The 112,441-nt window shown below is 68.2% G+C and carries 117 protein-coding genes, 2 tRNA genes and 1 pseudogene (1 of these 120 cut by a window edge); 51 read left to right on the top strand and 69 right to left on the bottom strand.

Features of this window, described 5'->3' with window-relative positions:
* Positions 1-601: part of a serine/threonine-protein kinase coding region (locus J3476_RS07785; RefSeq protein ID WP_207065911.1), annotated on the bottom strand (this coding region is incomplete at its 3' end). 377 nt of the annotated region lie to the left of the window's left edge; the window shows 601 of its 978 annotated nt.
* 135 nt (positions 602-736) lie between these two features.
* On the opposite strand from J3476_RS07785, the gene J3476_RS07780 reads away from it, so the two are divergent.
* Complete coding sequence (locus tag J3476_RS07780; RefSeq protein WP_207065910.1) at positions 737-1,735, top strand: GNAT family N-acetyltransferase; 999 nt, start codon at positions 737-739, stop codon at positions 1,733-1,735.
* Positions 1,732-2,562 carry a shikimate 5-dehydrogenase gene (locus tag J3476_RS07775; RefSeq protein ID WP_207065909.1) on the top strand — a complete coding sequence of 277 codons (831 nt, stop codon included), beginning with the start codon at positions 1,732-1,734 and terminating at the stop codon, positions 2,560-2,562. The genes J3476_RS07780 and J3476_RS07775 overlap by 4 nt, the downstream gene beginning before the upstream one ends.
* A gap of 4 nt (positions 2,563-2,566) precedes the next feature.
* Here the strand turns inward: J3476_RS07775 and J3476_RS07770 are convergent, their stop codons facing one another.
* Positions 2,567-3,268, bottom strand: a complete 702-nt coding sequence (locus tag J3476_RS07770) for an LpqN/LpqT family lipoprotein (protein WP_152518489.1) — start codon at positions 3,266-3,268, stop codon at positions 2,567-2,569.
* A 77-nt stretch (positions 3,269-3,345) separates the two neighbouring features.
* Here J3476_RS07770 and J3476_RS07765 point away from each other — a divergent pair, with 77 nt between their 5' ends.
* Positions 3,346-4,074: a DUF5642 family protein gene (locus tag J3476_RS07765; RefSeq protein ID WP_286182725.1), complete on the top strand. Its 729-nt coding sequence runs from the start codon at positions 3,346-3,348 to the stop codon at positions 4,072-4,074.
* A gap of 29 nt (positions 4,075-4,103) precedes the next feature.
* The gene (locus tag J3476_RS07760; RefSeq protein WP_207065908.1) at positions 4,104-4,769 is read left to right on the top strand and encodes a DUF5642 family protein; all 666 of its coding nucleotides are present in this window, start codon (positions 4,104-4,106) and stop codon (positions 4,767-4,769) included.
* Here J3476_RS07760 and J3476_RS07755 read toward each other — a convergent pair.
* Both J3476_RS07755 and soxR read right to left on the bottom strand, forming a co-directional pair.
* Positions 4,766-5,392, bottom strand: coding sequence for an alpha-ketoglutarate-dependent dioxygenase AlkB (locus tag J3476_RS07755; RefSeq protein WP_207065907.1), 627 nt, complete (start codon positions 5,390-5,392; stop codon positions 4,766-4,768). The genes J3476_RS07760 and J3476_RS07755 overlap by 4 nt on opposite strands.
* A 33-nt stretch (positions 5,393-5,425) precedes the next feature.
* Complete coding sequence (soxR, locus tag J3476_RS07750; protein ID WP_207065906.1) at positions 5,426-5,860, bottom strand: redox-sensitive transcriptional activator SoxR; 435 nt, start codon at positions 5,858-5,860, stop codon at positions 5,426-5,428.
* A 47-nt stretch (positions 5,861-5,907) separates the two neighbouring features.
* On the opposite strand from soxR, the gene arcA reads away from it, so the two are divergent.
* Positions 5,908-7,116 carry an arginine deiminase gene (arcA, locus tag J3476_RS07745; protein ID WP_152518485.1) on the top strand — a complete coding sequence of 403 codons (1,209 nt, stop codon included), beginning with the start codon at positions 5,908-5,910 and terminating at the stop codon, positions 7,114-7,116.
* Positions 7,117-7,205: 89 nt separating this feature from the next.
* Here the strand turns inward: arcA and J3476_RS07740 are convergent, their stop codons facing one another.
* Entirely contained in the window at positions 7,206-8,654 is a 1,449-nt protein-coding gene (locus J3476_RS07740; RefSeq protein ID WP_286182729.1) for a dolichyl-phosphate-mannose--protein mannosyltransferase, read from the bottom strand.
* 129 nt (positions 8,655-8,783) lie between these two features.
* Here J3476_RS07740 and rsmI point away from each other — a divergent pair, with 129 nt between their 5' ends.
* Positions 8,784-9,620: a 16S rRNA (cytidine(1402)-2'-O)-methyltransferase gene (rsmI, locus tag J3476_RS07735; RefSeq protein WP_207065905.1), complete on the top strand. Its 837-nt coding sequence runs from the start codon at positions 8,784-8,786 to the stop codon at positions 9,618-9,620.
* Here rsmI and J3476_RS07730 read toward each other — a convergent pair.
* From J3476_RS07730 to metG, 4 genes are all read right to left on the bottom strand, one after another.
* Positions 9,590-10,834: an aminodeoxychorismate synthase component I gene (locus J3476_RS07730; protein WP_207065904.1), complete on the bottom strand. Its 1,245-nt coding sequence runs from the start codon at positions 10,832-10,834 to the stop codon at positions 9,590-9,592. The genes rsmI and J3476_RS07730 overlap by 31 nt on opposite strands.
* 50 nt (positions 10,835-10,884) lie before the next feature.
* The gene (locus J3476_RS07725; protein WP_207065903.1) at positions 10,885-11,769 is read right to left on the bottom strand and encodes an RNA polymerase sigma-70 factor; all 885 of its coding nucleotides are present in this window, start codon (positions 11,767-11,769) and stop codon (positions 10,885-10,887) included.
* Positions 11,766-12,935 carry an NAD(P)/FAD-dependent oxidoreductase gene (locus tag J3476_RS07720; protein ID WP_207065902.1) on the bottom strand — a complete coding sequence of 390 codons (1,170 nt, stop codon included), beginning with the start codon at positions 12,933-12,935 and terminating at the stop codon, positions 11,766-11,768. Before J3476_RS07720 ends, J3476_RS07725 begins: the two co-directional genes overlap by 4 nt.
* A 139-nt stretch (positions 12,936-13,074) precedes the next feature.
* The gene (metG, locus tag J3476_RS07715) at positions 13,075-14,607 is read right to left on the bottom strand and encodes a methionine--tRNA ligase (protein WP_286182724.1); all 1,533 of its coding nucleotides are present in this window, start codon (positions 14,605-14,607) and stop codon (positions 13,075-13,077) included.
* A gap of 28 nt (positions 14,608-14,635) precedes the next feature.
* Here metG and J3476_RS07710 point away from each other — a divergent pair, with 28 nt between their 5' ends.
* The 7 genes from J3476_RS07710 to J3476_RS07680 all read left to right on the top strand — a co-directional run bounded on the left by J3476_RS07710 (position 14,636) and on the right by J3476_RS07680 (position 23,053).
* Positions 14,636-15,487, top strand: coding sequence for a TatD family hydrolase (locus J3476_RS07710; protein ID WP_207065900.1), 852 nt, complete (start codon positions 14,636-14,638; stop codon positions 15,485-15,487).
* 79 nt (positions 15,488-15,566) lie between these two features.
* Entirely contained in the window at positions 15,567-16,694 is a 1,128-nt protein-coding gene (locus J3476_RS07705; protein ID WP_207065899.1) for a resuscitation-promoting factor, read from the top strand.
* A complete protein-coding gene (gene rsmA, locus J3476_RS07700) occupies positions 16,691-17,617 on the top strand; it encodes a 16S rRNA (adenine(1518)-N(6)/adenine(1519)-N(6))-dimethyltransferase RsmA (RefSeq protein ID WP_207065898.1) in 927 nt (308 codons plus the stop codon). Before J3476_RS07705 ends, rsmA begins: the two co-directional genes overlap by 4 nt.
* 47 nt (positions 17,618-17,664) lie before the next feature.
* Positions 17,665-18,633 carry a 4-(cytidine 5'-diphospho)-2-C-methyl-D-erythritol kinase gene (locus J3476_RS07695; protein WP_207065897.1) on the top strand — a complete coding sequence of 323 codons (969 nt, stop codon included), beginning with the start codon at positions 17,665-17,667 and terminating at the stop codon, positions 18,631-18,633.
* A gap of 297 nt (positions 18,634-18,930) precedes the next feature.
* Positions 18,931-20,565: a fatty acyl-AMP ligase gene (locus J3476_RS07690; RefSeq protein ID WP_207065896.1), complete on the top strand. Its 1,635-nt coding sequence runs from the start codon at positions 18,931-18,933 to the stop codon at positions 20,563-20,565.
* A 123-nt stretch (positions 20,566-20,688) separates the two neighbouring features.
* On the top strand, positions 20,689-21,462 hold the full coding sequence (locus tag J3476_RS07685; protein WP_207065895.1) for a PTS sugar transporter subunit IIA: 774 nt from the start codon (positions 20,689-20,691) through the stop codon (positions 21,460-21,462).
* 19 nt (positions 21,463-21,481) lie between these two features.
* Positions 21,482-23,053, top strand: coding sequence for a PTS ascorbate transporter subunit IIC (locus J3476_RS07680; RefSeq protein WP_207065894.1), 1,572 nt, complete (start codon positions 21,482-21,484; stop codon positions 23,051-23,053).
* A gap of 43 nt (positions 23,054-23,096) precedes the next feature.
* Here the strand turns inward: J3476_RS07680 and J3476_RS07675 are convergent, their stop codons facing one another.
* The gene (locus J3476_RS07675; RefSeq protein WP_286182721.1) at positions 23,097-24,533 is read right to left on the bottom strand and encodes a lipase maturation factor family protein; all 1,437 of its coding nucleotides are present in this window, start codon (positions 24,531-24,533) and stop codon (positions 23,097-23,099) included.
* 61 nt (positions 24,534-24,594) lie between these two features.
* On the opposite strand from J3476_RS07675, the gene J3476_RS07670 reads away from it, so the two are divergent.
* Together J3476_RS07670 and J3476_RS07665 are read left to right on the top strand one after the other, a co-directional pair.
* A complete protein-coding gene (locus J3476_RS07670; protein WP_286182728.1) occupies positions 24,595-25,581 on the top strand; it encodes an ATP-binding cassette domain-containing protein in 987 nt (328 codons plus the stop codon).
* The gene (locus J3476_RS07665; protein ID WP_207065891.1) at positions 25,578-26,432 is read left to right on the top strand and encodes an ABC transporter permease; all 855 of its coding nucleotides are present in this window, start codon (positions 25,578-25,580) and stop codon (positions 26,430-26,432) included. The genes J3476_RS07670 and J3476_RS07665 overlap by 4 nt, the downstream gene beginning before the upstream one ends.
* Before the next feature lie 68 nt (positions 26,433-26,500).
* On the opposite strand, the gene J3476_RS07660 is transcribed toward J3476_RS07665, so the two are convergent.
* Positions 26,501-26,995 (bottom strand): SRPBCC domain-containing protein, encoded by a 495-nt coding sequence (locus tag J3476_RS07660; RefSeq protein ID WP_207065890.1) that lies wholly within the window; start codon positions 26,993-26,995, stop codon positions 26,501-26,503.
* Positions 26,996-27,026: 31 nt separating this feature from the next.
* Entirely contained in the window at positions 27,027-27,356 is a 330-nt protein-coding gene (locus J3476_RS07655; RefSeq protein ID WP_207065889.1) for a helix-turn-helix transcriptional regulator, read from the bottom strand.
* Between the two features lie 90 nt (positions 27,357-27,446).
* Here J3476_RS07655 and J3476_RS07650 point away from each other — a divergent pair, with 90 nt between their 5' ends.
* Complete coding sequence (locus tag J3476_RS07650) at positions 27,447-28,478, top strand: epoxyqueuosine reductase (protein WP_207065888.1); 1,032 nt, start codon at positions 27,447-27,449, stop codon at positions 28,476-28,478.
* Here the strand turns inward: J3476_RS07650 and pth are convergent.
* The 6 genes from pth to J3476_RS07620 all read right to left on the bottom strand — a co-directional run bounded on the left by pth (position 28,475) and on the right by J3476_RS07620 (position 32,936).
* Positions 28,475-29,053, bottom strand: a complete 579-nt coding sequence (pth, locus tag J3476_RS07645) for an aminoacyl-tRNA hydrolase (RefSeq protein ID WP_207065887.1) — start codon at positions 29,051-29,053, stop codon at positions 28,475-28,477. The genes J3476_RS07650 and pth overlap by 4 nt on opposite strands.
* A 23-nt stretch (positions 29,054-29,076) precedes the next feature.
* Positions 29,077-29,733 carry a 50S ribosomal protein L25/general stress protein Ctc gene (locus tag J3476_RS07640; RefSeq protein WP_152518465.1) on the bottom strand — a complete coding sequence of 219 codons (657 nt, stop codon included), beginning with the start codon at positions 29,731-29,733 and terminating at the stop codon, positions 29,077-29,079.
* 142 nt (positions 29,734-29,875) lie between these two features.
* Positions 29,876-30,757, bottom strand: coding sequence for an oxidoreductase (locus tag J3476_RS07635; protein ID WP_207065886.1), 882 nt, complete (start codon positions 30,755-30,757; stop codon positions 29,876-29,878).
* 164 nt (positions 30,758-30,921) lie between these two features.
* Positions 30,922-31,584, bottom strand: coding sequence for an LpqN/LpqT family lipoprotein (locus J3476_RS07630; protein ID WP_207065885.1), 663 nt, complete (start codon positions 31,582-31,584; stop codon positions 30,922-30,924).
* Positions 31,581-31,922: an arsenate reductase (glutaredoxin) gene (gene arsC, locus J3476_RS07625; RefSeq protein ID WP_207065884.1), complete on the bottom strand. Its 342-nt coding sequence runs from the start codon at positions 31,920-31,922 to the stop codon at positions 31,581-31,583. Before arsC ends, J3476_RS07630 begins: the two co-directional genes overlap by 4 nt.
* A gap of 33 nt (positions 31,923-31,955) precedes the next feature.
* Positions 31,956-32,936 (bottom strand): ribose-phosphate diphosphokinase, encoded by a 981-nt coding sequence (locus J3476_RS07620; protein WP_152518461.1) that lies wholly within the window; start codon positions 32,934-32,936, stop codon positions 31,956-31,958.
* 158 nt (positions 32,937-33,094) lie between these two features.
* Here J3476_RS07620 and J3476_RS07615 point away from each other — a divergent pair, with 158 nt between their 5' ends.
* A complete protein-coding gene (locus J3476_RS07615; protein WP_373889039.1) occupies positions 33,095-34,468 on the top strand; it encodes a DUF2254 domain-containing protein in 1,374 nt (457 codons plus the stop codon).
* 77 nt (positions 34,469-34,545) lie between these two features.
* Here J3476_RS07615 and glmU read toward each other — a convergent pair whose 3' ends face one another.
* Positions 34,546-36,030 (bottom strand): bifunctional UDP-N-acetylglucosamine diphosphorylase/glucosamine-1-phosphate N-acetyltransferase GlmU, encoded by a 1,485-nt coding sequence (glmU, locus tag J3476_RS07610; protein WP_207065883.1) that lies wholly within the window; start codon positions 36,028-36,030, stop codon positions 34,546-34,548.
* A gap of 99 nt (positions 36,031-36,129) precedes the next feature.
* Positions 36,130-36,201, bottom strand: a tRNA-Gln gene (locus J3476_RS07605).
* 86 nt (positions 36,202-36,287) lie between these two features.
* Between J3476_RS07605 and J3476_RS07600 the strand changes: the two genes are divergently transcribed.
* The 8 genes from J3476_RS07600 (at position 36,288) to J3476_RS07565 (ending at position 46,109) form a co-directional block, all read left to right on the top strand.
* Complete coding sequence (locus tag J3476_RS07600) at positions 36,288-36,881, top strand: TetR/AcrR family transcriptional regulator (RefSeq protein ID WP_152519859.1); 594 nt, start codon at positions 36,288-36,290, stop codon at positions 36,879-36,881.
* Positions 36,882-36,978: 97 nt separating this feature from the next.
* The gene (gene mfd, locus J3476_RS07595; RefSeq protein ID WP_207065882.1) at positions 36,979-40,653 is read left to right on the top strand and encodes a transcription-repair coupling factor; all 3,675 of its coding nucleotides are present in this window, start codon (positions 36,979-36,981) and stop codon (positions 40,651-40,653) included.
* Positions 40,654-40,672: 19 nt separating this feature from the next.
* Positions 40,673-41,632 carry a nucleoside triphosphate pyrophosphohydrolase gene (locus J3476_RS07590; RefSeq protein ID WP_207065881.1) on the top strand — a complete coding sequence of 320 codons (960 nt, stop codon included), beginning with the start codon at positions 40,673-40,675 and terminating at the stop codon, positions 41,630-41,632.
* 149 nt (positions 41,633-41,781) lie between these two features.
* Positions 41,782-42,531 carry a lytic transglycosylase domain-containing protein gene (locus tag J3476_RS07585; RefSeq protein WP_152518456.1) on the top strand — a complete coding sequence of 250 codons (750 nt, stop codon included), beginning with the start codon at positions 41,782-41,784 and terminating at the stop codon, positions 42,529-42,531.
* Between the two features lie 98 nt (positions 42,532-42,629).
* On the top strand, positions 42,630-43,919 hold the full coding sequence (gene eno, locus J3476_RS07580) for a phosphopyruvate hydratase (RefSeq protein ID WP_207065880.1): 1,290 nt from the start codon (positions 42,630-42,632) through the stop codon (positions 43,917-43,919).
* Positions 43,920-43,922: 3 nt separating this feature from the next.
* Positions 43,923-44,681 (top strand): septum formation initiator family protein, encoded by a 759-nt coding sequence (locus J3476_RS07575; RefSeq protein WP_207065879.1) that lies wholly within the window; start codon positions 43,923-43,925, stop codon positions 44,679-44,681.
* Positions 44,674-45,165 (top strand): DUF501 domain-containing protein, encoded by a 492-nt coding sequence (locus tag J3476_RS07570; RefSeq protein WP_207065878.1) that lies wholly within the window; start codon positions 44,674-44,676, stop codon positions 45,163-45,165. Before J3476_RS07575 ends, J3476_RS07570 begins: the two co-directional genes overlap by 8 nt.
* Complete coding sequence (locus J3476_RS07565; protein WP_207065877.1) at positions 45,156-46,109, top strand: Ppx/GppA phosphatase family protein; 954 nt, start codon at positions 45,156-45,158, stop codon at positions 46,107-46,109. Before J3476_RS07570 ends, J3476_RS07565 begins: the two co-directional genes overlap by 10 nt.
* 470 nt (positions 46,110-46,579) lie before the next feature.
* Here J3476_RS07565 and J3476_RS07560 read toward each other — a convergent pair whose 3' ends face one another.
* Both J3476_RS07560 and J3476_RS07555 read right to left on the bottom strand, forming a co-directional pair.
* A complete protein-coding gene (locus J3476_RS07560) occupies positions 46,580-47,053 on the bottom strand; it encodes a DUF4383 domain-containing protein (protein WP_207065876.1) in 474 nt (157 codons plus the stop codon).
* Between the two features lie 92 nt (positions 47,054-47,145).
* Complete coding sequence (locus tag J3476_RS07555; protein ID WP_207065875.1) at positions 47,146-49,017, bottom strand: propionyl-CoA synthetase; 1,872 nt, start codon at positions 49,015-49,017, stop codon at positions 47,146-47,148.
* Positions 49,018-49,054: 37 nt separating this feature from the next.
* Here J3476_RS07555 and J3476_RS07550 point away from each other — a divergent pair, with 37 nt between their 5' ends.
* From J3476_RS07550 to J3476_RS07540, 3 genes are read left to right on the top strand one after another with little or no spacing between them, the layout of a single operon-like run.
* Entirely contained in the window at positions 49,055-49,921 is an 867-nt protein-coding gene (locus J3476_RS07550; protein WP_207065874.1) for an alpha/beta fold hydrolase, read from the top strand.
* A gap of 24 nt (positions 49,922-49,945) precedes the next feature.
* On the top strand, positions 49,946-51,283 hold the full coding sequence (locus J3476_RS07545; RefSeq protein ID WP_207065873.1) for a TrkH family potassium uptake protein: 1,338 nt from the start codon (positions 49,946-49,948) through the stop codon (positions 51,281-51,283).
* Positions 51,276-51,938 (top strand): TrkA family potassium uptake protein, encoded by a 663-nt coding sequence (locus tag J3476_RS07540; RefSeq protein WP_286182713.1) that lies wholly within the window; start codon positions 51,276-51,278, stop codon positions 51,936-51,938. Before J3476_RS07545 ends, J3476_RS07540 begins: the two co-directional genes overlap by 8 nt.
* A 30-nt stretch (positions 51,939-51,968) precedes the next feature.
* Here J3476_RS07540 and J3476_RS07535 read toward each other — a convergent pair whose 3' ends face one another.
* The 9 genes from J3476_RS07535 to J3476_RS07500 form a co-directional block, all read right to left on the bottom strand.
* Positions 51,969-52,661, bottom strand: coding sequence for a response regulator (locus J3476_RS07535; RefSeq protein ID WP_207065871.1), 693 nt, complete (start codon positions 52,659-52,661; stop codon positions 51,969-51,971).
* A complete protein-coding gene (locus J3476_RS07530; protein ID WP_373889038.1) occupies positions 52,658-55,192 on the bottom strand; it encodes a DUF4118 domain-containing protein in 2,535 nt (844 codons plus the stop codon). Before J3476_RS07530 ends, J3476_RS07535 begins: the two co-directional genes overlap by 4 nt.
* A 33-nt stretch (positions 55,193-55,225) precedes the next feature.
* On the bottom strand, positions 55,226-56,086 hold the full coding sequence (locus tag J3476_RS07525; protein ID WP_207065870.1) for a potassium-transporting ATPase subunit C: 861 nt from the start codon (positions 56,084-56,086) through the stop codon (positions 55,226-55,228).
* Between the two features lie 2 nt (positions 56,087-56,088).
* Complete coding sequence (gene kdpB / locus J3476_RS07520; RefSeq protein ID WP_207065869.1) at positions 56,089-58,233, bottom strand: potassium-transporting ATPase subunit KdpB; 2,145 nt, start codon at positions 58,231-58,233, stop codon at positions 56,089-56,091.
* Positions 58,233-59,888, bottom strand: coding sequence for a potassium-transporting ATPase subunit KdpA (gene kdpA, locus J3476_RS07515; RefSeq protein WP_207065868.1), 1,656 nt, complete (start codon positions 59,886-59,888; stop codon positions 58,233-58,235). Before kdpA ends, kdpB begins: the two co-directional genes overlap by 1 nt.
* Positions 59,888-59,974 carry a potassium-transporting ATPase subunit F gene (locus J3476_RS28175; RefSeq protein ID WP_373889040.1) on the bottom strand — a complete coding sequence of 29 codons (87 nt, stop codon included), beginning with the start codon at positions 59,972-59,974 and terminating at the stop codon, positions 59,888-59,890. Before J3476_RS28175 ends, kdpA begins: the two co-directional genes overlap by 1 nt.
* Entirely contained in the window at positions 59,971-60,072 is a 102-nt protein-coding gene (locus J3476_RS07510; RefSeq protein WP_207065867.1) for a potassium-transporting ATPase, read from the bottom strand. Before J3476_RS07510 ends, J3476_RS28175 begins: the two co-directional genes overlap by 4 nt.
* A gap of 372 nt (positions 60,073-60,444) precedes the next feature.
* Entirely contained in the window at positions 60,445-60,687 is a 243-nt protein-coding gene (locus J3476_RS07505) for a hypothetical protein (RefSeq protein ID WP_207065866.1), read from the bottom strand.
* Between the two features lie 75 nt (positions 60,688-60,762).
* The gene (locus tag J3476_RS07500) at positions 60,763-61,032 is read right to left on the bottom strand and encodes a DUF4235 domain-containing protein (RefSeq protein WP_207065865.1); all 270 of its coding nucleotides are present in this window, start codon (positions 61,030-61,032) and stop codon (positions 60,763-60,765) included.
* Positions 61,033-61,139: 107 nt separating this feature from the next.
* Between J3476_RS07500 and J3476_RS07495 the strand changes: the two genes are divergently transcribed.
* Together J3476_RS07495 and J3476_RS07490 are read left to right on the top strand one after the other, a co-directional pair.
* Positions 61,140-61,670, top strand: a complete 531-nt coding sequence (locus J3476_RS07495; protein WP_207065864.1) for a DUF6328 family protein — start codon at positions 61,140-61,142, stop codon at positions 61,668-61,670.
* A 54-nt stretch (positions 61,671-61,724) separates the two neighbouring features.
* Complete coding sequence (locus J3476_RS07490; protein WP_207065863.1) at positions 61,725-62,582, top strand: SDR family oxidoreductase; 858 nt, start codon at positions 61,725-61,727, stop codon at positions 62,580-62,582.
* A gap of 5 nt (positions 62,583-62,587) precedes the next feature.
* On the opposite strand, the gene J3476_RS07485 is transcribed toward J3476_RS07490, so the two are convergent.
* Both J3476_RS07485 and J3476_RS07480 read right to left on the bottom strand, forming a co-directional pair.
* Positions 62,588-63,298: a pyrimidine reductase family protein gene (locus J3476_RS07485; protein ID WP_207065862.1), complete on the bottom strand. Its 711-nt coding sequence runs from the start codon at positions 63,296-63,298 to the stop codon at positions 62,588-62,590.
* Positions 63,295-63,795: a flavin reductase family protein gene (locus tag J3476_RS07480; RefSeq protein ID WP_207065861.1), complete on the bottom strand. Its 501-nt coding sequence runs from the start codon at positions 63,793-63,795 to the stop codon at positions 63,295-63,297. Before J3476_RS07480 ends, J3476_RS07485 begins: the two co-directional genes overlap by 4 nt.
* 97 nt (positions 63,796-63,892) lie before the next feature.
* Here J3476_RS07480 and J3476_RS07475 point away from each other — a divergent pair, with 97 nt between their 5' ends.
* The 6 genes from J3476_RS07475 to J3476_RS07450 all read left to right on the top strand — a co-directional run bounded on the left by J3476_RS07475 (position 63,893) and on the right by J3476_RS07450 (position 67,330).
* Positions 63,893-65,074, top strand: coding sequence for a zinc-dependent alcohol dehydrogenase (locus J3476_RS07475; protein WP_207065860.1), 1,182 nt, complete (start codon positions 63,893-63,895; stop codon positions 65,072-65,074).
* A 70-nt stretch (positions 65,075-65,144) separates the two neighbouring features.
* Entirely contained in the window at positions 65,145-65,402 is a 258-nt protein-coding gene (locus tag J3476_RS07470; RefSeq protein ID WP_207065859.1) for a Rho termination factor, read from the top strand.
* An 11-nt stretch (positions 65,403-65,413) separates the two neighbouring features.
* Positions 65,414-65,623, top strand: a complete 210-nt coding sequence (locus J3476_RS07465) for a hypothetical protein (protein WP_207065858.1) — start codon at positions 65,414-65,416, stop codon at positions 65,621-65,623.
* A 219-nt stretch (positions 65,624-65,842) separates the two neighbouring features.
* Positions 65,843-66,379 carry a hypothetical protein gene (locus tag J3476_RS27860; RefSeq protein ID WP_286182712.1) on the top strand — a complete coding sequence of 179 codons (537 nt, stop codon included), beginning with the start codon at positions 65,843-65,845 and terminating at the stop codon, positions 66,377-66,379.
* Between the two features lie 360 nt (positions 66,380-66,739).
* Positions 66,740-66,813 (top strand) — tRNA-Leu (locus J3476_RS07455).
* Positions 66,814-66,934: 121 nt separating this feature from the next.
* Positions 66,935-67,330, top strand: a complete 396-nt coding sequence (locus J3476_RS07450) for a nitroreductase family deazaflavin-dependent oxidoreductase (RefSeq protein ID WP_207065857.1) — start codon at positions 66,935-66,937, stop codon at positions 67,328-67,330.
* 136 nt (positions 67,331-67,466) lie between these two features.
* On the opposite strand, the gene J3476_RS07445 is transcribed toward J3476_RS07450, so the two are convergent.
* The 10 genes from J3476_RS07445 to J3476_RS07400 form a co-directional block, all read right to left on the bottom strand.
* Complete coding sequence (locus J3476_RS07445; RefSeq protein WP_207065856.1) at positions 67,467-68,627, bottom strand: S9 family peptidase; 1,161 nt, start codon at positions 68,625-68,627, stop codon at positions 67,467-67,469.
* Complete coding sequence (locus J3476_RS07440) at positions 68,620-69,417, bottom strand: SDR family NAD(P)-dependent oxidoreductase (protein ID WP_207065855.1); 798 nt, start codon at positions 69,415-69,417, stop codon at positions 68,620-68,622. The genes J3476_RS07445 and J3476_RS07440 overlap by 8 nt, the downstream gene beginning before the upstream one ends.
* Positions 69,418-69,552: 135 nt before the next feature.
* Positions 69,553-70,578: an NADPH:quinone reductase gene (locus J3476_RS07435; RefSeq protein WP_207065854.1), complete on the bottom strand. Its 1,026-nt coding sequence runs from the start codon at positions 70,576-70,578 to the stop codon at positions 69,553-69,555.
* An 81-nt stretch (positions 70,579-70,659) separates the two neighbouring features.
* On the bottom strand, positions 70,660-71,559 hold the full coding sequence (locus J3476_RS07430) for an oxygenase MpaB family protein (RefSeq protein ID WP_207065853.1): 900 nt from the start codon (positions 71,557-71,559) through the stop codon (positions 70,660-70,662).
* Positions 71,560-71,680: 121 nt separating this feature from the next.
* Positions 71,681-72,037: a hypothetical protein gene (locus J3476_RS07425; RefSeq protein ID WP_207065852.1), complete on the bottom strand. Its 357-nt coding sequence runs from the start codon at positions 72,035-72,037 to the stop codon at positions 71,681-71,683.
* Positions 72,038-72,176: 139 nt separating this feature from the next.
* A complete protein-coding gene (locus tag J3476_RS07420) occupies positions 72,177-73,238 on the bottom strand; it encodes a ketopantoate reductase family protein (RefSeq protein WP_286182711.1) in 1,062 nt (353 codons plus the stop codon).
* 105 nt (positions 73,239-73,343) lie between these two features.
* Positions 73,344-74,108 carry a malonate transporter subunit MadM gene (madM, locus tag J3476_RS07415; protein ID WP_207065851.1) on the bottom strand — a complete coding sequence of 255 codons (765 nt, stop codon included), beginning with the start codon at positions 74,106-74,108 and terminating at the stop codon, positions 73,344-73,346.
* Position 74,109: 1 nt separating this feature from the next.
* Positions 74,110-74,511, bottom strand: coding sequence for a malonate transporter subunit MadL (gene madL, locus J3476_RS07410; RefSeq protein WP_207065850.1), 402 nt, complete (start codon positions 74,509-74,511; stop codon positions 74,110-74,112).
* Between the two features lie 24 nt (positions 74,512-74,535).
* Entirely contained in the window at positions 74,536-76,056 is a 1,521-nt protein-coding gene (locus J3476_RS07405) for an AMP-binding protein (protein WP_207065849.1), read from the bottom strand.
* A gap of 26 nt (positions 76,057-76,082) precedes the next feature.
* Entirely contained in the window at positions 76,083-77,345 is a 1,263-nt protein-coding gene (locus J3476_RS07400) for a malonyl-CoA decarboxylase domain-containing protein (RefSeq protein ID WP_207065848.1), read from the bottom strand.
* A gap of 154 nt (positions 77,346-77,499) precedes the next feature.
* Between J3476_RS07400 and J3476_RS07395 the strand changes: the two genes are divergently transcribed.
* A complete protein-coding gene (locus tag J3476_RS07395; RefSeq protein WP_286182710.1) occupies positions 77,500-78,162 on the top strand; it encodes a GntR family transcriptional regulator in 663 nt (220 codons plus the stop codon).
* Between the two features lie 299 nt (positions 78,163-78,461).
* Here J3476_RS07395 and J3476_RS07390 read toward each other — a convergent pair whose 3' ends face one another.
* The 4 genes from J3476_RS07390 to J3476_RS07375 form a co-directional block, all read right to left on the bottom strand.
* Complete coding sequence (locus J3476_RS07390; RefSeq protein WP_207065846.1) at positions 78,462-78,692, bottom strand: hypothetical protein; 231 nt, start codon at positions 78,690-78,692, stop codon at positions 78,462-78,464.
* Between the two features lie 169 nt (positions 78,693-78,861).
* Entirely contained in the window at positions 78,862-80,112 is a 1,251-nt protein-coding gene (locus J3476_RS07385; RefSeq protein ID WP_286182709.1) for a PE-PPE domain-containing protein, read from the bottom strand.
* 466 nt (positions 80,113-80,578) lie between these two features.
* Entirely contained in the window at positions 80,579-81,508 is a 930-nt protein-coding gene (locus J3476_RS07380) for an NAD(P)-binding protein (RefSeq protein ID WP_207065845.1), read from the bottom strand.
* Positions 81,509-81,618: 110 nt separating this feature from the next.
* Complete coding sequence (locus tag J3476_RS07375) at positions 81,619-82,467, bottom strand: lysophospholipid acyltransferase family protein (RefSeq protein WP_207065844.1); 849 nt, start codon at positions 82,465-82,467, stop codon at positions 81,619-81,621.
* A 111-nt stretch (positions 82,468-82,578) separates the two neighbouring features.
* On the opposite strand from J3476_RS07375, the gene J3476_RS07370 reads away from it, so the two are divergent.
* The gene (locus tag J3476_RS07370; protein ID WP_286182708.1) at positions 82,579-83,286 is read left to right on the top strand and encodes a TetR/AcrR family transcriptional regulator; all 708 of its coding nucleotides are present in this window, start codon (positions 82,579-82,581) and stop codon (positions 83,284-83,286) included.
* A 199-nt stretch (positions 83,287-83,485) separates the two neighbouring features.
* On the top strand, positions 83,486-85,273 hold the full coding sequence (locus J3476_RS07365) for a hypothetical protein (RefSeq protein ID WP_207065842.1): 1,788 nt from the start codon (positions 83,486-83,488) through the stop codon (positions 85,271-85,273).
* Between the two features lie 13 nt (positions 85,274-85,286).
* Here J3476_RS07365 and J3476_RS07360 read toward each other — a convergent pair whose 3' ends face one another.
* On the bottom strand, positions 85,287-85,754 hold the full coding sequence (locus tag J3476_RS07360; protein ID WP_207065841.1) for a hypothetical protein: 468 nt from the start codon (positions 85,752-85,754) through the stop codon (positions 85,287-85,289).
* 81 nt (positions 85,755-85,835) lie between these two features.
* A complete protein-coding gene (locus tag J3476_RS07355; RefSeq protein WP_207065840.1) occupies positions 85,836-86,417 on the bottom strand; it encodes a TetR family transcriptional regulator in 582 nt (193 codons plus the stop codon).
* Between the two features lie 97 nt (positions 86,418-86,514).
* Between J3476_RS07355 and J3476_RS07350 the strand changes: the two genes are divergently transcribed.
* Entirely contained in the window at positions 86,515-87,306 is a 792-nt protein-coding gene (locus tag J3476_RS07350; RefSeq protein WP_286182707.1) for an SDR family oxidoreductase, read from the top strand.
* Here the strand turns inward: J3476_RS07350 and J3476_RS07345 are convergent.
* Positions 87,303-88,025 (bottom strand): IclR family transcriptional regulator, encoded by a 723-nt coding sequence (locus J3476_RS07345; RefSeq protein WP_207065839.1) that lies wholly within the window; start codon positions 88,023-88,025, stop codon positions 87,303-87,305. The genes J3476_RS07350 and J3476_RS07345 overlap by 4 nt on opposite strands.
* 109 nt (positions 88,026-88,134) lie before the next feature.
* Between J3476_RS07345 and J3476_RS07340 the strand changes: the two genes are divergently transcribed.
* Genes J3476_RS07340 through J3476_RS07330 form a run of 3 tightly spaced genes read left to right on the top strand, consistent with a single transcriptional unit; the run spans position 88,135 to position 90,259 of the window.
* Positions 88,135-89,004 carry an LLM class F420-dependent oxidoreductase gene (locus tag J3476_RS07340; protein ID WP_207065838.1) on the top strand — a complete coding sequence of 290 codons (870 nt, stop codon included), beginning with the start codon at positions 88,135-88,137 and terminating at the stop codon, positions 89,002-89,004.
* Positions 89,001-89,489: a nuclear transport factor 2 family protein gene (locus tag J3476_RS07335; protein WP_207065837.1), complete on the top strand. Its 489-nt coding sequence runs from the start codon at positions 89,001-89,003 to the stop codon at positions 89,487-89,489. The genes J3476_RS07340 and J3476_RS07335 overlap by 4 nt, the downstream gene beginning before the upstream one ends.
* Positions 89,486-90,259 (top strand): SDR family NAD(P)-dependent oxidoreductase, encoded by a 774-nt coding sequence (locus J3476_RS07330; protein ID WP_207065836.1) that lies wholly within the window; start codon positions 89,486-89,488, stop codon positions 90,257-90,259. The genes J3476_RS07335 and J3476_RS07330 overlap by 4 nt, the downstream gene beginning before the upstream one ends.
* Before the next feature lie 13 nt (positions 90,260-90,272).
* On the opposite strand, the gene J3476_RS07325 is transcribed toward J3476_RS07330, so the two are convergent.
* The 6 genes from J3476_RS07325 to J3476_RS07300 form a co-directional block, all read right to left on the bottom strand.
* The gene (locus J3476_RS07325; protein WP_207065835.1) at positions 90,273-91,088 is read right to left on the bottom strand and encodes an alpha/beta fold hydrolase; all 816 of its coding nucleotides are present in this window, start codon (positions 91,086-91,088) and stop codon (positions 90,273-90,275) included.
* Positions 91,089-91,141: 53 nt separating this feature from the next.
* Entirely contained in the window at positions 91,142-91,840 is a 699-nt protein-coding gene (locus J3476_RS07320) for a hypothetical protein (protein WP_207065834.1), read from the bottom strand.
* 132 nt (positions 91,841-91,972) lie between these two features.
* Positions 91,973-92,389: a DUF5313 domain-containing protein gene (locus J3476_RS07315; RefSeq protein ID WP_207065833.1), complete on the bottom strand. Its 417-nt coding sequence runs from the start codon at positions 92,387-92,389 to the stop codon at positions 91,973-91,975.
* A 22-nt stretch (positions 92,390-92,411) separates the two neighbouring features.
* The gene (locus tag J3476_RS07310) at positions 92,412-92,894 is read right to left on the bottom strand and encodes a MarR family transcriptional regulator (protein WP_207065832.1); all 483 of its coding nucleotides are present in this window, start codon (positions 92,892-92,894) and stop codon (positions 92,412-92,414) included.
* Positions 92,895-92,960: 66 nt separating this feature from the next.
* Positions 92,961-93,383: a thioredoxin gene (gene trxA / locus J3476_RS07305; protein WP_207065831.1), complete on the bottom strand. Its 423-nt coding sequence runs from the start codon at positions 93,381-93,383 to the stop codon at positions 92,961-92,963.
* On the bottom strand, positions 93,380-94,015 hold the full coding sequence (locus tag J3476_RS07300) for a hypothetical protein (RefSeq protein WP_207065830.1): 636 nt from the start codon (positions 94,013-94,015) through the stop codon (positions 93,380-93,382). The genes trxA and J3476_RS07300 overlap by 4 nt, the downstream gene beginning before the upstream one ends.
* A 132-nt stretch (positions 94,016-94,147) precedes the next feature.
* Between J3476_RS07300 and J3476_RS07295 the strand changes: the two genes are divergently transcribed.
* A complete protein-coding gene (locus J3476_RS07295; RefSeq protein ID WP_207065829.1) occupies positions 94,148-95,794 on the top strand; it encodes an alkaline phosphatase D family protein in 1,647 nt (548 codons plus the stop codon).
* Positions 95,795-95,892: 98 nt separating this feature from the next.
* Here J3476_RS07295 and J3476_RS07290 read toward each other — a convergent pair whose 3' ends face one another.
* Both J3476_RS07290 and J3476_RS07285 read right to left on the bottom strand, forming a co-directional pair.
* Positions 95,893-96,312, bottom strand: a complete 420-nt coding sequence (locus tag J3476_RS07290; RefSeq protein ID WP_207065828.1) for a ChaB family protein — start codon at positions 96,310-96,312, stop codon at positions 95,893-95,895.
* A gap of 148 nt (positions 96,313-96,460) precedes the next feature.
* Positions 96,461-97,252: a M15 family metallopeptidase gene (locus J3476_RS07285; RefSeq protein WP_207065827.1), complete on the bottom strand. Its 792-nt coding sequence runs from the start codon at positions 97,250-97,252 to the stop codon at positions 96,461-96,463.
* A 104-nt stretch (positions 97,253-97,356) separates the two neighbouring features.
* Here J3476_RS07285 and J3476_RS07280 point away from each other — a divergent pair, with 104 nt between their 5' ends.
* Positions 97,357-97,779, top strand: coding sequence for a nitroreductase family deazaflavin-dependent oxidoreductase (locus tag J3476_RS07280; protein ID WP_207065826.1), 423 nt, complete (start codon positions 97,357-97,359; stop codon positions 97,777-97,779).
* A gap of 39 nt (positions 97,780-97,818) precedes the next feature.
* Here the strand turns inward: J3476_RS07280 and J3476_RS07275 are convergent, their stop codons facing one another.
* The 3 genes from J3476_RS07275 to J3476_RS07265 form a co-directional block, all read right to left on the bottom strand.
* Positions 97,819-98,709: an alpha/beta hydrolase gene (locus tag J3476_RS07275; RefSeq protein ID WP_207065915.1), complete on the bottom strand. Its 891-nt coding sequence runs from the start codon at positions 98,707-98,709 to the stop codon at positions 97,819-97,821.
* Positions 98,699-99,622 (bottom strand): SDR family NAD(P)-dependent oxidoreductase, encoded by a 924-nt coding sequence (locus J3476_RS07270; protein ID WP_207065825.1) that lies wholly within the window; start codon positions 99,620-99,622, stop codon positions 98,699-98,701. Before J3476_RS07270 ends, J3476_RS07275 begins: the two co-directional genes overlap by 11 nt.
* Positions 99,623-99,702: 80 nt before the next feature.
* Positions 99,703-101,001, bottom strand: a complete 1,299-nt coding sequence (locus J3476_RS07265) for a cytochrome P450 (protein WP_207065824.1) — start codon at positions 100,999-101,001, stop codon at positions 99,703-99,705.
* A 527-nt stretch (positions 101,002-101,528) separates the two neighbouring features.
* On the opposite strand from J3476_RS07265, the gene J3476_RS07260 reads away from it, so the two are divergent.
* The 3 genes from J3476_RS07260 to fmdA all read left to right on the top strand — a co-directional run bounded on the left by J3476_RS07260 (position 101,529) and on the right by fmdA (position 103,745).
* Positions 101,529-102,077 carry a TetR/AcrR family transcriptional regulator gene (locus J3476_RS07260; protein ID WP_207065823.1) on the top strand — a complete coding sequence of 183 codons (549 nt, stop codon included), beginning with the start codon at positions 101,529-101,531 and terminating at the stop codon, positions 102,075-102,077.
* Between the two features lie 64 nt (positions 102,078-102,141).
* Complete coding sequence (locus J3476_RS07255; protein ID WP_207065822.1) at positions 102,142-102,339, top strand: hypothetical protein; 198 nt, start codon at positions 102,142-102,144, stop codon at positions 102,337-102,339.
* 152 nt (positions 102,340-102,491) lie between these two features.
* Complete coding sequence (gene fmdA, locus J3476_RS07250) at positions 102,492-103,745, top strand: formamidase (protein WP_207065914.1); 1,254 nt, start codon at positions 102,492-102,494, stop codon at positions 103,743-103,745.
* An 8-nt stretch (positions 103,746-103,753) separates the two neighbouring features.
* Here fmdA and J3476_RS07245 read toward each other — a convergent pair whose 3' ends face one another.
* The 3 genes from J3476_RS07245 to J3476_RS07235 form a co-directional block, all read right to left on the bottom strand.
* Positions 103,754-104,206 carry an META domain-containing protein gene (locus J3476_RS07245; RefSeq protein ID WP_207065821.1) on the bottom strand — a complete coding sequence of 151 codons (453 nt, stop codon included), beginning with the start codon at positions 104,204-104,206 and terminating at the stop codon, positions 103,754-103,756.
* Positions 104,203-104,628, bottom strand: a complete 426-nt coding sequence (locus J3476_RS07240) for a DUF6632 domain-containing protein (RefSeq protein ID WP_207065820.1) — start codon at positions 104,626-104,628, stop codon at positions 104,203-104,205. Before J3476_RS07240 ends, J3476_RS07245 begins: the two co-directional genes overlap by 4 nt.
* A gap of 76 nt (positions 104,629-104,704) precedes the next feature.
* Entirely contained in the window at positions 104,705-105,283 is a 579-nt protein-coding gene (locus J3476_RS07235) for a TetR/AcrR family transcriptional regulator (protein ID WP_207065819.1), read from the bottom strand.
* 87 nt (positions 105,284-105,370) lie between these two features.
* On the opposite strand from J3476_RS07235, the gene J3476_RS07230 reads away from it, so the two are divergent.
* The gene (locus J3476_RS07230) at positions 105,371-105,550 is read left to right on the top strand and encodes a hypothetical protein (RefSeq protein ID WP_207065818.1); all 180 of its coding nucleotides are present in this window, start codon (positions 105,371-105,373) and stop codon (positions 105,548-105,550) included.
* Positions 105,551-105,698: 148 nt separating this feature from the next.
* Here the strand turns inward: J3476_RS07230 and J3476_RS07225 are convergent, their stop codons facing one another.
* Complete coding sequence (locus J3476_RS07225) at positions 105,699-107,306, bottom strand: PE-PPE domain-containing protein (protein WP_207065817.1); 1,608 nt, start codon at positions 107,304-107,306, stop codon at positions 105,699-105,701.
* A 230-nt stretch (positions 107,307-107,536) separates the two neighbouring features.
* On the opposite strand from J3476_RS07225, the gene J3476_RS07220 reads away from it, so the two are divergent.
* On the top strand, positions 107,537-108,892 hold the full coding sequence (locus tag J3476_RS07220; protein WP_207065816.1) for a wax ester/triacylglycerol synthase domain-containing protein: 1,356 nt from the start codon (positions 107,537-107,539) through the stop codon (positions 108,890-108,892).
* An 8-nt stretch (positions 108,893-108,900) separates the two neighbouring features.
* Here J3476_RS07220 and J3476_RS07215 read toward each other — a convergent pair whose 3' ends face one another.
* The 4 genes from J3476_RS07215 to J3476_RS07200 form a co-directional block, all read right to left on the bottom strand.
* Positions 108,901-109,284, bottom strand: coding sequence for a lipoprotein LpqH (locus J3476_RS07215; protein WP_207065815.1), 384 nt, complete (start codon positions 109,282-109,284; stop codon positions 108,901-108,903).
* 75 nt (positions 109,285-109,359) lie between these two features.
* Positions 109,360-110,100 carry a DUF427 domain-containing protein gene (locus J3476_RS07210; protein WP_207065913.1) on the bottom strand — a complete coding sequence of 247 codons (741 nt, stop codon included), beginning with the start codon at positions 110,098-110,100 and terminating at the stop codon, positions 109,360-109,362.
* Positions 110,101-110,126: 26 nt separating this feature from the next.
* Positions 110,127-111,197 (bottom strand): YihY/virulence factor BrkB family protein, encoded by a 1,071-nt coding sequence (locus tag J3476_RS07205; protein ID WP_286182704.1) that lies wholly within the window; start codon positions 111,195-111,197, stop codon positions 110,127-110,129.
* Between the two features lie 6 nt (positions 111,198-111,203).
* Positions 111,204-111,461: a hypothetical protein gene (locus J3476_RS07200; RefSeq protein WP_207065814.1), complete on the bottom strand. Its 258-nt coding sequence runs from the start codon at positions 111,459-111,461 to the stop codon at positions 111,204-111,206.
* A 250-nt stretch (positions 111,462-111,711) separates the two neighbouring features.
* On the opposite strand from J3476_RS07200, the pseudogene J3476_RS07195 reads away from it, so the two are divergent.
* A pseudogene (locus J3476_RS07195) lies at positions 111,712-112,441 on the top strand (IS3 family transposase); the annotation flags it as partial.

The raw sequence follows: 112,441 nt of genomic DNA, 5'->3' as shown, positions 1-112,441 counted from the left end.
CGTAGGCCAGCACCGCCACGGCGTACAGGTCGTCGGCAACCGAAGCCGGGGCGCCCGCCACCCGCTCCGGGCTCATGTAGGCCATCGTCCCGATGATCTGGCCATTCATGGTCTGCGCGGAGCCCGGCGTCTTGGCGATGCCGAAGTCGGCCACCTTGACCGTCTGGCCGTCGGGGGACAGCAGGATGTTGCCGGGCTTGATGTCACGGTGCAACACGCCGGCACGGTGAGCCACCGTCAGCGCCCCGAGCACCTCGTCGAGCAGCGCATGGACCCGCGCCGGCGGCATCGGTCCGCGGGCGATGACGTCGGCCAAGGTCGTGCCGGGCAGCCGCTCCATCACGATGAACGGCATCCCGTCGTGCTCGCCGCGGTCGTGCACCGCCACGATGTTCGGGTGGGTGAGCCCGGCGGCTGCGCGGGCCTCGTCGTCGAAGCGGCGCCGCAGATCGGGCTGCTCGGTGAGCGTGGGGTGCAGCAGCTTGATGGCGACCGCCCGGTCGAGTCGGGTGTCCCAACCGTCGCGGACCTCAGCCATCCCGCCGCGGCCGAGAACTCCTCGTAGCTCGTAGCGGTCGGCGAGCAACTCGCGACCGTCCATACCGGAAAAAGTAGCCGATCGCCTGGGCGGGCAAACGCACCGCACACCACCGATCCGCGACGCAGGTCACGTTCGCTCGCCGGCGACCTGCGGATTACCTTGCCGGACGAAGTGATCCCGCCGTAGCCTCGGATCGTGTCCGGCCTGACCGTTGTCCGAGCGGAGGACCTGGCCGGCCTGGGCGTTTTCGCCGGCGTGCCAGTCGAGGCGCTCATACCGCTCGCCGCCGAGCTGCGCCCGCTGTCCGCCTCGGCAGGACAGGTGCTGATGCAGCAGGGTGAGCTGGCGGTGTCCTTCCTGTTGATCGGATCGGGCCGGGCCGAGGTGAGCCACACCGGCGCCGACGGGCACGACACCGTCGTCGAGGTCGCTCCCGGCCTGATCGTCGGCGAGATCGCCCTGCTCCGGGACGCGCCCCGGACCGCCACCGTCATCGCGACCGAACCGCTGCACGGGTGGGTCGGCGGTCGCGAGGCATTCGCGACGATGCTCGGAATCCCGGGTCTGATGGACCGGCTGGTGCGCACGGCCCGCCAGCGCCTCGCGGCGTTCGTCACTCCCATCCCCGTGCAGGTCGGCGACGGCACCGAGCTGTATTTGCGCCCCGTCCTGCCCGGCGACAACGAGCGCACCATCAACGGACCGATCGAATTCTCCGGAGAGACGCTCTACCGGCGCTTCCAGTCGGTGCGCACGCCGTCGAAGCGGCTGATGGCTTATCTGTTCGAGGTCGACTACCTCGAACACTTCGTGTTCGTGTTGACCGACGGCCCCGACGGTCCGGTGGTGGCCGACGCCCGGTTCGTCCGTAGCGGTGACGACCCGACCGAGGCGGAGATCGCGTTCATCGTCGGTGACGACTACCAGGGCCGCGGGATCGGCACGTTCCTGATGGGCGCGATCTCGGTGGCCGCGGAATACGACGGCGTGCAACGGTTCACCGCGCGAGTGCTCGCCGACAACCAGCCGATGCGCGCCATCCTCGACAAGTTCGGCGCCCGATGGCACCGCGATGACCTCGGCGTGGTGACCACCGTCATCGACGTACCGCGGACTGCCGATCTGGACTTCAGCCCCGAGCTGGTCAGCCAGCTGAGGGGCGTGGCCCGCCAGGTGATCCGGGCGGTCGGATGAGCCGCCCGCCGCTGAGCAAGGACACCCGGTTGTGCATTTCGCTGGCCCGGCGGCCGAGCAACATCGGTACCCGTTTCCACAACCATCTCTACGAGGTGCTCGGGCTGGACTTCCTCTACAAGGCGTTCACCACAACCGACATCGCCGCCGCGATCGGCGGGGTGCGCGCCCTGGGCATTCGCGGATGCTCGGTGTCGATGCCGTTCAAGGAAGACGTTCTCGGTCTCGTCGACACCGTGGAGCCGTCTGCTGCCAGGTTGCGGTCGGTCAACACCATCGTCAACGACGACGGCAGGCTCACTGCGTCGAACACCGATTACCTTGCGGTGCAACAAGTCATCGATGACCGTCGACTCGATCCCGGACAGACGGTGGTGATCCGCGGTAGCGGCGGGATGGCCAGCGCGGTCGGAGCGGCGTTCGCCGACAGGGGTTTCGGTTCCGGCACCGTCGTCGCCCGCAACAGACATGCCGGTCCGGCGCTGGCCGACCGGCTCGGCTACGAGTTCGCCGCCGACAGTTCCGGGCCCTGTCGACGCGGCGCCGAGATCCTGATCAACGTCACGCCGATCGGCATGTCCGGGGGCAGTGAAGAACACGACACGGCGTTCGCCGACGACGTCATCGCCGGCGCGCACACGGTGTTCGACGTCGTCGCGCTGCCCTCGGAGACGCCGCTGATCGCGGCCGGGCGCGCCGCCGGTGTCCCGGTGATCACCGGCGCCGAGGTCATCGCCCTGCAGGCGGCCGAACAGTTCGAGCGCTACACCGGCGTCCGGCCGACGGCCGAGCAGATCGCCGAGGCGTCACGCATCTCGCGCGCCTGAGGGATCAGGGAACGATGGTGGCCTGTTCGTCGATCAGCGACGTCGCCTCGATCAGCGCTCCCTGCTGCGCCTCCGGGCCGTCCGCCTTGACGTTGAGCACGTAGACGCCGTCCTCGGCCGGGATCACCACCGTCTTCTGCGCGATCATCCGGGTGGTGCCGTCCTTGGTGTAGAACCCGCCGATCAACGTCGCGTCGAAGCCGGCCAGGTCGCTCGGCTGCCCGGTGTTCATCCCCTGGAACTCCGGCATGTTCTGGACGTCGGCGGGGGCGTATTCCATGATCTTGGCCTGGTCGACCTCGCCGGTCAGCTTCGACATCGTCGCGATCAGGGTCGGCGGGTCGGCGGCAGCCGCCGGGTCTGCGGTGAACACCATGGCGCGGTAGGCCCCGGGTGGGCTCTGGTCGCCCATGTCCTCCCAGCCCTGCGCGATGGGCAGAGTCACCGCCGGTGCGTCCGGGTCGTCGGGCAGGACGGGAGTCTGCACGATGTCGTTCTGGGCGACGTACTCGTCGATCGTCATCGTCGGGCCGGATTCGGGGCCCGCGGCCTGGGCCGACGTGGTCGGCGCTGCGCTGGTGGTTTCGGTGCTCGGCTCGGTGGTGGCCGAGCCTTCGGTCGCGGTGTCCGACGCGCAGGCGGACAACCCGACTGCGAGGGCGACGGCAGCGGCGGCGACGACGCCGGCGCGCATGGAGGTGCTCATGTCAGCGCAGCATAGCCGCAGCACCGACGCCGGTGTTGCAGCCAGCCACACAGAGTTCGCCGTGATATCAACGGCCTGTGAGGCTGCCCCCGCCGGCTGCGCTGGTTGCACTCGGGATGGTGTGCGCCGGGTGTGCCGGAACGCCGGAGCCCACGCCCTCGGCGGACACGACGGCGCGGGACCTCACCGTCGAACCTGCCCGGATCGACCGCGCCCGCCACGCGCTCCCGCCGGGCTACGAGGTCGCCTCCTACACCGGCGCGCCGACACCGCTGGCGGTGTGGGGGTTGGCCGGCCCGGTCGAGGCGCAACCCGCGCAGTGCGTCGAGCTGGCTGCCCCGCCCGTGCGTCCCGACTCGGCGCAGGGCTGGTCGGCTTCGGGGCCCGGCGGCATCATCTACGCGGTCGTCGCCGCTGCCGCGCCCGGTCCGCTCGCCGCTGCCGCGCCCGGTCCGCTCGTCACCGATGCGCCCGGCCCGCCCGTGACCGACGCGCCCGGCCCGCCCGTCGAGGCGGCGGCCTGCCGGTCCTGGACGGCGACGGCCGGACACACCAGCGCAACGGTGCGCGAGCTGCCGGCCCCGGCCCTGGAGGCGGCCCACACCGTCGGGATGGCCACCGCGGCGACCACCGTCGTCGAAGGCGGAACCGAGACCCGCGCCGAGGCCGACACCTTCGTCGCCCACCTCGGACAGTTCGTCTGCTTCGTCGCGCTGGTCACCGATCCCGGCTCGGCGTACCCGCGCCTGGATGCGGCGTTCGCGGCCGACCTGCTGGTGGAAACCGTGTCGGCGCTGCGCAGTTGAGCAGCTCCGCGCGGGTACATTTGGCGGCGATGTCGAACCCGAAGCTGACCGTGCCGGCCCTGAGCGCGTGCGCGGTGCTGCTGGCCTCGTGCGCGGCAAGCCAACCCGATCTGGCTGACGCCGACATCGCCAACATCGCGGGCATCGAGAACTCGTTCGGTCCGCCGTTCACGGCCAGCACCGTCGGCCCGGCGGCCATCGACCCGCGGCTGCTGGGCCCGCAGACGCTGCCCGAGGGGCTGACGTTCGACCCGGCCGACTGCGGCAAGCTCGCCAACGAGCGGACCCTGCCGCCCGACGTCCAGGGCAACATGGCCGCGACCACCGCCGAAGGGGACGGAGTCCGCTACATCGTGATGGCCGTGGAGACCTCGGAGCCGGTGCCGGTCAACCGCCCGAGCGACCAGTGCCAGAAGGTCACCTTCACCGGACCGGGCATCCGCGGACTGGTCGAGGTCATCGAGGCCCCGCAGATCGAGGACACCGAAACGGTCGGAACCCACCGCGTGCTGCAGACCACCACCCAAGCCGGACCGCGCACCGGTGAGCTGTACAACTACGTGGCGAACTTCGGGCCCTTCATCGTCATCGTCACCGCCAATCCGCTGGTCGTGCCGGACCAGCCGGTCGCCAGGGTCGACACCGGGCGGGCCCGCGACCTGGTCACGCGCGCGGTGGAGCTGGTCAAGGGCTAACGCACGTTGTGCGGCCGGAACTGGATGCTGATGCGGGGTCCGGTGGGCCGGGCCGTCTTGGGAATGCAGTGCTCCCAGGTGCGTTGACAGGATCCACCCATCACCAGCAGGTCGCCGTGGCCGTGCCGCAACCGCAGCGCCGGCCCGCCGCCGCGCGGACGCAACGCGAAAACCCGTGTCGCGCCGAGGCCGACGATGGCCACCATGGTGTCCTCGGTACTGCTGCGTCCGATCGTGTCGCCGTGCCAGGCCACGCTGTCCTCACCGTCGCGGTACAGGCACAGCCCCGCAGTGACGAACGGCTCGCCGAGCTCACCGGCGTAGGCGTCGTTGAGGCGGCGCCGCAGCTGCTTGAGCCGAGGATGCGGGGGCGGATCCGCCGCATCATTGCGAAAATCCACGAAGCTGACCAGCCGCGGCACATCGAGCACCCGGTCGTACATCTGCCGGCGCTCGGCGCGCCAGGGCACGGTGTCGCGCAGCTCGTCGAACAGGGCTCCATCGACAGCGTCGCTCGCGCCGTCCTGGGCGAGCCAACCCGACCGGACCTCCAACCAGGCGCCGTGGCCGAGCTCGCGACGCTCGGAGTGGTCGAACAGTGAGCTTTGCAGGGCCTGCTGCATGCCCGGCAGTCTATCGCACAGGCGTTCGATATCTCAGAGGCGGACGGCGCCTGGGCCCTCCTCGGCGAGTGCGTCGCCCGGGTTGGCCAGCGCGCAGACCTTCAGGCTCAGGCAACCACATCCGATGCATCCAGCCAGGTTGTCGCGCAACCGCTGGAGATGGACGATGCGCTCGTCGAGGTCGGCCCGCCACGCCGCCGACAACCGCGCCCAATCCTTGCTGGTGGGGGTCCGGTCTGCGGGCAGCGCGGCCATCGCTTCCCGGATGCGGGCCAGCGGGATGCCCAAGCGCTGCGACATCCGGATGAACGCCACCCGGCGCAGCATGTCGCGGCTGTAGCGGCGTTGGTTGCCGCTGGTGCGCCTGCTGGTGATCAGGCCCTCCCGCTCGTAGAAGTGCAGCGCCGACACCGCGACCCCGCTGCGCAGCGCCATCTCGCCCGGTGTGAGTTCCTGGGCCCGGTCCATGACCTAAACCATAGTTGAGGTGGGGGTTTGGGGTTACTGTGCTAGCTGTGACAGGCGCTGCGCTGGGGTGTGATTCGGAGGTCGGCACGCTGCGGGTGGTGATCCTGCACCGGCCGGGTCCGGAGTTGCAGCGGCTGACCCCCCGCAACAACGACACACTGTTGTTCGACGGTCTGCCGTGGGTGGCCAAGGCGCAGGAGGAACACGACGCGTTCGCCGGGCTGCTGCGTTCCCGCGGGGTCGAGGTGCTGCTGCTCGGTGAGCTGCTGACCGAGGCGCTGGCCCACAGCGGTGCGGCCCGTATGCACGGCATCTCCGCGGCGGTGAATTCGCGGCGTCTCGGTGTGCCGCTGGCCCAGGAACTGTCGGCGTATCTGCGGACCCTCGACGCTCCGTCGCTGGCCCACGTGCTGACGGGCGGGATGACGTTCGACGAGTTGCCCTTCGGGGAGGGGGAGCTGTCTCTGGTGCGCCGGATGCACCACGGCGGCGACTTCGTCGTCGACCCGTTGCCGAACCTGTTGTTCGCCAGGGACTCGTCGGTCTGGATCGGGCCGCGGGTGGCGATCACGTCGCTCGCGCTGCCCGCCCGGGCCCGGGAGACGTCGCTGACGGACCTGATCTACGCCCACCATCCGCGTTTCCTGGGCACCAGGCGGGCCTACGAATCGCGCTCGGCCCCGGTGGAGGGCGGCGACGTACTGCTGCTCGGGCCCGGCGTCCTCGCGGTCGGGGTGGGGGAGCGCACGACACCGGCGGGGGCAGAAGCGCTGGCCCGCAGCCTGTTCGACGACGGCCTCGCCCACACCGTGTTGGCGGTGCCGATTGCGCAGGAACGCGCGCAGATGCATCTGGACACGGTGTGCACCATGGTCGACACCGACGCGGTGGTGATGTACCCGAACATCGTGGACACGTTGACCGCGTTCACCATCCGGCGCACCGGCTCGGGGGTGAAGATCGACAACGCGGCGCCGTTCGTCGACGCCGCGGCCGACGCGATGGGCATCGGCAAGCTGCGCGTCATCGACACCGGCCTGGACCCGGTGACCGCCGAGCGCGAGCAGTGGGACGACGGCAACAACACGCTGGCGCTCGCGCCCGGGGTGGTGGTGGCCTACGAGCGCAACACCGAAACCAATGCCCGGCTGGCCGATTCGGGCATCGAGGTCCTGCCGATCGCCGCCTCCGAGCTCGGCACCGGCCGCGGTGGGCCACGCTGCATGTCGTGCCCGGCCGCCCGCGACCCGCTCTAGACATGGGGGAGTGCGCGAACGTGCATTCCCGGTAGCGTCGGCGCCTCCGCGGCTACCGTGAGAGCACTGTGGTGACGTCCGGCGGAAACCTATCGCCAGGATGGCAGCCAGATCTGCATGTTCCACGTGTGCTGCGAGATCGGCAGCCCCGTCAGGATCGGATACAGCCACGCGAAGTTCGTGATCACCAGCGCCACATAGCAACACGCCACCAGCAGGCCCAGCGTTCGTCGCTCGGCGTTCTGGCCCGGCTTGTAGAGGATGTCGCCGAGGATCAGCGCGATGATCATCACCAGGAACGGCGCCATCGTCGCGGCGTAGAAGAAGTACATCTGCCGGTCGATGTCGGCGAACCAGGGCAGGAAGCCGGCGCTGTAGCCCACCAGCAGCACGGCATAGCGCCAGTCCCGTTTCACGAACGCCCGCCACAGCGCCCACCCCAGCACCGGCACCGCCAGGAACCACATTGCCGGGGTGCCGACCAGCATGACGGCCTTCACGCAGGACTGCGCCCCACAGCCGGACACGTTCTCGGAGTCGATCGCATACAGCACCGGCCGCAGCGACATCGGCCACGTCCACGGCTTGGACTCCCAGGGGTGGTGATTGCCGTCGGCGTTGGTCAGACCGGAATGGAACCGGTACGCGCCGTAGGTGTAGTGCCACAGCGAGCGCAGCGCGTCGGGGATCGGCAGCACGCTGTCCGGCCCGATCGAGCGGCCCACCTCGTAGCGGTCGATCGCGGTCTCGGAGGCGAACCACGGCGCGTAGGAGGCCAGGTACACCCCGAACGGGATCAGCACCAGGGCGTAGAGCGCCGGTCCGACATCGCGGCGGAACGTCCCCAGCCACGGCCGCGGCACCCGGTACTGCTTGCGCGCGGCGACGTCGAAGGCCACCGTCATCAGGCCGAAGAACATCACGAAATACAGGCCGGACCACTTGGTGGCGCACGCCAGACCCAGCAGCACGCCCGCGCCGAAACGCCACCACCGCACGCCCAGCCGTGGCCCCCACACGGTTTCGTCGATCCGCCCGTCGAGCAGCGCCTTGTGCATGCGGTCGCGGATCTGGTCGCGGTCGACGATCAGGCAGCCGAACGCCGCGACCACGAACACCGTCAGGAAACCGTCCAGCAGCGCGGTGCGGGCGGTGACGAAGCTGACGCCGTCGGCGATCAGAAGCAGCCCCGCCACGCCCCCGATGAGCGTGGACCGGCTGATGCGCCGCGCGATGCGCACGACCAGCAACACCAGCACGACACCACACACCGCGCCGGAGAACCGCCACCCCAGCCCGTTGTAGCCGAAGATGGCCTCCCCGATCGCGATGAGCTGCTTGCCGACCGGCGGGTGCACCACCAGGCCGTAGCCGGGGTTGTCCTCGACGCCGTGGTTACCCAGCATCTGCCAGGCCTGCGGGGCGTAGTGCTTCTCGTCGAAGATCGGGGTGCCCGCATCCGTGGGCGAGCCGAGGTTGAGGAATCGGGTGATCGCGGCCAGCGCGGTGATCACCGCGGTCATGGCCCAGCCCTGCATCCGGTCCAGCGGTCCGAAGTCGGCCACCGGAGTCACCGGCCCCGGGCTGATCACCGGAGCCGCGGGCGGGCTGGCCACGCGTTCTGCGGCCGGGGCGGCGGTCACGACAGCGATCGTAGGCTGTCGGACATGACTGCCGGTCGACTGCTCATCGGCGCCACGCCGCTCGGACAGCCGTCGGACGCCTCGACGCGGCTGGTCCGCGCGTTGGGCAGCGCCGACGTGATCGCCGCCGAGGACACCCGCCGTGTGCGGGTGCTGGCCCAGGCGCTGGAGGTCCGGCTCGCCGGCCGGGTGGTCAGCGTCTTCGATCAGAACGAGGCGTCGCGGGTGCCCGCGCTGCTCGACGACATCCGCGCCGGGTCGACGGTGCTGCTGGTCAGCGACGCCGGCATGCCGATGATCAGCGACCCGGGATACCGGCTGGTGACGGCCTGTGTCGAGGCGCAGCTGCCGGTGCAGTGCCTGCCGGGACCGTCGGCGGTGACGACGGCGCTGGCGGTCGCCGGACTGCCGGCCGACCGGTTCTGTTTCGAGGGGTTCGCCCCGCGCAAGCGGTCCGCCCGCAAGACCTGGCTGGCCGGGTTGGCCGCCGAGCAGCGCACCTGCGTGTTCTTCGAGTCACCCCGGCGGCTGGGCGACTGCCTGCGCGACGCCGTGGACGTTCTCGGGCCGGACCGCCGCGCCGCGGTGTGCCGCGAGCTGACCAAGACGCACGAGGAGGTGGTCCGCGGCACGCTCGCCGAACTCGCCGACTGGGCGGCCGACGGGGTGCTGGGGGAGATCAGCGTGGTGCTGGCCGGAGTGGTCCCGTCAGCGGACCCCGAGTCGTTGGTCGAGGAGGTCAACCGGCTCGTCGGTGCCGGCATGCGCGTCAAGGACGCCTGCGCGCAGGTCGTCGAGGCCACCGCGGGTGCCCCGTCCAAGCGTGAGCTCTACGACGCCGTCCTGCGCTCGCGCGGCTGACCCTCGCCGAGGATCGGGGCCGCCTTGTGCAGGCACTCCTCCCACTCCCGACCGGGGTCCGAGTCGGCGGTGATCCCGCCCCCGACGCCCAGCACCGCGGCGCCGTCGGCGGTGATCTCGACGGTGCGGATGGCGACGTTGAGTTCACAGCCGGCCACCGGTGAGGCCAGGCCGACCGTGCCGCAGTACACGCCACGGCGGCCGGGCTCCCAGGCGCGCAGCAGCTCGCGGGCCCGGTCTTTCGGCGTGCCGGTGACCGACGCCGGCGGGAACGTCGCCGCCAGCACATCGGACATCGACACGTCGACGGGCACCTGCGCGGCGACGGTCGACACCAGGTGCCACACCCCCGGCGCCGGGCGTACGGCGAGCAGTTCGGGCACGGTCACCGAGCCGGTCCGCGCGACGCGGCCCAGATCGTTGCGCACCAGGTCGACGATCATGATGTTCTCGGCGACGTCCTTGACCGAGGCCCGCAGCTGGGCCGGGTCGGCGTCGGCGGGCAGGGTGCCCTTGATCGGACTCGACCGCGTGGTTTCGCCACAGCGGCTGAGGAACAGCTCCGGGGACAACGACGCCACCGCACCCCAGTCACCGGCCAGGTAGGCGGCGCGGGCGGGCGAGGTGCGTGTCACCGCGTCGACGAAGAAATCAGCGGCGTCGCCGTGCAGCGTGCCGGTGAACTGGGTGCACACGCACGCCTGATAGACCTCGCCGGCCGCGATGGCCTCCAGGCACTCCCGTACCCCGTGCTGGTGCGCGGCGCGGTCGGCGCCGGCCCAGGTGATGGAGGCGTCGCGGCGCGCGGCCGGCGCATGCAACGCGTCGCGCACCCATCCCGGACACCCTGTCCCGGTGAGGCTTTCGTGCCACCACACGCCGTCGGCGTCGCAGCGCAGCACCGTGTCCGACCAACCGCCGGCGGCCTCCGGGATGCGCGGGCCGCGGCCGTCGGCGCCGCCGTCGGGGTAGGACAGGTAGCCGAACCAGCCGCCGCCGACCGGTCCGTCACCGCGACCGCCCGGCGGTGCGGCGAAGACGTCGCCCGGTGTCACCGCCGACGCGCTCAGGCTCGGCGCGATCACCGCCCGGGAGCCGAACCACTCGCCGATCAGCGCGGCCGGTGGCGGCAGGCCGAGCCGGCCGGTCGCGGTGGCCAGCGCACGCAGCACCGACGGGCCGTCGCCCGGGTTGCCGAGCCGCTCGATACGCACCGGTCAAGCCTGACAGACGTCAAGCGCGACAGACACCGCCGGCGTCGGGGTCATCGGCCGATCTGACGGGGCACCATCACCGAGGCAAGCTTCTCCGGGTTGCGCATCGCGTAGAAGTTCGTGATCCGGCCGTCCTCGACGTCGAACGTCACCACCCCTTCGAGGTGCTCGCCGAGGTACAGCACCATCGCCGGGGCGCTGTTGTAGACCGCCGGCTCGACGCGTCCATCCGTGCCGGCCATCCGGGCGAAGCCCATCACCAGCCGCGCCACCCGGTCGGCGCCCAGCACCGGCCTGCGGGCCGCGCTGACCTTGCCGTCGCTGTCGGCAGTCCACGCCACGTCGGGGGCCAGCATGGCCATCAGCCCGTCCAGGTCGCCGGTGGCCGCCGCGGTGAAGAACCGCGCCGTGATCTCGGCGGAGACCTGCGGGTCGACGGGCTCGAACCGCTTGCGCCGGGACTGGACGTGCTCGCGGGCGCGGTGGGCCATCTGCCGCACCGCGGCCACCGACCGCCCCACGGCAGTGGCGATCTCGTCATGGCCGAAGCCGAACACCTCGCGCAGCACGAACACCGCGCGTTCGTCCGGGCTGAGCGTCTCGAGCACCACCAGCATCGCCATCGACACCGACTCGGCCAGCACCACGTCCGCCGACGGGTCCGGCTCGGTCAGCAGCGGCTCGGGCAGCCACGGGCCGATGTACTGCTCGCGGCGCCGGGACTGGGCGCGCAGCGCATTGAGGGCCTGTCGGGTGACCAGCTGAGCCAGGTAGGCCCTGCTGTCGCGCACCGTGGTCAGGTCGACCTCGGCCCAGCGCAGGTAGCTCTCCTGCAGCACGTCGTCGGATTCGGTGGCGCTGCCGAGGATCTCGTAGGCGATCGTGAACAGCAGAGGCCGCAGAGGGGTGAACCGCTCGGCGTGCTCGTCGGTCACGGTGCCGCCGCGACGTCAGCGGGTTCGGTGGTGCGTGCGGGCCCTTTGAGCGTCTTGTACGACCCCGGTTTCGCGGCTTCGCCGGCCAGCCACTTCACCGTGTAGCGGCACACCTGCTCCTTGACGAACGCGCCGGTGCGTCCGCCGAGGTAGACATTGACGGGGGTGTCGTCGGGGCGTTGCAGCTGCACGGTGCCGGCCCGCCGGCCCAAGCTGATGCACTGTCCGGTCATCGGCACGGTGGCGTCGGCGGGCACGTCGCCGGCGATGCGGGCCAGCACCGTCGCGGCCGCCTGCGCTCCCAGCGGCAGGCCGGCCTGGCAGCTCATCCGGTAGGGCTGTCCCGACGGCGCCGACGCGTCGCCGGCGGCGACGATGCGCTCGTCGTCGACGCTGGTCAGCGTTTCGTCGGTGACGAGACGGCCGATGCCGTCGGTGGTCAGTCCGCTGGCGGCGGCCAGGGCCGGAACTGCGAACCCGGCGGTCCACACCGTCGCCTCGCTGGCCAGGGTGCGGCCGTCGTCGAGCACGACGTGGCCGGGACCGACCGCGGCGACGGAGCTCTGCTCGATCAGCGTGACACCGAGCTTGCGCAGCCGCTTGGTCACCGAGCGGCGGGCGGGCTTGCTCAGCGACGGACCGATGATCCTGCTGACCAGCGTCACGGCACGGCCCGCCTCGGCGAACTCGGCGGCGGCCTCGATACCGGTCAGACCGGCCCCGACGACGACGACCGACGCCTGCAGGGGGAGGTCGGCCAGCCGGGTGCGTAGCCGCCGGGCCTGCTCCCACTCGCTGATCGGGTAGGCGAACTCGGCGGCGCCCGGCACCCCGGCTGGAGTCGCGGAGGTGCTGCCGACGGCGTAGACCAGGTAGTCGTAGTCCAGCGCTGATCCGGAGGCCAGCCGCACCCGCCGGGCCGCCGCGTCGATGTGCTCGGCGCTGTCGACGACGACGTGCACGCCCGGGTTGAGCACGGTCGTGAAGGTCTGGGTCGCCGGGTCGCCGTCGACGACCATCTGGTGCAGGCGGATGCGTTCGACGAAGTGTGGTCGCGGGTTGACCAGCGTGACGGCCACGTCGTCGCGGGTTTCGAGTCGGTTGGCGGCCATCACTCCGGCGTATCCGCCGCCGAGCACGACGACGTGGATCTGGTTTGTGGGCATGCCTACTCCTCGGGTCGGCCGGCTCCCTGTCGAGCCGGGCTGACCTTGAGACACCGGTGACGACCGAAGTGTGACATGGTGTGACCCAGCACACACAGGTAGCGGGTGTGACCCAGCGCACATATATAGAGGAAAGAACTCAGTCCGCCTGGTAGCGGGGAAACACCCCCGTGGGCGCGGGCAGCGCGGTGCCCGGCGCCAACCGCGTCGCGATCGCGGAGAACATCCGTTGGTCCTCGGGTTGCCCCAACAGGCTCAGCAGCGTGGCCATCGAGGCCGGCATGACCGGCTGACTGAGCAGCGCGGCGATGCGCACCACCTCCAGCGTCGTGTAGAGCACGGTGGCGAACCGGCCGGGGTCGGTCTTGCGCAGCACCCAGGGTTCCTGCGCGGAGAAGTACCGGTTGGCGGCGCCCAGCACCGACCAGATGGCCTCGAGCGCCAGGTGCATCGCGGTCGCGTCGTAGTGGCCGCGCACCTTGTCCAGCAGCTCATCCGCGAGGGCCAGCAGCTCGCGGTCGGCGGCGCTGAAGTCCCCGGGTTGCGGGACGGTCGCATCGAGGTTCTTGGCGACCATCGACAACGAGCGCTGCGCGAGGTTGCCGAACTCGTTGGCCAGATCGGCGTTGATGCGGGCGACGATTCCTTCCGCGCTGTAGCTGCCGTCCTGGCCGAACGGGATCTCACGCAGCAGGAAGAAACGCACCGGGTCGACGCCGAACTCGTCGACGAGGGCCAGCGGATCGATCACGTTGCCCACCGACTTGCTCATCTTCTCGCCCTTGACGTTGATGAACCCGTGGGCGAAGACCCGCTTGGGCAGCTCGATGCCGGCCGACATCAGGAACGCCGGCCAGTACACCGTGTGGAACCGGATGATGTCCTTGCCGATCATGTGCAGGTCAGCCGGCCAGTAGCGGGTGAACATCTCCGATTCGGTGTCAGGAAAACCCACCCCGGTCAGGTAGTTCGTCAACGCGTCGACCCACACGTACATGACGTGGTCGGGGTGATCGGGGACGGGCACTCCCCAGTCGAAGGTCGTCCGCGAGATCGACAGATCGCGCAGGCCACCCGAGACGAAGCTGACGACCTCGTTGCGCCGCACGTCGGGTGCGATGAAGTCCGGGTGGGTGCGGTAGTGCTCGAGCAGCTTGTCGCCGTAGGCCGACAGCCGGAAGAAGTAGGTCTGCTCCTCGGTCCACGTCACCGGCGTGCCGGTCTCGATCGCGACGCGCACGCCGTCGCGTTCCTCGATCTCGTCCTCGGCGAAGAACCGCTCGTCGCGCACCGAGTACCAGCCCGCGTAGGTGCCCAGGTAGATGTCGCCGGCGTCGTTCATCCGCCGCCAGATCTCTTCGGAGGCGCGGAAATGGTCGTCGTCGCTGGTGCGGATGAACCGGTCGAAGGAGACGTCGAGGCGCTCCTGCATGCGCTGGAACATCTCGGAGTTGGTGCGGGCCAGCTCGGCGGTCGGCACCCCGAGCTTGGCGGCGGTCTCGGACATCTTCTGGCCGTGGACGTCGGTGCCGGTCAGGAACCGCACGTCGAAGCCGTCGAGTCGCTTGAACCGGGCGATGGCGTCGGTGGCGACCTTCTCGTAGGCGTGGCCGATGTGCGGCGCACCGTTGGGGTAGTCGATCGCCGTGGTGACGTAGTAGGGCTGGCTCATGTCAGGGTCAACCCTAAAGTAGGCGGATGTGAGCTCCCAGAAAGAGCGGCGTGAGCCGCCTCCCATCCCGGAGCCCGTCGGTCGGCTGATCGACGCGCACACCCACCTCGACGCGTGCGGCGCCGTCGACGCCGCCGACGTGCGGGTGATCCTCGACCGGGCCGGTCAGGCCGGGGTGGCGGCCGTCGTGACGATCGCCGACGACCTGGACGCCGCCCGGTGGGCCGCGCAGGCGGCCGACTGGGATCCCCGGGTCTACGCCGCGGTGGCGCTGCACCCGACCCGCGCGGACGCGCTGACCGACGCCGCGAAGGCCGAGCTCGAGCAGCTGGCGGGCCGGGAAAGGGTGGTCGCGGTCGGCGAGACGGGACTGGACCTGTACTGGCCGGGCCGGCTGCAGGGGTGCGCCGAACCGGCGCAGCAGCGCGAGGCGTTCGCCTGGCACATCGACCTGGCCAAGCGGACGGGCAAGCCGCTGATGATCCACAACCGCGACGCCGACGCCGAGGTGCTCGACGTGCTGCGCGCCGAGGGCGCTCCCGAGACCGTGATCTTCCACTGTTTTTCGTCGGGTCCCGAGATGGCGCGCACCTGCGTCGACGCCGGCTGGATCCTCAGCCTGTCGGGCACCGTGAGCTTCCGAAATGCCCGTGAGCTGCGCGAAGCCGCCCCGCTGATCCCGGCCGGGCAGATGCTCGTGGAGACCGATGCGCCGTTTCTGACCCCGCACCCGTATCGAGGCGCGCCGAACGAGTCCTACTGTCTGCCCTACACTGTGCGAGCGTTGGCCGAACTCGTCGGCCGGCCTGCGGAGGAACTCGCCGAGGAGAGCTCCGCGACGGCGAATCGGGTGTACGGCTGGGAAAGTTGCCGCTCGTAGGCCTTTTCGTTACCGTTCTGTGATCGAACATGAGTCGGATTACCGACGGCTCATGGTGCTTAAGTCGGGGTCTTACGACGTGAATGCAGTGAACAAACTCCATCAATCGCGCTCGCCCATGCTGCGGGTGCTGGTCGCCGCGACGCTGTTGGCGCTGGTCTTTGCCGGTGGCACCGCCGTCGCCGCGCACAAGACCGTGACCCTGAGCGTCGACGGCGCCTCGATGACGGTGCCGACGATGAAGTCCCGGGTGATCGACGTCGTCAAGGAGAACGGGTTCGACGTCGGCGAGCGCGACGACCTCTACCCGGCAGCGGACAGCCCCGTGCATCAGTCCGACACCATCGTCCTGCGCCGCAGCCGGCCGTTGGAGATCTCCACCGACGGCGGCGGCACCGAGCAGGTGTGGACCACCGCCGCCACCGTCGACGAGGCGCTGGCGCAGCTGCGGATGACCGACAAGGCGCCGCTGGCCGCCTCGCGCGGCTCCCGCGTCCCGCTGGGTGGGATGGCGTTGCCCGTGGTCAGCCCCAAAACGGTGCGGCTCGACGACGGCGGCGCGGTGCGCACCGTGCATCTGGCCGCCCCCAACGTCGCGGCTCTGCTCGAGGCGGCGGGTGCCCCGCTGCAGCAAAGCGACATCGTCGTCCCTGCACCGTCGGCGCGCGTCGTCGACGGTATGGAGATCACCGTCACCCGGATGCGCATCGAGAAGGTCACCGAGCGTCTGCCGCTCACGCCGAACAACCAGCGCATCGAGGACGTGACGCTGAACATGAGCCGTCAGATCGTCGAAGACCCCGGGATGCCGGGCGTCCAGGACGTCACCTTCGCGGTCTCCACGGTCAACGGCGTCGAGACCGGCAGGTTGCCAGTAGCCAATGTCGTCGTGAATCCTGCGCGCGACGGTGTGCTCCGCGTCGGCGCGAAACCGGGCACCGAAGTGCCGGCGGTGTCCAATGGAGCGACGTGGGATGCCCTTGCTCGTTGCGAAGCCGGAGGTAATTGGGCGATCAACACGGGCAACGGATATTTCGGTGGCGTTCAATTTGATCAAAACACCTGGGAGCGCAACGGTGGTCTGAGGTATGCTCAGCGAGCGGATCTGGCAACGAGAGAAGAGCAGATCGCGATAGCTGAAGTAACTCGGGCGCGCCAAGGTTGGGGAGCGTGGCCGACCTGTAGCGGGAGGATCGGTGCGCGATGACAATTCGGCTCCTCGGGCGAACCGAGATTCGACACCTGGCTAAGTCGATTGACTTCCGGCCACGCAAGTCGTTCGGTCAGAACTTCGTCCACGACGCCAACACGGTGCGGCGCATCGTGTCCGCGTCCGGCGTCAACAGGTCTGATCATGTGCTCGAGGTGGGTCCCGGCCTGGGATCGCTGACCCTGGCGCTGCTGGACCGCGGAGCACGGGTGACCGCAGTCGAGATCGACCCGGTGCTGGCACGTCAGCTGCCCACCACGATCGCCGACCACTCGCACAGCGAGGCGAACCGCTTCAAGGTCATCAACCAGGACATCTTGACCTTTGAGCAATCCGAGATGCCAGACCCGCCGACTGCAGTTGTGGCAAATTTGCCCTACAACGTCGCCGTCCCCGCGCTGCTGCATCTGCTCGCCGAGTTCCCCAGCATCCGCACCGTCATGGTCATGGTGCAGGCCGAGGTCGCCGAGCGGCTTGCTGCCGAGCCGGGCGGCAAAGACTACGGCGTGCCGAGCGCCAAGATGCGGTTCTTCGGGAACGTGCGACGCTACGGCAGCGTCTCACCGACCGTCTTCTGGCCGATCCCGCGGGTGTACTCCGGCCTGGTGCGCATCGACCGCTACGAGACGTCCAAGTGGCCGACCGATCCCGAGTTCCGGCAGCAGGTCTTCGACCTCATCGACATCGCGTTCGCGCAGCGGCGCAAGACGTCGCGCAACGCGTTCGCCGAGTGGGCGGGCTCCGGCAACGAGTCGGCCAGCCGGCTGCTCGCCGCCAGCATCGACCCGTCGCGCCGTGGGGAGACGCTCGCCATCGACGACTTCGTGCGGCTGCTGCAGCGCTCCTCGGACTGGCACGTCGTGCCCAAGCCCGAGCCCGTCCGGGAACTCGTCGAGGACGAAGAGACCCAAGTCCACTGAACCGGACCGGAGTTCACGCGTAGCAGTGCGCGCGTTACTGTCGATCGGTGTCCGCGCATGACGGCAATACGGCACCGGAGTGGGTTCCCACCGGTTCGGTGACCGTCCGGGTCCCCGGCAAGGTCAACCTCTATCTCGATGTGGGTGATTGCCGCCCGGACGGCTATCACGAACTCACGACGGTCTTCCACGCGGTGTCGTTGCTCGACGAGGTCACGGTGACCACCGCCGACCTGTTGTCGCTGGAGCTGACCGGCGAGGGCGCCGACTCGCTGCCCACCGACGAGCGCAACCTGGCGTGGCGGGCGGCGGAGTTGATGGCCGAGCACGTCGGCCGCGCACCGGACGTGTCGATCTCGATCGAGAAGACCATTCCCGTCGCCGGCGGGATGGCGGGCGGCAGTGCCGACGCGGCGGCCGTGCTGGTCGCGATGAACGAGCTGTGGGAGCTCGGCGTGCCCCGCCGGGACCTGCACGCCCTGGCCGCCCAGCTGGGCAGTGACGTCCCGTTCGCGCTGCACGGCGGAACCGCGCTGGGCACCGGCCGCGGTGAGGAACTCGCCACCGTGCTGACCCGCCACACGTTCCACTGGGTGCTCGCGTTCTCGCCGGGAGGCCTGTCGACACCGGCCGTTTTCGCCGAGATCGACCGGCTGCGCGCCGAGGGTGGCCGCACGCTGCCGCCCCGGTTGGAGAGCCCGGAGCCGCTGCTGGCCGCGCTGTCCTCGGGTGACCCCGCCGAGCTCGCGCCGCTGCTGGGCAACGACCTGCAGCCGGCCGCGCTGAGCCTCGATGCCTCGCTGCGCCGCACACTGCGCGCCGGGCTCGAGGCGGGCGCGCTGGCCGGCGTGGTGTCCGGATCGGGCCCCACGTGTGCGTTCCTGTGCGCGTCGGCCGGAGCGGCGCTCGACGTCGGCACCGAGCTCGCCGGCGCCGGGGTGTGCCGCACGGTCCGGGTGGCCAGCGGGCCGGTGCACGGTGCCCGCGTCGTGCCGACGCCGTCGCCGGCGAGCTGAGGCGCAGCCGGGTGTGACTCATGCCTCAAAAGCCGCGATCGTTTGGCAGTTACTTAAGAGTTGCTTAAGATGATCGGCGGTGAGAGCTAGCGGTCGAGAAGTGGACGCAACGAGCTTGCCCACCGGGAGAACTCTCGGTGGGTGCTTGGGTGAATCTGATCGCGGCTTCGGGACATCACCGATTCGAGACACAACCGCTCCCCAAATGTGTGCGCGCCTCCGTGAAAACGCCTCCCAACAGGCGGAACATGGACAAAGCGCGTTTTCGACGGGGCAGATGTCGGCGAGGAGGTCGTCGTGAGCAGATTCACCGAGAAGATGTACCGCAATGCCCGCACCAGCAACCGCGGAATGGTGACCGGCGAGCCGTACGAACCGGTTCGGCACACCTGGGGTGAGGTGCACGAGCGAGCGCGGCGCATCGCCGGCGGTCTCGCCGCGGCCGGCGTCGGACTCGGCGACGCGGTCGGCGTGCTCGCGGGTTTCCCGGTCGAGATCGCCCCGACCGCGCAGGGGCTGTGGATGCGTGGCGCCAGCCTGACCATGCTGCACCAGCCGACCCCCCGCACCGACCTGGCGGTGTGGGCCGAGGACACGATGACCGTCATCGGGATGATCGAGGCCAAGGCCGTCATCGTCTCCGAACCGTTCCTGGTGGCGGTGCCGGTGCTCGAGGAGAAGGGCATCACCGTCCTCAAGGTGGACGACCTGCTGGCGGCCGATCCGGTCGACCCCCTCGAGGTGGGCGAGGACGAGCTGGCGCTGATGCAGCTGACGTCGGGCTCCACCGGGTCTCCGAAGGCCGTCCAGATCACCCACCGCAACATCTACTCCAACGCCGAGGCCATGTTCATCGGCGCGCAGTACGACGTCGAGACCGACGTCATGGTCAGCTGGCTGCCCTGTTTCCACGACATGGGCATGGTCGGCTTCCTGACCATCCCGATGTACTTCGGCGCCGAGTTGGTCAAGGTCACGCCGATGGACTTCATGCGGGACACCCTGCTGTGGGCCAAGCTGATCGACAAGTACAAGGGCACGATGACCGCGGCGCCGAACTTCGCCTACGCGCTGTTCGCCAAGCGGTTGCGCCGCCAGGCCAAGCCCGGCGAGTTCGACCTGTCGACGCTGCGCTTCGCACTGTCGGGCGCCGAGCCGGTCGAGCCCGCCGACGTCGAGGATCTGCTGGACGCCGGTAAGCCGTTCGGGCTGGACCCGGGTGCGATCCTGCCCGCCTACGGCATGGCCGAGACCACGCTGGCGGTGTCGTTCTCGCCGTGCGGCCGGGGTCTGACCGTGGACGAGGTCGATGCCGACCTGCTGGCCGCGCTGCGCCGCGCGGTCCCGGCGACCAAGGGGCACACCAAGCGCCTTGCCGAACTCGGTCCGCTGTTGACCGACCTCGAAGCCCGCGTCATCGACGACCACGGTGAGGTCATGCCGGCCCGCGGGGTCGGGGTGATCGAGCTGCGCGGCGAGTGCGTGACGCCCGGCTACATGACCATGGGCGGGTTCATCCCCGCGCAGGACGAGCACGGCTGGTACGACACCGGCGACCTCGGTTACATGACCGAAGAGGGCAACGTGGTGGTCTGCGGTCGCGTCAAGGACGTCATCATCATGGCCGGCCGCAACATCTATCCGACCGACATCGAGCGCGCCGCCGGCCGGGTGGACGGGGTGCGTCCGGGGTGTGCGGTGGCGGTGCGTCTGGACGCCGGCCATTCCCGCGAGACCTTCGCCGTCGCGGTCGAGTCCAATGCCTGGCAGGACCCGGTCGAGGTCCGCCGGATCGAGCATCAGGTGGCCCACGAGGTCGTCGCCGAGGTGGACGTGCGCCCCCGCAACGTCGTGGTGCTCGGGCCGGGCAGCATCCCCAAGACGTCGTCGGGCAAGCTGCGCCGCTCCACCTCGGTCTCCCTGGTCACCTAGGCTTTGCGAACGCGCGAGTCTGTGCAGCCGCGCGCCGCTGTTCCCGGCAGGTCGTGCGCGCTCGTCGCCGGGTGAGCGCGCAAACCGGGTAACCGCGCCGACGGGTTTGGGTAGGGTTCGGCCATGGCCGACCTGCTCGAGCTACTGTCTGCGAACTGCATCGCGCTGGACGTGGCCGCGGAAACCTGGCAGGAATCGATCGTCGCGGCCGGTGAACTACTGGAACACGCCGGCATCGCCGACGCCCCTTACACGCAGTCGATGATCGACAACGTCGAAACCAACGGCCCCTACATCGTGGTGGCCCCGGGCTTTGCCTTTGCACACGCCCGACCGTCTCCGGCCGTCCACCACACCGGTATGTCCTGGGTGCGACTGGCCCAGCCAGTTTCCTTCGGCCACAAGACCAACGACCCGGTGTCCCTGGTCGTCGCGCTGGCCGCCACCGACTCCGGAGCCCACAACACCGCGATGGCCGAGTTGGCCAAGCTGCTCGGTGACACCGACCGGCGTGCTGCACTGGAGTCCGCGGCGACCCCCGACGAGTTGCTCGCGGCGCTGGGATCCACGGCGCCGGCGTCGGCACCCGCATCCAGCGGTGCGTCGCAGCCCAAGAACCTGATCCTGACAGTCTGCGGAAACGGCTTGGGCACCAGCCTTTTCCTGAAGAACACACTCGAGCAGGTGCTGTCCACCTGGGGGTGGGCGCCGTTCATCAAAGTCGAGGCCACCGACACCATCTCGGCCAAGGGTAGAGCCAAAGAAGCCGACCTGATCCTGACGTCCGGCGAGATCGCCCGAACCCTCGGCGATGTGGGAGTGCCCGTCAAGGTGATCGAGAACTTCACCTCCACGCGCGAGATCGATTCCACGCTGCGCGACTCCTACGACGTCTGACCTCACCAAGGAGTTCATCGTGAATTGGCTGGTAAGCATCGCCGAGTTCGTCGTCAACGAAATCCTTTCTGTACCAGCCTATCTCATCGGCATCATCACAGCTGTCGGGTTGATCGCGCTGCGTAAGTCCACCGGCCAGGTGATCGGCGGAGCGCTGAAGGCCACGTTGGGCTTTCTGCTCATCAGCGCGGGTGCCACCCTGGTCGTGTCGTCGCTGCAACCCCTGGGCGTGATGATCCAGGGGGCCGCAGGAACCAAGGGGGTCGTGCCCACCAACGAGGCCATCGTCGGGATCGCCCAGGACCAGTTCGGCGGCCAGGTCGCCTGGTTGATGATCCTCGGCTTCGCCATCAGCCTGTTGCTGGCGCGGTTCACCCCGCTGCACTACGTGTTCCTGACCGGACACCACACGTTGTTCATGGCCACGCTGCTGACCATCGTGCTCGCGACCTCGGGACTGCCCGCGGTCACCGTCGTCGTGGTCGGTGGTGTGCTGCTGGGCGTCGTCATGGTGGCCCTGCCGGCCATCTCACAGCCGTGGACGAAACGCATCACCGGCGACGACAGCATCGCCATCGGGCACTTCGGCACGCTCGGCTACATCGCGTCGGGTATCACCGGTCGGTTCGTCGGCGGTGCGAAGAGCCGGTCCACCGAAGACCTCAAACTGCCGGAATCCCTGCGCTTTCTGCGGGACTCCATGGTGGCGACGGCGTTGTCGATGGTGCTGATGTATGTGATCGTCTCGCTGGTCTATCTGGCCCGGGCCGGGCAGGACACGGCGTTCCAGGCGTTCGCCGACGACACCGGTGCCGGCGCGGCCAGCGGCGTCGGCAACTACCTGATGATGGGTGTGACGCAAGGGCTGAGCTTCGGTGTCGCGGTCGCGGTGATCCTGTTCGGCGTCCGGACCATCCTCGGTGAACTGGTCCCGGCGTTCCAGGGCATCGCCGAGCGGATGGTGCCGGGCGCGGTACCCGCCCTCGACGCCCCGATCGTCTTTCCTTTCGCCCAGAACGCCGTCCTGATCGGCTTCATCTCCAGCTTCGTGGCCGGGTTGGCCGGGTTGGCCGTGCTGTCGTTGTGGCTCGGCCCGGCGTTCGGTTGGGTGCTGGTGCTGCCCGGGTTGGTTCCCCACTTCTTCACCGGTGGCGCAGCGGGCGTCTACGGCAACGCCACTGGAGGGCGACGGGGCGCGATCGCCGGCGGGTTCGTCAACGGACTGCTGATCACCTTCCTGCCGGCGCTGCTGGTGCGGGTGCTCGGGTCGTTCGGTGAAGAGAACACCACCTTCGGCGACGCCGACTTCGGCTGGTACGGGATCCTGCTGGGCAACGCCGCCAAACTGGGGACGGTCTGGGGCGTGGTGGTGATGCTGTTGATCGGCGCGACCCTGCTGGGGCTGGCCATCGCCGTGCAACGCAAACTCGTCGACACCGGCTGGGATCCGTCGCCGGGGCGCCCCGCGCCCGGCGGCTCCGGCTCCGCCGAGTCGGCCTCGGCCGGCGACACCGCGGTGAGTGGTGCGCGCAGTTACCCGAAGATCCCGGCTCCGCACGGCGCGCCCGCGCCGCCGCCACCGCCGAAGTGACGGAAGCCTCGAACGGCAGGTAGCGCTCGCGCGCGGGTGACGCTCACCGCTGCCGGTCCAGGGATACCGGCGGGAGGTATTCACCGACCAGCTCGCGGTGCCACCACGCCCCGTCGCGGCGCAGTTCCTGCCAGGTGGTGAAGCGGTACTCGTACAGGCGCGCCCGCACGTAGCGCGGCGGCGCGGCGGGAAACGGGTTGTGCCGCAGCAACCGCAGCGTCGCCGCGTCGTTGCGCAGCAACCGGGTGACCAGCGGGCGGAACCAGTCCGCCGCGAAGCTCGGCGACAGTGCGGCGAACCACATCATCCAGTCCAGGCGCAGGTGGTACGGCGCCCATTGGCGGGGCATCCGGCGCGGGTCGCCGGGCTTGCCCTTGAAGCCGTACTCGCGCCAGTGTGGCTCCTCGCCGAGCGCGTCGGAGGTGCCTTCCAGGACGACCTCGTAGCGGACCCGGCCGATGCTGCCGAACGCACCGTAGGTGTTGACCAGGTGCAGTGAGTTGAACGACGCGTTCATCCGTTGGCCGCGTCCGATCATGTTGCGCACCGGCCAGTAGCTCAGCACCAGTGTCAGCGCAGCAGCGGCGACGACGAGCGCCGCGAACCACAGTGGCGATCCGGCCTGCGGCGGCGGGTCGCCCAGCGGCAGCACCGACGCGAAGGCCGTGTGGTCGAGCGCGGCGAAGGCCAGGATGATCGTCAGCCAGTTCAGCCAGGCGAAGTTCCCCGACGCCACCAGCCACAACTGGGTGACGATGACGACGACGCCGGCGACGGAACCGGCCGGCTGCGGCGCGAACAACGCGAACGGCACCACCAGCTGGGAGAAGTGGTTGCCGGCGACCTCCACCCGGTGCAGCGGTCTGGGCAGGTGGTGGAAGAACCAGCTCAGCGGGCCGGGCATGGGCTGAGTCTCGTGGTGGTAGTCCAGGCAGGACAGGTCGCGCCAGCATTCGTCGCCGCGCAGTTTGATCAGCCCGGCCCCGAACTCGACGCGGAACACCAGCCACAGCACCAGCCACAACGCGGGAAGCGGCGGTGCGATGTCGTCATTGCCGAGGAACGCCGCCACGAATCCGGCTTCCAGCAGCAGCGATTCCCAGCCGAAGCCGTACCAGCGCTGCCCTACGTTGACGATCGACTGGTAGAGCACCCACAGCACCAGCCAGGTCACCAGCGCGGCCCACAGCGGCACGACGTTGATCAGTCCTGCGACGACGCCCGCCGAGACTGCGGCGCCGAACCAGCACACCGCGGCGAAGAACCGGTCGGAGTAGTGCAGCTGGAACACGCTCGGCGCCGCGCGGAACGGGACGCGCTCCACGAACCGGGGGACCGGGAGCATGCCCTGTTCTCCGGTGAGCGCGCGGAACTGCCGGCCCGCCGCGACGAACGCGATCAGATAGATCGCGGCCACGCCGCGTTGCACGAGCTCGCGGGCCAGCCAGTAGTCCGGCGCGCTGAACCACTGCGCGTCCACGCTGGGCGGGTACCCGGGCGACGAGGGTTCGAACGGGATGGAGAAGAAAACGGTTGGGCAGATGTCGGTCGGCGCGGATACCGTCGACGCCATGCAGTGGGCCATCGAAGCCATCGATCTGGTGAAGCGGTTCGGGGACCACACCGCCGTCGACGGCGTCAGCTTCGCCGTGCCGGCCGGCACGGTATTGGGCTTGCTGGGCCCCAACGGCGCCGGCAAGACCACCACCGTGCGGATGATGACGACGCTGACCGAGCCGACCGCCGGCACCGCCCGCGTCGCGGGCCACGACGTGCGTACCGACCCTGACGCGGTGCGCCGCAACATGGGGCTGACCGGTCAGGTCGCCACCGTCGACGAGTTGCTGACCGGCCGGGAGAACATCCGCATGATCGGCGGTCTCTACGGCATCCGCCGCCGTGATCTGGCCCTCCTCGGTGAGCAGTTGCTGGAGCAGTTCTCGCTGACCGACGCCGGTGACCGGGTGGTCAGGTCCTACTCCGGCGGGATGCGCCGCCGCCTGGATCTCGCAGTCAGCCTGCTGGCATCGCCGCCGGTGTTGTTCCTCGACGAGCCGACCACGGGGCTGGACCCGCGCAGCCGCAGCGAGTTGTGGGACGTACTGCGCGGATTGGTCGCCCAGGGCACAACCTTGCTGCTGACCACGCAGTATCTGGAAGAGGCCGATCAGCTGGCCGACAACATCGTTGTCATCGACCGCGGCCGGATCATCGCCGAGGGTTCACCGAGAGAACTCAAGCAGCAGGCCGGCCGGGCCAGCCTGGTCGTGACGGTCACCGCCGGCGCGGACGTGGCGGCCGCCGAGACGCTGCTGCGCCGAACCGGGGCCGAGGTGTTCGTCGATCACGCCGCCCGCCAGTTGACCGCGGCCGCCGACGGTATCGACGACATGATCCAGGTGGCGGGCCGGCTGCGCGACAGCGGCATCGGCGTCGACGACATCGGGTTGTCTCGGCCCAGCCTCGACGATGTGTTCCTGACCCTGACCGGGCATCGCACCGAAGACTCCGAGGAGGTCGGCGCATGACCGCGCTGCAGACCACGCCGCAGACGCCGATGACGCCGCGTCCGGTACCGACGCACCGAACAAACCTGGCACAGCAGTCGTGGATCATGGTCAAGCGCAACATGATCCACACCAAGCGGATGCCGGAGATGCTCAGCGACGTCACCGCGCAGCCGATCATGTTCGTGTTGCTGTTCGCCTTCGTCTTCGGGGCCTCGATCACCAACACCGGTGGGGCCTCCTACCGGGAGTTCCTGCTGCCCGGCATCCAGGCGCAGACCATCGTGTTCTCCGCATTCGTGGTGGCGGCCGGTATCACCGCCGATGTCGAGAAGGGCATCATCGACCGGTTCCGCGCATTGCCCATCTCGCGGTCCTCGGTGCTGATCGGGCGCAGCATCGCCAGCGTGATCCATTCCTCGTTGGGGGTGGTGGTGATGGCGGTGACCGGGCTGGCGATCGGGTGGCGTATCCGCAACAGCGTCGGTGAAGCGGTGCTGGCCTTCGCGCTGCTGTTGCTGTTCGGCTTCGCGATCATCTGGTTCGGCATCCTGATCGGCTCGTTGATGCGGACCGTCGAGGCGGTCAACGGGGTGATGTTCACCGCGCTGTTCCCGATGACGTTCCTGGCCAACACGTTCGTGCCGACCGAGCCGATGCCGCACTGGCTGCGGGTGATCGCCGAATGGAACCCGGTGTCCTCGCTGGCGCAGGCCATGCGTGAACTCTGGGGCAACGGCGGCCCAGCGCCGGCGAGCGCACAGCTGCCGCTGCACCATCCGGTGCTCTCGACGGTGCTGTGGTCATTGGCGCTGACGGCCGTGTTCGCGCCGTTCGCGCTGTATGCCTACCGCCGCCGCACCTCCGACTGAGCCCGATCTCACGTTGGGACTGCAGCCAGCGCGGTACGCACTCGCATTTCGTCGCGGCCAGCGCAGTCTCAACGTGAGGTGAGCAGCTTGTCCAGCTTGTCGAGTTGCGCCTTGTAGCCGAATTTCATGCCGAAGGCCGCCATCTTGGCCTTGGCACCGATGTGGGTGATCGCGATGTGCAGCCTGACGGTCGTGGTGCCGTCGGATTCGGTGAAGGTCACGTCGTTGGTGTGATGGATTGTCGAGCCTTCCTCGTCCCCCTCGGTCCACGACCTGGCGTCGTAGGTCAGCCGGTCGGTGGGTTCGATCCGGGTGAAGGTGGCGGACATCGGCCAGCGCGTGCCGGCGTACTTGCCCATCGCCTCGCCGGCTTCCATGACGAGATACAGCTCACCGCCGACGCGCAGGTCGACCCGGCATTCGGGGATGAACGTCTTCTCCGGTCCCCACCATTGGCGCAGCATGTCGGGATCGGTCCAGGCCTGCCACACCGTCGCCCGCGGGGCGCGGTACGTGCGCTCGAAGTCGAGCTGCTTGGTCTTCTTGAACAGCTGCAAGATCATGCGGTGTCTCCAGATTCGCGGGTGTGATTTGTCAATCCTGTTGGTGCTCAGCATTATCGAGGGTCTCGAGGAATGCGCCGAGGGAGTCGAGGCGCGCGTGCCACAGCTGCTCGAAGGAGCCGGCCCACCGCTCGATCTCCTCGAACGGTGCGCGCTCGAGGTGGTAGATGCGGTGCCGAGCGATGGCCTCGACCGCGACGATCCCCGAATCGCCAAGCACCCGAAGGTGCTTGCTCACCTGCGGCTGCCGGATCTCGAGCGACTCGGCGATCTCGCCGACCGATCGTGGCCCGGTGCGCAGCAATTCGACGATCCGCAGCCGACTCGGCTCGGCGAGTGCTCCGAACACCGTCGCGTGCATGGGCCCACGCTAAGACCGTGACGTATTCCTGTCAAGGAATACGTCGCGAGCAGTTGCCCGCCTCTGGGTATAGCTATATATACTCAGCTGATGACCGCCAAGCTGCCGCCCCGACTGGCCGAACACCCCACGGTGCGCGCTGTGCGCGCCCGTCCGACGACCCGTCCGGGTCCCCTGGACGCCGCGTGGCTGCGGCAGGTGTGCCTGGACGCCGGCGTCGACGACGTCGGTTTCGCCGCGGTCGACGACCCCGCGCTCGGCGACGAACGGGCCCACGCCGACGCGGCATTACCGGGCGCGGTCAGCTACCTGTCGCTGGTGGTCAAGATGAATCGCGACAACGTGCGCTCGACCGCGCGCAGCGTCGCCAACCAGGAGTTCCATCGCAGCGGCGAGATCATGAACGAGGCGGCGCACCGCATCACCCGGCTGTTGCAGGATGCCGGGCACCGCGTGGTCAATCCCTCGGCGACGTTCCCGATGGAGATGGACCGCTTCCCGGGCCGGATCTGGGTGATCGCGCACAAGCCCGTCGCCGTGGCCGCCGGCATGGGCGTGATGGGCATCCACCGCAACGTCATCCACCCGCGGTTCGGCAACTTCGTGCTGCTCGGCACCATCCTGGTCGCCGCCCCGATCACCGAATACAGCCGGCCACTGGACTATTCGCCGTGCCTGGAGTGCAAGCTGTGTGTGGCGGCCTGCCCGGTCGGGGCGATCAAGAAGGACGGCGACTTCGACTTCATGGCCTGCTCGGTGCACAACTATCGCGAGTTCATGGGCGGCTTCACCGACTGGGCCCAGACGGTCGCCGACAGTGCCGACGCCGCGGACTTCCGCTCCCGGGTGACGGATTCGGAAAACGCCTCGATGTGGCAGAGTCTGTCGTTCAAGGCCAACTACAAGGCCGCGTACTGCCTGGCGGTGTGCCCGGCCGGCGAGGACGTCATCGAACCGTATCTCGATGACCGCAAGGGATTCATGGACCTGGTTCTCAAACCCTTGCAGGACAAGGTCGAAACGCTGTACGTCCTGCCGAATTCCGACGCCGAGCGGCATGCGCGCAGACGCTATCCCCACAAGCCGGTCAAGACCGTGGACAGCGGCCTGAACCTGCGTTAACCCCAGGCGTGCACGGTGTTCTGGGCCGGTTCCAGTCCTTCGGCGATCAGCAGCTCGGTCGCGTCGGCGGCCTGCTCGCAGATCGTGGGTACCTCGTCGCGTTCCCCGGTGCTGAACGGCTGCAGAACATAGGCGGCCGGCTCCTGACGTCCCGGGGGCCTGCCGATGCCGATGCGTACCCGCTGAAAGTCCTTGGTGCCCAACGCTGACGCCACCGAACGCAGACCGTTGTGGCCGCCTTCGCCGCCTCCGCGCTTGAGCCGGATCCGGCCGAAGTCGATGTCGAGTTCGTCGTGGATGACGACGATGTCGGCGGGGGACACCGAATAGAACTTGGCCAGCGGGCCGACCTGTCGGCCTGATTCGTTCATGTACACCCGCGGTTTGGCGAGCACCACCGAGCGGCCGGCGAGCCGCCCGGTGGCCACCTCGGCGCCCGACTTCTTGTGCACCTTGAAGCCGTCGCCGAGGCGGCCCGCCAGGATGTCGGCCACCATGAACCCCACGTTGTGCCGGGTCTTGGCGTAGTTCGGCCCGGGGTTGCCCAGGCCGACCACCAGAAGCGGATCGGCCATCTCAGGCGTTTGTCGTCGCCGGACTATTCGGAGTCGGATGCCGATTCCTCGGCTGCCTCGTCACCCTCGGTCTCGGTGTCGGCCTCGGCCGCAGCCTCGCCTTCCTCACCGGCGCCCTCGGCCTCGAGCTCTTCTTCGCTCGGCGCCTCGACGACGTTGACGACCAGCATCTCCGCGTCGGAGACCAGCGACACACCCGCGGGCAGGGCGATGTCACCGGCGGTGATCTGCGTGCCCTCTTCGGCGCCTTCCACCGACACGGTGAACTGCTGGGGAATCGAGGTCGGGTCGGCCTCGATCTCGATGGTGTTGGCGTCCTGGGTGACCAGCGTGCCGGGTGCGGCTTCGCCCTCGACGACGACGTTGACCTCGACGGTCACCTTCTCGCCGCGGCGGACCACGATCAGGTCGGCGTGGGTGATGGTGCGGCGGATCGGGTGGATGTCGAGCGCCTTGGGCAGCGCGAGCTGCTCTTCGCCGTCGATGTCGAGGGTGAGCAGGGCGTTGGTGCCGGCGTTGCGCAGCACGGCGGCGAAGTCGTGGCCGTCCAACTCGAGGTGGCGGGGGTCGGTGCCGTGGCCGTACAGCACGGCGGGGACGCGACCTTCGCGGCGGGCGCGGCGTGAGGCGCCCTTGCCGGTCTCGGTGCGGACCGATGCGGTCAGATTGTTGGTGGCCATGGTTCTCCTAGCGTGCCGTTGCTCGATTGGTCAGGCACGGCCAGGGTGCGCACCGAAGATGCGGTATCCCGTCGATAACGGCGGCCCTGCTGAGCAGGCCACCCTCGCCGTGACGCGCCAGCCAGGGTAGCGCACGGCGAGCTCAGAGTGGAAATTCGGTGGCGGTGAGCTGCTCGGACAGCGTCCACAGTGCCCGCGCCGTGGACTGCTTGCGGGCCAGCGGGCTGCGTGGGGACGGGCCGGTCGGTCCCCGCATCGCGAACCTCGGGCCGATGAAGCTGTCGCCCGGCAGCGCGGCGGACACCGCGTACAGCGTCTGGCGGGCGCCGAAGTCGGCGTCGGTGGCCATCAGCTTGTTGCCGATGCCGGCGACCCGGGAGCCCCACCGGCTGCCGGTGTGTCCCTGCAGATTCGTCGCCGAATAGCCGGGATGGGCGGCATGCGCCTGCAGCGGTGACCCCGCCGCGGAGAGTCGGCGCTGCAGTTCGCTGGTGAACAGCAGGTTCGCCAATTTGGACTGACCGTAGGCGGGCCAGGCGAGGTAAGGCCGCGACTTCCAGTTCAGGTCGGTCAGGCTGATGTAGCCGAACAGATGCATCATCGACGACACAGTGACCACGCGGTCGGTGATGACGGGCAACAGCATGTTGGTCAGCGCGAAGTGACCGAGGTGGTTGGTGCCGATCTGGCTCTCGAAACCGTCGGCGGTCAGGGCGTAGGGCACCGCCATGATGCCGGCATTGTTGACCAGCACGTCGACCCGGTCGCCGGAGAGCGTGAAGCCTTCCGCGAAATCCCGGATCGACGACAGGTCCTGCAGGTCCAGCCGGCGGACCTCGACGTCACCGGACATGTCCGCGGCAGCCACGGTGCCCTTGTCGACGTTGCGCACCGCGAGAATGGTCCGGGCGCCGACGCGGGCGAGTTCGCGGGCGGTGATCAGCCCGAGGCCGCTGTTCGCGCCGGTGACGATGACGGTGCGGCCGGCGAAAGAGGGCAGATCGGCGGCGGTCCACTCGGTCATGGGCATCACCCTAACGCCGGTCGGTGAAGTCGGCCGTCGTGCGTCCGGCCGGGCAGCCGACGGGGCGGCGTGTCGGATGGTTGAACCGTCCCGCTCGACGGTGACGACGTCCACCCCCGTCATCCCCGGTCGGCCCAGCGGACGCTACTGCCGGGATGCGCGGCTCACCGGGTTGCGGGTGCGGCGCCGGGCACCGAGACCGTGAAGCCCTCGATGATCTTCTCCATGTCGGGGGCGTCCGCGACGGCCTGTTCGGCGTAGCCGGTGACGGTGAACTGGACCAGGTAGCGCTTGCGCGCCGGCGGTGCTCCGGTGGCGATGACGACCCGGTTGTAGGTGTGCATCCGGTTGTTGGCCAGGTCGTAGCTGCCCTCGATCATCGTCGACGGGAAGCCCTCGAAGTCCTTGGTGGAGGAATTGAGCATCCGGAAGTTCTGCGACATCTGGGCGTCGTCGTCGGCATGGGTCAGCGCCTCGGCGACGTCGAACTCCCCGTCGAGTTCGAACACCATCAGCATCGCCGTCGGGTAGGTGTTGCCCTTGGCGATCATCCGGGTGCCCGGCGAAAGGCTGCTGTCCTGGTAGGGCTGCCAGCCTGCGGGGGTCGGCATCGACACCGTCAGGTCCTCGAGCATCTCCGGGGACACCGGCTGCCCGACGACACCGGAGTCTTCGAGGAACTTCGACAGCGGAACGAGATCGGGCGCCGGGGTCGCCGGTGTGGCGCTGGGTGACGACCACACCGACTGGTAGTCGGGTGCTTCGGTGGCGCATCCGGAGACCACCAGCGCCCCCAGCGCGGCCACCAATGCCCAGCGCAGCGTCACAGGATCTCGCGGACGTTGTCGAGGGGGCGCGCGAGCCGGGTGCCGTTGTCGGTCACCACGAAAGGGCGCTCGATGAGAATCGGGTGTTCGGTCATCGCGTCGAGCAGCTGGTCGTCGGATGCGTCGGCCAGACCGAGCTCGCTGTAGAGCGATTCGCGTTTACGCACCGCGGTGCGCACTTCGATGCCGGCGTCGGCGATCAGTGTCTCGAGCTCGGCCCGCGACGGCGGGTTCTTCAGATACAGCACGACCTCGGGCTCGACACCGTTGTCGCGCAACAACTCCAGGGTCTTGCGCGACGTCGAGCACTTCGGGTTGTGGTAGATCCGCGCCGTCATCATGTCTCCTCGCGCGAGCGCTCGTCGGGTTCGTCAGGCCGATCCGTCGAAAAGCCCTGTCACCGAACCGTTCTCGAACACCGCGCGAATCGTGTTGGCCAGCAGTGGTGCGATCGACAGGACCGTGAGCTGCGGAAACATCTTATCTTCGCTGATCGGCAGCGTGTTGGTGACGATGACCTCGCGGGCGCCGCTGTCGGCGAGGCGCTGCGGGGCCGGGTCGGACAGCACCCCGTGGGTGGCGGCGATGACCACATCGGCCGCACCGTCGGCCTTGAGCAGTCGCACCGCCCCGGCGATCGTGCCGCCGGTGTCGATCATGTCGTCGGTCAGGATGCACGTCTTACCCGCCACGTCGCCGACGACGCGGTTGGACTTGACCTGGTTGGGCACCAGCGGGTCGCGGGTCTTGTGGATGAACGCCAGCGGCACACCGCCCAGCGAGTCGGCCCACTTCTCGGCCACCCGCACCCGGCCGGAGTCGGGGGAGACGACGACCATGTCGTGGTCGGCGTAGTTCTCGGCGATGTAGCCCGTCAGCAGTTTCTGGGCGCGCATGTGGTCGACCGGGCCGTCGAAGAAACCCTGGATCTGGTCGGTGTGCAGGTCCACGGTCACGATGCGGTCGGCGCCGGCCGTCTTGAGCAGGTCGGCGACCAGCCGCGCCGAGATCGGTTCGCGGCCGCGGTGCTTCTTGTCCTGGCGGGCGTAGGGGTAGAACGGCAGGATCGCGGTGATGCGTTTGGCGCTGCCGCGTTTGAGTGCGTCGATCATCAGCAGCTGTTCCATCAGCCACTGGTTCAGCGGCCAGGGATGGCTCTGCAGCACGAACGCGTCACAGCCGCGCACGGACTCGTCGAAGCGGACGAAGATCTCGCCGTTGGCGAAATCCCGGGCCGTTTGCGCGGTCACCGGAACGTCGAGTTCCTTTGCGACCTGCTCGGCCAGTTCGGGATGCGCGCGACCCGAGAACAGCATCAGGTTCTTGCGGTTGTCAGTCCAGTCGTGGCTCACGGGCTGCCCTCGGCTCGGTGATTTGTACGGGGCCATCGTACGTAGCGCGTACACCCATACGCTGGCGGGTTACCGGAATGCCAACATCCGGCGACCGCACGCTACCAGTCGGTAGCCTCACTACGGGAACGACGACGTCCGACGGTCCCGCGGAGGTGATGCAGGTGCGCGTCTGGTCGGCGGTCAACCGCCGCAGAACGTGGATGCTCGACGCGATCCGGACCCGGCTGTGGCCGGTGCCGACGATGGCCATCGCGGTGGCCATCGTGGCCGGTCTGCTGCTGCCCGAGCTCGATCAGATGCTCGACGGTGCGATGCCCGCGGAGGTCTCGAGGTGGATCTTCGGCGGGGGCCCCGCGGCGGCGCGCGACCTGCTCGCCGCCATCGCCGGCTCGGTGATGACGGTGACGTCGCTGACGTTCTCGCTGACTCTGGTGACGTTGCAGCTGGCCAGCAGCCAATTCTCGCCGCGGCTGTTGCGCACCTTCGCCCGGGACAGGTTCGTGCAGCGCACGCTCGGGCTGTTCGTGGCGACGTTCGCCTACGCGTTGACGGTGCTGCGGACCGTGCGCGACAGCGACAACGGCGGCACGGTGTTCGTGCCGCAGATCTCGGTGACGGTCGGCTTTCTGCTCGCCGTGATCAGCGTGATCACGTTGGTGCTGTTCCTCGGGCATCTGGTGCGGCTCATCCGGGTGGAGACGCTGCTCGGCTCGGTGCTCAACGAAGCCTTGCGCAACGCCGAGGCCAGCCTCGAGCAGATGGACGAATCGTCTGACGGGCACTCGGTGCCTGCCCCGCCGCGGGATGCGGTGCCGGTCGCCGGCAGCGGGACAGGGTTCCTCACCGGGGTTGACGCCCAGCCCGTGGTCGGTGCCGCGGCCGACGCCGGGGCGGTCGTCGCGCTGCAACGCAAGCCCGGGGACTGGGTGGTCCAGGGCACGCCGGTGGCGCTGGTGTGGGCGGCCGGCGGTGGACGCCTCGAGGACGACGACTTCTCGGCGGTGCGCGACTGCGTGACCGAGGCGGTGCGGGTCGGCGACGAGCGCACGCCGGTGCAGGACATCGGCTACGCGGTGCGGCAGCTGACCGACGTGGTGGTCAAGGCGCTCTCGCCCGGTATCAACGATCCGACGACGGCGGTGCACGGCATCGGGCACCTGTCGGCGCTGCTGTGCCGGCTGGCGGATCGTCGGCTCGGCCCCTCGGTGTATTGCGACGACGACGACGTGGTGCGGGTGGTGCTCGAGGGTCCGCGGCTGGCCGACCTGCTCGACGAGGCAGTCACCCAGCCGCGCCATTACGGTGCCGAGGACGCGGCGGTGCTCGCGGCGATCACCCGGCTGCTGCGTGATCTGGCCTGGTGTGCGGGCTCGCGGCACCGCTCGGCCATCGACAACCAGCTGACCCGGATGCGGCGCACTGTGGCCAGCCAGGACTTCGACCCTGCCGAGCGGGAGATGCTCGAGGGGTTGGCGCTGGCCACCGAGGAGGCGCTGGCCGGCCGCTGGCGCCGTCCCGAGGTCGTCTAGCTCGCGCCGTCGGACGGGTTCGTCCAGTCCTCGCCGCCGGACGGGTTCGTCCAGTTCTCGCCGCCGGAGGAGGTCGGCTAGCTCCCGCCGTCAGACGAGGCGGTGTCATCGGACGAGGCGGTGTCCGCGGGCCGTTCGGCGGCCAGTCGAGCGGCTTCGGCCGCGGCGCTGCCCGGGCGTTTGCGCTGTACCCAGCCTTCGATGTTGCGTTGCGGGCCGGCCGACACGGCCAGCGCCCCGGGCGGCACGTCGTCGCGGATCACGGTGCCCGCACCGGTGTAGGCGCCGTCGCCGACCGTGACCGGGGCGACGAACATGGTGTCCGAGCCGGTCCGCACGTGCGAGCCGATCGTGGTGCGCGACTTCGTCTCCCCGTCGTAGTTGACGAAGACACTGGAGGCGCCGATGTTGCTGTGCTCGCCGATGTCGGCGTCGCCGACGTAGGTCAGGTGCGGAACCTTGCTGCCGGCGCCGATCGCGGCGTTCTTGGTCTCGACGAACGCGCCGAGCTTGCCGGCGCTGCCCAGCTTGCTGCCGGGGCGCAGGTAGGTGAACGGGCCGACGGTGGCCTCGTCACCGATCTGAGCTGACGTGGCGTGGGTGCGCACGACCTCGGCGGCGTCGCCGACCGTCACGTCCGTCAGCGTCGTGTCCGGGCCGATCTCGCATCGCGACCCGATGCGGGTGCCGCCGAGCAGCTGGGTGCCGGGCCGTATGACGGTGTCGCGGCCGATCGTGACGTCGACGTCGATCCACGTCGAGGCCGGGTCGATGACCGTCACCCCGTTGCGCTGATGGGCCGCCACCAGGCGCCGGTTCAACTCGGCGCCCAACTCGGACAGCTGCACGCGGTCGTTGACGCCGGCGACCAGCGAGGCGTCGTCGACGTGATGGGCGCGCACCACGTGACCGTCGGCGCGCACGATCGCGATGACGTCGGTCAGGTACAGCTCGTGCTGGGCGTTGTCGGAGCTCAGCCGGCTCAGCGCCGAGCGCAGCGCGGCGATGTCGAAGGCGTACACCCCGGCGTTGACCTCGGTGATCGCCTGCTGCGATGGGGTGGCGTCGGCCTGTTCGACGATGCCGATGACGTCGCCGTCCTGGGTGCGCAGCACCCTGCCGTAGCCGGTCGGGTCGGGCAGGGTGGTGGTCAGGACGGTGACCACCGCCGCTTCGGCGCTGTGGGTGGAGACCAGCTCGGCCAGGGTCGCGGCGTCGAGCAGCGGTACGTCCCCCGCGGTCACCACGACGACCCCGGTGAACTCCTCGGGCAGCGCGCTGAGCCCGCAGACCACGGCGTGACCTGTGCCCAGCTGCTCTTCCTGCACGGCGATCTGCACGTCGCGGCCCACGTCCCTGCCGATGTCGAGGGCAGCGGGCGCCACGCGTTCCCGGTCGCGTCCCACGACGACCACCAGATGGCGCGGCGCCACCTTCGTCACCGCGTGCAGCGAGTGGGCCAGCATGCTGCGCCCGGCCAGGGTGTGCAGCACCTTGGGGGTGTCGGACTTCATCCGGGTGCCCGCTCCTGCAGCGAGGATCAGGACGGCGGCCTCACTCATCACAGTCCTTCCCGCGGTCCACGCCCGGCGAGCGTGCGTGTTTGCCCCTCGACGCGCCGGTCAGCGCCGGCATTCCGCGCACGGTCGCCGCGGTCACTGCTCCGTCGCCAGGACTCGAACCTGAACTATCTGAACCAAAATCAGAGGTGCTGCCGATTACACCACGACGGACCGATCACCCAGAGACTCTAGTCGAAGCAACTAACCTGGAGCCCGTGGCTGGGTCCGAGAAAGAGGTGCGCGCTCCACGTGCCCGGATGACCGGTAGTGAACGTCGCCAGCAGCTCATCGAGATCGCCAAGTCGCTGTTCGCCGAGCGGGGCTACGACGGCACCTCGATCGAGGAGATCGCGCTGCGGGCCAACGTTTCCAAGCCGGTCGTCTACGAGCACTTCGGCGGCAAAGAGGGCCTCTACGCCGTGGTCGTGGACCGGGAGATGTCCGCGCTGCTCGACGGCATCACGTCCTCGCTGACCAACAACCGGTCGCGGGTGCGCGTCGAACGGGTCGCGCTGGCCTTGCTGACCTACGTCGAACAGCACACCGACGGTTTCCGCATCCTGATCCGTGATTCCCCGGCCAGCATCACCTCGGGCACCTATTCGACCCTGCTCAACGACGCCGTCAGCCAGGTGGCCTCGATCCTGGCCGGTGACTTCTCCCGGCGCGGCCTGGACCCTGACCTCGCGCCGCTGTACGCGCAGGCGCTGGTCGGGTCGGTGTCGATGACCGCGCAGTGGTGGCTCGACGTGCGGGAGCCGAAGAAGGAAGTGGTGGCCGCCCATCTGGTGAACCTGTGCTGGAACGGGCTGACGCATCTGGAGTCCGACCCGGTCCTGCACCAGGAGTAGCGGTCAAACAAGCGGGCCGCGTCCTCCTTTCGTGACCCGCACCACGTGGGATGCCGGAGGAACGGCTGTCGTCGCAGACGCTTACAGTGGAGTCATCATGACCGCATCGGGGACCATCGATGTCCACACCCCGATCGCGGGCCTCATCGAGCTGGCACTACGGGATCCCTCTCTGCACGAGGTGACCCGCCGTGCCGCCGAGCGGCCCGCCGATCTCGATCTCATCGGCCCGGCCAGTGCCCGGGTCTACGCGGCTGCCGCGATCGCCCAGACGGGCCCGCTGCTGGTCGTTACCGCGACAGGCCGGGAAGCCGACGACCTCACCGCCGAGCTGCGCGGCGTGTTCGGCGACGCCGTCGCGCTGTTCCCGTCGTGGGAGACGTTGCCGCACGAGCGGCTCTCGCCGGGCACCGACACGGTCGGCGCGCGGATGCTGCTGCTGCGCCGCCTCGCCTACCCCGACGATGCGCGGCTGGGCCCACCGGTGCGCATCGTCGTCACCACCGCGCGCTCGCTGCTGCAGCCGATGGCCCCCGACCTGGCCCGGACCGAGCCGGTGACGCTGACCGTGGGTGAGGAACCCGACACCGCGGCCGGAGCCGCGGGGGCCGACGCGTTCGACGCGACCGTGCATCGGCTGGTCGAGCTGGCCTACACCCGCGTCGACATGGTCGGCAAGCGCGGCGAGTTCGCCGTACGCGGCGGCATTCTCGACCTGTTCCCCCCGACCCTCGAGCATCCGGTGCGCGTCGAGTTCTGGGGTGACGAGGTGTCGGAGATGCGGATGTTCTCGGTCGCCGACCAGCGCTCCATCCCCGAGATCGACATCGACGTCGTCATCGCGGTGCCCTGCCGCGAGCTGCTGCTCACCGACGACGTCCGCGACCGCGCCGCCGCTCTGGCCGCCGAGCACCCGGTCGTCGAGAACAGCGTGCCGGGGTCGGTGCCCGACATGCTGGCCAAGCTCGCCGAGGGCATCCCGGTCGACGGCATGGAGGCGCTGCTGCCGCTGCTCAAGCCGACCGAGCTGGCGACTCTGCCCGACCACCTTCCGGCCGGCGCCCCGCTGCTGATCTGCGATCCGGAGAAGGTGCGCACCCGCGCCGCTGATCTGATCAAGACCGGCCGCGAGTTCCTGGAGGCGTCCTGGTCGACCGCCGCCGTCGGCGGCGACGTGCCCATCGACATCGAGGCCCTCGGCGCGTCCGGGTTCCTCGGCTTCGACGACGCACGCGACAACGCCCGCACCGGCGGGCATCCCTGGTGGACGCTCAGCCAGCTCGACAGCGGCTCCGGGGAAGCGCTGCAGCTCGACATCCGTCCCGCCCCGTCGGCACGCGGTCAGCAGCACAACCTGGCCGAGATCTTCGCGATGCTGCGCGCTCACGTCATGACCGGCGGTCACGCCGCCGTCGTCACCCCCGGGGCGGGCACGTGCATGCGTGTCGTCGAGCAACTCGGCGAATCCGATACGCCGGCAACGCTGTTGGATCCAGGGGCGCCGCTGAAGGAAGGCGTCGTCGGGGTTCTCAAGGGCCCGCTGCACGACGGCGTCGTCCTGCCCGGCGCCAACCTGGTCGTGATCACCGAGACCGACCTGACCGGCAACCGCGCCGGTGCCACCGAGGGCAAGAAGCTGGCGGCCAAGCGGCGCAACGTCGTTGACCCGCTCGCGCTGACGGCGGGCGATCTCGTCGTGCACGATCAGCACGGCATCGGTCGCTTCGTCGAGATGACCGAGCGGGTGGTCGGCGGGGCACGCCGCGAATATCTGGTGCTGGAGTACGCCTCCACCAAGCGAGGCCAGACCGCCGACCGGCTGTATGTGCCGATGGATTCGCTGGATCAGCTGTCGCGCTACGTGGGCGGCGAGGCGCCCACGTTGAGCAAGCTCGGCGGCAGCGACTGGGCCAACACCAAGACCAAGGCCCGCCGCGCGGTGCGCGAGATCGCCGCCGAGCTGGTCGCGCTGTACGCCAAACGGCAGGCCTCGCCGGGGCACGCGTTCGCCCCGGACACCCCGTGGCAGGTCGAGATGGAGGACGCGTTCGGCTTCACCGAGACCGTCGACCAGCTCACCGCGATCACCGAGGTGAAGTCCGACATGGAAAAGCCGGTTCCGATGGACCGGGTGATCTGCGGTGACGTCGGCTACGGCAAGACCGAGATCGCGGTGCGCGCGGCGTTCAAGGCGGTGCAGGACGGTAAGCAGGTCGCGGTGCTGGTGCCGACGACACTGCTGGCCGATCAGCACCTGCAGACGTTCACCGCGCGGACCGCCGGCTTCCCGGTGACGGTCAAGGGCCTGTCGCGGTTCACCGACCCCGCCGAGTCCCGCGCCACGCTGGAGGGGATGAAGGACGGCAGCGTCGACATCGTCATCGGCACCCACCGGCTGCTGCAGACCGGGGTGACGTGGAAAGACCTGGGGCTCATCGTCGTCGACGAGGAACAGCGCTTCGGTGTGGAGCACAAGGAGCACATCAAATCGATGCGCACCCACGTCGACGTGCTGACGATGAGCGCCACCCCGATCCCGCGGACGTTGGAGATGAGCTTGGCCGGCATCCGGGAGATGTCGACGATCCTCACCCCGCCCGAGGAGCGCTACCCGGTGCTGACGTATGTGGGGCCGCACGACGACAAGCAGGTCGCCGCCGCGCTGCGCCGCGAGATGCTGCGTGACGGGCAGGCGTTCTACATCCACAACCGGGTCCGCTCCATCGACCAGGCGGCCGCGCGGGTGCGGCAGATGGTGCCCGAGGCGCGGGTGGTGGTAGCGCACGGGCAGATGCCCGAGGAACAGCTGGAGAAGACCGTCGAGGGCTTCTGGAACCGCGAGTACGACATCCTGGTCTGCACCACCATCGTCGAGACCGGCCTGGACATCTCCAACGCCAACACGCTGATCGTGGAGCGCGCGGACACCTTCGGGCTCTCGCAGCTGCACCAGCTGCGCGGGCGGGTGGGCCGCTCGCGTGAGCGGGGTTACGCCTACTTCCTGTATCCGCCCGAGGTGCCGCTGACCGAGACGGCCTACGACCGGCTGGCCACCATCGCCCAGAACAACGAACTCGGCGCCGGTATGGCGGTGGCGATGAAGGATCTCGAGATCCGCGGCGCCGGAAACGTGCTGGGCGCCGAGCAATCCGGGCACGTCGCCGGTGTCGGCTTCGACCTGTACGTGCGGCTGGTCGGTGAGGCCGTCGAGGCGTACCGGGCCGCCGCGGACGGGAAAACCGTTGCCACACCGGAGGAGTCGAAGGACGTGCGGGTCGACCTACCCGTCGACGCGCATCTGCCGCCGGACTACATCAACAGCGACCGGCTGCGGCTGGAGGCCTACCGCCGGCTGGCGGCGGCCACCGACGACCGGACCATCGACTCCGTGGTCGATGAGCTCGTCGACCGCTACGGTCCGCTGCCCGAGCCGGCCGAGCGCCTGGTGGCCGTGGCTCGGCTGCGACTGTTGGCCCGCGCGCACGGTGTCACCGAGATCGGGGCGGCGTCGGCGACCACGGTACGCATCTCGCCGATGACCCTGGCCGATTCGGCGCAGCTGCGGCTCAAGCGGCTCTACTCGGGCGCCAGCTACCGGGCCACCACCTCGGTGGTGCAGGTGCCGATTCCGCGGGCGGGCAGCGGGGTGGGCTCGCCCCGGATCCGGGACCTGGACCTGGTGGCGTTCGTGGCCGGGTTTTTGCTGGCCATCGACGGGAAACCGGACGAGGAAGTTGATATAACCAAGTTCGGAGGTGCCTCGGGCGGATGAACCACGTGAGTGAGCGGCGGTGACGGTCGTCCTGGTGGATCCACGCCGGCCCTCCCTGGTCCCTGTCGAGGCGATCGAGCTGCTGTCCGGGGACGTGCAATACACCGAGGAGATGCCGATCAAGGTGCCGTGGTCGCTGCCGTCGGCGCGTCCGGCCTACGACGGTGAGCCCGCCGAGGTGCTGTTGTCCAGCGACGCCGAGCACCCCTCGGTGCTGTCGCGAATCTCGGCCGGGGAGCGGGTGATCGCGGCGCCGGCCGCGGCCTCCGGGGAGCGATTGGTCGACGCGGTGGCTCTGATGGACCGGTTGCGCACCGCCGGCCCGTGGGAAAGCCAGCAGACCCACGATTCGTTGCGGCGTTACCTGCTCGAGGAGACCTACGAGCTGTTCGACGCGGTGCACGGCGGCGATCTCGGCGAACTGCGCGACGAGCTCGGTGATGTGCTGCTGCAGGTGCTGTTCCATGCCCGCATCGCCGAAGAGGCCCCCGAGCATGCGTTCACCATCGACGACGTCGCCGACGCGCTGGTCCGCAAGCTGGGCAACCGGGTGCCCGCGGTGCTGGCGGGGGAGTCGATCTCGCTGGAGGACCAGCTGGCGCAGTGGGAGCAGCGCAAAGCGCTGGAGACCTCCAAGCGCGAATCCTGCATGGACGACATCCCCACCGCCCAGCCGGCGTTGGCGCTGGCCCAGAAGGTGCTTGCCCGCGCCGAGGGGGCCGGGGTGCCCGCCGATGTGGTTCCCGAGGAGCTGACCTCGGTGACGGTGTCGGCGGAGGTGGACGCCGAGAACGCGCTGCGCACCGCGGTGCTGGAGTTCATGGACGACGTACGCAGCGCCGAACGCGCCGCAGCCGCCGCCCGCCGCGGCGACGACGTCGCCGAGGAACTCGACGGCGCCCCGCTGACCGGGATCGGCGCCGACGAGTGGCGCGCCCACTGGCCGGGGACAGAAGAGGCGGATCCGCCCAGCGTGTGACCCCGCGTAAAGGTGCCTGACCTGACGCGGCCGCCGAGGCGTCAGCGATCGTGATTTTTCTCGTCCCACGCCTGCATGCGCAGGTCAGCCGCAATTCCTTGACTGCATGGGAACATGGATGACAACCAGAGTGGGTTGTGAGGAGACCGGTGACGCGGGTGCGGTGGCTGCAGGCGGTGGCCGTGATCGGCGCGACAGCGCTGCTCATGGCTGCCAGCTGTTCGTGGCAGATGGGCAGCCGCATTCCTGAGGGGGTGCCGCCGCCGGCGGGTGATCCGGTTCCGCAGATCGACACCTACGCCTCGGGCAGGCCCGCCGACCAGCTGCATCAGTGGGCCGCCGAGCGCGCCCCGGCGCTGGGCATCCCGGTCACGGCGCTGGAGGCGTACGCCTACGCCGCCCGCGTCGCTCAGGTGGAGAATCCGGACTGCAACCTGGCGTGGACGACGCTGGCGGGTATCGGCCAGGTGGAGAGCCATCACGGCACCTACCGGGGGGCCGACATCGCCGCCAACGGTGACGTCTCGCCCCCCATCCGAGGCGTGCTGCTCGACGGCACCGGCGGCAACCTGGAGATTCTCGACCACGACTCCGTCAGCCACGACCCGGCCGTCGAGGACAAAGGCGACGAGCCCTACGCCCGCGCGATGGGGCCGATGCAGTTCATCCCCGAGACGTGGCGGCTCTACGGGGTGGACGCCAACAACGACGGCGACATCAGCGCCGACAACATCGACGACGCCGCGCTGTCGGCGGCGGGCTATCTGTGCTGGCGCGGCAAGGATCTGTCCACCCCGCGGGGCTGGATGGATGCGCTGCGCGCCTACAACCTGTCCGACCAGTACGCGCGCAACGTCCGTGACTGGGCCACGGCCTATGCGAACGGACATGCCCTCTGAGCACGCCGGCGCAGCGGCCACGCTCTAGGCTCATGGCCGAGGCCGTTCCCGATCCGAGATCGTCAACCCGTCACGTCCCCGAGAGCTAGGAGGCACCAGTGCCCATCATCGAGCAGGTCGGAGCCCGCGAAATCCTCGATTCCCGGGGGAACCCGACCGTCGAGGTCGAGGTCGGCCTGCTGGACGGCACGGTCGCCCGCGCCGCGGTGCCCTCGGGTGCCTCCACCGGTGAGCACGAGGCCGTCGAGCTGCGCGACGGCGGACCGCGCTACCTGGGCAAGGGTGTGCAGAAGGCCGTGGAGGCGGTGCTCGACGAGATCGCCCCGGCGGTGATCGGTCTCGGCGCCGACGAGCAGCGCCTGGTCGACCAGGCCCTGGTCGACCTCGACGGCACCCCGGACAAGTCCCGGCTGGGCGCCAACGCGATCCTCGGGGTGTCGCTGGCGGTGTCCAAGGCGGCCGCGCAGGCCGCGGAGCTGCCCCTGTTCCGCTACATCGGCGGACCCAACGCGCACATCCTGCCGGTGCCGATGATGAACATCATCAACGGCGGCGCCCACGCCGACACCGGCGTCGACGTCCAGGAGTTCATGATCGCCCCGATCGGCGCGCCCAGCTTCAAGGAGGCGCTGCGGTGGGGCGCCGAGGTGTACCACGCGCTGAAGTCGGTGCTCAAGAAGCAGGGTCTGGCGACCGGGCTGGGCGACGAGGGCGGTTTCGCCCCCGATCTGCCCGGCACCAAGGCTGCGCTGGATCTGATCGGCTCGGCGATCGAGGCCGCCGGGTTGAAGGTCGGCGCCGACGTCGCGCTCGCGCTCGATGTCGCGGCCACCGAGTTCTACACCGACGGAACCGGCTACGCGTTCGAGCGGGAGACCCGCAACGCTGAGCAGATGGCGGCGTTCTACGAGGATCTGCTGGGCGGCTACCCGCTGGTGTCGATCGAGGATCCGCTGTCCGAGGACGACTGGGACGGTTGGGTGACGCTGACCACCGCGATCGGCGACAAGGTGCAGTTGGTCGGCGACGACCTGTTCGTCACCAACCCCGAGCGGCTCGAGGACGGCATCGAGAAGGGCGCGGCCAACGCGCTGCTGGTGAAGGTCAACCAGATCGGCACGCTGACCGAGACGCTCGATGCGGTCGCTCTGGCGCACAACGCCGGGTACAAGACCATGATGAGCCATCGCAGCGGCGAGACCGAGGACACCACCATCGCCGATCTGGCGGTGGCGGTCGGCAGCGGCCAGATCAAGACCGGTGCGCCGGCGCGCAGCGAGCGCGTCGCCAAGTACAACCAGCTGCTGCGCATCGAGGAGGAACTCGGCGACGCCGCGCGCTACGCCGGGGACCTGGCCTTCCCGCGCTACACGCCGGAGACCACATAGCCCGTGCCCGACGCGAAACGGCCCGACCCGAGGCGCCGGGGTGCGGCGTCCCGGCCGGGTAAACCGCGGGGGACGTCACGCCGTACCGCGCCGCGCGCGCCGAAAGATGCCGCGCCAGGCGTCCCGAAAGAGGCTGCACCGGGCGTTTCGAAGGACGCCGCGCCACGCACGGGCAAGGAGGTCGTGCCCGTCGAACCCCACGGCGGGGACGACGTCCAGGCGCCGGCGACCGGTTCGGTGCGCGAGGTCATCGCCACATCGGCAGAGCAGGCCGCCGAGCAGCGCTTCGGGTCGGCGGCGCGGCGGGCGGCGATCCTCGCCGCGGTGGTGTGCGTGCTGACGTTGACGATCGCCGGCCCGGTGCGCACGTATTTCGGTCAGCGCACGGAGATGAAGCAGCTGCAGGCCACTGAAGCTCAGTTGCGCGCCCAGATCGCCGAACTCGAGCAGCAGAAGGACAAGCTCGCCGACCCGGTGTTCATCGCTGCGCAGGCCCGTGAGCGGCTGGGGTTCGTGATGCCCGGCGAGATTCCCTACCAGGTGCAGCTGCCGCCGCAGGCGGAGCTGCCCGGGTCGCCGGCCGAGCAGGCACAGCAGGCCGCGAGCGGGGCCCCGTGGTACACCGCGCTTTGGCACACCATCGCCGACGAGCCTCACGGCGCGCCTCCGACGGTGCCGCCCACTCCGCCGGGTGCGCCCGGTGCGCCGCCGCCCGTCGCCCCCGAACCACCCGCGTCCGGCGCGCCGCTTCCCGGTGGTTGAGCAAGCCGATCTCGACGCCGTCGCCGGGCAGCTGGGTCGAGAGCCCCGCGGTGTCCTCGAGATCGCCTATCGATGCCCCAACGGCGAACCAGCCGTCGTGAAGACCGCGCCGAGACTGCCTGACGGAACACCGTTTCCGACGCTGTACTACTTGACCCACCCGGCGCTGACAGCCGCGGCGAGCCGGCTGGAGTCGGCGGGTCTGATGCGGGAGATGACGGAGCGCCTCGAGGAGGATGCGGAGTTGGCCGCCGCCTATCGACGCGCGCACGAGTCGTATCTGGCCGAGCGGGACGCGATCGAGTCCCTGGGGACGACGTTCTCCGGCGGCGGCATGCCGGATCGCGTCAAGTGCCTGCATGTCGTGATTGCCCACTCATTGGCGAAAGGACCGGGAGTGAACCCATTTGGAGACGAGGCGCTGGCGGTGTTGGCCGCCGAACCGGGGATGGCCGGGATCCTGGATCCAGCGGTGTGGACGTGACGCGGGTGGCGGCCGTGGACTGCGGCACCAACTCGATCAGGCTGTTGATCGCCGACGTGTCCGGCGGCGGGCTGGCGGACCTGCACCGCGAGATGCGCATCGTCCGGCTCGGCCAGGGCGTGGACGCGACCGGCGAATTCGCGCCCGACGCGCTGCTACGCACGCAGCTCGCTCTGGTCGACTACGCCGAGATGATGCGCGAGCACGGAGTCGAAGCGGTCCGGATGGTGGCGACCTCAGCGGCCCGCGATGTCGCCAACCGGGATGCGTTCTTCGCGATGACCGCCGAGGTGCTGGGTACGGTGGTGCCCGGCGCGGTGGCCGAGGTGATCACCGGTACCGAGGAGGCCGAGCTGTCCTTCCGCGGGGCGGTCGGTGAACTCGACAGTGCTGCCGGGCCTTTCGTGGTGGTCGATCTCGGCGGTGGCTCCACCGAAGTCGTGCTGGGCTCCGGGGATTCGGCTGAGGTTGCTGCCGGCTATTCGGCCGACATCGGATGCGTGCGGCTGACCGAGCGCTGTCTGCATTCCGATCCGCCCACCGCCGACGAGGTCGAGTCGGCGCGGGTCGTGGTGCGCGAGGCGCTCGAGGAGGCGCTGCGGGTGGTGCCGGTGCAGCAGGCCCACACCTGGGTGGGGGTGGCAGGCACGATGACGACGCTGGCCGCGTTGGCGCTGAAGATGACCACCTATGACTCCGACGCCATTCACCTGTCGCGGGTGGGGTTCGACGAGCTGCTGCCGGTGTGCGCGGAACTGCTGGTGATGACCCGTCAGCAGCGCGCCGCCCTGGGGCCGATGCACGAGGGCCGCGTCGACGTCATCGGCGGCGGGGCGATCGTGGTGCAGGAGCTGGCTGCGGCGCTGCAGAAGCGGGCCGGTGTCGACGAGTTGGTCGTCAGCGAGCACGACATCCTCGACGGCATCGCCCTGTCGATAGGTTGAGCTCTCTCTTGGGTGAGCGCCTTGAGAGGCTGAGCTGTCTCGCGCACCCGGGCTTTTATCGCGATGGCACCTCAGCGCGCCCGGGCTTGCCTCGCGAAAGTACGCATTGTGATGGAAATAGCCCGATTTCCGTCAGAAACCGTACTCCCGCTGCAGAGGTCTGACCGAGATGGGCTCTTGCGGCTCGTGCCGCTCTCGCCGCCCTTACCGACTTCCTGTCCGTGGGGCAGCGCGCCCGGGCGCCCGAGCGCCGCGAAGCGCGCGATCGCCCGCGAGAGCCTCGCGAAAGTACGCATTGTGATGGAAATAGCCCGAATTGCATCAGAAACCGTACTCCCGCTGCGAGGGCTGACCGGCGAGTCCCTAGGTGGGCCGACGGCCCAGTGCCCCGGCGAGTCCCGAGGTGGGCCGACGGCCCAGTGCCCCGGCGAGTCCCCAGGTGGGCCGACGGCCCAGTGCCCCGGCGCGGGTCAGGCGGCCGCGCCGAGGTGCGGACGGCGCCGGATCCGCCGCTTCGTCGGGTCCCGCTGCCCGCCGAGGGTGACGGCCAGCAACAGCATCATCGCGCCGATGCCGAGGTGCAGCCAGTTGTCGGCGTTGTTCAGGGGGACGACGTGGGCGTCGCTGCCCCGCTCGACCAGCAGCCCGTAGAGCCACAGGCCCAGGTAGAGCACCCCGCCGAGGAGCAGATACGCGCGAGCACCGGAATACGTCCGGGCCATCGCGAACCCGAGACCGCCGAGCACCAGGTGAAACGCGTTCACCAGCACCGACACCACGAACACGCCGAACAGCGTTGCCCCCGAATGCTGCCCGGCCCATGCGAGCTCGCCGACATTCGCGGTGGCGCCCGGGATGAAGCCGAGCAGCCCGATCAACGTCAACGCCGCCGCGACGATCAGGGCCGCGCCCTGCACCGCCATGTACTTGGGTTGTGACGCCACGAGCCACCCTCCCTCCCACGTCGACGAAATTGACGATCGTGTGGAAGAGGTACCCACCCTCGCGCCGCGGATAACACCTGCGGCGCAACCGGTCAGGAGCGCAGGATGGGGGCGAGGGTGTCCAGGACGCCGGGGTCCTCGATGGTCGACGGCACCGGTTCGTCCCGGCCGGCGGCGATCCCGCGCAGTGTCTTGCGCAGGATCTTGCCCGAGCGGGTCTTCGGCAGCGCCGGGACGACATCGACCAACCGGAACGCCGCGACGGCACCGATCTCGTCACGCACCAGCCGCACCAGCTCCTCAGCCAGCCCGTCGGTGGAGGCGCCGGACTTGACGACGACCAACCCGCGGGGCGCCTGCCCCTTGATCTCGTCGGGTACGCCGATCACCGCGCACTCGGCCACCGCCGGGTGGGTGGCGAGTACCTCCTCGATCGCGCCGGTGGACATCCGGTGTCCGGCGACGTTGATGACGTCGTCGATGCGCCCCATGACGAACAGGTAGCCGTCTTCGTCATAGCGGCCGCCGTCGCCGGTCAGGTAGTAGCCGGGGTGTTCGGACAGATACGACGCCTCGTAGCGCGCCTCGGCGTTCCACAGCGTGGGCAGGGTGCCCGGCGGCAGCGGCAGCCGGATACAGATCGCGCCTTCCTCACCCGCCTCGCAGCGGTTGCCGTCGTCGTGCAGCACATGGATGTCGTAGCCGGGCATGGGTACGGTCGGCGAGCCGGCTTTGATCGGAAGTGCTTCGGCGCCCATCGGATTGGCGGCGATGGCCCATCCTGTCTCGGTCTGCCACCAGTGGTCGATCACCGGGACGCCGAGGTTGTCGGTGGCCCAGTGGTAGGTGTCGGGGTCCAGGCGCTCGCCGGCCAGGAACAGATATTTCATTCCCGACAGGTCGTAGTCGGCCAGGTACTTGGCTTCGGGGTCTTCCTTGCGGATCGCGCGGATCGCGGTCGGGGCGGTGAACAACGCCTTCACCCCGTGCTCGGAGGCGACCCGCCAGAACGCGCCCGGGTCGGGGGTTCCGACCGGTTTGCCCTCGTAGAGCACGGTGGTGGCGCCCAGGAGCAGCGGTGCGTAGACGATGTAGGAGTGGCCGACGACCCAGCCCACGTCGGACGCGGCCCAGAACACCTCGCCGGGGGCGATGTCGTAGATGTGGCGCATGCTCCACAGCAGCGCTACTGCGTGGCCGCCGTTGTCGCGGACGATGCCCTTGGGCTTGCCGGTGGTGCCCGAGGTGTAGAGCACATACAGCGGGTCGGTCGCGGCGACGGGCACCGGGTCCACCGGCTGAGCCGAAGCCATCACGTCGGCCCATTCCACGTCGCGGCCCTCGATGAGGTCGCAGCGGTGCCGGTCACGTTGCACCACAACGCAATGCGTGGGCGGGTGCTCAACCGCGGCGATCGCGGCGTCGAGCATCGGCTTGTACTCGACCACGCGGGTGGGTTCGATGCCACACGAGGCGGACACGATCACCGTCGGGCGCACGTCGTCGATGCGCACCGCCAGTTCGTGTGGGGCGAAGCCGCCGAACACCACGGAGTGCACCGCGCCCAGCCGCGCGCACGCGAGCATCGCGATGACGGCCTCGGGGATCATCGGCATGTAGATGACGACCCGGTCGCCCTTGCCGACGCCCAGGCCGCGCAGGGCACCGGCGAAGCGGGCGGTCTCGTCGAGCAGCTCGGCGTAGGTGTAGACGCGCTTGGTGTCGGTGACGGCGGAGTCGTAGATGAGCGCCGGCTGTTCGGCGCGGCCCGATTCGACGTGGCGGTCCAGGGCGTTGGCGCAGGTGTTCAGCTCGGCGTCGGGGAACCAGCGGTAGAACGGAGGGTTGCTGTCGTCGAGGATGCGCTGCGGTTCGCGGGTCCAGGTGACGGCCGTGGCGGCGTCGGCCCAGAAGCCGGCGGGGTCGGTGATGCTGGCGTCGAACAGGTCGCGGTACCCGGGCATATCGGCACCGTAGCGCGTTGCCGATAGTCTTCGGGTCATGACGAGCCAACCCCCATCCATTCGGGCAGTACGCCGGCGCTTCGTGGAGGCGCGTGGGGTGCGATTCCACGTGTCGGAGGCCGGTCCGGAAGACGGTCGTCCGGTGCTGGCGCTGCACGGTTGGCCGCAGCACCACTGGGTGTACCGGGATTTGCTGGCCGACCCGCCCCCCGGGTTGCGGATCATCGCCCCCGACCTGCCCGGATACGGCTGGTCGGGCCCGGCGCCGCACAAGTGGGCCAAGGAGGACGTGGTCAGTGACCTGGTGGCGTTGATGGATGCCCTCGGTCTGGAGCATGTGTTGCTGGTCGGGCACGACTGGGGTGGCTTCCTTGGGCACCTGCTCACGCTGCGGGTGCCCGAGCGCATCGACGGCTACCTGGCGCTCAATATCGCTCATCCGTGGGTGCCGCCGAAAGTGATGGCGCGCCACGCCTGGCGGTTCCTGATGTATCAGCCGCTCATCGCGATCGCCGGGGTGCCGGTGCAGCGCCACACCGCATTCCTGGACCGCGTCTACCGGCAGGTGTCCGAGGTCGACGCGGAGACCGCGCGGGTGTATTCCGAGCGGTTCCGCGACCCGGTGGTGGCGCGCACCGCCCGCGACACGTACCGCACGTTCCTGGTCCGGGAGATTCCGCGGATGACCCGATCCGGTGAACGGCGACGCTCGACGGTCCCGACCCGGGTGCTGTTCGGCAAGAATGATGCCGCGATCGCGCCCGAACTGGCCGCGGCCGAGACGGCCCGCGCCGACGACTACACGCTGGAGTTGATCGACGGCGGGCACTTCATCGTCGACGAGCGCCCGGATCTGGTGCGCGACCGGCTGATCAAGCTGGCCGCGGAGGTGCCGGCGAGCTAGGGGCGCGGCGACCGGCAGCGCCTGATGGCCACCAACGATCGATTCCGCCATCCCGGGCTGGTGATCGCGGGCTCGTTCCTCGCCGCCATCGCGCTGGGCGCCGTGCTGTTGTCGCTGCCGATCGCCACAGAAGCCGGTGAGCGGGCCAGCGTGATGGAGGCGCTGTTCACCTCCACATCGGCGGTGTGTGTCACCGGGCTCGTCGTCGTCGACACCGCCACGTACTGGTCGGGGTTCGGCGAGGTCGTCATCCTGGTACTGATCCAGATCGGCGGGCTGGGCATAATGACCGTCGCCTCGCTGACCCTGGTCCTGCTGTCGCGTCGGCTCGGTCTGCGTGCACGGCTGATCGCCGCCGCGCAGACTCACGCGTTGACGGTGCGCGACATCGGCCGGGTGGTCCGCAACGTCACCCTGTTCGCCGTCGCGAGTGAGCTCGTGGTGGCGGCGGTCCTCACGGTCCGGTTCATGCGCACCACCGACATGGCCGCCGGCGAGGCGCTCTATTACGGTGTCTTCCATGCTATTTCGGCGTTCAACAACGCCGGTTTCGGGCTGTATTCAGACAGTTTGACCGGCTTCGTCGGGGACGCGTGGATCATGCTCACTGTCGCAGGTGCGGTGATCGTCGGCGGTCTGGGGTTTCCGGTGATCTTCGAGCTGGCCAGGGCATGGCGCAAGCCGAAGTCGTGGTCGGTGACCACGCGGGTCACCGTGTGGGTGACGGTGGCACTGCTCGTGGCCGGCACGGTCGCGCTTGCCTACGTCGAGCACGACAACCCGGATACGTTGGGTGCGCTGCCGCCGAACACCCGGCTGCTGGCCGCCTTCTTCTCCGCGGTGATGCCGCGCACGGCCGGATTCAACGCGATCGACATCGGTGCGATGACACCCGAGGGCCTGTTCTTCACCGACTTCCTGATGTTCATCGGCGGCGGCACCGCGGGGACCGCCGGGGGGATCAAGGTGACGACATTCGGCCTGCTGGCCGTGGTGGTCTGGGCGGAACTACGCGGCGAGGATCGGGTGAATGTCGGTCCACGGCAGATCCCGCCGGACAACCAGCGTCAGGCGCTGGCGGTGGTGCTGGTGTCGGTGTTGTTGGTCGGGGTGTCGACCTTCGTGCTGTTGGCCGAGACGTCGCTGGCGTTCGAAGAAGTGCTGTTCGAGGTGGTCTCGGCGTTCGGCACGGTCGGCTTGTCGACGGGGATCACCGCGGACCTGCCCCAACCCGGCCAACTGCTGCTGATCGTTCTGATGTTCGTCGGCCGCATCGGCCCGATCACATTGGCCTCGGCCTTGGCGCTGCGACAGCGCGGCCGTCGCTACGAGCTCCCGATGGAAAGGATCAATGTTGGCTGACGTCGACAAGGAACCGGTTGTGGTGATCGGGTTGGGGCGCTTCGGAAGTGCGATAGCGCTCGAGTTGACCCGTCGCGGTATCGAGGTGCTGGCCATCGATCAGTCGACCAAGCTGGTGCAGAGCCTGGCCGGGCATCTCACGAGGGTGGTCGCCGCGGACTGCACCGATCTGGACACATTGCGCGAATTGGGCGTCGACGAGTTCTATCGCGCCGTGGTCGCCGTCGGCACCGATATCGAGGCCAGCATCCTGATCACCTCGATGCTGGTGGAGATGGAGGTCGAGGACATCTGGGCAAAGGCGGTCAGCGACCATCACGGCAGAATCCTCGAGCGCATCGGTGCCGGGCACGTCGTCTACCCGGAGCGCGAGGCCGGCCAGCGGGTCGCTCATCTGGTGTCGGGGCAGCTGCTGGACTACATGCAGGTCGATGACGATTTCGCGATCGCCAAGGTGCGTCCGCCGCATCCCTTTGTCGGTACCCCGCTGAGTGAGACACGGCTGCGGTCGAAGTATCACGTCACCGTCGTGGCGGTGAAGGCCAAGGGTGGTGAATTCACCTACGCAACAGCCGAAACCGAGCTGGCGTACGACGACCTCATCCTGATCAGCGGCCGTGTCGAAGACATCGACCGAGTCGTCGCACTCAGTTGAGCGCAGCCGCGGCCGTATGCGCCGCGGGTGTCACGGCTGGAAGCGGTAGCCCATGCCGGCCTCGGTGAGCAGATGCACCGGGTGTGACGGGTCGTCTTCGAGCTTGCGGCGCAGCTGCGCCAGATAGACGCGTAGGTAATGCGTTTCCTTGGCATAGGCCGGGCCCCACACCTCTTTCAGCAATTCCTCGCGGCCGACGAGCTTGCCGCGGTTGCGCACCAGCATCTCGAGCATGCCCCACTCGGTCGGGGTGAGGTGCACCTCGGCGCCGTTCTTGACGACCTTCTTCGCCGCCAGGTCGACGGTGAACGACGCGGTTTCCACGACGGGCTGCTCGGTGTCGGTGCCGCTGGCGCCACGGCGCACGGCGGCCCGCAGCCGGGCCAGGAACTCGTCCATGCCGAAGGGTTTCGTGACGTAGTCGTCGGCGCCGGCGTCGAGGGCCTCGACCTTGTCGGAGGAGTCGCTGCGCGCCGACAGCACGATCACCGGGACGGAGAGCCAGCCGCGCAGCCCGGCGAGCACCTCGATGCCCGACATGTCGGGCAGGCCGAGATCGAGGATCACCACGTCGGGTTTGTGTTCGGCGGCGATGTGCAGTGCCGCGGTTCCGGTGGCGGCGACGTCGACGGTGTAACCCCGCACCGACAGGTTGATCCGCAATGCACGCAGGATCTGCGGCTCGTCGTCGACGACCAGTACCCGGGTCTTGGGGGGCGTCACGGCTGCGCCCCGGGGGTGGGAGCGGGCAGGTCGATCTCGATGGTCAACCCGCCGCCGGGGGTGTCGGTGGAGGTGATGGTGCCGCCCATCGCCTCGACGAAACCGCGGGCCACCGACAATCCGAGGCCGACGCCGGTGCGGGTGTCGTGGTCGCCGAGGCGCTGGAACGGGGCGAACAGGTCGGCGCCGCCGGGCACGCCGGGGCCTTCGTCGGCGACGGCGATCAGCACCCGGTCGCCGAGCCGGCCCGCGGTGACCCGCACCGGCGCATCCGGGGCGTAGCGCAGCGCGTTGTCCAGCACGTTGGCCAGGACCCGCTCCAGCAGCCCGCTGTCGGCGTAGACGACGGTGTCGCCGACGTCCACCTTCACCCGGTCCGGGGTGTCCCTGCCGATGCCCAGCAACGCTCGGGGGACCGCTTCTTCGAGATAGACGCGGCGAAGTTGCGGGCTCACCACGCCTGCGGCCAGCCGTGACGAGTCCAGTAGGTTGCCCACCAGCGCGGTCAGCTGGTCGGTGGATTCTTCGACGGTGGCCAGCAGTTCGGCGGTGTCTTCGGGAGAGAAGCCGACGTCGTCGCTGCGCAGGCTGGACACCGCGGCCTTGACCGCGGCCAGCGGGGTGCGCAGGTCGTGGCTGACGGCCGACAGCAGCGAGCGGCGCAGTTCGTCGGCCTGGGCGATCGCCACGGCCCTGCCGGCTTCTTCGCCCAGCTCCTTCTGCCTGACCAGCCCGGCCGCCTGATTCGCCACCGCCAGAAGCACCCTGCGGTCGCGGGCGGCGAGTTTGCGGCCGGCCATGAGCATGCGGAACTCCACCGGTTCGTGCTCGGCGCCGACGTCGATCACCGTGTCGGCGTCGTCGACCGTGACGCACGGGTCGCTGCCCGCGCAGCCGACGACGGTCGTGTCGCGCACCAGGCTCACCGAACGCTGGGAGTACGCCTCCCGCACCCGCTCCAGCAGCGTGTCCAGGTCGGCGCCCCGCAGCACCGACCCGGCGAACAGTGCCAGCAGCTCGGCTTCCTGGGCGGCGCGGGACGCCTCCCGGGCCCGGTTGGCCGCGCCGTCGACCAGCGCGGCCACCGCCACCGCGACCACCAGCAGCACCACGATCGTGATGGCGCTGTCCGGGTCGGCGATCGTGAACGTGTGCCGCGGCTCGGTGAGCAGGAAGTTCAGCAGCATGCCCGACAGCACCGCCGAAAGCGCCGCAGGGGCAACGCCTCCCAGCAGCGCCACCACGAGCACGCCGATGAAGAACAATGCGCTCTCTCCGCCGATGCCCAGGAAGCGGTCCAGCAGCAGCACCGTGATCGCGCTGATCACGGCGGGCACCGCCAGCGCGGCGAGCCACGACGTGACGTGCCGGTCGCGCGGGGTGAGCCGGGCCCACACCGACTGCCCGCCGGCCTGCTCGTGCGTCACCATGTGCACGTCGATGGTGCCGGAGCGCTGCACGACGGTGGTGCCGATACCCGGGTCGAAGATCCGTGCCCACCGGGACCGTCGGGAGGTGCCCAGCACCAGCTGGGTGGCGTTGATCTCGCGGGCGAAGTCCAGCAGGGCGGCGGGCACGTCGTCTCCGACCACGGTGTGCACCGACGCGCTGAGCGAGGTCGCCAGCTCCCGCACCCGGCCCATCTGCGGGGCGGAGACTCCGGAGAGCCCGTCACCGCGCGCCACGTGCACGACCATCAGCTCGGCCGACGACTTGGAGGCGATCCGAGACGCTCTGCGCACCAGCGTCTCGGATTCGGGCCCGCCGGTGACGGCGACGACGACGCGTTCGCGGGTCTCCCAGGTTTCGGTGATCTTGTTGTCGGCCCGGTACTTCTCCAGGGCGGCGTCGACCTGGTCGGCCAGCCACAGCAGCGCCAGCTCGCGCAGCGCGGTCAGGTTGCCGCGCCGGAAGTAGTTCGACAGCGCGGCATCGATGCGGTCGGGGGAGTAGACGTTGCCGTGGGCCAGTCTGCGCCGCAACGCTTCCGGGGTGATGTCGACCAACTCCACCTGGTCGGCGGCGCGCACGATGTCGTCGGGCACCTTTTCCTGTTGCTCGATACCGGTGATCTGGGTGACCACGTCGTTGAGGCTTTCCAGGTGCTGGACGTTGACGGTGGTGATGACGGTGATGCCGGCGTCGAGTAGCTCGCGGATGTCCTGCCATCGCTTCGGGTTCCGGCTGCCCGGGGTGTTGGTGTGGGCGAGCTCGTCGACCAGGACCACCTGCGGTCGGCGCGCCAGCACGGCCTCGACGTCGAGTTCGGCGAATTCGCGCCCGCGGTAGGTGATCAGCTTCGGGGCGACGGTCTCGATGCCGTCGAACAGTTCGGCGGTCTTCTTGCGGCCGTGTGTCTCGACCACCGCGGCGACGACATCGGTGCCGCGCTCGAGCCGGCGGTGTGCCTCGCCGAGCATCGCGTAGGTCTTGCCGACGCCGGGTGCCGCACCCAGGTAGATGCGCAGCTCCCCGCGTTTGTCGCGGCGCTCGGACGAGGTCACATGCTCATCATCCACGCCGGGCCCCACCGCGACCGCGAAGCGGCGCCGCAGGCACCGCGCTCATCGGCCCAACCGGTCCAGCGCCAGGTTGAGCTCCAGCACGTTCACCCGGGGCTCACCCAGGAAGCCCAGGGTGCGGCCCTCGGTGTGCTCGGTGACCAACCTGCGGACGTCGTCGACGTCCAGCCCGCGCGCCGCGGCGACTCTGCCGGCCTGCAGTTCGGCGTACTCCGGCGAGATGTGCGGGTCCAGGCCGCTACCGCTGGCGGTGACGGCGTCGGCGGGCACCGCGGGGTCGGCGGGCGCGGTCCCGCGGATCGGCACGATCTGACCTGCGCTGTAGTCCTCACCGTCGCGGGCGCATTCGACGCGCACGCCCTCGTAGGTGGCGACGAACGGCGCCGGGGTCGTCGTGCAGGGTTCGTTGACGCTGACGACCCGGGTCGGTTCGGTGACGGTGCCGTCGGCGGCGCGGGGACCGAGCACCGACAGCACAGCCCCGACACCGCCGCCGGTGCAGAACGGTCGCGAGCCGTCGACACCGTTGAGCTCGCCGATCTCGGCGCTGCGTGTGCACACCGTGCTCAGCAGGCTGGCCGCCTCGGGGGTGTCGACGACGCTTTCCGGGCCGAGGTTGCTTGCCCCGCTCGACAGCCCGTCGTAGTCCGCGGCCGACGGTCGGCTCTGGAAGTACTGCGGCAGCGGGTTGCCGTCGGCGTCGGTGAACGACTGCCCGATCAGGCTGCTGCCGACGACGCGCCCGCCGGCCTCGATCAGGGAGCCGCCGGCGCGGTCGGACAGCCCCGGGAGTTGGGCGACGAGCCACACCAGGGCGGGGTAGGCGAGGCCGAGGACGACGGTGAGCACCAGCAGCGCGCGCAGGGCGGCCCAGTGCTGGCGGACGATGCTGGACGGCTTCATGGTCACATTCCCGGGATGAGTTGGATGACGAGGTCGATCGCCTTGATGCCGATGAACGGCGCGATGATGCCGCCTAGTCCGAACAGAGACAGGTTGCGGCTCAGCAACTTCGAGGCGCTGCTGGGGGTGTAGCGAACTCCGCGCAGCGCCAGTGGGATCAGGGCGACGATGACGAGCGCGTTGAAGATGACCGCGGACAGGATCGCCGACTGCGGGCTGTGCAGCCGCATGATGTTGAGCAGGTCGAGCCCGGGGAACAACCCGACGAACAGCGCCGGGATGATCGCGAAGTATTTCGCGATGTCGTTGGCCATCGAGAATGTCGTCAGCGCACCGCGCGTGATCAGCAACTGCTTGCCGATCTCGACGATCTCGATGAGTTTGGTCGGGTCCGAGTCGAGGTCGACCATGTTGCCGGCCTCTTTGGCCGCCGAGGTGCCGGAGTTCATCGCCACGCCGACGTCGGCCTGCGCCAGGGCTGGCGCGTCGTTGGTGCCGTCGCCGGTCATGGCGACGAGCCGGCCACCGGCCTGCTCCTTCTTGATCAGCGCCATCTTGTCTTCCGGTGTCGCCTCGGCCAGGAAGTCGTCCACCCCGGCCTCGTCGGCGATCGCCTTGGCGGTCAACGGGTTGTCGCCGGTGATCATCACGGTGCGGATGCCCATCCGGCGCATCTCGTCGAACCGTTCCCGCATGCCGTGCTTGACGACGTCCTTGAGCGCGATGACACCGAGGACCCGAGCCGCACCGTCTCTGATCTCGCCGACTGCCAGGGGCGTGCCGCCGGTGGCGGCGACCTCGTCGGCCACCGCGGACACTTCCGCGTCGACGTCACCGCCGTGGGTCGTCACCCATTGCGCGACAGCGGCTACTGCACCCTTGCGCAGCGAGTGGCCGTCGACATCCACGCCTGACATGCGGGTGGTCGCCGAGAACTCGACCCAGGACGCGCCGGTCAGCTCTCCGGGCGTGCGTGCCCGCAGCCCGTAGCGCTGTTTGGCGAACACGACGACCGAGCGGCCCTCCGGCGTCTCGTCGGCCAGGCTGGACAGCTGCGCGGCGTCGGCCAGTTCGTCCGGTGAAACCCCATGCAGTGCAATGAACTCGGCGGCCTGACGGTTGCCCAGCGTGATGGTTCCGGTCTTGTCGAGCAGCAGCGTGTTCACGTCACCGGCGGCTTCGACCGCGCGCCCGGACACGGCGAGCACGTTGCGCTGCACCAACCGGTCCATTCCGGCGATGCCGATGGCGCTGAGCAGCGCCCCGATCGTGGTGGGGATCAGGCACACCAGCAGTGCGACCATGACGATGCCGGTGACGCCGTCGGCGTTGAGCGCCAGGCTGTCCGGGACGCCCGGGTTGTTCGCTTTGGAGTAGATCGCCAGCGGCTGCAGCGTGACGACGGCGAACACGAAGATGATGGTCAGCGAGGACAGCAGGATGTTCAGGGCGATCTCGTTCGGGGTCTTCTGCCGGTTGGCGCCCTCGACGAGTCCGATCATCCGGTCGATGAAGCTCTCGCCGGGTTTCTGGGTGATCGTGACGACGATGCGGTCGGACAGCACGGTGGTGCCTCCGGTGACCGCCGATCGGTCTCCGCCGGATTCGCGGATGACGGGTGCGGACTCGCCGGTGATGGCCGACTCGTCCACCGAGGCGATGCCTTCGACGACGTCGCCGTCGCCGGGGATGGTCTGACCGGCCTCGACGACGACCACGTCGCCCTGGCGCAACAGGGGTGCGGCGACCTCTTCTTCGTCTCCGGCGATCCCGGGCGCCCAGCCGGTGAGGCGGCGGGCGGTGGTGGCGGTCTTGGTTTTCCGCAAGCTCTCGGCCTGGGCCTTGCCTCGGCCTTCGGCGACGGCTTCGGCGAGGTTGGCGAACACCACGGTGGCCCAGAGCCATCCGACGATCAGCCACGCGAACCACGACGGGTCGATGACGGCCAGCACGGTGCTCCAGAGCGCGCCGATCTCGACGATGAACATCACCGGGTTGCGCCACAGCGTGCGGGGGTCCAGCTTACGTACCGCATCCGGGAGCGATCCCCACAGCAGACGGGGGTCGAGCACGGCGCTGCGGTGCGCGCCGCGCGACTGCGGTTCGGTGCGGGAGTGGGTCGGGGATTGATCTGTGGCCAGTGTCATCAGTGCAGTCCTTCGGCGAGGGGGCCCAGCGCGAGCATGGGCAGGAAGGTCAGGCCGACCAGGATCACCGTCAGGCCGGTGACCATGCCGACGAACTGAGGTCGGTGGGTGGGCAGTGTGCCGACCGAGTCCGGGGCCCTGCCCTGTCGTGCGAGTGCACCGGCGAGGGCCAGCGCGACGATGATCGGCAGGAAGCGCCCGCACAGCATCGCGATTCCGAGGGCGGTGTTGTACCAGGTGGTGTTGACGCCGAGGCCGGCGAACGCCGACCCGTTGTTGTTGGCGGCGGAGGTGAACGCGTAGAGCACCTCAGACAGGCCGTGCGGGCCGGTGTTGAGCATGCCGGCGCGCGCGGTGGGCGACGCCATGGCGACCGCGGTGCCGGTGAGCACGATCAGCGGGGTGAGGAGGAAATACGTTGCTGCCAGCTTGATCTCGCGCGGGCTGATCTTCTTTCCGAGATACTCGGGGGTGCGGCCCACCATCAGGCCGGCGACGAAGACGGTGATGATCGCCAGGATCAGCATCCCGTACAGGCCCGAACCGACTCCGCCGGGGGCGATTTCGCCGAGCTGCATGTTGAACAGCGTCATCAGGCCGCCGAGGCTGGTGTAGGAGTCGTGGAACGAGTTCACCGCACCGGTCGAGGTCAGCGTCGTGCTGGCCGCCCACACCGCCGACGTCGCCACGCCGAAGCGTTGTTCGACACCCTCGGTGGCGGCGCCGACCGCGGTGGGGACGGTGCCGTGGTGCTGCAGCTGCACCAGCATGGTCAGGCTGACACTCGCGGCGGCGATCAGGCCCATCACCGCGACGATGGCGTAGCCCTGCTTGGGGCTGCCGACCATCCGGCCGAACACCCGCGGCATCGAGAACGCGATCACCAGAAGCAGGAAGTTCTCCACCCAGTTGGTCCAGGCGGTCGGGTTCTCGAACGGGTGTGCCGAGTTCGCGTTGAAGAAGCCGCCGCCGTTGGTGCCGAGCTCCTTGATGACCTCCTGGCTGGCGACGGGCCCGCCGGGAATGGTCTGTTGGCTGCCCGCGAGGGTGTTCACCACCTGCTCGTGCACGGAGAAGTTCTGGATGACGCCACCGGCTAGCAGGACGACGGCTCCGATCACCGAGAGGGGCAGCAGGACGCGGAAGGCGCCGCGCACCAGGTCGACCCAGAAGTTGCCGAGTTCGCTGGTGCCGCGGCGGGCCAGACCCCGGATGAACGCGACCGCGACCGCCATGCCGACGGCGGCCGAGACGAAGTTCTGTACGGTGAGCCCGGCCATCTGGACCAGGTGGCTCTGTGTGGACTCGCCGGAGTAGGCCTGCCAGTTGGTGTTGGTGACGAAGCTGACCGCGGTGTTCCAGGCCAGCGCGGGGGTCATCTCGGTGGCCGGGTCGGTCAACGCCCAGGGCAGCCGGTGCTGGACGAGTTGCAGTGTGAACAGGAACAGCACGCCCACCGCGGAGAAGGCGAGCACGCTGCGCGCGTAGGACCCCCAGTTCTGTTCGGCCTTCGGGTCGGCACCGATCAACCGATAGACGGTTGTCTCGATGCGCCAGTCGCTGCTGGTGGTGTACACGCGGTGTAGATAGTCGCCGAGCGGGACGTGGACTGCGGCCAGCGCGACGACCAGCGACAGTACGAACATCGCGCTCATCAGAAGCGCTCGGGGAACAGCAGCGTCGCGAACAGGAACACCGTCGCCAGCGCGGCCAGTGCCAGGCCGATGATGTTCTGGCTCACGGCTTTTCCAACTTTTCCAGCGCCTTCTGGACCAGGGCGAACAGGGCGAAGATCGCCACTGTCAGCGCGAGGTAGCCGGCGGCCGACATCAGGGTCATCACGGGGTATCAGCACTCCTGCTTTCGTTGTCGCGCCCCGTGCGGGGGCAGCGGCCAACGTATGCCCGGTTGCGGCAGGTAGAGCTGGACCTTGACGGATTCTTGACGGCCCCGGTGGGGGTTTTGACGGTCTGTTTGCGCGCCGTCAAGGAGCCGTCAGGACGGGCGGGTGCTGCGTCAAGAATCCGCAGAGATGACTATTGGTCGGTTCGCGGGGCCCGTACAGATGGGCATGTTGTTCGTGACGGACGATCGCGATGAGAGAAGAGGTACGTGATGGCCGACCTGCTGGCAGTGCTGGTGCTCCTGGCGATTCCAGGCAGCATCCTGCTCACCGTTCGGTTCCTGAACCGACGCGGTGAGCGCCGCGAGTCAGCGCGCTACCACGCCGGCGGCGCGGGCGTTGGCCACCATGCGCTCCCAGGCGCATTCGCCGGCGGCCACTACCGCCAGGGCGGTGAGTAGCGCGATCGATGACACCGCCCAGTACAGCGCCGGAGCCACGGCTCCTGGCGTGGCCAGCAGCAGGATCGCGAGGCTGCCGGTGAGTGCGAGAAGAGCGCCACACCAGATCCGCTGGGTGGCGGCGTTCCGATCGTGCGATGTGTGAGCCATGGTCCCACGGTGCGACACGCGGCTTAGAGACTGCTCACCGGAACCTGTGGATCGGCTATGAGATGGGTGACGATGCTATGTCGGCGGCCGTTCCGCGGTGATGGCCTGGTAGCTGTGCGCACCGGCGCGTTGCACGACGGCGCGCACCACACCCCACACCACACCTTGCAGCGCTGCGGCCACCAGAGCCGAGGTCATGGGTTGCTCGAGGTCCTGCGGATCGGGTGGGTCGTTGTCGTCGATCTGCTGCCAGACGGTGCTGAAGATCTTGCCGGCCAACAAGCCACCACCGATGCTCGCGGCGGTGGACAACGGGATGTAGAGGTTTCTGGAAAGTTTGCTCATTGCCGGCTCCCACAGAGGTGTGATTTCGTCGGGCGACTCGGCGCATACCCGAGCCCACAGCGGGTCAAACCTGGCTGCCACGGCCGTTGACGTGCCATGATCGGACCATGGCTGGCGATCCCCGCACCGAGGACGAACAGCTCTACCGCGGTCGCCGGGAAACCGAGATGGAGCGCTTGGACCGCAATTGGAACAGCCTTCTGCAGGAGCTGCGCGTGGTGCAGACCGGGGTGCAGGTGCTCACCGGCTTTCTGCTGACGCTGCCGTTCCAGGGCCGGTTCGACATCCTCAGCGGACCCATGCGGGTGGTCTATCTGGTGACCGTCTGCACCGCGGTGCTGTCCACCGCGCTGCTCGTCGCGCCGGTGGCGATGCACCGTTTGCTGTTCCGCCAGCACCGGCTGCGCAGCCTGGTGTCGGCGTCGCACAAGAGCGCCTACGCCGGTGTGCTGCTGCTCGGCCTGGCGGTCTCGGGGATGACGATGATCATCTTCTACACCGTGGTGGGCACGCTGCCCGCGATGGTCGCCGGTGCCAGTGCGCTGGTGGTGTTCGCCGGGTTCTGGTTGGTGCTGCCGTTGGCGATGCGGCGCACGGAGCCGAGCACACCGCAGGAGTCGGAGCCCCGCACCCCGTAGTTTCGCCGACGCCGACAGGGGTATGCGGCGTCGACCGCAGACGAGGGAGGCGCAATGGCGAACGACAACGTGACCCCGGACGGGGTGATTCCCTACCCAGGGCACACCGCCGACATGGCCGAACCCCCGTTGGACGAGATGCACGGCTACGTCGGGACCGGTCTGCTGGCGGGAAAGCGCGCACTGATCACCGGCGGTGATTCCGGGATCGGACGCGCGGTGGCCGTCGCGTTCGCCAAGGAGGGCGCCGACGTCGCGATCGCGTACCTGTCCGAGGCCGCCGACGCGGCGCACACCGTGTCGTTGATCGAGGCCGCCGGACAGAAGGGGATACCACTGGAGGGCGACCTCGCCGACGCCGCGCACTGCCGCGACGTGGTCGAGCAGACCGTCGAACAGCTCGGCGGTCTGGACATCGTCGTCAACAACGCCGCTTTCCAGGCCCCGGTCGACGACTTCACCGAGATCAGCGACGAGCAGTGGCGACACACCTTCGCGGTGAACATCGACAGCTTCTTTCACGTCACCAAGGCCGCGCTCAAGCATCTGCCCGACGGGTCAGCCATCATCAACACCGGCTCGATCAACGGGTTGCGCGGCAACAAGACGCTGATGGACTACTCGGCGACCAAAGGCGCGGTGACGGCGTTGACGTACTCGCTGGCGCAGTCCCTGGCGCCACGCAACATTCGCGTGAACTGCGTTGCGCCGGGCCCGGTCTGGACGCCGCTGATCCCGGCCACCATGGACGCCGAGCGCACCTCGTCGTTCGGTGAGCATGTCCCGATGGGCCGTCCGGCCCAACCCGACGAGATCGCACCGTCTTATGTGTTCTTCGCCGCCGGGCGGCTGTCGTCGTACTACAGCGGTGAGGTCCTCGCTCCGATCGGCGGTGAAACCCTGCCCGGCTGAACGGGTTACGGGCGGCCGTACCGCAGGAAGACGTATCCCGCGTCGTCGACCAAGGTTTGCTCCAGCTGCAGCCGGGTGGGTGAGGCCATCGGGGCGGCGGCCTGGCCCAGGGGCTGGCAGCCTGCCAGGACGGGCGCCATCGTCACGCACAGTTGGTCCACCAGATCGGCGGCGACCAGCTCGTCCAGCAGCGTCGGACCGCCCTCGCACAGCACGCGGCCGTCGCCGCGGCTACGCAGCTGGGCCACCGCGTCGGTGATGTTGACACTGTCCTCACCGCACACCATGACCTCGCAGGGCAGTTCGGCCACGCGTTCGGCGTGCGCGGCGCGGGCGCTGGTGAGCAGGATCGGCGGCGGTGAGGAGCCCAGCATCGTCGCCGGCAGCCGCCCGCTCTGTGACACCACCGCCAGGGGAGGCGGCTCGGACCCCAAGCCGAGTTCCACGCGCTGACGGCGATGGTCGTCGCTGAGTTTCACCGGGCCGTACGTCTCGGCGCGCGCCGTGCCCGCGCCGACGAGGACGACGTCGGCGTAGGCCCGCAGCGCCAGCAGCAGTTGCTGGTCGGCCGCGCAGGACAGCGGACCGGCGTGCCCGGCGAACCCGGCGGCCCCGTCGGCGCTGAAGATCATGTTCGCCCGTACGCCCACCGGCGCGGGACGGTAGCCGTAGTCCTCGACAGCCGTGCCGGGGGCCACGGTCGCCAGGTTGGTCATGCGTTGTGTCCCGGGCTGACATCGCGCACGTCGGAGAACGAGATCAGCTCGCCGAGGGTGTCAGGCGCCGTGCCCGCGACGGGTTCGACGAGGTGGCCGACATGGTCGCCGACGTCGAATCGGCGCAGCACGCGCCCGACGAACCAGGCCGGTGCGGCGTCGAGAATCGGCATGCCCTGTGGACCGGTGTGCCATTCACACTGGGCGAACTTGTCGGAGGTGTCGCCCGTGGTGCCACCGAACAGGCGGGCCAGCGGCAGTTCCTCGCGGGGCAGGACGTGGACGGCCAGATGGTCGGCGCTCTGCGCGACGCCGAATGTGTGGTTCTTGCGCGACAAGCCAACCAGGAAGCGCGGCGGGTTGATGCTGGTCTGGGACGTGAAGCCAACCAGGCAGCCGGCGGGGTGCCCGTCGGAGGCCGTGGTCACGATGAACATCGGGTAGTCCAGCAGCGAGACCAGATCGTCGAAGGCGGCGCTGCCGTCTGCTTCAACCATGGCAGTGTGCGTTGCCGTTCCGGCTGTGTTCGAAACGTGCCGTTGACCGTGTCGGGCTGGGGTTTCACGGCCCGAGGGACGGGTACCGCTGCAGGTCATGAAGGCAGTCACCTGGCATGGTCGCCGCGACGTCCGCGTCGACACCGTCAAAGATCCCACGATCGAGCAGCCGACCGATGCGATCATCGAGATCACCTCCACCAACATCTGCGGGTCCGACCTGCATCTGTACGAGGTGCTCGGCGCGTTCATGAACGAAGGCGACATCCTCGGCCACGAACCGATGGGTGTGGTGACCGAGGTGGGCTCCGAGGTGTCGGAGTTGTCGGTGGGTGACCGGGTGGTCATCCCGTTCCAGATCTCGTGCGGCCACTGCTACATGTGCGACCAGAAGCTCTATACCCAGTGCGAGACCACCCAGGTGCGTGAGCAGGGCACCGGAGCCGCGCTGTTCGGATATTCCGAGCTCTACGGTTCGGTTCCCGGCGGGCAGGCCGAGTATCTGCGGGTGCCGCAAGCCCAGTTCACCCACATCAAAGTTCCTGATGGACCGCCCGATTCGCGGTTCGTCTACCTGTCGGACGTGCTGCCCACCGCCTGGCAGGCCGTGGAGTACGCCGACGTGCCGAAGGGCGGATCGGTGACCGTGCTCGGGCTCGGACCGATCGGCGACATGGCGGCGCGCATCGCCCAGCATCACGGTTTCCGGGTGATCGCGGTCGACCGCGTACCCGAGCGGCTGCAGCGGGCCGCGACCCGCGGCATCGAGACCATCGACCTCAAACAGGTCAACGGGACGGTCGGGGATGCGGTGCGCTCGATGACTGACGGGCGTGGCACCGACTCGGTGATCGACGCCGTCGGCATGGAGGCCCACGGCTCACGGGTCGCGCAGGCCGCGCAGACGCTGACCGCGTTCATGCCGGACATGATCGCCAAGCCGATGATGAAGACGGCGGGAATCGACCGGCTCGACGCCGTGTACACCGCCATCGACACCGTCCGCCGGGGCGGCACCGTGTCGCTGATCGGCGTGTACGGCGGCATGGCCGACCCGCTTCCGCTGATGACGATGTTCGACAAGCAGATCCAGGTCAGGATGGGGCAGGCGAACGTCAAGCGGTGGGTGGACGACATCATGCCGCTGCTCACCGACGAGGACCCGCTGGGTGTGGACACCTTCGCCACGCACACGGTGCCCCTCGAGCAGGCACCACACGCCTACGACATCTTCCAGAAGAAACAGGACGGAGCCGTCAAGGTCATCCTGCAGCCCTGAGGCGCCGTGTTTGGTCGCTGCTGGCGAGGGAAAACCTACAGCTCAGTGACAGCGAGAGGAGGGCGAGCCGATGCCGAACTCATCGATCAAGAACGAGAAGCTCTACCAGGATCTTCGGCGCGAAGGAAACTCCAAACAGAAAGCGGCACGTGTCGCGAACGCCACGGCCCGCACGAGTGCGACCACGGTCGGACGGCGCGGCGGCAGGTCACAGTCCTACGACTACTGGACCGTGGGTGATCTCAAGCAGCGGGCCAAAGAGTTGGGTCTCCATGGCTATTCGCGGCTGACCAAGGACAAGCTGATCTCCAAGCTGCGCGACCACTGAGGCAGGTCGGCGTGGACAACGACGACGTCGAGACGGTGGCGCCCAGTGAAATCCGCAAGGGTGACGTCATCGCCGATCCGGCGGCCAACCGGTGGTTGACCGTCAGCGAAATTCAGTTGATGGAGGACACTCACGCGGGCACCTACCGGTTTTTCGGTGACGGACCCGAAGACCGGGTCGCGTTCGAGGAAGACGAGCAGGTGACCCGCCGCGCGAGGTGAATTATTGCGTCCCTGTGACCCCGCGTCTCGGATCGTTTCGCGAGGCATCGCTCGGGTATTTGTCTGAGCGTGACTGCCGCGACGACACCGATACGCTCCCGGGGCTGGTATGCAGCCTGAAGAAGAGCCGGGCACCGTCGAGTAGCCAACTCATTGCCGAGCACCTGTTCGAGACGGCGCGCGGCCATGCCGCGGACTGCGCGCAAGACCACCGCCGAGGTGTTCCAGGCGGTCAATGACATCGGTTCCACCGTCCCCGCTCGAGGCGGCACCTATTGGAGCGGTGAGCCCATGCACTCCAAGGGCGATGACGACCTCGACGAGGTGCCCGAGGCCTTGGCCGTTGCCACCGCTGCGGTGGCGCGCAACGCGGTGCATCGGGCCCGCACGCTGAAGAACACGGAATATCCGCCCTGCACTAGCTTGGCCGCGAAAGGAGCTCTCATGCCTGACAATTCGTTAGATCCGGTCGATCATTCCCGCACCGCCCGCCAACACGCGGGTGAAACCATGAAAGCCGGCGTCAACGCGCCGGGTCTGATCGCAACCGGCGTCGGCGTCGTGGCGTTCTTCTTCGGTCTCGCCGCGTTCGCCACCGGGGAGCCGATGTTCGGCACCATCGGTGTAGTGCTGGCAGTGCTGCTGATCGGCGGCGGTATGACCTGGGTCGTGATGAATCACCGCAAGGCCCACGACCGCCAAAAGGATTGGCACCGAGACCATCCCGAAGTCCCCTACGAGCCGCCGACGAGTTGAGGCCATGACACCGTCGGACCGGGGCTGAGCAACCTGTTCTGGGGTCGCGAGACGTTCCGGGCGCAGGTGCCCAGGTCGGTATGACGACCGGGTGGTGATGGGCTTGCGGCTGGGGTGCAGACCCTGCTCGCGGCCAGGGTTAGCGCTGCGCCGCGACAGGGTCCTGGCGGACCGGTTGATCGCCGCGTCCTTTGCGCCGTGTTCCCCGGCAACCTCGCCCGATACGTCAACAAGGGTGATGGATTCGGAGGGGACACCGGCCGGTGCTGGTCGGCTGCGCGCTGTCGTAGACGGGAGTCCCGAAGCGCTGACTCGGGCTCCGGGGCCGGCTGACGTTGCCGATAGGATCAGCGTCGGTCAGCCCCCATAGCCCAATTGGCAGAGGCAGCGGACTTAAAATCCGTCAAGTGTCGGTTCGAGTCCGACTGGGGGCACCGTAAAATCCCAGCTAGGGCGCGATTGCGGCTTGAACATGTGAGCAATTGCTGTCGTTGGCCCCTCGCTGCGTCGGCACTGCGTAAGCGAGGAACCACAACAAATACCTAGACTCCGAGAATGCGCGTGCCCCGTCAAATCGCAGAGTTCAACAAGCGAGTCACCAATCCGGCGGCTCGCACGATCACACCCTGGCTTCCCAACCTCGGGACTCTCGAGCACGTCGGGCGGAAGTCGGGTAAGCGATATCGGACGCCCCTTCTGGTATTCAAGACCGAGGATGGTTACGCCGTCCTCGTCGGCTACGGCCCGCAGACGGACTGGTTGAAGAATGTGCTGGCCGGCGGACCGACGGTGCTGCGCAAGCGTGGACGGGCTGTCGAGCTCGGTAACCCTCAGGTCGTGAGCAAGGCCGAGGCCGCGCCCCTCGTCATACCGCGTTCTCGCCTACTCTTCCGGGCGTTTCCCTACAACGAGGCAGCCGTGCTGATGACGAATGCGGGCTCGGTGAATTGACCTCCGTACCGCGTCGGACTCAACAGCCGAGGATGCGGCTCGAGGCCGCCATTGTCGGTTCGAATCTGACTGGGGCACCGGGTCGTGCGAGCCGCATCGGCGGAATCGCGGAACGGCGGAGGACGGGTAGATCGGCTCACCGCCGGCAGGTGTCGACCGGGTCGCCGCTGGTGACGGCGTCCACGAACCCCTGCATGTCGGGCACCGCTGGGTCGATGACGCCGCGGTGGTCGAGGCCGTTGTACACCCGGTAGTCGACGGCGACGTCTCTGCTGCAGAGGGTCTTCACCAGCTGGTCGACGCCGGCCGGGTCGACTTCTGCGTCCTCGGTGCCCTGCACCATCATCACCGGGACGCGGGGGGTGAGGCGCATCGGATCCTGCTGGTCGAGATAGGCCCGCAACGCAGTCAGGTCAGCGCTGGGGGCGAACACCTGGCCCGGCGGTACGGGCGGCAGGGCGCGAACCTGCGCGACGCACTCGGTCCGCGCCGTCGACAGGAGGGGGCGAGCCTGATCGGAGAACACCTCGTCGGGGTCGATGGACGGGTCGATGACCGCGCCTCCCAGCACGAGCAGCGGAAGAAACCTCTGTGCTGACTGCACTTCCGGCCTTCCGTCGCGGATCAGGTCGACAGCCTGATTCAGCCCGACGCCCCCCGGCGCAATGGACACCACGCCCTTGAGGGTGAGATCCCCGTCGCGCTGCTCGGCTTGTTGTGCGGTGAACAGCACCGCCTGCCCTCCCTGGCTGTGACCGACGGCCACCCAATCTGTGCCGACATCGGAATCGAGCTCTCGCGCCGCTGTGACGATGTCGATCACGGTGTGAGCCTCGCTCAGGCCGTCCACGTAGGGATGTCCGCCGGGTGTGCCCAGCCCCTGGTAGTCCGTCTGCACGACGGCGTAACCCCGGCTCACCCAGCTGTCCAGCATGGGCTGGACGACGCGGACGTAATCGTGAACCAGGCCATCAGCGGTGTCGGCCGAAGGGGCGCAGGTGTCGGCGTATCCCGTGGTGCCGTGCGCCCAGCTGATCACCGGCCAGCCGCCATCGGGTGGCGGCGCCGAGGGCAGGGTGACGGTGCCCGACACCACGATCGGCTCACCGTCTGCGTCCTCGGAGACGTAGGTGATCAGTTGGGTTTCACCGCTGGGCAGCGCTGCCGTGGTGAGCAGCGAACGCGCGGTGAGGAGTTGCCCCGGACGTAATTCAGGTGCCGTGCTCTGCGCGGCGCATCCGGTCAGAAGTGTCAGCGCGACGAGACCGGCGAGGAGGCGCCGACCGTGGTCAGTCATCGAGGAGTTTCCGGCGACTGGACGCGATCGGACTCTGAGCGGTCAGACCGCCGTCGAGCACCAGGGTCTGCCCGGTCATGTAGCGCGACTCGTCCGAGGCCAGGTAGACCATGGCCCAGCCGATGTCTTCGGGCGTGCCGATCATGTCGAGTGCGTTGTGGCTGCGGATCTCGTCGATCACGTCTGCGGAGACGTTGCCGCTCAGCGACGGTGTCATGACGGCGCCCGGTGCGACCGCGTTGCAGCGCACGCCTTTCGGCCCGTACTGCGTCGCGATGTACTGGGTGAGCCTGATGACCGCGGCCTTGGCCGCACCGTAAGCGCACTGCAGGGTGTCCCCGGTCAGACCGGCGACGGAGACCGTGTTGACGATGGAGCCGCCCCCTTCGTCGATCATCACCGGGATCGCCAACCGGCAGGCGATGACGGTGCTGCGCGCGTTGAGTGCCATGGCGCGATCCCATTCGGCCAGATCGAGGCGCAACAGGTCGAGGTCCTTGCGCGGGTCGCTCCCGCCGACGTGGTTGCACAGCACGTCGATACCGCCGAATGCGGCAACGGCGCGGTCGATCATGGCCTTGATGGAGGTCTCGTCGAGGACGTCGACCGCCACTCCGACGGCACCGTTGCCGATGTCGGCAGCCGCCGCCGTGGCCGCGTCTTCGTTCAGATCGGCGATCAGCACCCTGGCGCCTTCGGCGGCCATCAGGCCGGCTGCCGCGTACCCGATGCCGGAGGCCGCACCGGTGATGACGATTCTCTTGTCCTGCAGACGGAGGTTCTTCGTCATCGAGTTCCACTCCCCACCGCGGCCGGCCACTGACGCCGACGTTAGACCACGGGCTGCGGCCTGACAGCCGGGATGGATTATCGGCGCGGAACGCTCGAGTGCGGATACGCAGCCGTGCCGACACGGCCCGACCGGTTACTCACTCACCCGAATGAGGACCTTGCCGGTTACTCCGCTCTCGACCGCGTCGTGGGCAGCGGCAGTGTCCTCGAGCGGAAAGTAATGCACCGGTAGCCCGTTGGCCTCGCCGACACCCATGGCGCCGTCGCGGACCGCGGCGGCCACGTCCTCGCGCGCATTCGCCAGCGCGTCGTCACCGACGGTGTAGAGGACCAGGAACTGGTAGCGAGCGTTGACCCACATGTTCGACAGGATGTCGAGTTCCACGCTGCCGCCGCCGTCGTTGGCGTAGATCGAGATCGTCGCCCGGTTCGACACCACGGCCGCGTCGAGCGCCGCGTTCGTCCCGGGGGCGACCTCGACGACGATGTCGACCCCCTCGGGCGCGATCTCGCGGATCGCCGCGGCGGTGTCCCCGGCTTTGTAGTTCACGACGTGATGGGCCCCCGCCGAGGCTGCCAGCGCCTCCTTGTCGGCAGTGCTGACGGTGGTGATGACGCGGGCGCCCGCCCAGCGGGCCAGCTGGATGGCGGCGTGGCCGACCGCCCCGGCACCGCCCGCGACGAGCACCGTCGCGCCGTCGAGGGCGCCGGGCGCCAGCCGCGACGGCCAGTTCTCCGCCACCGTGAGCGCCCGGTGCGCGGTGATCGCCGGCACCCCGAGGCTCGCTCCCACGTCGAATCCGACGGAATCGGGCAGCGGAACCACCGACGCGACGGGCAGCACGACGTATTCCTGGGCTGTACCGTCCGGGCGCTGATGCTGGGCCATGAAGACCCAGACCCGGTCACCTACCGCGAGGTCGGTGACGTCGGCACCCAGTGCGTCGACGACTCCGGCGCCGTCGTGGTGGGGGACCACCTCGGGGAACTCGAGCTGCTGGCCCGGGCTCGTGCCCATCCTGTGCTTCCAGTCGGTCGGGTTGACACCGGACAGCACGATGCGTACCCGCACCTGCCCCGCGTCCGGCTCGGGGACCTCGCGGTCCTGTAGGTGAAGAACCGAGGAGTCGCCTGTTCGGGAGTAGGTGATCGCCTTCATGAGACGGACAACGCGATGCGCGGCCGAGGATGTTCCGAGCGGTGCCGATCTCGTGGTCAACAGCGGGGCGCCGGGGTCACCTCACCGCGCCGCCGAAGCTGGACTTCCCGCTGAGTTCTCGTCCTGACCGGCTGTCATCACCCAGCGGATGCCGCCGACGAGCACCCGCCCCGCCGCCCGCACCGCCGTTGCTTCCAGAGGCGGGAAGTACGGCAGCCACAGCGGCTTTCTCGCCCAGGCAGGCAACATCGCCACCGCGGTGGCGGCCAGCACCCCGTACGGTGCGCGCGCCGGCAACGGCAACGGCGGCGTCAGCAGCAAGAAGCGCGCGGCGTCGCGGGCGGCAGGCGTGCCGCGCAGCTCCGGCCGGTACCCGGTGATCCGTTCGCGCAACTCGCCCTCGGTCCGGGGCGGGTCGAGCACCCCCAAAGCGGTTGCGACGCGGGCGGTGTCGGCGACGTAGGCGTCGCGGCCGGCCTGGTCCAGCGGCCTGGCCCCGTAGAGCTGGTGGGCCAGCAGGAAACTGTCGATCTCGGCGATGTGCACCCATTCGAGAAGGTGGGGATCGCCGGCTTCGTACGCAGTGCCGTCCGGTGCCACCCCGCGGACGCGGCGATGGATGCCGCGGACCTTGTCGACGGCCCGTTGCGCATCGGCGTCCGGTCCGAAGGTCGTAACCGCGAGGAACGTGCTGGTGCGTTGCAGCCGTCCCCACGGATCGGCGCGGTAGTCGGAGTGGTCGGCGACGCCGGCCATCGCCAAGGGGTGCAGGGACTGCAGCAGTAACGCCCGCAACCCTCCGACGAACATCGACGCGTCGGCGTGCACGCGCCGGATCGGGCGGTCCTCGGCGAACCACCGCGGACCCGGCGTGCCGTGGATTCGTGCCCGGTTGTCCGGCCCGTCCGGGCCCGCGACCATCCCGAACACCGCGCGGCCCAAGCCGCTCCTGATCGCCGTCACTTCCCGCGCCAGCACCATGTCCTCGACGGTACGTGGCCTGTCAGGGGAGTGGGGTGGTGTGGTGCACGGGCTGGCGGTCGGCCGCGTCGCTCGAGGAGAGCAAGTGGTCAGAAAGACTGCTTCAGAGGGTCGGCCCGGACTACAACAAACCGCGCGGGATCGGTGCCGGAAGCTGGATCGGGGGAATGTCGGCCGGAAGGACGACCTCGGGGATGGGGGCGGGCAGCGGCACCGGCGGCACCGAGGACGGGAACTCGACTGTGGGGATCTCCGCGGGCAGCTCGACGACCGGGACGTCCGCGGGGTACGGAAACGGCGGCAACCCGGCCGGGATGGGCAGCACCGGCAGCGGTAGCGCCGGAATGGCCGGCGGCGGAATCACCGGAGGACCAGGATCGTTCTGCGCGGGCGCAGCCCCAGCGGACCCGACACCCACGGCGGTGAAGGTCAGTCCGAGTGCCGCGGCGGTGATCACCGCCCGGCGGGTGCGCGCCATGTGATCACGATAGCTCTGCGGTGATGCTCGTCGATGGGATTGCACGGCAACAGAGTTGACGTGCAATGCGGGCGACGACCTGCCACCGCCGCCGCGGGCCGGGTCGACAACATACGGCCCGTGCTGCGACGCGCGGTGCCTAACCCCTCTGCGCCGAGAGGGAATCGAGGCCCACCAGGCCCGCGAGTTGCTCGCTCGAATACTGCCCCGGACCGTGCCCGTCGCGCGAGGCTGCGCGCGCTGCGCGGGTCAACGCGGAGTTGATCGGCGCCGCGCTGCCGTACCGGTGCGCAAGGCGCACGATCTCGCCGTTGAGGTAGTCGGTTTCGATGTTGCCGGTGTGGCGGCTCAACGACTGGGAGGTGGAGTTGTTCGGCGCGTCCTCGAACCCCGGTACCGGCCGGGGGGTGGGCCCCTCGGAACGGACCAGTGTCGACGTCTCGAAGGGCACAAAGTCGATCTCGGCGCGACCCAGCACGTCCACACCTTCGGCAACCGCTGCGCCGACAACCGCACCCACGTCGGCGCCGTGGCGCGCGAGAGCCCCCACGGCATTGCCGAGATTCATCAGCAGCTTGTTGTACTTCCACGGCGCAACATCGTCGGGCGTGCGCACACCGATCCCCGCAGTGCTCCACGTTGCCGCCAGGTCGGCCAGAAACTCCTCGTCGGCCGAGGTCCGGATCGAGGCCGGCCAGCGGGCGATGTGAAACTGGCCCACCACCGGCCAGGACCGCGCGACCACCTCGCCGGGCTCCAGATGCACCGCGGGGCACCAGACACAGACACCGAACACCCGGGCGAAGTACCGCAGCGCCTTCTCTTCGGCGACGACTCCGTTCAGTGCGGTCAACACGGGCAGCCGTTCTCCCGCGGTGCTCACGGTGCCATCGGAGGCGTGCACCGGACGGTCGACCCACTGCTCGAGTGCGGCGTCGAGCTGTTGGGTCTTGGTGGCGAACACCAATACGTCGCGCTCGGTCAGGTGCAGGTCATCTGGGCTGGACGCCGTCTCGATCGGCGTGCGGACGACGCCGTCGGGGGTGCGCAGGGTCAGCCCGTCGGTGGCCAGGACCTCGGCGTTTCGGCCCCGCGCCACCATTACCACGGGTACGCCGGCACGTGCCAGCACCCCGCCCACACAGCCGCCGATCGCGCCGGCGCCGATTACCACGTATCGGTAGTCGTTTCGGGCAGACACCCGCCGCTCCTTCCGCTTGGTTCACCACGTCCCCCTGCGCGACACTACGACGCGTTCCTGGGTGCGGGTGGCTGTCGGTGACGACGACGCCGCGAACTGGATGTCTCAACCGCCGACGATGGTCCTCAGCACCACGTAGAACACCGACGGACCCAGCAGGCAGCCGATCCCGGTGTAGAACGTTGCGGTCATCGCTCCGTAGGGCACCAGGCGTTTGTCGGTGGCCGCGAGGCCGCCGGCCACCCCGGAGGTGGTGCCCATCAAGCCGCCGTACGCCATGGCGGACTTCGGGTTGTTCAGACCGATCAGCCGGGCGATCATCGGGGTGCCGACCATCACGACGACGGACTTCACCAGCCCGGCAGCCACCGACAGCGCGATCACCTCCGAGCTGGCGCCCACCGCGGTTCCGGTCACCGGTCCCACGATGTAGGTGGCGGCGCCGGCGCCGATGGTCGCCAACGATTCGGCGTCGCGGTAGCCGAACGCCGCAGCGACGCAAGCGCCGACGATGAACGACACCACCACGCCCAGCACGATCGACAGAGCGCCGGCTGCCCCGGAGCGCCTGATCTCTTTCAGATCGACGCCGTAGGCGGTCGACACGATGGCGAGGTCACGCAGCATCGCTCCGCCCATGAGCCCGAGCCCGGAGAATATGGCGATGTCGGCCAGCCCGTCTTCACCGCCGGTCACCACGCCGCCCCAGTAGGCCAGCGCCAGTCCGAGGATGATCGCAACGGCCGATCCGTGCAGCCTGCCGCGGGTCAGAGTTCGCGACAGCCAGCCCGACAGCAGCATCAGGGCACCGACGACCACGAAGGCCACCAGCAGGTTGTTTTTCTCGAATACCGAACTGAGAAGTTCCATCTCAGGCCTCCTGCTTTTCTTCTTCGGTCAGTGGCGGCAGCGGTTCGGCGGGTTCGCCGATCCGGGCCAGCACCGGAACCAGCGCAGCACCGGCGGCCAGCGCCGCGAGCCCTGCGAGGATCGCCATCGGACCGCCGGTGATTGCCTGTGCGACGTTCTGCGTGGAGGCCATCGCGATCACGATCGGGATGTACATCGCGCTCCAGAACAGCACGCCCTGTTCGCTTGCCTTGGGGAACTTGTCTTTTCGACGCAACCAGTCGGTGGCGAGGATCAGCATGATCATCGCGAACCCGACCCCGCCGACATTGGCGTCCACACCCAGCGCGACGCCGAGCAGTTCACCGATCGCTGCGCCGGCGAGCATGCAGAGCGCCAACGCTGCCACTCCGTAGAGAACCATCTTGTACTCCTGTGTTGAAGGGTTTCAGGCGTCTACGCCGTCGAACAGATTGGCGTAACGCTTGCGAAGTTCGGCTTTTTGCACCTTCCCCATGACGTTTCGGGGTAGGGCATCCACCACGCGCACCGCGCGGGGTTGTTTGAACCGCGCGAGGTCGCCGGCGACGTAGTCCAGCAACTCGCGGTCCTGGGGCTGCTCGCCCGGTGTCGGGACAACAACGGCCACCACGGTCTCGCCGAACTCCGGGTGGGGCACGCCGATCACGGCGGACTCCAGCACCTTGGGGTGGCTGTCGAGCAGTTCCTCGATCTCCTTGGGATAGATGTTGTATCCCCCCGAGATCACCAGGTCTTTGTCTCTTCCGACGATGCAGAGGTAGCCGTCATCGTCGATGCGGCCCATGTCGCCGGTGATGAAGAAGCCGTCCGGGCGGAACTCGGCGGCCGTCTTCTCCGGCATCTGCCAGTACCCGGAGAACACGTTGGGTCCACGGACCTCGACGATGCCGACCTCGCCGTCGGGTAGTGACTGTCCGGTCTCGCGGTCGACAACTCGGATCTCGGTGCCCGGTAGGGACTTGCCGACGGTTCCGGGTTTGCGCGGACCGCCCTCGTACGGGTTGGTCGTGTTCATCCCGGTCTCGGTCATTCCGTAGCGTTCCAGGATCGCGTGGCCGGTGCGGGCGGCGAACGCCTCGTGGTCGCTGGCCAGCAGCGGCGCGGATCCCGAGACGAACAGCCGCATCGCCGCACAGTGTTCGGCGGTGAGCCGCGGGCTCTTCAGCAGGCGGGTGTAGAAGGTGGGCACGCCCATCAGCACGGTGGCGTGCGGCATTAGCTCGACGATGGCCTCGGTGTCGAACTTGGGCAGGTAGTGCATCGAAGCGCCGGCCGCCAGTGTCATGTTGGCCGCGACGAACAGGCCGTGGATGTGAAAGATCGGCAGGGCGTGGATGAGTCGGTCGTCGCCGGTGTACTGCCAGGCCTCCAGGAGGGCTTCGCAGTTGGCGGCCAGGTTGCCGTGAGTGAGCACCGCGCCCTTGGACCGTCCCGTGGTGCCGGAGGTGTAGAGGATGGCGGCCGGGTCGGCCGCGTCGGCGGCGAAGATCTCCTCGTGGCGGTCCTCGTCGCGCAGCAGCGTGCCGTCGCCGGACTCGCCGAGGGTCTCGACGACGAGGTCCTCCTGAACATCGGCGTAGTCGCCATGACGGTCGGGCGCGCAGACGAGGACCCGGGGCTGCGCGTCACCGAGGAAATACCGCATCTCGGCGCCGGTGTAGGCGGTGTTGAGCGGCAGGAAAACCCCACCGATCTGCAGGGTGGCCAGATACAGCGCGATGGCTTCGGGTGATTTCGGCACCTGCATCGCGACGCGGTCGCCCGGCGCGACACCGTCGGCGAGTAGTCGGGCGGCGATGCGATGCGCGATCTCGGCGGTCTCGCGGTAGCTGACGGTTCGCCCGTCGGGTAGTTCGAAGAGCGCTTTGTTCGGTTGGCGCGCAACGTGGTCGGCGAACGCTCGATAGATGGTGGGGTAGGGCGCCATCGGCGGTGTTCCTCTCTGGTGGTGGTTCAGCGGTGTGCGTCGGCGAGGCTCTGGAGAGGCCCCGTGACGGCGACGCTGCGCCGACGCACGAATTCCTCGTGGCGGCGTTCGAGATGGTCGGGTTCGTAGAGGTAGTTGACCATCGCCCCGTAGGACTGCTGCCAAGCTCGTGGACTGGGATTTGCCGGCCAGTTCAGCCGCCACGCCGCGGCCCCGTTGCCCAGGTGGAAACGTGCGACCGCGTCGACGGGGCGTCCGTCCTCGCGCCGCTCGACGGCCAGGTAGGTGTACAGGGCGGACAGCAGACGGTCGTGGATCTTCGCGACGCGGGCGGCGCTGAGGTCGGCCGGCTGGAGCTCGTCCAATTCGTCGGACAGTGACCGGAGTTCGGGGTTGGTTTCGGTCTTGGCGCTGAGCCAGGTCCGGAAGCCGGGGATCGGTGACAGGGTGGCGAACTGCCGAAGGTGAGGTAGCTCTGCGCTGACCTGCTCGATCACCTGCTTGATCAGGAAGCTGCCGAAGGACACGCCCGCCAGCCCGTCGAGCGCGTTGTTGATCGAGTACAGCGCTGCGGTGTCCGCGTTCGACGGGTCGAGCGGTGAATTCGGTTCCAGCAGCGGAGTGATTCGGTCCGGTATGCCGCACACGAGAGCGACTTCGACGAAGATCAGTGGCACGTCTGTGGTCGCGGGGTGAAAGAACGCGTAGACGCGGCGATCATCGGGTTGCAGGCGTCGACGAAGTTCGGCGTCGGTGGCCATCGGGTGGACGCTTTCGTAGCGCAGCAGGTGTTGGCGCAGCTGTGGCGGCGAGTTCCAGGTCACCTCGGCCATCTGCAGGAATCCGCGGTTGAACCAGGATGTGAGGAGATGGTGGAAATCGTGGTCGAGGGGCCGCAGACCGGGGTGCCGGTGCATCAGGCGACGCAGGTCCGAGCGCATCTCGACCAACGCCAGTGTCGCGCCCGGGGCGTGGTTCATCCGGCGGAGCAGCTGTTGGCGGGCCGGTTCGACCGCGCTGAATAGCCCAATCAGCTCATCGCCGGCGTGCGAGCCGGTCTCGCGGACATCGTCCCACTGCCGGAACGCGGTGCGAACCCGTTCGGCGTCGACGTCGTAGGCGGTATTGATGTGGTTGAAGAAGTGGAGTTTGGCGTCGTCGTCGAGGTCGGCGTAGGCGCTGAGCGCCGCTGTCGCGATGGCCCGCAGGGAGGCTTCGCCGACATCGCTCATCAGGGTTTCGCACGCCGCGAGCAGCCCGGTCAGTGACCGGCTGTCAACGCATTTCATGGTGGGTCCTTCCCCGGTGTCCGGCTCGCACCTCTGCCGAGGTGACGCAACCCATATACATTCTTGATCGTGATATATATAACATCGACCATAACGGATAAAAGTGAGCTGCACCACCCCCGGGATTGGTTAATCTGGGCCGAGGAGGTGGCGAATGGTTCGAATCCCGGAATCTCAGCGGGTGCGGGATGCGTTGGAGAACGCCGTCCTCGACGGCCACTATCGGCCCGGGGAACGCCTGGACCCGGCGCAGCTGGAGAAGGAGTTCGGCTGTTCACGCACTCCGATCCGGGAGGCGCTGCAGGCGCTGGAGCGCTCCGGGCTGGTCCAGATCCGGCCCAAGCAGGGCACGTACGTCACCGAGCTGAGCATCTCGGAAGTGGCTGAACGCTTCGAGGTCATGGCCGAGCTGGAAGGTATGGCGGCGAGGCTCTCCGCCGGCCGTATCGAACGGGCAGCCCTGGCGGAACTCGAATCGGCCCTCGCGGAATGTGAACTCCACGCGGTCGAAGGCGATGCCGACGCCTACTACTATGCCAACGCCCGTTTTCACGGCGTCGTGTATGACTCGTGCGGTAACGACTACCTGCGTCAGCAAGCCCACGCGCTGAAGCGGGTCCTGCAGCCGTACCGGCGTTTACAGCTCCGAGTGCCCGACCGCATGCGACGCTCTCTGGCCGAGCACCGAATCATCGCCGACGCCATTTCCCGGGGTGACGCCGGGATCGCCGAGGACGCCGCTCGTGATCACGTGCTGGTCCAGGTGAAGGAATTCAGCCACCTGGTCCGCACGTGGCGCCAGCTATCTGCCAGCTGAAACACACCCGACCAGGTTCGGGATTTCAGTAGGTCGACTGGGATTACGCTGTGATGGTTCTCCCGTTTGGGCCCGCACCGCTTCAGCGGGAGAGGTTGCTTGGGACGGCCCCCTGCCGAGCACGGCCAATCGCAGCGGCGGTAGCGCGGGAGGCGTCGGGGACACACGTCAGGGCCGGGTTGGTAACCACATCCGACATCGAAAGTCGCGGGCACCAGCGAGGTGTTCTCACACCGTGGTGAAGCGACCCCGCGTCGACGACAGGGGTTCCAAGGTGACTCACTCTGTTGTCGTGGCGGTTAGGGAAGCTCGGTCGGGCGGTCGTCGGCCGAGACGACCTCCGCCGCGCCGGTCCACCGGTCGCTGCTGGCGGCGTGCACGGCGGCCGCCTTCTCGGCGGATTCCCGGTCGGGGTGCGGTGGTTCGATGGGCTTGCGTTCACCATCGACGATGTGGACGACCATCCACCCACGGTCATTGTGCTCAACCTCGACGGTGACGTTGTCGGGGCGATCCTGTGCTCCAGTCATGAGGGGGAAATACCCTCCGCCGAGAATGGCGAATCGCTGCCGCAGGCGGCCGCCGGTTGTCCTGCGTGCGCTGGGCCAGATCCGACCGGCCGTCGTGGCGATCGCGTCGCCGAGAAGCCACGAAGCCCCGGCGTAATGCCGGGGCTTCGGGCTGCGGGATTCGCCGGATCTACTCCGCGGAGTCGGACGAGTCCGATCCGGCGTCGCTCGAGGAATGCTCCCCACCGGAGGATGAATCCGCGGCGCTGTCGTTGTCCGACTCGGAATCCGACTCGCGAGCGTTCCCCGCGCTCGCCTCGTCGGCCTCGTCGGCCAGCGTCGCCTCCGTGGCGGCCTCGTCATCGGCGGCAACGTCATTCTCGTCGGTGTCCTCGATGACGGGGCTGACCTCGTCATCCCCCTGCACGTCCGTGGCGTCGACGGTTGTCGCGCCGTCGCTGCCCTCGTCCTCGGTGACGTCGGCGCCGGACCCCTCGACCGGTGCCTCGGGGACGTCGTTGACGTCCTGCGTCAGAACGGGGGCAGCGGCGACGAACGACCGTGCCGCCACGGCGGGCACGTCATTGCGGCTGTAGGCCTTGTCGATCTTGGCTTTCAGCTCCGCTTCCCGGGGTGCCAGACTCGGAAACAGTTGCACCAGAGGAAGTTTCTTGGTCGGAACCAGGTAGTGGGTGGTGGTGCCGCCCTGGGCGTTGACGTCCACAGTGATGTTTTCGGCGGGCACGTTCGCCAGATCGGCATACATCACCGGGACGTGGACGAAGATGGATCCGGCGATGGCGTTGACGATGGCCAGCACGTTGAACGGGCGATCCGGGAAGTCGGCCATCCCGTCGTATTCACCGGTGACCACGACGATGTCGTACGCGGTCTCCGGAGCCGGCTGATACGTGTAGTCGTACTTGCTGTTGTAACGCGCCTTGTCGATCAGCTTCTGCCGGCTGGAATCGGCCACCACGATGAACGTGATCTGGTCTTTGTCGGGGGCGTCGGCATCGGCAGCCATCTCGCGCAGCACCTCGTTGACGACGAGGGACCCTGCCGACAGGCCGACGACGGTGACCTTTTCACCGCCGAGCACATTGCCGTTGGCATCCTTGGCGAGACGAGCAAGTGCCGCGTCGATCTGGGCGTCGAGATTCGCCTTCCCGACGTTGATCGACGCGCCGAGCGTGAGATCGCCGCGTCCGGTGTACGGGCCCGCCTCGGCGGGCCACTTGACGCTGACACGCTCTTGGTTCTTCAGCGCGCCGCCGAGCAGTGGTGACATCAGCATGTCCGACAGTTGCGGCGTCGCAATCCCGCCGATCACCAATGCTGAACTGGCCCCCCAACCGGCCGTCGCTGTGGACACGGCCAACGCGACGGAAGCAAATGCCGTGCCGCAGGCGATGCCTGCTTTGCGCATGTTGATACGCATGTATACCCCTGGATTGCTGAAGAAGATGAGATTCGCCGTGATCGGCGCATCGGAAGCATATGGGCGTAATCGAGACACGTATAGAGCAAAGTATTAGTTCTCTAATTTACGTGAGTGTGGCAAACGCAACGATGCAGAGGTTCAGCCTGCTCTGTCTTGATATAACAACAGCTAAAAGCGAAATCTGCTTGCTGTAATTTTCCGCAAACAAGCCATTGTGGAAAATATATTACGTCTTCGAAAAAAATCCAGTCAGCACAGTCGCACGCCAATCATGATCATGTGTCGGGCGTGGTGGCTGTTGACGTCGCGGTCACCGCATCGTGATTGGCCCGCAGGGTCATCGCCACCGCACCGGTGACTCAGCCCGCACGGGCTCTTCAGCAAATGCGTGGAAGGACGGTCTGCGCCCAGCCGGAGCGTGGACTCGCGGCGGCCCGGATGCCGACGTCGCGGGTGGTTGCCGTCACGCCGATAGCGCGTCCGCAATCGCGCGCCCCAGCCGCTGTCCCGACAACCACGCTGATTCGACGCGCGGGGCACCGGTCGGGCACCACGCATCACCGCAGACGCCTACCAACCGCGGGCCGTCGATCAGCGCGAACTCGTCCTGGCCGTGAGTGCCCGCGGGCTTCGCGAACGTCCATCGGTGCGCATGCGTCCACACCGGTTGCTCGGAGACGCCGAGCGTGCGGTCCAGCGCAGCCAGCACCGGCGCCACCGCGTCCTCAGGCCGGTCGAGATGGGCGCGGGCACGTGCCGCGGTGGCGTGTGCGACGAGAACGGCTGCGCCGTCGCCACGACGCGCACCGTCATCGGCGATGAACGACACATCCGGGTCGTCGTTGACGAACGCGGCATCGGCCACAGCCCAACGCCGTTCGGTCCAGCCGGCCGCCACGGCGATCACCGGCTCGAACGCCACCCAGTCACAGGCGTCCGGTGCCAGGCGGGCGGCCTGCGGGTCGGGCATCGCCAACACCACCGCGTCGTGAGACAGCTCGTCGAGAGAGCCGATCGGCCGTTCGAAGCGGACGTCGTCAGGCAGCAGGTCACGCACCAGCGAACGCAAGCCGTCAGACGTCGCGAATCGCATGGGGCCTGTGGTGGAGTCGCGTCCACCGGGGGACACCACGTCGAAGGTGTCGGTCCAGCGATGGGCCAGGCCGCGGCCGATCCACCCGTCGGCCACGGTGGCGAACGCGGGATCCTTGACGGTGAAGTACGCGGCCCCCATGTCCACCCGGCGGCCGTGAAGGGTCGGCGAGGCCATCCGTCCGCCGGGGCCGCGGCCCCGCTCGAAGATTTCGACGCCGATGCCGCGCTCCCCGAGGGCCTGCGCGCACGCCGCCCCGGACAGTCCCGCTCCGACAACCGCGACGCGTGCTGGTGCCATGACCGCGAGGGTAGCCGCGGCCGGCGCCCACTATGCGGCACTGTCAACGGGTTCCCGGCTATGCGGCACTGCCACCGGGCGACCCGCGAGGTGGCCCTGCCGGCCGCGACTCAGGGCGTAGCGCGCGCGGCCCGCGCCCAGGCGAGCGGGTTGAGGTGACGGAACGGATCTGTCGACCGCGTGATCTGCAGCTGGCCGAGGATCGACTCGAGGGACGTCTGAGTGCGCTCCTTGACCGCGGCTTCCCACTCGGCGGCGGTGACGCGGGCGGGTCTCGTGGTGTCGATCGGCGATCCGAAACGGAGGTACATCCGCTGCGGCCGGGGAACGAGACTGGGCCCCACTCCGCGAATGAGTGGGATGCCGACATTGTTGACCCCGTGCAGTCGGGTACCGAGCCCCCGGGTCATACGTTCCCAGGTGCCGTTGCGTTCGACGACGCTGTGGTAGACGTCGTCGCCGCCGATCAGCCCGACCGGAATGATCGGGTAGTCGTGGGCGATGGCCAGCCGTGCGAAGCCACTGCGCCCCTCCCACAACAGTTGGTATTGCTCGCCTTTGAACTTGAGCATGTCGCGGCCGCCGCCGGGAAAGACGAGCACCGTCTCGCCGTGGCGCATCAATTCGGCGCCGGTTTCGGGATCACCGACCACCGCTCCGGCCGCTTCCAGCAGGTCGCGGGTCAAGCCGCCCGCGTCGGCCAGCTGCCGCGTCGCCAGTCCACGCACACGTCTGCCGAGTTCGCGATGCACGAAGTAGGGGATCAGCACCACCTCGGCCCAGCCGGACATCGTGTGGTTGCCGACGAGAAGGAATCGGCCGTCTCGCGGCAGGGCGCTGAGGCCGTCGACGTAGACGCGGGACATATCGACGACGGGTGCTATCGCATCGGCGATCGTGAAGATCGCTTTCTCGAGGGATCGCACCCTGGCCGGTCTGTCGACGAGGCCGTCGATCATCGCTCCTCCTTCACCCCCCGCTGCTGAGGCCACGATACCCGACAGACTGACCAAACGACCGTTTTGGTCAGTATGGTCATCAAGCCTGTTCCAGGCGCTAGACTGACCGCCGTGAACACCCCGGCAGCGGATCTGCCTGAGCAGCAGTCGACGAAGGCGGCCCGCCTGCTCGCGTCGGCCAGTGAACTGTTGCTGTCCCGTGGTGCGCGCGGCTTCACGGTCGCCGACGTCGCCAAGCGCGCGCACGTGGGCAAGGGCACCGTCTACCTCTACTGGCCCACCAAGGAAGATCTGCTCATCGGGCTCGTCGGTCGCGGCTTCCTCGGGCTGTTGGACGACCTGATTCAGCGGATCATCGACGAACCTCACCTCGCGCGGCCGTCGCAGTTCTGTCCGATGATGCTGGAGGTCGCGACCAGTCAACCGCTGCTGGCTGCGCTGCAGCGCCACGACGACGACCTGCTCGGTGTTCTCGCCGATCACCCGCGTTCGGTCACCCTGCATCACACCCTCGGCCCAGGCGCGGTGATCAGCGCCGTCCTCCCGGTCTGGCGCCGGCACGCGATGGCGCGGACCGACTGGGACACCGACGATCAGGCGTTCGCGCTGCACAGCTTGATCACCGGTACCGCCTTGTCGCTCGTGGGCCCCGATCCGGGGCCGGGTCCTGCCGGGGATCCGTTGAGCGTGCTGGGCCAGGCGGTCGCCGCGCTCGTGGGCCCCGATCTCGCGGACGAGGATCAAACCCGCAGCGCCGCAACCGCGGTCATCGACTTCCTGAGCGAGGGCCGAGCCACGGTGCTGCGGCTGACGAGCTAGGGCGCCTACTGCGTGATCTGCGTTGCCGTGGAGAACGACGAGGCGTGCCTCCCATTGCGAGCAGAGGTCAGCTGCGGGACTCCACGGCGCCGGCGCACAAAAATGACATGTTCGGCATAAGTGTTCACTCGCGATCGGCGGTGTTCTAGCGTGAGGCTGGCCGCTGACTCGGCCGTCAATTATCGAGATTGGGAGTGCAATGGCGCAGTTGTCGGTCTGGATGGGTGCGGGCGTGGTGGCCGCCGGAATGTCGGCGGCGTTGATCGCGGGCGCTGACACCGCGAGTGCGGACACCGACACCACGGGCGGCAGCGCCAGTTCCGTCGACAGCGCCACCACGGCGGCCGCCGATGACTCGGACGGCGAGTCCAGCGACACCGACCAGGCCGGTGACGTCGGAGCCTCTGACGCCGGCGAGGACGCTGACGAAGACGACGCCGAGGACTCCGACGACACGGAGCTCACCGAAGAGCTCACCGACGATGCTTCGGACGCGGACGATGAGTCGGACCTGGTCGGCGCAGTCGAGGACGTCGACGCCGTCGAAGATCTCGATGTGGTCGACGATGCCGAGGAGCAGACCCGAGAGTCCGGTTCAGGTTCCACATCGCAGTCGACTGTCGACGTGACCGACACGGCTCAAGCCGCCGACCCGTCCGAGGGTGACGCCGTCGTCCCCGAGGCCGAACCAGAGGTGCTCGAGGGCGAACCCGGCAAGGCCGACGCGCTCACCGCCGCTCCCCGCGACTCCGTGACCGCCGAAACGGAGTCCGCATCCGAGATCCCGTCCGAGGCTCGGTTGGCCGCCGAAACCGTTGCCGCGCAGCGCACGTCGTCGGCCCTGAGCGCCCCGCAGATGATGGCGGCACCACAGCCACGAACATTTCAAGAGGTCATCCAGTCGCTGGTCATGGACATCATCGGGGTGGCCGTCCGGTTCGTCTCCGGACCGCCGATCGCCGCACCGGGCACCGACGTGACGGTGCGCAGCTCGAGGCTGGAGATCACCGAGGGCCGATACGTGCGCGCGGACTGGTACTACCCCGATACCGACGAACCGCCCCAGCGGTTGATCTACCTGCAGCACGGCTACCTCGGCGTCGGCCCGATGTACAGCTACACCGCGTCCTGGTTGGCACACCGCACCAACAGCATTGTCGTGGCGCCGACACTGTCGTCGAATCGGTATGTCCGAGATGGGTTCTGGCTCGGTGATGACCAGGTGTACCGTGCCACCGCCGATCTGCTTCTCGGTGACCGGGAGGCGCTGACGGCCAGTGCGGTGGCCGCCGGTTTCGCCAAGAAGTACGGCTCCGGCGCCGCGCTGCCGGAGACATTCACCTTGGTCGGGCACTCCCTGGGTGCCGGAGTGGCCGCAGGCGCGGCGGGGTACTACGCCGACGCGGTGATCGCCAGCGGCGCCGCCAACCGGCTCGCCGGCATCATCCTGCTCGACGGGGCTCCGCCGGGAGATGTGCTGGGTCGAGCGCTGGACAAACTCGACGGCTTGGGCGTCGACATTCCGGTGCTCGAGCTCGGTGCGCCTCGGGAGGAGGGTTCCCGCCGAGTGGACGAGGCCCTCAACGGCCACCGGCCCGGACGCTTCAACGGGATCGTCCTCGACGATGGCCAACACTTGGATTCGATGCAGGGCGGAAGCTGGCTCATCCAGCTCGTCTCATACCTGTATCAGGGATTCCCGACCGAGCAGAACAAAGCGGCGGCGCAGACCATCATCGCCGGGTGGGGCAACGACATCTTCGCCGGGCGAATCGATCCCACGACGGGCCTCTGCGACGCTGAGGACTGCGCCGGCATCTACGCCGCCCCCGGCCAGACGGTGTCGATCGAGACGCCCAAGGGTCTGGCGACCGGCGCGGTGATCGGCAGCGTGATCGCCCCGACGAGCGTTGAGTTTCAACCGCTGGCGGCGACTTCGTTGATGTTCACGCGGTTACCGGCGATCCGGCTGCTCATCGGCGGCTGAACCGTGTAGGCGGTCAGACCAGAAGAATCCGGCGGTCCTGCAGCTCCTCGCACCGTCGGACCTCTAGTGGGCTCGCCGCGAATCGGGTGCGGCGACGGGCTTCGAGCGCAAAACGGTCGTCCACGACGCCCTCGTCGACCAGGTCCGTGTCCAGGAAGTCCTCGTCCACGACATCCTCGTCGAGAAAATCCGCGTCGACGAAGTCCGCGTCGACGAAGCCTTCCTCCATGAGACCGTCATGCGCGAACGGGCGATGCCGGCGGCGTGCAGCCCGACGGTCCTGCTCGGCGATACGCTCGACGAAGTGGGTGACGATCCACCCTGTACCGCACAGCGCCAACGCGAGACCGAAACTGAGTGGTGAACCGACGAGCATCGCGACCAGGGCGAAGGTGCCCGAGACAACCGAGACCATGATCGCCGCCGAGTGGATCACGGCATATCGACGTCGCCGACCGGTGGTTGATGTGCTGAGTGTCATGTGTCGTTCCTCCACTCACAGCGATTCCCACCAGCCTGCGCCGTGAAACAACATTCATGTGATTCGTCGGAAGTGACGTGTTCAGAACGCGCCGGAGGCCAGGAGCCGACAGGCGGTGTCGAGGTCGGCCAGCGCGTCCTCGACGGCCAGTGCGCCGCCGACAGTCCAGGTCATGATGCCGAAGGCGGTCTGTTGGATGAGCCGTGCGCGGCGTACCTGTTCGACGGTGGGGGCATCGGTGCCGGCAGTCTGCAGGATGAGATCACGCAGGGTGGGGTCGTCCGTGTCCTCGGAGTGTGCCCGCACGAGTTGGGTGGAGGTGACCATGGCGTGTGCAAGGTGTCTGTGCCGCAGCAGATCGCCGCAGGCCTTGACCATCAGCGCAGCGATGTCGTCGACAGTGTCACCGGTCGGTGCAGGCGGCCGGAACAGAGACACCTTCTCGGTGAGCACTGCAGCGAAAACATGGTGCTTGGACGGGTAGTAGCGGTACAGCGTCCGCAACGCGACCCCGGCCTCGGTGGCGATCTCCTGGGCATGGATCCGGTCGAGTTGCTTTGCCGCGCCCAGTCGTATGGCCGCGGTCAGGATCGTTGCCCGCCGACTCTGCTGCTCGTCGCTGGCCGGCTGCGCGGGCGCCCGGCCGTCACCGATCCGCGCCACCGCACCAGTATCGGATTTCGGTCGGCGATCTGACGACGCGGTACCGATCAGTGGGACCGGTCGGGCGAGACGCGCCGCGCGCGGCCACGATCAACTCGTGTCCTATGCGAAGTACGGTCCGTGGGCGGTGATCGCGGGTGGTTCGGAGGGTGTCGGCGCCGAATTCGCGCGGCTGCTGGCCCAGGCGCGGGTGAATCTCGTTCTCATCGCCCGCAAACCCGCGCCGCTGGAGGCGACCGCCGCGGCCTGCCGCGAGCTGGGTGTCGAAGTACGCACCGTGGCAGTCGATCTGACCGACTCCGCGGCAGTGGGTTCGGTATTGGCCGCCACCGATGGTCTGGAGGTCGGTCTACTCGTCTACAACGCCGGAGCCAACACCTGCAGCGCGGAGTTCCTCGACGCGGACCTGGCCGACTTCGGCCGGGTCGTCGACCTGAACGTCATGACGATGATGGCGTTGGTGCAGCACTACGGCCGGGGGATGCGGGACCGCCGCCGTGGCGGCATCCTGCTGGTCGGGTCGATGGCCGGTTATCTGGGCTCGGTTCGTCACACGGTGTACGGCGGGGTCAAGGCGTTCGGGCGGATCTTCGCCGAGGGGCTGTGGCTGGAACTGCGTGACTACGACGTCGACGTGCTGGAACTGGTTCTCGGGGTCACCCGCACGCCCGCCATGGAACGGGTGGGTCTGAATTTCGACCTTCCCGGCCTGCGGGTCGCCGATCCGGCAGAGGTCGCCGCGGAGGGACTGGATCGGCTGCCCCACGGGCCGGTGCACATCGCGGGCGGCAACGCCGAGGACGTCGTGCGGCGCAACGATCCCGACCGCGCCAGGGTGGTCGCGGGGACACACAGGATGATGCAGCGACTGCTCGGTATCTCGGATTAACCGCGCCCGAGAACCTTCTTGATCCCCGCCGCGGCCTCGACCACGAGGGATCGGTGCCGGTGTGTGAATCGTGTTGCCTCGGCGACGATCCCGACCGATGCGCCCGATCCGACACCGGCAGCGGCCGACACCATGCCGGCGCCGTGGTCGCCGTCGCGGACCACCACGCCGCCGCGGGCCCGGTGCAACTCAGCCCACCAGCGCGGTCCCGGCCGGAAACCGGATCCCCCCTGTTCGAGTGCGGTCTCGACGTCTTCCGGGCTCATTGCGGCCAGCGCGGCGATCCCGAGCGCAACCCGGTGGACCGGTGCCCGTGCTCCCACTGCGGTGGGCACCCGTTCCGCCGCGGACCCACCGAGTTTGTCGAGGTGGACGATGTCGCCACGGTCCACCGCGCCGAGGTGCACCACCGCCCCGGTGCGCATCAGCAGTCGGTGCAGTGAGGGTGCGGCGGCGGCGCGCAGCGTCAGGTCGCTGAGGGCCGTGACTGGGGAAGGTGACGCCCGCACGCCCAACCCGTAACCCCGAATGCAGTGGGTCAGCCAGCCCAGCCGCACCAGCTGGTCGAGTATCCGATGCGCCGACGATCGGGGGAGGCCTGTGCGGCCGGCGATCTCGTCGAGTGTCAACAACTGGGCGCCGCCGCCGAAGCAGTCGATGATGACGGTGAACCGGTCCAGCATCGAGGTCGGCGCGGGATCGCTCAGCGCTGCGGTCATTCACCACCTCATCGCCAGAAACGAGAATTGATTCTACCCGGGTACGGTAGCGGTCCCGATCACCGAGACGCAAGCACCACCCGCCCACCCGAACGGCTACAACGAAACCGTGCGGATCGGACTGTCCACGCCCGTGGTCATGCAGCTGCCCGGGGTGTCCTCCGCGTGGGAGGAGCGCGCCGGCGCCGAGGAACTCGCGCGCATCGCCCGCACGGCCGACGAGCACGGCTTCGACCACCTGACCTGCCCCGAGCACGTCGCCGTACCGGCGGATGAGGTAGAACGGCGCGGCGTCACGTATTGGGATCCGTTGTCCACGTTGAGTTTCCTGGCCGCGCACACCAGACGGCTGAAGCTGGTCACCGCGGTGCTGGTGCTCGGCTACCACCATCCACTGGAGATCGCGAAGCGCTACGGGACCCTCGACCGCATCAGCGGCGGACGACTGGTGCTCGGCGTCGGGGTGGGTTCGCTGGCCGCCGAGTTCGGCCTCCTCGGCGCCGACTACGCGCGGCGGGGTGCGCGCGCCGACGAGGCCATCGCGGCCCTGCGCGCGTCGATGTCGAACACCCGGCCCCGATTCGACGGCGAGTTCTACCGCTTCGACGGCTTCACCGTGCAGCCCTGTGCCCAGCAGGCACGAGTGCCGATCTGGGTCGGCGGACGCACGCTGCGCTCCCTGCGCCGCGCCGCACGGCTCGGTGACGGCTGGATGCCGTTCGGACTCCGGACGGCGCAGATCCACGACATGCTGGCGCGGGTGGACGCCCCCGCACCCTTCGACGTCGTGCTGCCCACCGGCAGGCCCGTTGACCCGCTGGGGGATCGCGCCGGCACCCGGGGGCGACTGACCACGTTGCGCTCGGCCGGAGCCACCGCCGTCACCTGCACAGTGTCCGCGCAGTCGGCCGAGCACTACTGCGAACAACTCGGCGCGCTCAGCGAAGTGGCCGCCGAGATCACCGAGGAGACGATGTGAGCGACGAGCGTCTCGACGCACTCGAACGACGACTTCAGGCCCTGGAAGACGAGCGCGCCATCACCCGCATGATCGCCGCATACGGACCACTGGTCGACAGCGGCGATGCGGCAGCCGCGGCCGACCTCTGGGCCCCCGAGGGCACCTACGACGTCGGCGACTGGGTGATGTCCAGCCGCGCCGACGTCGCCGCGATGGTGGAATCCGAGGCGCATCAAGGATTGATCCGCCGCGGCTGCTGCCACTTCTTCGGGCCGCCGGTGGTCACCGTGACCGGTGACACCGCGGTCGCGGTCTGTGAGTCCGTGTTGGTGGTCCGAGGCGACGAACACGGCTATCGGATCCTGCGCGCCGGGGTGCATCTGGTGAATCTGCGCCGGAACGGCGAGCGTTGGCAGATCACCGACCGCACCGCGCGCCAACTCGACGGCAGCGGCGCGGCGGCCGAACTGGTTACGGTCGGGCTGAACGGGTGGGGCCGGTGACCGGCTCGTTGCACGGCAAGGTCGCGTTGATCACCGGTGCCGGCGCGGGTATCGGCGCCGGGCTCGCGCGGCGCTTCGCGCACGAGGGCGCGCGGGTGGTGGTGGCGGAATACGACGCCCTCGCAGGCGCCGCCGTCGCCGATGAGGTCGGTGGGCTGTTCGTCGAAACCGATGTGGCGCAACGAGATCAGGTCGAGGACGCCGTGGCCGCAGCGCTGGCCGAATACGGTGCGCTGGACATCCTGGTGAACAACGCGTGGGGCGGGGGAGCGCTCAACCGCGTGGAGACGAAAACCGACGAGCAGGTGACCCACGGCATGGCGGTGGGCTATTACGGACCGTTCTGGGCGATGCGCGCCGCATACCCCGCCATGAAACGACGCGGCTGGGGCCGAGTGGTCAACATGTGCAGCCTCAACGGCGTCAATGGGCACATGGGCTCACTGGAGTACAACGCCGCCAAGGAGGCGTTGCGCACGCTGACCCGAACTGCCGCGCGCGAATGGGCTCCGACCGGGGTGACCGTCAACGCCATCTGCCCCGCTGCCAAGAGTCAGGCGTTCTTGCGGGCCATGGCCGACTATCCCGGAATGGAGGAAATGGCCGACGCGGCCAACCCGATGGGCCGGATGGGTGACCCCTACGAGGACATCGCGCCGGTCGCGGTGTTCCTCGCCGGCGAGGGATCCCGTTACGTCACCGGCAACACGCTGTTCGTCGACGGCGGCAGCCACATCAACGGGGTGGCCTGGGCGCCCGATCTCGGTTGACGAGGGCAGGCGCCTATCTCGGGGCCAGATCGTGCAGGACAGCGTCGGCAAGCAGCGCGGGAAGGTAGTGGCCGGCGGACGCCACCATCCTCAACGTGCCGCTCGGCAGCGAGTTGGCCAGGCGGCGAGCATGTTTCGCGGGAACGAGGGCGTCCTGGTCGCCCTGCCACACCGTGGTGGGCTGGCGGACCGACCCCAGTTCGAATCCCCAGTCGCGGCCGATTCGGCGGTAGTCGTCGGCGGTACCTCTCACTCCGTTGACGGTGGCTTCCCGCACCGCGCCGACCACCCATCCCAGCGGCTTCCCGCTCAACGCTGCCCCGTCCCTGCGCCCCGCAGTGCGAAGCACCTCCCGGGCGAGGTAGCGGTCAGGCGCGGCACGACTGGCCCGGATCAGCGTCGCGGCAACAACCGGCGACACCTGTGCGGCGGGGATCAGAACCCGGTCTGCCCACAGCCCCAACTCGAACGCCTGGCTGATGTGCTCCAGAGGAGCCATCCCGGCCAACGTGGCGACAGCGCGCACACGCTCGGGCATCATCGCCGCGCACGCCAGGGCGTACGGTCCGCCCGCGGACCAACCCGCGACGGCGAATTGGTCCAGGCCGAGTGAGTCAGCCACCGTTTCGACCAGGTGTGGCCATCGGCCGATGTGCGACAGGTGACGATAGTCGCTGCGCCCGATGCCCGGCCGATCGATGGCGATCACCTCGGCGCCGCGCTGCCTGCCGGCAGCATCGAAGAACGTGGCGTCCAGCGCGGAGCTCAGCCCGCCGTGGCACCAGACCACCGGCCGGCCACCGAGTTTGCCGAACCGGCGAACACCCACGTGGTGCCCGTCGGCCGGCACAGACGAAGCCGGGGCCACGGCGAACGACCGCCTCAGGCGCAGGTGCGGTCCGACTTGCTGCCGACGCTGCGGGGGGTCAGCAGCTCGGCGAGACCGTACTGGCTCACCAGGTCGATGCCCTCGGCTTCGGAGTCCGGTGCGGAGCGGGCGTCGGCCCGGCGATCGGTGCCCAGATACAGCTCGGTGGCGGCCTTGGCCTGGAACATGCCGATCACCGCTTCGTTGTGGCGGTCGGTGCCGAACTGGGTCAACGCGGTGGTGAGCTTGGTATCGACGTAGTCCAGGGTGTGCTCGATGTGCTGCAGTGTCCGCGTCTCTTCGCGCTCGTTGTCCTGCTGTGCCTGCGTCCTGCGGCGCTCATCGAGACAACGCATGCCGATAGCGCCGATCACCCCCGACAGCATCGGGATGAACAGGACTGTGGCGGCCACGCCGAGTGAGCCGTCGGAGGTCAACCCGGCGACCACGCTCGAGATCAGGAGCACTCCGAGCAGTCCCAGCAAGAGTGTGGTGGCCGACGCCGCGGCCACCCGGTCGCCTGCGCTGCGCACGACCGGGGCCAGTTTCGACGAGACCGCGGCGGCCTGACGTGCGGCGGTCCGGCCCCACTGACGCTTCGGGCGCGGCGGCGTCGGTTTCGGGGCCGGTGATGGTGGCGTCACACCGGGCGCGGGCGCCGCTGAAGCGTGCGCATCGTCATCGACCGGTGACGTATCAGCGGGTTCGCCCATGTGGCCATTGTTACTTGTGGGGCTCGTGTTTCCGGGGAAGCGCTGCGGCCCCGTCGGCAACTTCTTCGGAGCAGCGGATGTGTACGCGGCGTCGCCGACCGGCGTCGGCGGAGCCCACGCTGCACCCTCGCATCAGAACGGGCTGCTGTTGGACTGCCACTTGGCTTCCTGGGGACGCGGACCGAATCGGCGCTCGTAGTCCTCGTGCATCCTGGCCTGCTGCTTGCGCTTGATCACATCGACCAGGTTGGGATCCAGCCCGTGCGCAGCGAGGCGCTGCCGGCGCCAGGGCTTGTTCAGCGCCAGCGTCATCAACAGCGCCCACACGTAGATCGGCACTGTCATCTCCAGGTGCATGTAGAGATTGACCGGAATCAGCCAGAACGGCGCGAGCACGAACAGCGGGGGGATCGCGTAGCGAATCATGTGCCTGCGCACGGCGCCCTGGCCGGCGAGGTCCTCGGCGACCCACCGTTGCATCGACTTCGGCAGACGCCTGCCATAGATGTAGGTGAGGCGCTGCCACGTGCTGGGGGTGCTGGCGGTCATGTCGGCTCCTTCAGTGGGCGGGTCAGGACTGCAATGCGCCGGCGGCGAGCGCGGCGGCGTTGATACGGGTCAAGGCGTCGCGGAGATGCTCCAGCTCGGTCAACTCGACGCCGAGCCGGGCGACGACGGCCGGCGGGATGTCGAGTGCGCGCGCCCGCAGCGCGCTGCCCGCGTTGGTGAGGCTGACGTCGGTGGCGCGCTCGTCGGCGGCGTTGCGGCGGCGGATGATCAGCCCGAGCGTCTCGAGGCGCTTGAGCATTGGCGACAGGGTGGCCGAGTCGATCTGCAGCGTCGTGGCGATCTGCTTGACCGACAGCGGCGTATCGCTTTCAGCGGAGCGCTGGTGGTCCCACATCGCCAACATCACCAGGTATTGCGGGTGGGTCAGGCCGAGTGGCTCGAGTAGCGGCCGGTAGACGGCAAGCACCGCCCGGTTGGTGACGGCCAATGCAAAACACACCTGCTGTTCCAGGGACAGCGGGTCGACGCGCGCGGTCGTGGCCATGACTTGATAGTGCCCTAACAGTTTGCGTGCCAGCAACAACTGTGAGTACCGACACCGGCCGTGGAGTCACAGGACCTCGTCGACCCAGCTGCGCAGAGCTGCGATCGGTGCCGCACCAGACTTGCGCGCCAGGACACGACCGCCGTCCATCAGCAGCAGCGTCGGAACGGCCTGCACCTGGAAGCGTTGCGACAACGCGGGCGCGGTGTCCACGTCGACCTTGACCAACTTCAGCGAGCCCGCCCGCTCACCGGCCAGCTGCTCCAGCGCCGGGCTGACCATCCGGCACGGGCCGCACCACGTCGCCCAGAAGTCCACCAGCGCCGGCACCGACGCGTTCTCGACCGCCTCGGCGAAGTCCCGGTCCCCGGCCGACACGATCCACGGCAACCACTGCCGGCACTTCGCGCAGCGGGGCCTGCCGCGGCCGCCCGCCGGCACCCGGTTGCGTTGCCCGCAGTGTGGGCAGGCGACGGTGTCGGCGGTCATCGGCCGAACCTGCCCGCTGGTGTGACGGCATCGACGACCGGGGTTTGCGCCGCCGGCGAGCCGCCGGACTCGGCGTCGGCCTTGATGGTTGCCACGCTGGCCCGCATGATGTGCCCGACGAACGGCCGGATCAGCCACCAGTAGCGCCGGAACCGGCGCCGCGAGTCGGGATCGGTGGTGACGGTGCGGCACTGATAGCTCAGCAGCGTGTACTGCTCGCCGTAAGGGGTCACCGAGAAGTTCGCGGCGATCTTGCCCCACCCGGGCTCGTCGAACGTCGCGAACTCGTCCGGGCCGACCTGCAGCCAGTCGATCACCGGTCGCCAGAATCGGCCGACGGCGCCGAACACGATCTCGGCACCGGGTCGTTCCCCGACCAGGAGCCAGCCGGGCATGGCCGCCATGTCATCCAGCTGCAGCCGCGCCGGCGGGGCAGCGGAGTTGCCGCGCACTCGTCCCGGCAGGCCCCGCAACCACATGGCGGCCGTCAGCAGCGGTGTGCGGACCGTGAGGAAGTCGAGGTCGCGCGCCGCGCGATAGGTGGCGGCCGGCTCGGCGGCCACCATGGTGTGCACCGCGATGAGGGCGTCGGCACGCGGCATCACCGATTCGATCAGCATCCGCTCGGTCATGGGCGTCATGGTCTCTCGGATGCACGGCGGTTCGACAGGGCGGAAAGTCCTCAGCTGGGCGGGCCCAAGACCTTCACCGCCGTCCCGCCACCCGCGAGTTTTGTCATCCCGTTCTCCGGGAAGCCGCGGGACGTGACTGAAATCCGGGTCGGCCCGATGCTGCGTCATGTCGGTCAAACCGACGCCACCGTCTGGGTGGAGACCGACGAGGCGTGCGAGGTGCAGATCATGGGTTGTGCTGCCGAGACTTTCGAGGTCGAAGGCCACCATTTCGCGATCGTCCGCATCGACGGTCTCGAACCCGACCGGCAGTACCCGTACGACGTGCGCCTCGATGGCGAGCGGGCGTGGCCACCGCCCGACTACCCGTTCCCTCAACCGCAGATCAAGCTGATCCCGCCCGGCAGGTCGGTGCGTCTGGCATTCGGGTCCTGCCGGACCTCGGCGCCTCAACGGGCGCCTTACACATGGCGTGGCCTCTGGCACCCCAAAGGGAAAGGAGTCGATGCGCTGCGCGCGTTCGGCGCCCGGATGCTCAACCAGCCCTCGACACTGTGGCCCGACGCGCTCTTGATGCTGGGTGACCAGCTCTACGCCGACGACGTGCCCGACGACATCAAAGAAGAGGTCGCCGATCGTGAGGTGCACGCCGGTGGACCGGTGGACGTCCTCGAAGACTTCGAGGAATACTGCATCGGCTATCGCGACGCGTGGACCGAGCCGATGGTGCGCTGGATCCTGTCCACGCTGCCGACCTCGACGATCTTCGACGACCACGAAATCAACGACCGCTGGAACATCTCGGCACAGTGGTTGGCCGAGATGCGCCGTACCTCGTGGTACGAGACCCGCATCACCGGGGGGCTGATGGCGTACTGGATCTTTCAGCACCTGGGCAACCTCACGCCGGCAGAACTCGCCGCCAACGAAACCTTCCAAGAGATCCGGCGCACCCGCGATGGCAGCACGGCGCTGCGCCAGATGGCCAAGGACGCCGAGAGCGACGAAGGCCGCTCCCGGTTCAGCTATTGCCGCGACTTCGGCGACACGCGCCTGGTGGTCGTGGATTCACGGACCGGCCGGCAACTGAAGCCAGGACAACGCTCGATGGTCACCGACGACGAGTGGGACTGGGTCACGTCGCGAGTCGACGGCGACTACCGGCACCTGATCCTCGCCTCGTCGTTGCCGGTATTGATGCCCTACGGCATCCACGACATCGAGGGCTGGTCGGAAGCCGTCGCCGACGGAGCGTGGGGGCAGCGGATGCGCGGCCTCGGCGAGCAGGCACGCATGAAGGGCCACCTCGACCATTGGGCGGTGTTCCAGCGCAGCTTCCGTGACATGGAGTCCCTGGTGATCGACAGCGCCCACGGACGGCGGGGCACGCCACCGCAATCGATCGTGCTGCTCGGTGGCGACGTCCACCACTGTTGGGTCACCGAAGTCCAGTTACCCGACGAGGCCACGTCGACGTCCCCGACAGCGGTATGGCAGGTGGTCTGCTCGGGACTGCGTAAAGATCTGCAGCTCGGCGAGCGGCTGCTGCAAGTTCTGGGCCACACTCGCGTTGCCGCGGCGGCGGGACGGGTACTGGCCAGAAGTGCCGGGATCAGCGCCCCGAGATTGCGGTGGCGCGAGGCGACTGGCCTGCACTTCCGCAATCAGATCGGCACCCTCGAGATCGCCGGCGACGAAGTCGGCGTACGGCTCGAGGAAGTGTCCGGGGCCGTGCGCAAACAACGACTCACCACCGTTGTCGAGCACAAATTGCGCTGACAGGCGCTGCCCTCACCGGCATTTCGCGGTCGCGCCGGTCAACGGCTTCTGGCCGCTGGACTCGTCAGCGGGTGGTCGGGCTATTTCGCCGTCAGACCTCAGCGAGACTGTGCGGTCTGGCGCCGGTTCGCCTTCTTGATCGCGGACACCAACTCGCCCTTGTCCATCTTGGAGCGGCCCGGGATGTCGAGTCGGCGGGCCACCTCGGCCAGGTGCTTCTTGGTCGCGTTCGCGTTCACGCCCTCGGCAGTCTTGCCCTTGGCGTTGGGGCCGCCGCTGCGGGCGCGCTGATCGGACGGACCCTTCTTGTCCTTCTTCTCCCAGTGATCGCCGATCTTCTCGAACTTGCGCTTCAGCGTGCTGTACGCGACGCGGTGGGCGCGCTCGGCGTCGCCGTACTCCTCGGCGGCTGCGTCGTGGGCCTTGGCGAAGGTGCGCTGCGCCTTCTTGCCCGACTTCTTCAGTGTGCTCGGCAATTCGCTCTTCTTCGGCTTGCCGTTCTTCTTGGTCATCGGCATGGTTTCTGCCCTCCGGTATCGATCGGTCGTACGGCGCCGCCCGGTGACATCACCCACCGGGCAGATCTGTTCAACCCCCGTGGCGGGGCTCGCCATGTCGCATTCCCGGGCATCTGTGCAGCTAAACGCCCAGTTTGACGTTGACGGCTCAGCGGGCGAGGGACGACGGCGCGACCGGGAAGTCGAAGTAGGTGTCCGGGTACGGTTCGGGTGTGAAGGTGTAATGCCACCACTCGTTGGGATAGTTCTGGAGGCCCTGACTCTCGAGAACCTTCTTCAGCAGTAGTCGGTTGGTCAACTGCTCACCCTGGATCCCATCCGCCAACGTGTGCGCCGACGGGTCGAAGCAGTCGTAGCCGGTGCCCATGTCGATGGTGTTGTCGGGAAACCGGCGAGGTGCCGGCGCGGTGCACGCCGACAACGGCTCGCCGGGGTCGTAGACGGGTTGAGGTTGCGAGGGCAGAGCGACCAGGGTGAGGTCGACAGTGCTGCCGCGGCTGTGCCCCGACTGTTCAGCGATGTAGCCGTCGGCGAAGAGCTGGGACTTGTCGACCCACGGGTAGAACTCGCCCTTCATCTGTTGTGCGGACGGATCCGCGGCCCAGGCGACGAAGTCGTCGACGGCCTGCTGCGGGCGGTAGCAGTCGTAGACCTTCAGCGAATAGCCCTGCGCGACGAAGACCTGCTGGGCGCGTGCCAGCGCCTCGGCCGCCGGGCGCGTCAGGATGCACATCGCCGCCTGGTAGCCGTCGACGGGCTCACCGGTGAAGTTGTGCGCGGTGTCATAACGAATGTCCTGCAGGATGGACGGCGCCACCTCGCTCAGCGAGACGAAGTCCGCTGGTGCGGCCGCATCGGGTTGAGCAGCGGCCTGAGGCGCGCACACCCCGGGCAGCAGCGCGGCCACGGTCATCGCCACCAGTCGAAGCGAGGTCGTCATGACTCCATCACAGCATCTGCGCGCCGGCCCCGCCGCCGCGTCGGCGAAGAACTGAAAGACCCGTTCCGGAATACGCGGCTGGCGCGAGCGCGTTTAATCAGGGCGTGACTGAGCAACCGGAGCTGAGCCCCACCGACTGGGTTCGCGAGCAGACGCAACGCATCCTCGAACAGGGCACCACCGAAGGCGTTCAGGTCTTCGACCGTCCCGTCGTCCTGTTCACCACCACCGGCGTCAAGTCCGGGCAGAAGCGCTACGTGCCCCTCATGCGTGTCGAGGAGAACGGACGCTATGCCATGGTCGCCTCCAAGGGCGGCGACCCGAAGCACCCGGCCTGGTATCACAACGTGAAGGCCAACCCGGCGGTGACGGTCCAAGACGGCACCGAGGTGTCGGAGATGACGGCCCGCGAGCTCGAGGGCGACGAGCGCGAGCACTGGTGGAGGTTGGCGGTGGAGGCCTATCCGCCCTACGCCGAATACCAGACCAAGACCGACCGCCAGATTCCGGTCTTCATCGTCGAGTGACGGTCCGCGGCTGAGGTCGGGGTTCGGCTCCTGCCCGAGTCAGCGTTCGAACGCAGCGTGCAGCGCGTCGCACTGCCGATCGAAAAAGCGTTGCGCCACTGGCTTCTTGGAGGCGACGATGTCGAAGCCGTGGAATGCCCCGTCGACCACGTCGAGCTGACATGGCACACCCGCGTCGCGTAGCCGATTTGCGTACTCCACGTCCTGGCCATACAGCGGATCGACCGTTCCCACGCCCATCCATGCCGGCGCAAGACCCGACAGGTCGTCGTGCCGCGCCGGGACGGCAGATCGGCGATCCGCGCCTTTGAGGTAGGCCTGCCAGCCCAGCCGATCGCTCTTCTCACTCCACATCCGGTGGTGCGCAGACGCGAGGCCGGGGCGACTGGACGGTCGGTCGTCGACCATCGGATAGACCAGCAGCTGGAACAACGGTGTCAGGTCGCGGCGATCGCGGGCCAGCAGAGCTAGCGCCGCTGCCAAACCGCCACCCGCGCTCGCGCCGCCGATCGCTACCCGGCCGGGCACCACACCGGGTTGGCGCGCCAGCCAGGCCAGCGCCGAATAGCAATCCTCGAGGGCCGCCGGATAGGGATCTTTCGGAGCCAGTCGGTAGTCGACGGACGCAACCGGAACGCCGAGGCGACGGACGAACCGTCGGCACAGCGTGTCGTCCTGGGCTGCCGTTCCGAGAACGTATCCGCCGCCGTGGATCCACAGGAGTGCGCCGCCGTGCGGGCATGGGCCTTCGGGCTGGTAGAGCCGGACACTGGCACTACGCGTGATGGCAACGATCTCCACGCCCTCGGCGGTCGACGGTGCGCGTCTGGCCAACGCCCGCAGCGCCGGCAGCGTCACCTTGTTGAACGGCGAACGGGGGAGCACGCGCGCGATGGCCCTCAGATCGGGGTGGTAGTGGTCAGATCGGATACGTGACACGGCTCAACTCCTCGGAGACGGTCCACAACCGCTCTTGCGCCTGCTGGTCATAGGACTTCTTGTTCGACCGCACCAGTGTGGGACGACCGGCCATCTCCAGAAATCCGTCTGGTCCCCAGTACTGACCACCGCGCACGTCGGGCATCGTCGCGGCGTACAGCTGCGGCAATGCACCGTTCGCGGGATCCTGGCCGAGGAACGGCCCGCACAACGTCATCAAGGCTTGGACTGGTTTCGACATGTTCCGGAACAGATCAGATTTCGTGTATCCAGGGTGTGCGGTGACTGCGATGAGCGGTGCCCCCGCTCTGCTCAATCGTCGATGCAGTTCGTAACAGAACATCAAGTTCGCGAGCTTGGACTGGGCGTAGGCAAGCGCGCCGCTGTATCGGCGCTCCCACTGCAGATCATCGAAATGTATTGCACCGCCGAGCTTGTGGTCCAAACTTGCCACCACAACCACCCGGGCACCCTCGATGTCGAGCATGTTCTCCAACAGCAGTCCCGTCAGCGCGAAGTGGCCGAGGTGGTTGGTGGCGAATTGCAGTTCGAAGCCGTCCGCTGTCGTTGTCTTCGGCGGGAACGCCACTGCGGCGTTGTTGACGAGCAGGTCGATCCGCGGGTATGCGGCGCGCAGTTCTGCCGAGGCGGTGCGGACTGCTGCGAGCGACCCCAGGTCGAGCTCCTCCACCGTGACCTGCGCCCGCGGGACTGACCGGCGGATCTCGTCAGCTGCCGCCGTGCCCTTATCCACATTGCGCACGGCCAGCACGACCTGCGCTCCGCATTTCGCCAGCACCCGTGCGGTGTCCAGTCCGAGGCCCGTATTGGATCCCGTTACGACCGCGACCCGACCGGATTGATCAGGAACGTCTTGTTCCCCCCACTTGTGCTTCTTCGCCATCCGGCAAGACTCCAATTCGATTGCTGTGCCGTGGGCTCGTCATTTCCCGCGGGGGCCCGTCAAGTGGGACTTCGTGTTCGTCAGCGTTGCTGGAGGCGAACCGGCAGCACAGTCGGTCCCCGCAGCGAACTGTTGGTCGACCAGGTGGTAGGCCCCGTCGTCGTGATCCGCTCAACACGCTCGACAAGCTCGCGTAGCACGGCTTCGGCTTCCATGCGGGCCAGCGGTGCGCCGATACACATGTGCGCGCCGTACCCGAACGCGACATGCATGCGCGGATTCCGGTCGGCAATGAAGGTGTCGGGATCGTCGAAGACGAGCGGGTCACGGTTTGCGGCGCCGAAGGACAGCAGCACCCGTGAACCATTGGGGATGGTGACATCACCGATGTCGTAGTCAGCGCAGGTGTAGCGGTACAAGTTCTGGATCGGGCTGGTGAAACGCAGGAGCTCTTCGACAGCCATCGGAATGAGATCCGGATTGGCGCGGATCTTGTCGTATTCCTCGGGATTTCGAGCAAAGACGTCGAACATTCCACCGAGGAGGTTTGTGGTGGTCTCATTGCCGGCGATGAGAAGCAGGATCGAAATCAAGAACAGTTGTTCATCGGTCAGGTTGCCGTCCGTGCTGTGTTCGATCAACCGTCCCAACACGGTGCCAGATCCCTTGAGGTGGCCACTGGCGAGTTGCTTGAGGAAATAGCGGCGGAGCGCCAGAGCTGCGGCCAGGCACCTCGCGCCACCCAGTATTCCGCTGGGCGTCGGGGTGAAGTTGATCATCTGCACCGCGCCCTCGGACCACCGGCGGAAGTCAGCGATATCGGCTTCCGGAACGCCCAAGATGCCGGCAATCACCCTCAAGGGCATGGGGATAGCGAGTTCCTCGACCACGTTGCAGCCTGGGTTGGCGAGCACGTTGTCGACGAGTTCGGTTGCGAGGCGACCGGTGATGGCTTGCCAGCTGTCTAGAGCTCGCTTGGTGAATGCGGGCTGCACCTGTTTCCGCAGGCGGCTGTGCTGCTGGCCGTCGGTGAGGACGACCAGTTCGGCCGCCATGCGGACGCGGGTGACACCTTGACTGCTGTTGATCTTGTCGGTATCCCGCAGAGCAGCTCGTACGTCTTCGAGTCGGGAGACGACCCAGGTTGCTCTCTTCGCGTTGTAGTGGAGGCGGCCACCGCTGTGCAGGGCCCGGTAGGCGGCGAAGGGGTCGGCAGCCGTGGCCGGGTCGAGGGGGTCGTATGCCGTATTGACGGCCCCTTGCCAACCTCTGGTCCCGAGCCGTCTTGTACGCAGTGCTGCTGCCAGATTCATCTGCAATGCGGTGCCGAAGGGGCGTATGGACGTGAGAACGCCGCCACCGTCGTCAGTTGTCGTCATCGTTGTGCAAACGTCCTCTCTGAAATCACCCGAACCGCTGGGTACTGACGCCGGGGCCGCGACGTCGTTTCCCCACGACGATTCACAGGAGCGGTCCTGACGCCGATACCTCGTCGTCACGGTGCCGGGATACCGGGCTCGCTGGCTCAGAGCCGCGCGACGACGACATCGCTCGAACAGTCCTCAGCGATCATGTCTTGTCCGGCTGCACGTCTTGGTGCCGAAGGGCCCCAACAGGGCGACGGTCTGAACTCGTACCCTGCGGTCAGGGTTCGGGAGAGCCCGGGCGTACTCGTGTCCGGCCTGAAGTGCCGGTGCTCGCCTGCCGTCCATGGCATCAGGCTGGCCAGTCGAGGCGAAGAACGTCAATAGGCTGAGCTGATGTTGCGAAGCCAACCGCATATCCAACACCCGATTGTGTCTCACCGTAGGCCACTCACCAGCGCCTTCGACTGCGACAAGCGGGTCATCTTGTCTCAAGCCGCAAGATAAGCCGCGGGAGCTAGCAGCATGGGATTGTATGGGTCATGGCGAGAACCGACTGGCTGGTAGGGCGAGACCGAAGCGCCGCCGCGGCGGACCGGATCTACCAAGCGGCGTCAGACATCGTGTTGCGGAAAGGGTTCGAAGCACTCACCATCGGCGCGCTCGCACAACGGGTGCACTGCTCGCCGGCCACGATCTACCGGCACGTCGGAGGTAAGACCGAGATCATGGAGGCCGTGACCCTGCGGCTGTCGATGCAGGTCGTCGGCGCGGTCCGTGCGGCCATTGTCGATCTCGAGGGGGCAGAACGGGTAGCGACTGCGGTTGTGGTCGCTCTCGAACTCATTCGTGCCCAACCCCTGGGGCACGTGATCATGAACAATGTGGTGCCCGGTCTGGGAGGAGACTGGCTCACCGATTCGAGACTCATCGCTTCGATAGCCGAGGAGATCATCGGTCGACGTGACGAAGCGGCCGCGCAGTGGCTCATCCGGGCGACGTTAGCGCTGTGGTTATGGCCGGGGCAGGATCGCGACAGCGAAGTGGACATGGTCCGCCGTTTCATCGGCCCGGCTCTCGGCAGTCCCTAGATCGGCCGGTGTGACCTTCGCGCGGCCCGCTCAGGGCCGTGGCAGCTTGCGATGCAGAGGGTTGGTGCTGACGGGTGTAGCCCGCGTGTTCTGGGGAAGTCGGTCGACGACCGTCGGCGTGTCTGCCGTCGCGCGGGTGGCGTCGTGCAGCTGCATGCCCGAGGTACGCCCGCCGCCCAGCGCCGGTGATCCGATCAGCCGACGCGCCGGCCGGCCGCAATCCGCGCACGGCACCGTCTCCGGTGGTGCGCTGATCGGGTGATGTTCGCTGAACGGGGGACACCCTTGCGGGCATCGAAACCTATACGAAGGCATACATATCACCATAAGACGATGAGAGCTGTGGCCACACCGTTCACAGAGGTCTAGGTTCGAAGGGGTAAGCCGCTCGGAGACCCGACCGTGGAGGACGACGTGCCCGAACTGCTCTATCCGCTTGACTCCAGCAGGAAATTCACTGATCAGCAGATCGTCGGCCACAACCGGTGGCACCCGGACATCCCGGCCGCGGTCACCGTCAAACCCGGTGACACGTTTCGTGCGCACTGCCGGGAGTGGTTCGACGGCGCCATCCACAACGACGACTCGGCCGCCGACATCCTCAATGCCCCACTCAAAGGTGTGCACTGTCTTTCCGGGCCGTTCGCGGTGGAGGGAGCCGAACCGGGAGACCTGCTGATCGTCGACATCCTGGATGTGGGCCCGATTCCTCAGGAGGATTCCGGGCCCCTGGCCGGTCAGGGCTGGGGCTACACCGGAATCTTCGCCAAGCAGAACGGCGGCGGATTCCTGACCGATCAGTTCCCGGACGCATACAAGGCGATCTGGGATTTCGCCGGGCAGAGCGCGACGTCTCGACACGTCCCAGGGGTGAAGTACACCGGCATCGTGCACCCGGGTCTGATGGGCACCGCGCCGTCGGCTGAGCTGCTGGCGAAGTGGAATCGCCGCGAGGGTGCCCTCATTGCGACCGACCCGGATCGCGTTCCACCCCTTGCTCTTCCGCCTGAACCGCAGGACGCCATACTGGGTTCGCTGACCGGTGACGACTTCGAGCGGGTCGCCGCCGAAGCCGCCCGCACCGCCCCGCCGCGGGAGAACGGCGGCAACCAGGACATCAAGAACCTCACCAAGGGCACGCGGGTGTTCTATCCGGTTTTCGTACCGGGAGCGAATCTGTCGTTCGGCGACCTGCACTTCTCCCAGGGCGATGGTGAGATCACCTTCTGCGGCGCCATCGAGATGGGTGGCTTCCTGGATCTGCATGTCGACCTCATCAAAGGCGGCATGCAGACGTACGGGGTTTCGGAGAATGCGATCTTCATGCCGGGCAACACCGATCCGCAGTACTCGGAGTGGATCGCGTTCTCCGGCACGTCGGTGACGCTCGACGGCGAGCAGAAATACCTGGACTCCGACCTCGCCTATCAGCGCGCGTGCCTGCACGCCATCGACTATCTGACAAAATTCGGCTACAGCCCGGAGCAGGCCTACCTGCTCCTGGGCTCGGCGCCGATCGAGGGCCGGCTGTCCGGGGTGGTGGACATCCCCAATTCCTGTGCCACCGTCTATATTCCGACTGCGATTTTCGACTTCCCGATCGCCCCGTCCGCGTCGGGTCCGCACCAGATCGATCCTGGGATGGGCGCTCCGCACGCCAGCTTCTGAGCCGTGTTTCAGTCGGTGGGCTCCCAGGTCAGGATGCCTGAGTCGGCGAAGAGGGAGAGGTGCAAGCGCCCGTCCTGGAGCACGTAGCTGCGCACGGCCGTCAGCGCCCGCGACACGCGCTGGTCCAACGATCCGGGCGGGCAGGCCATCTCGGTGACAGCGATCGGGCCGAAATCGAGCTGTCCTGAGTCGGCGGAGTCATCGGCGCTGGCCTGCCAGCTCGACGAGCCGCGGTTGCAATCGATCTGGAAGGCGGCGCGGCCGGATTCGCCGTCGCGGACGCCGAAGTCAACGGTGTACAGCTGCTCTGCCGGAACTGTGGTGGTGCCCTGCGCGTCGTCCATGGATTGGATTTCGGTCAGCTTCCACGTCGTCCCGTCGAGGCTCGTGGCCGCTTCCGCGGTCGGTGCCGAACACCCCGTCAGCACCGCGGCCGTCGCAGCGGCGATCGCGGCTTTCACGGTGTGTGCGGGGCGCTGGTCATGCTGCGCGGGGTTTCCGCGCGGCGCATCAACAACGCCAGAACAATGGCGACGATGAGCAAGGCGGGAACGTCACCGACAAGATGACCCCGCTCGCCGGCATCCGCGAGTGCTTGGACGGCCATGATCACGGCGTGCACCGCGCTGGATACCGCCGTGAACCAGATCAGGCTTCGGTTGGCGAGCGGATCACGCGTCGCCATCAGCAGGAACACGCCCAGCGTGGCGTACAGGCCGATGATCATGGCCAGGTAGTGCGACGATCCGTGTCCCCACGCCCAGCCCGACGGCCACACCACCGTCAACGGATACACGCCGAGGATGAAGATCAGCCCGATGACCGCGACCGCCACCCTCAGCAGGAAGACCGGACCGCGGTTGGTTTCGTTGTGCCCGGACATCAGCACCGCCCCTCGTCGAGGTACAGGCCCATATTTTCACGTTGTCCGGTCTTCTTGGTTGTTTTCAACTCAGCGACTAGGTCGCTATCGGCTCCGCATTCAACAGATCGCGGGCGATGTCCCGCGCTGTATCCATCGGTTGGGTGCTGTCGTCGAGCCCGCGGTGCACGATGGCACCCTCCACCAGGAGAAAGACGTGCTCGGCCAACCGGCGCGCCTCGGCGGGGTCAGGGCGGTCCTCTGCCACCAGTTCGGCGAGCCGGTCGCGCACCGCCTGCTTGTGTTCGCGGATTGCGGTGTAGGCGGCGTGATCGCGGGGTAGTTCAGCTGCGGCGTTGACGAAGGCGCAGCCGCGGCTGACCATGGTCGCGTCGTCGAGGTAGGCATCGAAAACCACTAGCGCACGCGGTGATTCGGCTGCGGCGATACGTTGCTCGAACTGCTGCCACCACAGTTCGTGTCGCCGACGCAGGTACGCCGCGACGAGAGCGTCCTTGGAGCCGAACCGGTCGTACAGCGTTCGCTTCGTGACACCGGATTCGGCGGCGATGGTGTCGACGCCCACCGCGTGGATGCCGTCGCGGTAGAACAGGTGCGACGCCACCTCAAGGATGCGCCTCGCGCCGGGCGTCAGCCGCAGTTCATCGCTTTTCACCGTCGGCCCCTTCCCTTGACTTCACAGATCAGTATAGTAGCGTACGGCGTGAACTTCACAGATCGGTGAGATGAAAGGACTGAGGAAATGCGTACATGGATGAGGTCCGTCGTCGACGCGGCCGCCGAGTTCGCGCGGGGAATCGACACCGCGAGCGCCATCCGGCACGGCGTGCCCGTCGCGCCGAACGGCCGCTCTCGACCTGCGCCACCCGAGCCGGCGCACGGCGCAGTGACGCTGATACTGGATCCGGTGCTGCGGAACTGACCGGAAACACGGCAGCAACGCTCAACTCGACAGGTCGACGACCGTCACGCGCGTTGACGTCGAGGCCAAGGTCGGCTTCGCAGGTGGCCTGCCCGCCATGGACCCTCCAGATCGCAGAGATCAGATGCCGTGCAGGAAAGGGAGAAGATCACGCTGCGGCTTCCCCGCCCGAGTCCGACGACGTGGCGTCCTCGGCGGAGTCATCCAGCGGGGTAGACACGCGGTCGAACGACGACTCCGCGACCTGATCATCATCGCTGGACGCACGGCTGTCCTCGCCTGAATAGATATCGGGCTGCGGGCCCTCACGCGCGGGTTTCTCGGAGACGGGGATCTCGGAGGCCCACGCCTCAGTCGTCACGACCCCATCATCGGTGTCGGTGTCGGTGTCGGTATCGGTGAGGCTGACTTCCGAAGCAGACTGCACCTGCTGGTCTCCTCCCCGGTCAAACGAGTCTCCGCTGGAGATTGCACCAGGCAAAGATGCGTCGGTGGCGTCCTCTTCCAGCGCTTCGCCAGGCACGGTCGGCGCATGGTCGGCAGCGGTGACCCCACCGGTGTCCGTATCGGCCGGCATGGTGTCGTAAGGCACGGGTTCGCCATAGGGGTCGACGGCACCCGTGTACACCGGAGGCCCGCCCACGCCGAACGGGCTGTTCGGTATTTCGGTGTGCAACGGTCGGCAGTTCGGATCGCCGGTCAACTCACTGATCGCGTTGTCCACGCCGGTGGGGATCGCGACGAGGAAGTCGACGACGGCCTTCACGAGATCCGGCACGTACAAGTATCGCGCCGGGGTCGGCTCGCCCGGATTGACGGTGCGGTCGTAGCCCATCTCGATCAGAACGCGCAGAGCAGGATCGAGGCCGACCGCCAACGGTCGGCCCACCAACGGGATCCACGTCAACGGTACGAGTAACGGGACGACCTCGGTCGGGATCAGGTAGTACGTGGTGTCTCGATACTGGCCCTGTAACTGTGGCGCGGTCGTGCCGAAGTAATTACCGTGCAGCACAACCGTTCCGAGCAAGGCGTTGACGTCGGCGAGCAAGTTCAGCGGATTGGTGGGGAAGTCGGCCCAACCGTCGTACTGGCGGGCGACGTCGACGGTTGTCAGCGGCGCCGGCTGGGGCGAAAACGTCGGCGTGGCCCCGTTGAACGTCACGCCCAGAATGGGGATGTACGTCCCGACGAAACGTTCGAGGATGCCGCCGTTGGGCCGATTGGGGTTCGCGAGCAGCAGAAAGCTCACCGGAGTCGAGGTCGGGTGCGCGATCAGGTCCAGCTTCTGGTTGCTCGCGACCGTGGCGCTTTCGGAATATCCGTAGATCACATAGGAGCTATCGGCCAGCGCGCGGAGGTCGGTGTGGACGTACGGCGCGCTCGTCACCGTGCACGGATTTCCTTTGACGCACTCATCGAGGTTCGCTTGTCCGACGGCCACCGATTGGTCGAAGGTCATGTCGAAGAAGCCGGTGACGAAACGGAACTCTTCAGGGGTGTAGACGGCCACGAGGGCACACGGCCGGTCACAGAGACCGCTCGGACGGATGAAGTACGTGTCGGCTGAATCGACGTAGTCAGTGATGAACTCCGTCGTGTCCTGCGGGATACTCAGTGGGTGGGAGTTACCGCCCATGATGAGCGCGGTAGCCGACCAAGCGAACGCCGAGTTGACCATCGCGCCGGTCCACAGACCGATCACTGACACAACCGCCGTCAGGACGGCGATGGTGGAGCAGGTGCATCGGCGCATCGGTTCACCTCGTTCCGGGCCGCTCTCAGCTTTCTGACTGTCACCGCCTCACCCGCGACGCCGAAGAGGCTTTCGTCCCAGCCTTGGAGGTCTTTCGGCTCTGGCAAGCTGCCCCGTGGCACTCTCCGGGACTTGCGTCGTCACCTCGAGGGCACAAGGTCCTCTCTGGGCGCAAAGCCTGTCGAATCTTCGGCGCGCGTCCTACCGTGAGGTGTGAGCAGGAGCACACGATGAACGAATTCATGCGCAGCAGTGACGCATTCACCTGGTCCATGGAAAGCGACCCGCGGTTGCGGTCGACGGTGGTGACGGTCCTGTTGCTGGACGCATCGCCGGATTGGGCCGAGGTGCGCGACCGCGTTGAGCGGCTCACTCATGAACTGCCGATGATGCGGCAACGCGTGGTGAACTCGCCGTTGTCGGCTCCGCCGCGTTGGCAGCCGTGCGCCGAGTTCGACCTGGACTTCCACATGCGTCGGATTGCCGCACCCGCGCCGGGCTCCCTCGACCACGTCCTAGAGATGGCCCGGCTGGCGCAGATGGAGGACTTCGACCGGGCGCGGCCGTTGTGGAAGATCACGTTGATCGAGGGGTTGGCCGACGGTGGCGCGGCCGTGCTGTGCACCTTCCACCACGCGCTCACTGACGGTGTCGGGGGAGTGCAGATCGCGATGGCCCTGTTCGGGCTGTCCGACCTGTCGACCGATGATCTGGCGCCGCCGACACCGTCGTCGGCGTCGCCGCTGGACGGGTATCTCGACGCCGCGCGGTACGGCGTGGGTGCCCTCGGCGGCGCGGCCGCCGCGCTGTCGTCGCTTCCGAAGCTGCTCTTCCAAGGGATCCGCAACCCGGCACGCACCGTTGGTTCAGCGGCCGAGCTCGCCGCATCGGTGTACCGCACCGTGCGCCCGGTCAATCACACCGGATCGCCGTTGATGACCAACCGCACCCTGACCCGTCGTCTCGACGTGCTCGAGGTGCCGATGCCGCAGCTGCGCGACGCGGCGCACCGCTGCGATGCCGCGCTCAACGACGCATTCGTCGCCGGACTGGCCGGCGGTTTGCGGCTCTATCACGAGAAGCACGACGTCAACGTCGGGGCGTTGCATCTGTCGATGCCGATCAGCCTGCGCGTCGCCGGCGACGCTCCGGGTGGGAACCACATCACGCTGATGCGTTTCGACATCCCGGTCGGGATCGCCGACCCCGCGCAGCGGATCCGCGAGATCCGGGGGCGCACCGACCGGGTGAGGCACGAGAAGTCCCTTCCCCATACCCAATTGATCGCCGGAGCGTTGAACCTGATGCCCCGGTGGTACATCGGGTCGATTCTGCGCCACGTCGACTTTCTCGCCAGTGACGTGCCGGGCATTCCGGTGCCGGTGTCTCTCGGCGGCGCTGCGGTGACGATGCAATATGCCTTTGGTCCGACGATCGGGTCTGCGGTCAACGTCACGCTGCTGACTTACGTCGATACCTGTGCGCTGGGCATCGACGTCGATACCGGAGCGATCCCCGACCCCGACCTTTTCTGCGACTGCCTGCGCGCAGGTTTCGACGAGGTGCTGGCGCTGGCAGGCGCTTGAGTGCTTTATCAGCAGTCGGTGCGGATGCTGAAATCCCGGTCGAGCATCGCCGCCGGGTCGTCTTCCGTTCCGCCGAACGCGGTGCCGGAGATGTGGAAGACGCCGTTGTCGACGCGCGCTGTCCCCTCGCCGACGACGTCGCGGCCGAACGTGCCGGAAAACCCGTCCACGCCGCGCAGATGCACCAGTTCGGCGGTGACGGTTTCACCGGTGTTCACGATTGCGGTGAAGCCAGGATCGGACTCGGACGTCTCGATGATCCACTGCCACTTGTACTGATTGCAGACGACGGGAAAACGCTCGGCTGAGCCGTCGCCGATCCGGACTTCTGCAGTACGAGTTCCCAAAGCGGCGGGCGGCGCGGAGCACGCGGAAGCCGCGACCACGGCCACCGTGGTCGGCACCCACCACGCGGCGCCTCGCATGGAAGCGGGGTACCCGCTCGTCGACGCGTTTATGCCGCTCGGTCAGCTGAAGTGTGTCTGCGGTCGCGACAGCGCCACCCCATCGAGCGTGATGTCGACCTTCTCGTTGTAGAACGCGACCATGTTCGCGATCGAGGCCACCGCCGGCAACGGTGTGTGGTACGTCCACGCCAGATCGGTGTGGACGGCGTCCCCCGCCCGCACCGACCAATACGCGGAGGTGACGCCCTTGTAGGGGCACAGCGTCTGGGTGCTCGTCGGTTCCAGATGCTCGAACGTCACGTCGGTCTGGTCGATGTAATACCTTGTCGGCAGACCTGTTTCGAACAGCAGAACGGGGCTGCGGGTCTCTGCGAGAGCAACCCCGTCGACCGCCACGGTGACGTGCCGGTGCGAGCGCAGCGCATCGACACGGGCGTATGGATTGCGTGGATGGCCGTAGATCGGTTCGTCCTCTTCGAACCACGACAGCGCTGACCACTCGAAGCGCACAAGACCGCTCACCGGCCCGCCGTCGTCGTCGAACACTCGGGCGGCCGACTGGTGTGTCGCCGTCGGCCCGATCACCGAGAAGAGTCGCGACGGGCCGAACTGCACTGTCTGCGGGTGGTTGTCGTCCTGCAAAGCAGATGGTTGGACGTCGTCGAGCGGGATGTAGTACTGCGGATAGTAGGGCACTTCCCACACGTAACGAGCCGACATGGTGTCGAAGATCAGCTTGTCGCCGACAAATCCGCGGACCCGCCGCGGCGAGGGCTCGACGCGGCCCCGCGCGGCCGCCATCCGGGGGTAGTCCTGCGGGGTGTCCGTCACTGTCCTTCTCCTTGCTCGTCGTTCGACTGAGTAATCAGCCGCCTCCGCAACTGGCGTAGCCGCCACGGGTAGCTGTCGTGCGGCCACATCCGCTCGATGGCGGCGTTGAACTCGGCGCCCAGCAGCACCGCGAACGCAGTGAGGTAAAGCCACAACACCACGGCGATCGGTACGGCGAGCTGACTGAACACGGCGTCCGTGCTCGCGCTCATCGTCAGGTACGCACGCAACCCTGCAGATGCGATCAGCCACAGCACAACTGCCAGAACGGCTCCCGGCAGGTCTCGGCGCCAAGGTGTCTGCCAAGGGACTCCGACGTGATAAAGCGTGGCGAGAGCGGCCAGCACAAGAACGATGACGCTGGGCCAGAACATCACATCCAGCACACGCAGCGTGGTATCCGCGACAGCGTCCGGGGCCAGCCATTCCACAAGCCGCGGTCCGAACACCATCGGCGGCAGCAGCGCCACCGCGCCGACCATTGCTCCAAGGGTCATGCCCAACGCCAACAGTCGACGCCGCCAGCCCGAGCGCGGAGGTACACCGTAGGCGATGGTGATGGTCTCGAGATAGCGATTGATCGCCCGGGACCCCGTCCAGATGCTGAGCACCAGGCTGATGGAGACCACCCGACCTTGGGTTTGGGCAAGCACGGTGTTCACCGCGCGTTCGTACGCCGCATAGGTCGGGTCGGACAGGAAAGACTCCGGGATGCCGAGCACCAGCTCGGTGAATTCCTGCGTGCCCTCAGGCCCCAGCGTGGCGGCGACGAAACCCAGTGATCCGATGAGGGCCAGCAGCAACGCTGGAAGCGAGATCAGCGTGAACAGTGCCGCCTCGGCCGCGAGGCCGGGCACCCGGTCGTCGATCGCGCCGCGGCCTGTATGCCAGATCAGCCTGGCGACCTGCTGCAGTGGGCGGGGCAGCTGCGCGAAGCGATCGGCGCCTTCACGCTCGAGTTTCGTTTTGGCGGCTTGGGCGCGTCTCGTGAGCCGTGCCTGCAGTTGCCGCCGATCGCGTTCCCAGAGCATCGCCTCGAGCCTATGAGACCAGGCCGCCCCGGGCATCGCCGGTCATCTATGGGGCGGTTCGAGCACGCCGTTGCGTCGGGCCCGCCGGAAGTTCGCCATCACACGGTCGAGCACCGCGTTGTACACGGAGCCATCGTTGAGAATCTGCTCGAGACCTCGGTGACGAAGGTAGGTGTCCAGTCGGCGGTCCAGGGGAGCGTCCCAGTCCTGATGCCCGGCATATTCGGAGCACAGGAAACCCCATGCGATTTCGTCGAGTGCCGCAGCGTCGAATTTGTGCGGCCACGCGATGTCTGGCATCACGCCCTCCCGGGGGTCGTGCCCTCGATCATGCTCGCTTTCGGGTTGGGAGGGAAGAGTGGTCTCACCGCTGTTGTCGGCGGCTGTGTCATCACCGGCGTCGAACGGACGAGCCCATCCTCGCCCGGAACCCGCTCAACGATGATCAGCCCCGGCGTGTCGGGAGAGTTCTTCCGTTGGGAAGGATGGGCACGTGGGATCGAAGTCATCGAGGCGGTATCCAGACGAGTTGAAGGCGCGGGCGGTGCAGATGGTGGCCGATCTGCGCGGTGATTCGACCTCGGAGTGGGAGGCGATGGGCCGGGTTGCTGACCTGCTGGGTGTCGGCACTGCGGAAACGGTGCGCAAGTGGGTCCGCCAGGCCGAGATCGACGTCGGGCAGCGAGTCGGGCAGACCAGCGAGGAATCCGAGGTGCTGCGCAAGCTGCGCCGGGAGAACGCCGAGCTCAAGCGGGCCAACGCGATCTTGAAGGCGGCTTCGGTTTTCTTCGCCGCCGAGCTCGACCGGCCGTCTCAGTAGTCGTCGAGTTCATCAGCGCCCACCAGCACAAACGGGTGGGCGCCGATGGTCTCAAGTGGGGTGTCGAGTCGATGTGCGCCGTGCTCAGTGAATTCGGCGTCACGATCGCCCCGTCGACGTATTACGCCCACCGCGCGCGCCGGGGTCCGTCGAAGGCTGACTGGGCTGACGCGCAGGTGATCGATGCGATCTGGCGGCTGCGCCAGTCCCAGAAACTGTACCGAGTCCTGGGCGCCCGCAAGACATGGATTGTGCTGCGCACCGACGGCCTCGATGTCTCACGCTGCGTCGTGGAACGACTCATGCGGGAGATGGGATGGCGCGGCGCCTGCAAGCGTCGCGCGGTGCGCACCACTGTCGCTGATCCGGCCGCGACCCGGGCCCCTGACCGGGTAGCTCGGAGGTTCCTCGCCGCGGCTCCCGACCGATTGTGGGTGGCCGACTTCGTGCGCCGCGAGGC

It is taken from the genome of Mycobacterium sp. PO1 (assembly GCF_017312405.1).
In the GTDB taxonomy this organism is placed as follows: domain Bacteria; phylum Actinomycetota; class Actinomycetes; order Mycobacteriales; family Mycobacteriaceae; genus Mycobacterium.
This window is presented reverse-complemented; position numbering and strand designations above follow the sequence as displayed.

Coding starts and splice junctions, on each gene's coding strand:
- J3476_RS07685 (WP_207065895.1), top strand. CDS start 20,689: ATGGCCGACCTGCTCGAGCTACTGTCTGCGAACTGCATCGCGCTGGAC.
- J3476_RS07300 (WP_207065830.1), bottom strand. CDS start 94,015: ATGACCGAGCGGATGCTGATCGAATCGGTGATGCCGCGTGCCGACGCC.
- J3476_RS07770 (WP_152518489.1), bottom strand. CDS start 3,268: ATGAGCACCTCCATGCGCGCCGGCGTCGTCGCCGCCGCTGCCGTCGCC.
- J3476_RS07315 (WP_207065833.1), bottom strand. CDS start 92,389: ATGACCGCCAGCACCCCCAGCACGTGGCAGCGCCTCACCTACATCTAT.
- J3476_RS07260 (WP_207065823.1), top strand. CDS start 101,529: ATGGCGAGAACCGACTGGCTGGTAGGGCGAGACCGAAGCGCCGCCGCG.
- J3476_RS07740 (WP_286182729.1), bottom strand. CDS start 8,654: ATGCAGGGCTGGGCCATGACCGCGGTGATCACCGCGCTGGCCGCGATC.
- soxR (WP_207065906.1), bottom strand. CDS start 5,860: ATGGACCGGGCCCAGGAACTCACACCGGGCGAGATGGCGCTGCGCAGC.
- J3476_RS07640 (WP_152518465.1), bottom strand. CDS start 29,733: ATGGCCACCAACAATCTGACCGCATCGGTCCGCACCGAGACCGGCAAG.
- J3476_RS07500 (WP_207065865.1), bottom strand. CDS start 61,032: ATGAGCAAACTTTCCAGAAACCTCTACATCCCGTTGTCCACCGCCGCG.
- J3476_RS07385 (WP_286182709.1), bottom strand. CDS start 80,112: ATGCGTATCAACATGCGCAAAGCAGGCATCGCCTGCGGCACGGCATTT.
- J3476_RS07775 (WP_207065909.1), top strand. CDS start 1,732: ATGAGCCGCCCGCCGCTGAGCAAGGACACCCGGTTGTGCATTTCGCTG.
- J3476_RS07525 (WP_207065870.1), bottom strand. CDS start 56,086: ATGAAGCCGTCCAGCATCGTCCGCCAGCACTGGGCCGCCCTGCGCGCG.
- J3476_RS07390 (WP_207065846.1), bottom strand. CDS start 78,692: ATGACTGGAGCACAGGATCGCCCCGACAACGTCACCGTCGAGGTTGAG.
- J3476_RS07310 (WP_207065832.1), bottom strand. CDS start 92,894: ATGGCCACGACCGCGCGCGTCGACCCGCTGTCCCTGGAACAGCAGGTG.
- J3476_RS07375 (WP_207065844.1), bottom strand. CDS start 82,467: ATGATCGACGGCCTCGTCGACAGACCGGCCAGGGTGCGATCCCTCGAG.
- J3476_RS07550 (WP_207065874.1), top strand. CDS start 49,055: ATGACGAGCCAACCCCCATCCATTCGGGCAGTACGCCGGCGCTTCGTG.
- J3476_RS07600 (WP_152519859.1), top strand. CDS start 36,288: ATGACCGGTAGTGAACGTCGCCAGCAGCTCATCGAGATCGCCAAGTCG.
- J3476_RS07615 (WP_373889039.1), top strand. CDS start 33,095: ATGCAGGTGCGCGTCTGGTCGGCGGTCAACCGCCGCAGAACGTGGATG.
- trxA (WP_207065831.1), bottom strand. CDS start 93,383: ATGACCGCCGACACCGTCGCCTGCCCACACTGCGGGCAACGCAACCGG.
- pth (WP_207065887.1), bottom strand. CDS start 29,053: ATGGCCGATCCGCTTCTGGTGGTCGGCCTGGGCAACCCCGGGCCGAAC.
- J3476_RS07430 (WP_207065853.1), bottom strand. CDS start 71,559: ATGGTGCTGGCGCGGGAAGTGACGGCGATCAGGAGCGGCTTGGGCCGC.
- J3476_RS07395 (WP_286182710.1), top strand. CDS start 77,500: ATGGTTCGAATCCCGGAATCTCAGCGGGTGCGGGATGCGTTGGAGAAC.
- J3476_RS07450 (WP_207065857.1), top strand. CDS start 66,935: ATGCGCGTGCCCCGTCAAATCGCAGAGTTCAACAAGCGAGTCACCAAT.
- J3476_RS07670 (WP_286182728.1), top strand. CDS start 24,595: ATGTCGGTCGGCGCGGATACCGTCGACGCCATGCAGTGGGCCATCGAA.
- J3476_RS07405 (WP_207065849.1), bottom strand. CDS start 76,056: ATGGCGCCCTACCCCACCATCTATCGAGCGTTCGCCGACCACGTTGCG.
- rsmA (WP_207065898.1), top strand. CDS start 16,691: ATGACAATTCGGCTCCTCGGGCGAACCGAGATTCGACACCTGGCTAAG.
- J3476_RS07655 (WP_207065889.1), bottom strand. CDS start 27,356: ATGCACGCGACGGTGTTCGGAGCACTCGCCGAGCCGAGTCGGCTGCGG.
- J3476_RS07495 (WP_207065864.1), top strand. CDS start 61,140: ATGGCTGGCGATCCCCGCACCGAGGACGAACAGCTCTACCGCGGTCGC.
- J3476_RS07285 (WP_207065827.1), bottom strand. CDS start 97,252: ATGACGACCTCGCTTCGACTGGTGGCGATGACCGTGGCCGCGCTGCTG.
- J3476_RS07755 (WP_207065907.1), bottom strand. CDS start 5,392: ATGCAGCAGGCCCTGCAAAGCTCACTGTTCGACCACTCCGAGCGTCGC.
- J3476_RS07480 (WP_207065861.1), bottom strand. CDS start 63,795: ATGGTTGAAGCAGACGGCAGCGCCGCCTTCGACGATCTGGTCTCGCTG.
- J3476_RS07290 (WP_207065828.1), bottom strand. CDS start 96,312: ATGCCGATGACCAAGAAGAACGGCAAGCCGAAGAAGAGCGAATTGCCG.
- J3476_RS07225 (WP_207065817.1), bottom strand. CDS start 107,306: ATGCGCCGATGCACCTGCTCCACCATCGCCGTCCTGACGGCGGTTGTG.
- J3476_RS07555 (WP_207065875.1), bottom strand. CDS start 49,017: ATGCCCGGGTACCGCGACCTGTTCGACGCCAGCATCACCGACCCCGCC.
- madL (WP_207065850.1), bottom strand. CDS start 74,511: ATGGTTCTCTACGGAGTGGCAGCGTTGGCGCTCTGCATGCTCGCCGGC.
- J3476_RS07510 (WP_207065867.1), bottom strand. CDS start 60,072: ATGACCCTGATGTCGGCCGCCGGCTACCTCGCGCTGACAGTGGCGATC.
- J3476_RS07240 (WP_207065820.1), bottom strand. CDS start 104,628: ATGTCCGGGCACAACGAAACCAACCGCGGTCCGGTCTTCCTGCTGAGG.
- glmU (WP_207065883.1), bottom strand. CDS start 36,030: ATGAGTGAGGCCGCCGTCCTGATCCTCGCTGCAGGAGCGGGCACCCGG.
- J3476_RS07360 (WP_207065841.1), bottom strand. CDS start 85,754: ATGACACTCAGCACATCAACCACCGGTCGGCGACGTCGATATGCCGTG.
- J3476_RS07445 (WP_207065856.1), bottom strand. CDS start 68,627: ATGACTGACCACGGTCGGCGCCTCCTCGCCGGTCTCGTCGCGCTGACA.
- J3476_RS07270 (WP_207065825.1), bottom strand. CDS start 99,622: ATGGCGAAGAAGCACAAGTGGGGGGAACAAGACGTTCCTGATCAATCC.
- J3476_RS07380 (WP_207065845.1), bottom strand. CDS start 81,508: ATGGCACCAGCACGCGTCGCGGTTGTCGGAGCGGGACTGTCCGGGGCG.
- J3476_RS07485 (WP_207065862.1), bottom strand. CDS start 63,298: ATGACCAACCTGGCGACCGTGGCCCCCGGCACGGCTGTCGAGGACTAC.
- J3476_RS07760 (WP_207065908.1), top strand. CDS start 4,104: ATGTCGAACCCGAAGCTGACCGTGCCGGCCCTGAGCGCGTGCGCGGTG.
- J3476_RS07345 (WP_207065839.1), bottom strand. CDS start 88,025: ATGACCGCAGCGCTGAGCGATCCCGCGCCGACCTCGATGCTGGACCGG.
- rsmI (WP_207065905.1), top strand. CDS start 8,784: ATGACTGCCGGTCGACTGCTCATCGGCGCCACGCCGCTCGGACAGCCG.
- J3476_RS07210 (WP_207065913.1), bottom strand. CDS start 110,100: ATGGCGGCCGCGCGGGGCCGCGTCGAGCCCTCGCCGCGGCGGGTCCGC.
- arsC (WP_207065884.1), bottom strand. CDS start 31,922: ATGACGGCGCGGATCTACCACAACCCGAAGTGCTCGACGTCGCGCAAG.
- J3476_RS07490 (WP_207065863.1), top strand. CDS start 61,725: ATGGCGAACGACAACGTGACCCCGGACGGGGTGATTCCCTACCCAGGG.
- J3476_RS07545 (WP_207065873.1), top strand. CDS start 49,946: ATGGCCACCAACGATCGATTCCGCCATCCCGGGCTGGTGATCGCGGGC.
- J3476_RS07320 (WP_207065834.1), bottom strand. CDS start 91,840: ATGGGCGAACCCGCTGATACGTCACCGGTCGATGACGATGCGCACGCT.
- J3476_RS07205 (WP_286182704.1), bottom strand. CDS start 111,197: ATGCCCGGGGCGGCCTGGTCTCATAGGCTCGAGGCGATGCTCTGGGAA.
- J3476_RS07660 (WP_207065890.1), bottom strand. CDS start 26,995: ATGATCTTGCAGCTGTTCAAGAAGACCAAGCAGCTCGACTTCGAGCGC.
- J3476_RS07230 (WP_207065818.1), top strand. CDS start 105,371: ATGCGTACATGGATGAGGTCCGTCGTCGACGCGGCCGCCGAGTTCGCG.
- J3476_RS07475 (WP_207065860.1), top strand. CDS start 63,893: ATGAAGGCAGTCACCTGGCATGGTCGCCGCGACGTCCGCGTCGACACC.
- kdpB (WP_207065869.1), bottom strand. CDS start 58,233: ATGACACTGGCCACAGATCAATCCCCGACCCACTCCCGCACCGAACCG.
- J3476_RS07365 (WP_207065842.1), top strand. CDS start 83,486: ATGGCGCAGTTGTCGGTCTGGATGGGTGCGGGCGTGGTGGCCGCCGGA.
- J3476_RS07505 (WP_207065866.1), bottom strand. CDS start 60,687: ATGGCTCACACATCGCACGATCGGAACGCCGCCACCCAGCGGATCTGG.
- J3476_RS07265 (WP_207065824.1), bottom strand. CDS start 101,001: ATGACGACAACTGACGACGGTGGCGGCGTTCTCACGTCCATACGCCCC.
- J3476_RS07470 (WP_207065859.1), top strand. CDS start 65,145: ATGCCGAACTCATCGATCAAGAACGAGAAGCTCTACCAGGATCTTCGG.
- mfd (WP_207065882.1), top strand. CDS start 36,979: ATGACCGCATCGGGGACCATCGATGTCCACACCCCGATCGCGGGCCTC.
- J3476_RS07220 (WP_207065816.1), top strand. CDS start 107,537: ATGAACGAATTCATGCGCAGCAGTGACGCATTCACCTGGTCCATGGAA.
- J3476_RS07720 (WP_207065902.1), bottom strand. CDS start 12,935: ATGCCCACAAACCAGATCCACGTCGTCGTGCTCGGCGGCGGATACGCC.
- J3476_RS07435 (WP_207065854.1), bottom strand. CDS start 70,578: ATGAAGGCGATCACCTACTCCCGAACAGGCGACTCCTCGGTTCTTCAC.
- J3476_RS07665 (WP_207065891.1), top strand. CDS start 25,578: ATGACCGCGCTGCAGACCACGCCGCAGACGCCGATGACGCCGCGTCCG.
- J3476_RS07650 (WP_207065888.1), top strand. CDS start 27,447: ATGACCGCCAAGCTGCCGCCCCGACTGGCCGAACACCCCACGGTGCGC.
- kdpA (WP_207065868.1), bottom strand. CDS start 59,888: ATGAGCGCGATGTTCGTACTGTCGCTGGTCGTCGCGCTGGCCGCAGTC.
- J3476_RS07440 (WP_207065855.1), bottom strand. CDS start 69,417: ATGACGAAGAACCTCCGTCTGCAGGACAAGAGAATCGTCATCACCGGT.
- J3476_RS07400 (WP_207065848.1), bottom strand. CDS start 77,345: ATGAAATGCGTTGACAGCCGGTCACTGACCGGGCTGCTCGCGGCGTGC.
- metG (WP_286182724.1), bottom strand. CDS start 14,607: ATGAGCCAGCCCTACTACGTCACCACGGCGATCGACTACCCCAACGGT.
- J3476_RS07635 (WP_207065886.1), bottom strand. CDS start 30,757: ATGACCGAGTGGACCGCCGCCGATCTGCCCTCTTTCGCCGGCCGCACC.
- J3476_RS07200 (WP_207065814.1), bottom strand. CDS start 111,461: ATGCCAGACATCGCGTGGCCGCACAAATTCGACGCTGCGGCACTCGAC.
- J3476_RS07425 (WP_207065852.1), bottom strand. CDS start 72,037: ATGGCGCGCACCCGCCGGGCGGTGATCACCGCCGCGGCACTCGGACTG.
- madM (WP_207065851.1), bottom strand. CDS start 74,108: ATGGAACTTCTCAGTTCGGTATTCGAGAAAAACAACCTGCTGGTGGCC.